This window comes from Billgrantia sp. C5P2, from assembly GCF_051062895.2.
Genome location: NZ_CM128542.1, coordinates 3467853 through 3577607 on the forward strand (window position 1 = coordinate 3467853; position 109755 = coordinate 3577607).

A 109755-nucleotide genomic window follows, 5' to 3' on the forward strand; every position below is an offset into this window, starting at 1 on the left:
ATCTCAAGGGGATCAGCGACGCCGACGTCCCAGATCGATGTCGTCGCGGTTGGTGGCCGCCCCGACGGCAGCGCCCAGGCCGCCTCCGATAACCGCCCCCTTGGTCATGCTGCCGCCGGTCATGGCCGCGGTGCCGGCGCCGGCGGCCGCCCCCAGGCCGGCGCCACTCAGTGCTCGCTCGCCGGTGGTGGTGCCGCAGCCGGTGAGTCCCAGGGTCAGCACGCCGGTCAACAGTCCGATAGATAGCATTCGCATATCATTTCCCTCCCAACAGGGTTAATTATGACCAATCATCCAGTTTGATTTCTTTGGCAACCAGGCAACCGCCCCGGCTTCGGTACCTACTCGCCGCCTTGGCCGGAGCGCAAGCCGTCGAAGCCGCACAGCGCAGTATCGAAATTTCGTGCCATGGAGAGGCCTCCGGCTGCCGATGCGCTGTATCCCTTATACAGCCCCGGGAGGAAGACGGTTCATTGACCGGATAATGATCCACACTCTTTGAGAATTTCAGGCCCCCGAGTATCAAGATGGCGACAGGTAAGCCCGAACCGCAGCGGAAGAGAGATTTAGAGCGGCACTCCTATTGCAAGCACAGGAGCACAACATTGGCACTTCGGACTATCTGATTCATCCAGACGACATCATATTAATTCTGGTAATGGGTGTACTTTTTCGCACTTTCTTTACTTGGTCGGAGGGATGTTTCTCCGGCCCATGGCCATTGCTCACATAGCAAAAAGCCGCCGATCATGGATCGGCGGCCTGAATCTTGCGTCGGCGCGGCCCGCAGGCCTAAGGCTTACTTGGCCTTGGAGGCGGTTTCCTTGACCGACTTGGGAGCGGACGCTGTCTCAGTCTCGCTCTCGCTGGCCGACTTGAGGCCTTGCTGGGCCTGCTTGACGCTATCTTCGGTCAGCTTCTGGCTTTGCTGCACGAAGTCCTGCTGCAGGGCCACGACCTTGCCGGCATCGCCCTTCAGGCGCTCGGTCAAGTCTTTGGCAACGGCCTGCTGGCCTTCCAGGTAGCTCTTCAGGCCCTCGGCATCCTTGACCTCGGACAGGCTACGCAGTTGCGCCAGGGTAGTGTCGCTATACGCCTTGGCAGCCTCGAGCTGGGCATTGACCAGCTTCTCGGTGTAGTCGATGGACAAAGCAGTGAAGGCGCGAGCCGGGGCGAAGAACACGGACTCAAGCTGGGCGGTGTCAAACTGCTTGGTATCGAATGCGAATGCGTTGCTCATGATAGGAACCTCCGGGGTTCTGAATGCCTTGTAGCGGGAAATTCCCGCTCTGCTGCATACCACACACAGTAGCAGGGATTTTTGTGCACCGCAACATAACTCGGGCACCCTCACCTGGCTACGCCCTCGGCGCACCAGGATCCTCAGCTCGTCTCGGCGATTATCCTGAAGCTCGCCCGCACACCTGGCAGCCGAGCACTGAAGGTCTCTGCCAGTCGCTGCAGCGCCTCGCGACAGCGTTGCAGAGCCTCGTCACGGGGTTCCAGCGGCAGGTAGGCCAGGTCGATATCGACAGAAAGACGCGGAAACGGCTGCACGAAGAGGTTGATGGCCGTGCCGCCCTTGAGGGCGAAGCACGACTCGTCATTGAGAAATGGCAGCAGCGAGACCAGCAGCCGGACCTGTTCGTGGTAGCGAGCTTCAATCGGCATGCAGGAACGCCTCCGGCACCGTAACGTGATATTCCCTGTCCAACTTGCCGCCCTGGCAGAGCTGCCGCTTGCCTTTGCCGAGGTCGAGTCGGCCTGGTTCCAGTCGATCGTACCAGGCATGCCCGGCGTGGCGAGCCAACACCAGGAAGGCCCGCTTGGTTCTCACCGAGCGGCACCCCTCCAGCAATGCCTGAAGCCGACGCGGACGCAGCGTATTGAGGCCGCCGAAGGTGTCCACCAGCTCACTGCTGAACAGCAGCTCATTCGGCGTCACGGCAATCCACTCCAGGATCGCTCGCTCAGGGGTCGATACCTGCAAGCTGAAGGCCCTGCCGGCCGGCGCGTAGTCCGTGAAGCTGCCGGGAAGCTGCACTGACAGTCCCTTTTCAGAGTGGAGCACCATCCGCCCTGCCCACTCGGCGTCACTCAACCACCGGGGCAGCCGAGCGGCCTCCTTGCCATACAGGTGCGTCGTGCGCTCCCCCATGGACAGATAGTGGACGAAGCCATGCAGTGCCAGGGCCGTCTGGCCACCCGGCCAAAGCGGTGGCAACCCCGAGTCGTCGCTCGCCTGCAGGGCGAAAACAACGCTCTCCCAGGTAAGAGGCTCTCCCGCTTGGCAGTATGCGCCGTGCCCCACGCGTTGCAGCCAGCCACTGCCGGCCAGCTTACGCGCCTGATCCGAGGTGACGCCGTGTGATGCAAGCCAGGAGGTCGTAACGACGGCGCCATACGGGATTTTGTGCAGCAGCTGGTTTATTTTCACGTTAGAAAGCGGCCTTAAATTCCGTCTTTAGAGTGAATAATAAACCATGTTAGTTTATCTTCAAGCCCAAAATCGCCATTCAAGGCCGCTTTTATGACAGAAACTAAACCGAAAGCTGAGTCTCCGCCCCTGCTTGATCCCAAATTTAGCGGGAGGAAGCTTGAGGGACGAAGCCAGGCTGAGAAGGCCGCTGCAGGGGACAAAGCGGCCACATATCACGTCAATCCTGATAGTGCGTGTACTTTTTCGCACTTCCCTTCACTTGGTCGGCGGGATATTTCTCCGCATTCTTTTTCATCTTCGCCCAGCATGCCGCTTCAACATCCACGTCCAGCTTGCCAGCCAACCGAATCAGGTAAAGCTGTACATCGGCGATTTCGTCGCGCACTGCGGCTAGTTGTTGTTCATCCAGCTCTTTGGACTGCGCTTCGGTCAGCCACTGAAAGCACTCCTGCAGCTCGGCTGCCTCCACCGTCAGCGCCATGGCCAGGTTCTTGGGCGAGTGGAACTGGTCCCAGTCGCGCTCGGTGGCGAACTGGTGCATTGCGTCTTGGAGCTGCTTGAACGAGTCGGACATGAGGGATACCTGATTCTGTCACAGCAAGCTTACACAAGAAAATCTATATGTAAGACTAAATAGCCCAACCTTACACATGGATTGGAGTCCACACGGCGATTGGTAAGATCCTCGGCGGTCGATTATCGAACAACGACAGCAGCATGACCGCTGAGGCAACGTTCGAAGAGGCACTGGTGCATAGATTCTATGCCTAGTCGCGACGCAGCGTCACTCCGACGCCCGGTCGTCAGTGGGCAGTAGAGGAGCATCATCGACAACCAGTCCCGGTTTGCCGACCAAGACGACGCTTGCGTTCTAGGGTCTCGGCTACAGTGGCACGCAGGCTGTCCAACATTTCCTGGGTATCGGGCGAGAGTTGAGTCATAGGCGAGACTTTAACGAAGTAATCATGGTGGGCCCAGCTGGACTCGAACCAGCGACCAAGGGATTATGAGTCCCCTGCTCTAACCAACTGAGCTATAGGCCCTGCATTGCGCCGCCGTATGATAGCGAAAGCTGGTGGGCGAGGCCAGAGGCTCGCGGGTGGCAATTTCGTTTCGCCGCGCCGGGCACTTCCCGGCGTTTGGCGTGTCTTCTGGGGTGAGCCTTCTGCTCCAGGAGACGTATCGTTCATGAAGCGCCTTTTCTCTTCTTTCCCGCTGGTCGCCCTGGGTGCCTCCGCCCTGCTGTTCGCCCTGCCGCTGGCAGCCTGGGAGCTCGACCCAGAGCGTTCGCGGGTTTCTGCCACGGTGATGCAGATTACGCCCGACGGCCCCATTCCGCGCCAGCACGAGGTGCGCCGGCTGCGGGGCAGTGCCGATGCCGGCGGCAATCTGGAACTGCCGCTGCGGCTCAACCAGAGCGACGTGGTCGAGCGGCTCGGGCAACTGCCGCCGTGGCTTTCCGGCATCACCGAACGGCCCATGGCCACCCTGACCACCCGCTTTCCTCCCGAGCGGCTGGAGCGCCTGGCGGTGGGTGATTCGCTGGTGGAGGACCTGACGATGACGGTGCGCTCCGGCAACGCCGAGCGCCAGGAGTCGCTGCCGGTTCGCTTCACCAAGACGGCCGAGGGGCAGGTCCAGGTCACCAACGCCGAGCGAGTGGCGCTGGACGGGCAGGCGCTGATGGCCGACCCCACCCTGCGCTCGGTACTGTTGTTGCTTGGCTACGAGCAGATCGGCGACGAGGTACCGGTCACGCTCGATGCCCTGCTGGTCAAACCAGAGTCTTAAAATCTCTCGGTCGATATGCCATCTCAGCTCAGCGCCTCGCTCTCCTCCAATGCGCCGGTCTGTACTCGCCACTGGGCGGCGTAGCGGCCGTCTCGCGCCAGCAGTTCGGCATGGGTGCCCTGCTCCACGACCCGGCCGCCATCGACCACCACGATCTCGTCGGCGTGCACGATGGTCGAGAGGCGATGGGCGATCATGATCACCGTGCGGCCGTGACCGATCTTGGCCAGCGAGCGCTGGATGGCGGCCTCGGTCTCGTTGTCCACCGCGCTGGTGGCTTCGTCGAGCACCAGGATCGGCGGGTCCTTGAGCAGTGCGCGGGCCAGCGAGAGGCGCTGACGCTGGCCACCGGAGAGGCGCACACCACGCTCGCCCACGGCAGTGTCGAGCCCCTGGGGCAGAGCCTGGATGAACTCCCACGCCTCGGCGGTGCGCGCCGCCTCGATCACATCGGCTTCGCTGGCCTCGGGGCGGCCGTAGGCGATGTTGTCGCGTATCGAACCCTCGAACAGGTAGACGTCCTGGCTCACCAGGCCAATGGCCTGGCGCAGCGAAGCAAGACTCACCTCGCCGATCGGCTGGCCGTCGATGCGCACCTGGCCGGCCTCGGGGTCGTAGAAGCGCAGCAGCAGCTTCATCAGGGTCGACTTGCCCGAGCCGGTGGCACCCACCAGCGCCAAGGTATTGCCGGCGGGCACGTGCAGGCTCACCCCGTCCACCCCCACGCCGCTGGCGGCATAGTGGAAGCCGATGTTCTCGAAACTCACTTCGCCGCGTACCGGTTCCGCCAGCGGCTGGCCCTGGTTGTCCTTCACCGTGATGGGCACCGACAGCAGGTCGAGGATGCGCCGGGTACTGGCCATGGCGCGCTCGAACAGGTCGATAACCTCAGCGAGGCCGGTGAGCGGCCACAGCAGGCGCTGGGTAAGGAATACCAGCACGCCGTAGGCACCGACGTTGAGGTCGCCGTTCAGCGCCTGCATGCCGCCCACGGTGAAGGTGGCCAGGAAGCCGGCCAGGATCGCCATGCGGATCACCGGGATGAAGGCGGAGCTGACCTGGATGGCGCGACGGTTGGCCTCCACGTAGGCTTCGCTGACCTGCCGCAGCCGCTCGGCCTCGCGCGCCTCGCTGGTGAAGCTCTTGATGGTGGCGATGCCGGAGAGGTTGTTGGAGAGCCGGCTGGCGAGATCGCCCACCTTCTCGCGCACGTCGGCGTAGAGCGGGCCGGCCTTGCGCTGGAAGTAGAAGGCGCCCCAGATGATCAGAGGGATCGGCGTGAAGGCGAGCAGCGCGATCAGCGGCGAGATGACGAAGAACACCGCCCCCACTGCGACCACCGTGACGCCGACCTGGATCAGCGAATTGGCGCCGCCGTCGAGGAAGCGCTCGAGCTGGTTGACGTCGTCGTTCATGGTCGCCACGAGCTGGCCCGAGCTCTTCGATTCGAAGTAGGCCATGTCGAGGCGCTGGGCATGCTCGTAGGTATCCAGGCGCATGTCGGCCTGCAGCCGCTGGGCAAGGTTGCGCCATAGTATCTTGTAGAGATATTCGAAGATCGATTCGCCAGCCCAGATGAAGAAGGTAAGCACGGCGAGCACCATGATCTGCTGCTCGGCGGTCTCGAAGCCCGCCCGGGCGACGAAGCTGCGCTCCTGGTTGACCACGACGTCGATGGCCACACCGATGAGGATCTCCGGCGCGATGTCGAAGATCTTGTTGATGATCGAGCAGGTCGTGGCGGCGACGATGCGGCGCCGGTAACCGCGCGCATAGCGCAGCAGGCGCACCAGCGCCTGGAAACTGTTGGCAGAAGCACGGGTTGTCATTTGAGAATTCCTTGCGAACAAGAGTCGCAGCTTACCCGGTCGAGACCGCCAATACCAAGCCGCTGCCGTTCATCGGCGACTTGCACCGCCAGGGGCGTATTCATCACAATGCTTAGCTTGCTCACCGCCAAGGATGCTCGATGGTCGCCGACCTTTTTGCCGTGATGGCTCCCGTTCTGGCCGGCGCCGGCCTGGGCTTCACCTGGATTCGCCTGGGCCAACCCTACCCCGTGGACTTCGTCACCCGGCTGGTCTTCAACATCGGCACGCCGGCGCTGGTCATTGCCTCGCTGAGCGGCGCCGAGATCGATGCCGGCAGCTTCGGGCGTACCATGCTGGCCACCGCGCTGGTGATGATCAGCATGGGTATCGCCACCTTCGCCATGGCACGTCTGCTGCGCCGTGACTGGCGGGTATTGCTGGCGCCGATGATGTACCCCAACACGGGCAACATGGGGCTGCCGGTGGTGCTCTACGCCTTCGGCAGTGCCGGCTTCGCCTTCGGCATCACGGTGATGGTCACGGTCTCGCTGTTCCAGTTCACCATCGGCGCCGTCATCGCCAGCAGTGGCAATCCCTTGCGAACCCTGGTCAGGACGCCCACGGTTTACGCTATCCTGATTGCACTGGCCCTGCTGCTGAGCGATACCGAACTGCCACGATGGCTGGCCAATAGCGTGGACCTGATCTCGGGCTTCACCGTACCGCTCATGCTGATCACGTTGGGAGTCTCGCTGGCCAGCATTCAGGTGAAGAACCTGCGTTCGGGCATCAGCTTCAGCCTGCTGCGCATCCCGGTTGCTGCTCTGCTGGCCTGGGGGATCGGCACGCTGCTGGTCCTGCCTCCCTTGGCGCTCAGCATCCTCGTGATGCAGATGAGCATGCCGGTGGCCGTGTTCAACTATCTGTTCGCGCAGCGCGCCAAGCGTGAGCCGGAATACGTGGCCAGTCTGGTGTTCTGCTCGACGCTGCTGGCCCTGCTCTACCTGCCGATCCTGTTGGCGATCCTGATGTAGTCGCCAATGCCCCATGGGTGTGAGGGGGAACGCCCGGGGCACTCGACAGTCTCTATCTATCGGGGCGGTAGCGAAATGCAAGGGAGGGAGTCATGCATGAAGCAAGCAAACGGCTGGCGGTTCCGCTGCTGGCGAGCATCGCAGGAAGCGTCGCTTCGGCCCAGGCCGCGGAGGTCGTGGTCGAGCGCATTGCCACCGAGCATCTGACGCTGCGCCTGGAACGCATTGCCGAAGGCTTCGAACATCCCTGGTCGGTGATCATGCTGCCCGACGGCCGCTTTCTGGTCAGCGAGCGCCCGGGGCGACTGGCGCTGGTCGAGGAGGATGGCAGCATCTCTCACCTTGACGGCCTGCCCGATGTCAGCGCCCGGACCCAGGGCGGGTTACTCGATGTGGCACTACACCCCCGCTATGGTGACGGCGAGCACGACTGGATCTACTTCACCTGGAGCAAGCCCAGCGAGGGCGGCACCGCGACGGCACTGAGCCGTGCCCGGCTGGGTGATACCGGGCTGAACGATGTCGAGCTGCTGTTCGAGCAGTCGCGCCCGGCCGACCCCGGCCGCCACTACGGCTCCAGGCTCGCCTGGCTGCCGGATGGGACCCTGTTGATGTCCATTGGCGAGCGCGGTAGCCCGTCGCGAGCGCAGGATCGCCGTGACCATGCCGGCAGCGTGCTGCGCCTGACCGAAACCGGCGGCGTTCCCGACGACAACCCCTTCGTCGATGACGACGAGACACTCGACGAAATCTTCACTTTCGGCAACCGCAACCCCCAAGGCCTGGCAGTCACGGAAGCGGGTGAGGCCTGGGCCACCGAACACGGCCCGCTGGGTGGCGATGAGCTCAACCGACTCATTGGCGGCGAAAATTACGGTTGGCCCGAGGTGAGCCTGGGAAAAAGCTATGGCGCTGGCCAACCCATCGGCGAGGATTCCCTGCCTGGCATGCGAGATCCCGTCCATGTCTTCGAAGACCGCTTCGCCCCCTCCGGCCTGACCGAGGTCACCTCGAGCATGTTCGAGGCATGGCAAGGCAATCTGCTGGCTGGGGGATTGTACAGAGAACAGTTGTATCGTCTGGCACTGGAGGGTGACCAAGTCACCGACGCGGAGCTGGTCCTCGATGGGCAGATCGGGCGCATTCGCGACGTTTACCAGGGCCACGACGGCGCCATTTACCTGATCAACGACGATCCGCAGGGCAGTCTCTACCGGCTGAGGCCGGTGGATTGATCCCGGGCGCGGCGCCGGCCCCGACATCCGGCACTGCCATATTCGTCAACCACCGTCCGCGAGCCGCCATGCGCCTACGCAACCTCATACTTCTGACCGTCATTGCACCGCTCTTTCTCGCGCTGCTGATCTTCAGCCTGGTGGCCATCAAGTCACTCGAGGACAACGTGCGCAATCGCCTGGAGCGTGAAGTCCAGGTCATCACCAACGTGATCGGCACCACCCTGAGCCAGGCTCTGACGCGCAACGCCACCGAGCCACTCGAGGAGTCGCTCTACTCTGCCTTCTCGTTCCACCGTATCTACGGCGCCTACGTATTCGACGCCAATGGCCGGGAAATATACGGCCTGGGGCTGGGTCAGGCGCTGTTCAGCCCCGAGACCATTCGCGAAGTGGCCGAAGATGGTGAGATGCGGGCCGCCTACCGCGAGCACGATGGCTGGCACTACTACTCGGCGCTGAAGCCGCTGCTTTCGGCCTCCGGTGAGGTGCAAGGCGTACTGCAGGTCAATCGGCTCAATACCGGCGTCGAGAACTACACCGGGTTCCTCAGCCAACTGGCCCTGCTGGCTTTCGTCATCGGGGCGGCCGGTATCGTGCTGGGCATCTGGTGGGGCTTTCGACGCCATATCGAGCGACCACTGGAACGCCTGCTTACCGTCATGCAGCGTGTCGAAGCCGGCGACCGGGGCCAGCGTGCCGAAGCCGAAGGTCCACAGGAGTACGAACGCCTCGCGGTGGCCCTGAACGGCATGCTGGACGCCATGGCCGAGAAGGATGCCGACATCGAGGCACGTCGGCGCAAGGAGATCGAACTCGAGAAACGCTTGCGCAAGTCGAAGAAGCTCGCCGAGCTGGGAGTGCTGGCTGCCGGCGTTGCGCACGAGATCGGCGCGCCGCTCACGGTAATCAATGGCCAGGCCCAGCGCCTGTCCCGGCGCGACACGCTCACCGACGCCGATCGGGCCAGGCTGGGGCGTATTCGCAGCGAGGTGGAGCGTATCGTCGAAATCGTGCGTCAGTTGATGGAGCTCGGCCGCCGCCACAATGTCGAGAAGGAACCGCTGAACCTGGCCGAACTCCTCGTCACGGCACGCGAGCTGGTCGAGGAGGACTTCGAGCAGAACGCCATTCGGCTCGAACTCGACCTTACTCCATCGTCTTGTCCACTGCTGGCCAACGGCCAGCAACTGATCCAGGTATTGACCAACCTTCTACGCAACGCCGCCCAGGCCAAGGAAGTCAGCCGCGTACGCATACGAGCACGGGAGAAGGAAGGCTGGCTGACGTTATGGGTGGAGGACGACGGCTCGGGTATCGTCGACAGGGACAAATCGAAGGTCTTCGATCCCTTTTTCACTACCAAGCCCGTTGGCCAAGGCAGCGGCCTCGGGCTTTCCATGGTGCACCGAATCATCAACGACCACGGTGGCACCGTCGGGGTGTTCGACAGCGAACTGGGGGGAGCCGGCTTCGAGATCGGACTGCCATTGAACGATGCCGATGAAGGAGGAACTGCCACGTGACGGGAAGCCACAGCCACACCGACCTGCCGATACTTATTGTCGAGGATGACGCCGCCATCCTCGAACTGCTGGAAGAGGAGCTGCAGGAAGCAGGTTACAAGACGCTAGGAGTCGGCAGCGCCGAGGAAGCCGTCGTGACCTTGAGCCACAGCGAGGTGGCCCTGGTCATCAGCGACGTGCGCCTCCCCGGCATGAGCGGCATGCAATTGCTCGAGCAGCTACGCCATGAGGGCAGCCGCCTGGGGTTCATCGTCATTACCGCCTTCGGCACCATCGATCAGGCCGTCGAGGCGCTGAAAATCGGGGCCGACGACTTCCTCACCAAGCCGCTGGACCTGGAAAGCGTGGGAGAAGCGGTCTTCCGTGTATTGGAAAACCGGCGCCTGGCCGAGCGCTTGCAACAGGAGGAGCCGGCGGGGCACTTCCATGGCATCGTCGGCGAAAGCGAAACGATGCAGGCGCTTTTCCACGATGCGGCCCGCCTGGCCAAGAGCGATGCGCCCATTCTCATCCTGGGCGAAAGCGGGACCGGCAAGGAGCTGCTGGCCCGCGCCATCCACGCCGAGAGCCCGCGGGCCAACGAGCCTTTCATCGCCATCAACTGTGCCAGCATTCCCACCGAGTTGATGGAGAGCGAGTTCTTCGGTCATGTGAAGGGGGCCTTCACCGGCGCCAACGAGTCACGCCAGGGCTTGTTCCAGACGGCCAATGGCGGCAGTCTCTTCCTCGACGAGATCGGTGAGATGTCAACCGGCTTGCAGGCCAAGCTGCTACGGGCACTGCAGGAGAAGATGATCAAGGCGGTGGGGGCCGAGAAGGAGGAAGCCGTGGATGTGCGCATCATCGCCGCCACCCACCGTGAGCTCGAACAGGAGATCGAGAGCGGCAACTTCCGTAGCGACCTGTTCTATCGTCTGGAGACCTTCTCGCTGCGTATTCCCCCGCTGCGTGAACGCCCCGGGGATATCGAGCGGCTGATTTCCGCCTTGGTCGAAAAGCACGCCAGCGCCCAGGGCAAGAGCATCGAACGCATCGAGCCCTTGGCGCTGCAGTGCTTGCTCGACTACCCCTACCCAGGCAACGTACGCGAGCTCGAGAATGCCGTCATGCGCGCCGTTACCCTGGCGGAAGACGGTATGCTCAGCCACACCGACCTGCCGGAGCGCATTCGCCAGCATGCCCATGAGCAGCGCTGCACAGTTCGCCAGATCGAAACCGGCGAGCTGGTCGCCAGCGGCCAGCAGAGCTGGCCAAGGCTGGAGGAGGTCGAGAAGCGCTATATCCAGAAGGTGCTGGAAGCCACGGGCGGCAACAAGCGGCGCACCGCCGACATCCTCGGCATCGCCAGGCGCACACTCTACCGCCGTCTCGAAGAAGAGTAGCGATCACACCGCTCCGCTCCGGAGCGTCGCGGTCGCCAAGCACAAAAAAGCCCCCGTGGGAGCTCGGGGGCGAAGCACGCCATGCAATCCGGCTGACGGTGCAAGGGGGGAGGGTGGCGGGCCGTCAGCGAATTGCGCGCGTCATGCTTGGGTGACGCATCCTTGCGTCGATCTTCCTCCTGTAATTCAGCCTTCTGGCCGGGACCAGAGGATGAAGGATTACGAAGCGTCGTCGTTTTCATCCTCCGGATAGTCCCACTCTTCTTCCTCGTTCTCGTATTCGAACTCAGGCTCGTCGCCCGGCATCGCCTCGGCTCCCTCGCCGAAACCAGGGTCATCCTGGACGCCTGGTGCAGCCGGATCGGTGCCCGGTGCGGCTTCAGTGCCCGGCTGTTGCATACCCGGCTCCTGCTGCATGCCCGGATCCTGCTGCATGCCCGGCTCCTGCTGCATGCCCGGATCCTGCTGCATGCCGGGATCCTGCTGCATGCCGGGATCCTGCTGCATGCCCGGATCCTGCTGCATGCCCGGATCCGCTTCGGTACCCGGCATGGCCGGATCCTGGCCTGGCGCCGTAGTGCCGTCGATGCCCGGAGCCGCGGGGTCACCCGGATCGACACCCGGCCCGGTTTCATGGCCTGGTGCTTCGTCGGTCGCCGGGTACTGTGGCTGCTCGGTACCTGGCTGCGTCTGATATTGGTCCTGCTGTGTCTGCTGCGCCAAGGCCAATGGGCTGGCGGTCAGCCCCATGGTCACGCCTAGGACGCCTAGCTTCTTCAGAAATTCCTTGGACATCATCATACTTCCACCTCCTGGGAAATCGCCTTGCGGCGAACAATCATGGGCTTCCTGCCCTGCACCGCCATCTCGCGATGGCGGCGTCGGCTGATCGGAGTGCCGAGACTAATCAGGAGCTACCCTGCTCTTCCTCGAGTTGGGGTTCATCTTCCTGATCGCCATCCATGGTGGGCTGCTGCCCATCTGGCTGCTCATCGGGTACCGGTTCTTGCTCGGCTTCGGGGAGCGGATCCTGCTCGGGGGTCACCCCGTCTGAACCTTCGGTGTTCTCTTCGGGACCACTGACGGGTTCTGCCGCACCATCGCCAGCGGCTGTATCGGTCTGGTCGATACCAGGATCAGCCGTGGAGTCCTGCATAGGGGAACCCTGTTCCTCCATGGCGGGACGCTCCTCCTCGACCGGAGGCAGTTCGTCTTCATCATTGCCGCAACCGGCAAGTGACAACGTCCCCAGCGCCACAGCCACTGCCGAGGCCAAGGCTGTCATTCGCCTGGCAGACTTGCTTGCACGCTTTTCATGGCTCATGTGGATCTCTCCCTAGTTGATTCGTCCTCACCCATTTCGCAGCACAGGCTGTGCCAGGAATGCCTGATGTGCACTTACAACCCTTTAAAAATAACCACTTACTTAATAAAAGGGAGAGTAGACTCACGTTTTCAAAGCGAGGTTTTTCGTGGTGCAAACTGACACATGGCTAGGTCTGCCACAGGTATTCTTCACGGTTGGCTGAATTCGAAGCATGACAAAGCAAGGGGGCACCCATTGGTGCCCCCTTGCCTGGTTGGGATCGAGCCGGTGCGGGTGGTATTACTCCGGCGTGATTCCCCTCAAGCGCTCGCTGCGTCGCCGCAACAGCTCCAGCGTCGTCAGCAGCAGCATGGAGAGCAGCACCAACAGCGTCGCCACGGCCAGGATCGTCGGGCTGATCTGTTCGCGGATACCCGACCACATCTGGATCGGCATGGTGGTCTGCGCGGGTCCGGAGATGAATAGCACCACCACTACTTCGTCGAAGGAAGTAATGAAGGCGAACAGGGCGCCGGAAACGACGCCGGGCGTCACCAGCGGCAACACCACCTTGAAAAAGGTACGCGTGGGGTTGGCACCTAGGCTATGCGCGGCCTTGATCAGCGTGGTATCGAAGCTCGACAGCGTCGCGGTGACGGTGATGACGACGAATGGTATGCCAAGCGCGGTGTGCGCCAGGATCACGCCAAGGTAGGTCTGCGCCAGGTTGATCTTGGAAAAGAAGAAGAACATGGCCGCTGCGGAGATGATCAGTGGCACGATCATCGGTGAGATCAGCAGCGCCATGATCGCACCGCGCGCCGGCATGTGCCGGTTGGATAGGCCCAGCGCAGCCACGGTACCCAGGACCGTCGCCAAGAACGTCGAGGCGATGCCGATGATGAAGCTGTTCTTGATGGAGTTGAGCCAGGCGCTGGAAGTGAAGAAGTCTTCGTACCAGCGCAGCGAATAGCCTGCCGGGTCGAGACTGAGCATTTTATCCGAGAAGGTGAAATAGGGCTCCGCGTTGAACGACAGCGGGATGATGATCAGCAGCGGCCCCACCAGGAACAGGAAGATCAGGGCGCAAATGCCCAGGAAGACGTAGTGCCAGATGCGCTCGCCGCGAGTCGCGTAGGAAGGAATGGCCATCGGATTACCCCAGCTTGACCTTGTCGACGCCGATCAGGCGATTGAAGACCATGTAGAAGACGATCACCACGAACAGCAGGATCGAGGCAATGGCCGCGGCCAGCCCCCAGTTGAGCGAGGTCTGCATGTGGTAGGCGATGTAGTTGGTGATGAAGCGACCCGACTGCCCACCCACCAGCGCCGGCGTGATGTAGTAGCCGATCGACAGGATGAACACCAGAATACCGCCGGCGGCGATGCCCGGGATGGTCAGCGGGAAGTAGACCCGCCGGAAGCTCAGGAAGGGCTTGCCGCCCAATGAGCGAGCCGCACGCATGTAGCTCGGCGGAATGGTCTTCATCACCGAGTAGAGTGGCAGGATCATGAACGGCAGCAGGATATGGGTCATGGCAATGATGGTGCCGGCCTTATTGTGGATCATCTGCCAGCGTGCCTCGTCGGCAATCACGCCAAGGGCGACCATCACGTCGTTGAGCACCCCCTGGGACTGGAGAATGGCGATCCAGGTGGTAGTCCGCACCAGCAGCGAGGTCCAGAACGGCAGCAGTACCAGGATCATCAACAGATTCGAATGGCGCAGCGGCAAGCTCGTCAGCAGGAAGGCGATCGGGTAGCCGAGCAGCAGCGTCAGGCCAGTGATCACCGCGCTCATCCAGAAGGTGCGCCAGAACAGTGAGACGTGCACCTTGAGGTGGTCGGGCACCTGGACGATCTCTCCCGCCGGGGTAAGCTGGCGATCCACCGCCGCCAGGTAGTAGGTAAGCGTATAAGGCGATGACTCGCGCTGGATCAACTTCCAGGTCTCGAGTTCACCCCAGGTGTCGTTGATGTCGATCAGCGCCTCACGATAGGGCGGCTCGACGGTGCGCAATTGTCTCGCCGTTCGAGTGATCGCCGAGCGCATGCCCGACTTCTCGTAGTTCAGACGACTCGACAAGAGCCCTAGATTGCGTTCGGCCTGGCCTTCACGCAGGTCCTCCACCAGGGCGGCGAAGACCGGTTCATCAGGTAGTGCATCACCGTCCCAGCCTTCCAGGGCGGTGACGGTACGCGACAGCTGGGTGGAAACTTCGGGGTTGTCGACGCTGCGCCACAGCATTTCGACGATCGGCATGACGAAGGCGATACCCAGGAACAGCAGCAAAGGCGATACCAGCAGGAAGGCCTTGACCTTCGAACGCCGCACGGCGCGACGCAGGCTGGTCTTGAGCGGCACGCCATCCGCAGTGGTCAGGGGAACAGAGGGCGATTGGGACACTCAGGCCTCTCCATCTAGCAAAGGAAGCGGTTGGAAAACGCATATGACGAGGACCGCCACCCGGGAAACCCGGGTGGCGGCGGGTCTTACTGGGCCAGCCAGGCGTCGAAGCGCTGGGTCAGCTCGTCGTTGTAGTCGGCCCAGAACTCGTCATCCTTCTGGATGGCAGTTGCGAAGTTGGGCGGGAAAGTCGGCATGTGCGGCATCATGTCGATGCCGGTTTCGGCGTGGACCGAGACCATGTCCGAAGAGGAGTAGCGTGCCGGACCGTAGGAGATGTACTGGGCCTGGTCGGCGAGCCGCTGGGTGTCGGTGGCGAAGCGGAGGTAGTCCTTCACCTTGTCGAGCTTGCCGGTCGGCACCACCCAGCCATCCAGCTCGAACACTTGGGCATCCCAGATGATCTCGAAGGGCTGGTTCTCGGAAACCATCGCATCGAAGATACGGCCATTGTAGGCGGAACCAAAGGCCACCTCCTTGTCGGCGAGCAGCTGTGGCGGCTGGGCGCCCTCCTCCCACCAGATCACGTGATCCTTGATGGTGTCGAGCTTGGCGAAGGCGCGCTGAATGCCCTCCTCGGTCTCGAGCACGTCATAGACGTCCTCGGTCGCCACGCCGTCGGCGATCAGCGCCCATTCGAGGTTGTTGATCGGCTTGCGCAACAGGGTGCGCTTGCCGGGGAAGTTCTCCACATCGAAGACATCGGCGATGGTGCTGGGCTGATTGTCCTCGGGGAACATCTCGGTGTTGAAGGCAACGATGTTGGAGTAGACGATCGAGGCAACGAAGCACTCGCCCAGGGCACCGTCGACGAAGTCTTCGCTCGGCGGCGTACCGTCCGGCGCGTCCTCCAGCAGTTCATCGTGATCCAGCGGCTCGATCAGGCCCTCGGCACAGGCGATCATGGCATCGGCCGGCAGCATGTCGACCAGGTCCCAGGTCACGTTGCCGGCCTGGGTCTGCGCGCGCAGGCCGGCCAGAGCGTTGCCGCTGCGGTCGAGGTTGATGATCTCGTCGCCGGTCTGCTCCATCCACGGTTCGTGGTAGGCCTTTTGCTGGCTCATGGTGTAGGCGCCGCCCCAGGAGACGATATTGAGTGTCTGCTGTGCCTGCGCCACGCTCGTCAGGCCCAGGGCCGACGCTCCCGCCACGGCACATGTCATCAGTTTCAGAACCGGCAGCTTCAGAACCGGTTTCCCTGCTTGCAGGCTAACGTCTTTCATTGTCTATCTCCGCTTGTTGTACTTGTTGACACAGCTACAGGTTGAAGCGCCTCAGGCGTCGAGGGCCCGACAGTCGCTACTGGACCAGCCGATATCGATCGACTGGCCTGGCCTCAGCGAAACGTATCCCTTCGCATTGGGAGTCTTGAGGATGAATTCGTCATTGCCGCAGACGCTGACTCGGGTGCGCAGGTGATCGCCAAGGTAAATCACCTCCTTGACCTCGGCCCGGAAGCGGTTGTCGAACGCCTCGCCGGCTTCGGCCGACAGGATGTCGATCCGCTCCGGGCGCAGGGACAGGGTCGTGCGCGCCCCGATGCCGCCCGCTGCAACGGCCTTGGCCAGCACCGTCTCGCCACTGTCGAGGCGAACCTGGCACTTGTCCCCAATGGTTTCTGTCACTTCACCGTAGAGCCGGTTGTTCTCACCGATGAAATTGGCAACAAAAGCATTCTCGGGCGCTTCGTAGAGCGTATCGGGCGGGGCCAACTGCTGCACCACGCCATCGTTGAAAACGGCGATGCGATCTGACATGGTCAAGGCTTCGGTCTGGTCGTGGGTCACGTAGATCATAGTGACGCCCAGATCGGCATGGATGCGCTTGATCTCGTACTGCATCTCCTCGCGCAAGTTCTTGTCGAGCGCCCCCAGCGGCTCGTCCATCAGCACCAGTTCGGGCTCGAAGACCAGCGCCCGCGCCAGGGCCACGCGCTGCTGCTGTCCTCCTGACAGTTGCGCCGGGCGCCGGTCGCCGAAGTTCTCCAGGCGAACCATGGCCAGCGCGCGATCGACCTTGCGCTTGGTTTCGGCCTTGCTCAGGTGACGAACTTCAAGGGGAAAGGCGAGGTTCTCGGCGACCGACATATGGGGAAAGAGGGCGTAGTTCTGGAAGACCATGCCGATGCCCCGCTTGTGCGGTGGCAGATCGTTGATCGGATTGCCCTTGAGCAGGATCTGGCCGTGGGTAGGGGTCTCGAAGCCCGCCATCATCATCAGGCAGGTGGTCTTGCCCGATCCGGAAGGGCCCAGCAGCGTGACGAACTCGCCCCGGCGGATATCGAGATTGAAGCCCTTGACGACCAGCTCGACCCCATCGTAGCTCTTCTGCACGTTGATGAAGCGGGCGAAGTGCGTATCCGTCTCGTGACCAGCGTCTTCCCTTGCGTTGGCGTTGCGTTCTTGTTCCAGGCTTTCGTTCATGCAGGGTTCCCACTAATGGCCAACCGCAAGCGAAGGACGGAGTACTCCTTGCAGGCTGGTCCTCGTTCTTATCGGAATACCTTGACCCTATTCCTTTCCGGGTAGCGACCGCAATCCCCACAGTGTCCAAATAACGTTGAACGGCAGTTGGGACATGAGCAGGAATATCGAGTAACTCATCGTTACCCAAAGAAAACCTTAAGTTACTATCCAGATATCGACACACGGACATAGCGCCGACTCGGCAGCGCCGCTTCATTCGCGTACAATTCCCATTCACCGAAAAAGTGCTGCTACCAAGCTCTTGGGCGTCGGTCCCAGGACTGGCATCACGCGCCAAAGCCGCCACACTGACATTGTGTAACGTCCTTAACGTGCACCCGCGTACGTCGCGTCGGACAGCCGACATCACGTAAACCAGGAGAGCACGACATGTTCAACAAAATCATGGTCCCGGTCGATCTCGCCCATCTGGAGGTGCTCGAACCTTCCCTGCAAGCCGTGGCCGACCTGGCCCGGCACTACCAGGCCGAGGTCTGCTATGTGGGGGTGACCTCTTCAGCACCGAGCAACGTGGCAAGGACGCCGCAGGAGTACCAGCAGAAGCTGGAGGCGTTTGCCCAGCAGCGCTCGGCGGTACATGGCCAACCCGTCAGCGCCCACACCATCAGCAGCGCGGATCCGGTCGCCGATCTCGACGACCTCTTGATCAAGGCGATCCATGACGTGAGCGCCGATCTCGTGGTCATGTCGACCCACCCACCGAAGCATCTCGACGTCATCATGCCGTCTCACGGTGGCAAGATCGCCACCCATACCGATGCCTCGGTCTTCCTGGTCAGGCCACAGCGCTCCTGACCCTACCCACTCATCACCATTACAATTCGACGTTTCAAAGGGAGAGCGTAACGTGGATAACGATTCTCGCGATGATCGCGACAGGGGAACAGAAGCCTCGGAAGGCGTGCCGGCGCCGGAAGGGCCGGCCAACCTGATCGATACCGACTACGTCATCGGCCAGGACAACCTGGCTACCGACAAGCTCGGTTTCAGCATCGACCTTCACGGCAAGGTCTTTACCATTTCGGCACTGGTCACGGTGTTTTTCGTGGTCCTTACCCTTGCCCTACAAACCGAGGTCGAGCCGCTATTCAATTCCTTGCGCGATTGGCTGACCGGCAACATGGCCTGGTTCTTCCTGCTCGCAGGGAATATTTTCGTGCTGCTGTGCCTGGGGCTGATCGTGTCGCCGTTGGGCAAGGTGCGCATCGGCGGCATGCATGCCAAGCCGGATTTCAGCTATAGCGGCTGGTTCGCCATGCTGTTTGCTGCCGGCATGGGCATAGGCCTGATGTTCTACGGTGTTTCGGAGCCGATGTCGCACTTCGGTGCGGCTCTCGGTGGCACCACCGTCGAGGATGGCGTTCGCACCGACTGGGCCCCGCTCGGTGCCGCCGCAGACGACCCTGCGGGCGCGGCTAGCCTGGCCATGGCCGCCACCATCTACCATTGGGGGCTTCACCCCTGGGCGATCTATGCCGTGGTGGCCCTGGCGCTGGCCATCTTCTCTTTCAACAAGGGCCTGCCGCTGACCATGCGCTCCATCTTCTATCCGCTGCTGGGCGAGCGGGTGTGGGGATGGCCCGGGCATATCATCGACATCCTGGCGGTGTTCGCCACCCTGTTCGGCCTCGCCACCTCGCTGGGGATTGGGGCCTCACAGGCCTCAGCCGGACTGAGCTTTCTCTTTGGCTTGCCTGAGGGAGACACCACCATGGTGCTGCTGATTCTCGGCATCACCGCCATCGCCATCGTGTCGATCCTGGCCGGGGTGGACAAGGGCGTACGGCGGCTCTCCGAGATCAACATGGGCTTGGCCGTGCTACTGCTACTGTTCGTCATCCTGGTGGGGCCGACCCTGCTGATCCTGACCGGATTCTTCAAGAATCTCGGCGGCTATCTGGTCCACCTGCCGGCACTGTCGAACCCCTTCGGCCGTGAGGATGCCAACTTCAGCCAAGGTTGGACTGCCTTCTACTGGGCCTGGTGGATCTCCTGGTCGCCCTTCGTCGGCATGTTCATCGCACGTGTCAGCCGGGGCCGCAGCGTACGCGAGTTCCTGATCGCCGTACTGCTGGTGCCTTCGCTGGTTTCGGTCCTGTGGATGACCGCCTTCGGCGGCACAGCCATCGATCAGTTGGTTGGCGATAGCTTCGAGGGTGTGCGCGACGCAACCCTCGAGCTGCAACTCTTCGTCATGCTCGGCGAGCTACCGTTGACGGCCATCACCTCATTCGTGGGGATCGTGCTGGTGGTGGTATTCTTCATCACCTCATCGGATTCCGGCTCGCTGGTGATCGATACCATTACCGCCGGTGGCAAGGTGGATGCCCCCAAGCCGCAGCGGGTATTCTGGGCCATCATCGAGGGTGTCATTGCCATCGCCCTGCTGCTGGGTGGCGGTCTTGCTGCCCTGCAAGCGATGGCAGTCTCGACGGGGCTGCCCTTCACCCTGGTGCTGCTGGTGGGCTGTTATGCCATCATCAAGGGCTTGATGAGCGAGCCGCGTGCCTGACCGGCGCTTGACCAGCGACAGGTGGCTCACTGGGCCGCCTGTCGCTGAAGATTCTCTCCTCCGCCCTTGCCCGTCTCGGCTATCGGACAGGACAACCTCAGCGAGGGCTTCCCTGTAGGGATGAAAAAGCCTCATTCGTCAAGCGTTTCATACGGCTATCGGCCACTAGCAACGCGCTATCGCTTCGGGCATATTTCAAGTAGATCATTACAACTATGCCGAAGGAGCCGTTCTCGCCCATGATGGCACCCGAAGACGCCTTTCGTCTGCTCGCCGATGGCTTGGGCAAGGCCGGCACTCCCCAGGCGTTCGATCATTTGGTCGAGCGTATATCCACGATACTCGACGGGGAGCATGTGCTCATCGGAAAACTGCTTTCCGATAATGCTTCCATTCGCACCGTCGCCTTCTGGTCACGGGGCTCGTTCCAGCCAACGTCGGTATATGCCCTGGCCGGCACGCCTTGCGAACACGTGCTGGATGGTGAGGTCTGTGAATTTTCCAATGACGTTCGTCAACGCTTTCCAGACGATGCGATGCTGCAGGAGCTTGGCGTCGAGAGCTATGTAGGCATTCCGCTGCGCGCGCCGCAAGGGGAACTTGTCGGCCTGCTCGCGGTGCTCTCCAGCCGTCCTCTCGAACTCGCCGCCTATGCCCCCGAAGTGCTGCGCATTGCCGCTACGCAGGCGGGTGCCGAGATGGCGCGACGGGCAGAGGAGGAGAAGCGACGCAGCAGCGACTATCGCATCCAACAGCTCATCTATTGGGATAGCGTCACGGGGCTGCCCAACCGGCGCTACTTGATGGAACGGCTGGAGGAAGCCTGCGAACAGGCCCGTTTGCGTGACAACTGCCTGGGCCTGCTCTATCTCGACCTGCAGCGCTTCCGCCAGATCAACGATACCCAAGGCCATGAGCTGGGTGATCTCATACTGGCCGAGATTGCCGGTCGCTTCGGCGCCCAGGCCGAACCCGGGGAATTCGTTGCCCGTCTGGGAGGCGACGAATTCATGGTATTGCTCACCGACACTCGGCCGGCCGCCATGGCTCACGCCATCGAGCGCTACCGCAACAGCCTCATCGCGCCGATCCAGCTGTCGGAGCGCAGCTTTTCGATTTCCGCCAGCGTCGGTGCGGCACTGTTTCCCCGTGACGCCGACAATGCGCAATCGCTGTTCCAGCATGCCAGCATCGCGCTCAACCATGCCAAGCGGGACAGTAGCCGCACCCGTTTCTTCACTGCCACCATGGCGGACGAACTTCACCAGTACGAGCTGCTGCAACTACGCTTCAGCGAGGCCTTGGCCAAGGGCAAGCTGTCGCTTGCCTTCCAGCCGCAGTTCAGCCTCAAGACAGGCAAGCTGACCGGCGCGGAAGCCCTGTGCCGTTGGCACGACGAGATTCTGGGGCACGTCAGCCCCGGCACCTTCATCCCACTGGCAGAGGAGCAGGGCCTGATCTGCGCCCTGGGCGAATGGGTGCTGGAAGCCGCCAGTCAGCAGCTCATGACCTGGGAGCGCCAAGGCAAGCCGTTCCCCGGTCGGCTGAGCGTCAACGTCTCGGCCCAGCAGATGGATGATCCGCGCCTGGCCGAGCACATCCAGCGCATTGCTACCCGCGTGCCCCCTGGCAAGCTGGGGCTGGAGCTCACCGAGAGTGGCTTGATGCGCAATCCCGAGCAGACTGTGCGTATCACCCGGGCCCTGTGCAATGCCGGCTTCAGTCTGGCGATCGACGACTTCGGCACGGGCTATTCATCGCTCTCCTATCTCAAGCGCTTTGCCGCCGACACCCTGAAGATCGACATGTCCTTCGTTCAGGACATGCTCAAGAGCAGCCATGATCACGCCATCGTCTCCACCATCATCGCCATGGCCCAGACCCTGGGCATGCTGACGGTGGCCGAGGGGGTCGAGGCCGCCGAACAGGCCGAGGCCCTGCGCGCGCTGGGCTGTACCGGCGTCCAGGGCTTTCACTTCGGCCGCCCCGTTGATGGCGACACCTTCGCCGAGCTCTGGCTATGAGCCGTCAGGGTGTCTAGGTCCATAGGGAACTGACGGGAAGCGTGGGGCCGTAGTACCTGGCCACCTGGGCCTGGAGCAGCTCAGCCGTTGCCAGCGCATCAACCAGGGCATGATGCCCTTGGTAGTCAGGCAAGCCATAGCGCCGCCGGCTATCACCCAGGCGTATCGAAACGGGCGGCCGCCGCATCCAGCGTCTCAGGCGCGACCACAGCGAAAGCCGATAGAGTCGCGCCTCCAGCGACATGGTATCGATCATCGGAAACCGGATACCCGCCCCCAGCCTGGCCTTGACCGCATCGGAGAGAAACGGCCGCTCGATGTGGCGAAAGTGCACCACCGCGATCCGGCCCGCCAGAGCCTCGAGCAGCTCGGGCAGGATCTCTTCCAGGTCGGGAGCCCTGGCCACTTCCGAGTGGGTGATGTGGTGATAGGCTATCGAACTCCCCGACAGCGGTCGGCTGGGGCGCACGACCCAATAGCGGCGGCGTGCCAGTGGGATGCGGTCCAGGCTGAAGGGCACCAGGCCGATGCTGACGATGGCATGGCGCTGGACGTCGAGGCCGGTGGTCTCCAGGTCCAGGGCCACCAGTGGCGCCTCGCCGATGGGAGTGTCGGGCGCTGGCCAGTCCGCGGCAAAGAAACGTCGCAGCAAGGGGTCCTGTGCTTCGGCTGCCCGTCTCTGCAAGTAGGCAGGCCACTCGGGGCCTTGCGCGCGCACGGTCAATCGATGAGACAACATGATTCAGCGCGCTCGACCAGTATTCGCCGGTACAGGATAGCGGTACTTGAGGAATTTCTGAGCATGGCTCAGAACCTGGAACGCATCCTTCAGATGGTGACGCTCGCTGTCGGCGACATTCTCCGGCTCGATGTTGTTGTCCGGCTCGTGCTCCTGCTGCAGATCGAAGACCTGATGGCGAATTCGCACCATGGAGAGTAGCTCCAGGGCATAGCGCAGCTTGTCATTCACGCCTGGCGCCAACAGCTGCGTCGCGGCGATGTCGTCCAGCCGCTCGAAGCTGTTCTGGGCACGCGAGCCGCAGGCCAGCGCATGTACGCGGATCAGGTCGACCAGCGGAGCGGTTCCCCGACGCTTGAGGTTGATCGAGTTGTTGTGCTTGCCATCCTTCTCCATCACGAAGGTACGAAAGAAACCCAGTGGCGGCGTACGGTTCAACGCGTTGCGCGCCATGGCGGCCAGGAAGAGGGGGCTGCTCGGCGCCTTGCGAGCGATCAAGTCCTGCAACTGCTCGACATAGGCTTCCTCGCCATAGGCGCTGTCGAGATCGAAAAAGATCGAACAGTGCAGCAGCCGCTCCGGCGTGGGCGACTCTATCCATTCATTGAAATAGCGCTGCCATACCGATAAGGGCTGACGCCACTGCGGATTGGTCGCCATCACCTCCCCTTTGCAGTAAGCGTAGCCGCAGGCTGCCAGCCCATCGCTGACGAACTGCGCCAGGCGAAGGAAATAGGCGTCATGCCGGGCCGGCTCGAAATCGTCGGAAAGTATCAGGGCATTGTCCTGATCGGTAACGAGGGTCTGCTCGTTGCGAGCCATGGATCCGTTGACCATGAAGCAGTACGCCACCGGCGGTGGCCCCAGCGTCTCTTCGGCCAATTCCAGCAGGCGGCGCACGAAGCTGCGGCCGATGGTGGACAGGGCGCTGCCGACCATTTGAGAGTTGGCGCCCTCCTCCACCATGCGTACGAAAGCGGCACGCACATCGGGGGCGAGCCGAGCCAAGCCGTCAATGCTGGACTGATGAAAGATATTGCTGACCAGGTAGAGGCTGCTGTGGGTCTCGTAGCGGATGATGTCGGAAAGGTGGACGACGCCCACCGGCCGGCGCCGATACAGCACTGGCAAGTGATGGATGTTGTTGCGCAGCATGCACAGCATGGCCTCGTGCACCGACTCGTCCGACTGGATGGTGATCAGTCGCCCGCTCGCCAGGTCCCCCACGGGCGTATCGGGCGACAGACCCTCTGCCACGATACGGGTGCGGAAGTCACTGTCGGTCAGTATGCCGCGCAGCCGCCAGGGGCGATCTTCACTGTCGGTGAAGGTATGCCTCGGGTCGCCGTCCGGCTCGTCGAGAATCAGCGCAGCCGACGCCTGGGCTTCGGTGATCTGACGAGCCACTTCCTGAATCGACGCTCCGGCCTCGACCATCACCGGGTAACGGGTGAGCAGCTTGCGCACCCGGGTGATCATCATGTCGTTGGCTTTCTTGTGCTCCTCCACCGCGGCTTCCAGGCGCGGTCGCTCCAATTCCACGAAATCGGCGAAATGGTCGTCGGCCTCGCACAGGCGCAGGAAAACCGTCTCGGGGATGTGGTAGATCAGGGTGTCTTCCAGAGCGCGGGCAGGAAACCGGACCCGATTGTTTCTCAGCAGGCTGAAGTGCCCGAAGATGTCGCCTTCGCCCAGGCGATCGTAAAGCTCGCCCGTTCGCCGCCGAACCTCCACCGCTCCGCTGCGGATATAGCACAGTTCGTGGAGCTCCTGGTCGAGCTCAAGAATATCGGAACCGGCCTGGAAATAGCCCACCTCGATCTGCCCGGCGACGCTGTCGAGCAATTCGTCGTCGAGGGCATCGAAAGGGGGGAAGCGCCCCATGTGCTGCCGAATCTCGAGTAGTTCCGCATCCATGTCCCGTCTAGCTCCCCATTATAATCATATGCTCATCATACCCTTGCGGTGAAAGGCTGTCGGCCCCCCGACACAAGAAAGGCCACCCATGGGTGGCCTTTCTCGCTTGGATGGCGCCGGTCGGTTTACGACTGCTCGGCCATCTCCTGCACGCGCTGCATCAGCTCGGGATCCTGCTGGATGGCATGACCGATGGCGTTGAAGGTATCCACGTCGAGACCATTCTCCTCGACCACTTCGACCATCCTGTCGTTGGCTTCCATGCGCACTTCCTGCTGGCTCTGCTCGTCTTCAGCCGCATGCAGGCGCTCAGTGTACTCCTGCGAAATCACAGCGATTTCCTGGGAGGCATCGGCGAACTGCTGAAGCTGGTCATCGGAGAAGTCCTGCGCTGGCGCCTGCGCCTGCGGTTGGCCGGCTGCCGGATCCTGGGCGGGGTCCTGCTGAGCGTGCGCCTGTACGGTCAACAGCCCAGCAGTGAGCAGGGCGGCCGAGAACAGTGCAGTCATCCGTTGCATGAATACCTCCAAGGTGTTGCTGTGAATGTAAGGAGTCTGACGGGGGGAGGCGAACAGAGTTCAGTTTTTTATGTTACAAGCTGTAAAGATTCATTGGTTATGCATTCCGCACTGAAACGCAGCGATAAAGTTAACCTGCTAGCTTTCACCCGCTTCGCCAAACACGTATCTTCGACAGCCTCATTGTCTTGTGCCCAAGGTCCGCCACACCCATGACAACGCCCTCTCACTCCCGTCTCGATGCCGCACTTCTGGCCAGCATGCCGGTACTGTTCGTGGCCCTGTGGAGTACCGGTTTCATCGGCGCCAAGTTCGGCCTGCCCCATGCCGAACCCTTCACCTTCCTGTTTGTTCGCTTCGTGCTGACGCTCGCCCTGCTGATTCCCTTGGTGAAACTGATGGGAAGCAGCTGGCCGGCAAGCTGGAAATTGAGGGGACATATTGCCGTATCGGGTCTGCTCGTGCACGCGGCCTACCTGGGCGGCGTCTTCTACGGCATCTACCTGGGCATGCCAGCGGGTCTCGCGGCGCTGCTGGTCGGTCTGCAACCGCTGCTGACGGCAACGCTGGCAGGTCCGCTGCTGGGCGAGCGCATCACCGTCATCCAGTGGCTGGGGCTGGCCTTGGGGCTGGCCGGTATCGTCATGGTACTGGGCAGCAAGCTCGACCCCGGCGCCGACCTGTTCCAAGGTTTTGGCCTCGGCGCCCTGGCGTCCGTTCTCGTCGCGCTGGCGGGCATTACCCTGGGCACGCTCTATCAGAAGCGCTTCTGCACCGGCATGCCGCTGCTCTCGGGCACGGTGGTGCAGTATCTGTCCGCCAGCTTTCTGCTCGGCCTCGGTGCCCTGCTGTTCGAGGAGCGGCACATCGAGTGGACCCTCACGTTCGTGCTGACCTTGGGCTGGCTGATATTGGTGCTTTCCATCGCCGCCATCCTGCTGCTGATGGCACTGATCCGGCGCGGCGAAGCCTCACGTGTAGCCAGCTTGTTCTACCTCGTGCCGCCGGTCACGGCATTGCAGGCCTGGTGGCTATTCGACGAACGCCTGCCATTGACGGCGCTGGCCGGCATGGCCATCACCATCGTGGGCGTGGTTCTCGCGGCACGCGGCCAGGGACGCCGGTAGGTTCGGGTATTCCGCCGGCAAAAACAGGTTCAATTGGCCGCCAACTCCTCGAGGTAGCGCGCCCCACCGAGGTTGCGCATCTGCTGGCGAATCCACTGGCTGCGGCGCTCCACGTGGGGTCCCGGCCTGCTGGCGCTCCAGGCCCTGGGATTGGGCAGTATCGCCGCCAGGCGGCTGGCGTGCACCTCGTTCAGGCGATCGGCCGATATGCCGAAATAGTGCTGCCCGGCTGCTTCCAGGCCGAACACCCCCTGGTCCCACTCGACGATATTGAGGTAGACCTCGAGGATGCGCTGCTTCGGCCATAGCGCCTCGATCAGCACGGTGAACCAGGCTTCGAACCCCTTGCGTACCCAATTGCGGCCCGTCCACAGGAACAGGTTCTTGGCGGTTTGCTGACTGATGGTGCTGGCCCCTCGCAGCCTCGATCCGTTGCGGCTCGCCTCCCAGGCCCGACGCATCTCGTCCACGTCGAAGCCACGGTGCACGGCGAAGCGTTGATCCTCCGCGGCGATCACGGCCAGCTTGGCGTGGTCGGAGAGTTCCTCCCAAGGGCGCCACTGATGCTGGATGGGCAGCGACTCACCGGCCACCCAGGCCTCGACCTTGCGCTCCAGCATCACCATGGAGCCGTATACGGGCACGTGCCGCAGCAGCATCACCAGGACAATGGACAGTACGACGAAGGCGGCCCCGACAAGGGCCGCCCAACGTAGCGCGCGATACAGCAAGTCTTGGATCATGCGCCACCCTGGCGGGTGCAGCGCTCAGCGCTTGTGGAGGTGCTCGGCATGGTAACGCAGGTGATCCTCGATGAAGGTGGAGATGAAGAAATAGCTATGATCATACCCTGGCTGACGGCGCAGCGTCAGGGGGTGATCGTGCTCTTCGCATACCGCCTCGAGGCGCTCCGGCTTGAGCTGCTCCTCCAGGAACTGGTCCGCCTCACCCTGATCGATGAATAGAGGCTGGCTCGAAGCCCCCTTGGCCACCAGTTCGCAGGCATCGTACTGCGTCCAGGCACCGGGATCGTCGCCCAGATACTCACGGAAGGCCTTTCGACCCCAGGGGCACTGTGTGGGATTGACGATCGGCGAGAAGGCCGACACCGAGCGATAGTGCCCAGGGCGGCGTAGCGCCAGGATCAGCGCTCCGTGGCCGCCCATCGAGTGGCCGCTGATCGCCTCCCGGCCATTGACCGGAAAATGCTGGCGCACCACCGAGGGCAGCTCCTCGGCCACATAGTCGTACATGCGATAGTGCTGCTTCCACGGCTCCTGGGTGGCATTGACATAGAAGCCCGCCCCCGAGCCGAAGTCGTAGCTATCGTGCTCGCCCGGCAGGTCGGTGCCACGCGGGCTGGTATCGGGACAGACGATGGCAAGGCCGAGTTCCGCGGCCATGCGATGCGCTCCCGCCTTCTGCATGAAGTTCTCGTCGGTGCAGGTCAGCCCCGACAGCCACCAGAGCAGCGGGACACGCTCCGTCTCGGCTTGCGGCGGCAAGTAGATGGCAAACTCCATCTCGCAATCCAGCGCCCGCGAGCGATGCCGGTAGCGCTTGTGCCAGCCGCCGAAGCTCTTGTTGCTCGATATCGGCTCGAGGTTCTCGGTCATGGTCATGGGTCGGTCTCCTTGCGGTCACCCTCAACGGGCAGCTTACCAGGCCCAACGCACTATTGCGGGCGCGTCTACCAGCCTCGCTGCTCCGGGCGCCTGCTGTCGGCGCGGCTCCGGGGGCCTGCTAAAAGCGAAGCACGGTACGAATGCTCTTGCCCTCATGCAGCAGCTCGAACGCCTCGTTGATCTTCTCGAACGGCATCTCGTGGGTGATGAACTCGTCGATCTTGAGCTCGCCGTCCATGTAGCGCTGCACGTAGCCCGGCAGCTCGCTGCGCCCCTTCACCCCGCCGAACGCCGAGCCGCGCCACACCCGGCCGGTGACCAGCTGGAACGGCCGCGTCGAGATCTCCTCGCCGGCCCCGGCCACGCCGATGATCACCGACTCGCCCCAGCCCTTGTGGCAGCACTCCAGCGCCGAGCGCATCACGTTGACGTTGCCGATGCACTCGAAGGAGTAGTCGACCCCGCCGTCGGTCAGGTCGACGATCACCTGCTGGATCGGGTCCGAGTGCTCCTTGGGGTTGACGAAGTCGGTGGCACCGAACTGGCGCGCCAGTTCGAACTTGTCCGGGTTGACGTCGATGGCGATGATGCGGCTGGCCTTGGCCATCTGCGCGCCCTGGATCACCGCCAGGCCGATGGCCCCCAGGCCGAACACGGCCACGGTGGAGCCCGGCTCGACCTTGGCGGTGTTGAGCACCGCACCGATGCCGGTGGTCACGCCGCAGCCGAGCAGGCAGATCTTGTCCAGCGGCGCCTCCTTGGAGACCTTGGCCAGCGAGACCTCGGGCAGCACGGTGTACTCGCTGAAGGTCGAGCAGCCCATGTAGTGGTGCAACATCTGGCCGTCGAGCGAGAAGCGCGAGGTGCCGTCGGGCATCAGGCCCTGGCCCTGGGTGGCACGTACCGCCTGGCACAGGTTGGTCTTGCCCGAGCGGCAGAACTTGCACTTGCCGCACTCGGCGGTATAGAGCGGGATGACGTGATCGCCGGGCTGGAGGCTGGTGACCCCTTCGCCCACCGCTTCGACGATGCCGGCGCCCTCATGGCCCAGCACCGAGGGGAACAGCCCCTCCGGGTCGGCGCCCGAGAGCGTGAAGGCGTCGGTGTGGCAGACGCTGGTAGCGGCGATATGCACCAGCACTTCCCCGGCCTTGGGGTCCTGAACATCGATCTCAGTGAGTTCGAGGGGCTTGCCCGCTTCGAGAGCAATGGCGGCACGCGACTTCATTCAGATCTCCTGTAGCTGTAACAATCCAGTTTGCAACTGGTCTCTATCAGTCTAGGTGTGCACGGCGTTATGATGATATAGAAACAACGACACAACATTATTCCAGCTGTGCAACGATGGAGTGCCTATGGCTCACTGGGATGGTATCGAAGCCTTCGTGGAAGTGGTTCGCCTGGGCACCTTTGCCGCAGCGGCACGCCAACTCCACGTCTCAAACTCGCATATTAGCCGTCAGGTGGCTCAGCTCGAGCAAGAACTGGGCCTGCCGCTGCTTTATCGGACCACGCGTCAGATCCACCTGACCGACGCCGGCGAGCGTTACTACGCTCGCTGCCGTGAATTGCTCGACGGCTTTCGGGAAGCCGAGACTGCTCTGCAAAGCTTGCAGGACCGTCCCCACGGCGTGCTCCAGCTCAGCTGTGCCACTACCTTCGGCGAGCGTTTTCTCGCTCCACTGGTCAACGATTTCCTGCGCCTTCACCCTCAGCTCGAAATGCGCCTTCACCTGACCAACCGCCAGGTGGACGTGATTGACGAAGGCTACGACGTGGTCATTCGCATGGGCACTCTGCAGGACTCAACGCTGGTGGCACGCCGCCTGTGCGAGCGGCACGAGTACGTCGTCGCTTCCCCCGATTACTTCCAGGGCATATCGCAGCCGCACTCAGTGGCGGAACTGGCACACCACCGCTGCCTGATCGGCACCCGCGACCAGTGGCGCTTCGATATCGACGGACTGCACCGGGAAGTACGCGTGCAAGGCCCTTGGCAGGCCAATTCGGGGCTTGCCCTGCTCGATGCCGCGCTCAAGGGTTTGGGGCTTGCGCAACTGCCCGACTATTACGTCATGCCTTATCTTGCCAACGGCGAGTTGATCGAGGTGCTGTCCCGTTTTCAGTGCCGCGACGCAGGTGTGTGGGCGGTCATGCCGCGGCATCGCCAGCATGCCGCCAAGGTGCGCCAGTTCGTCGACTATCTGGTCGAGCATCTGCCTGCCAGCCTGGAGCGAGCCTGCTCGCTGACGAGAGAATAAAAAAGCGCCCCGCAGGGCGCCAGGAAAAGGCTTGCCGACCATCTCACTTGAAGTTCTTGCGATACATCTTCATCGCCTCGCCCACGATACCGCTGCGGAAGCTGAGCACGCAGAGCACGAAAATGGCGCCCAGGATCGGACCGACCCAGTTGCCCAGCGGCGATTGCGCCAGCAAGTGCTGCAGGCTGACTACCAGCCCCGCCCCCACCAGCGGACCGAACAGTGTGCCCACGCCGCCGAGCAGCGTCATCAGGATCACCTCGCCGGACATGTGCCAATGGGCATCGGTCAGCGAAGCGAGCTGGAACACTACCGTCTTGGTGGAGCCGGCCAGGCCGGCCAGGCCGGCGGAGAGAATGAACGCCACCAGCTTGTACGCATCGACGTTGTAGCCTAGCGATACGGCACGCGGCTCGTTCTCGCGGATCGCCTTGAGCACCTGACCGAACGGCGAATGCACTGTGCGTTGGATCAGGGCAAAGCCGAACAGGAAGACTGCAAAGACGAAGTAGTACATTGCCAGGTTGTTGCGCAGGCTGATGAAGCCGAACAGCTCGCCCCGCGGCACGCCGTGCAGGCCATCCTCACCGCCGGTGAAAGGTGCCTGGATGTAGAAGAAGAACATCAGCTGTGCCAGGGCCAGGGTGACCATGGCGAAGTAGATGCCCTGCCGTCGGATCGACAACGCACCGAAGACAGCACCCAGTACCACGGCAGCGGCCGTACCGGTCAGGATGCCCATTTCGGGGGTCAGTGCCGGATAGCTCGATAGCAGGTAGCCGGTCACGTAGCCCCCCGTGGCCAGGAAGGCCGCATGACCGAAGGAGAGCAAGCCGGCATAGCCCAGCAACAAGTTGAAGGCGCAGGCGAACAAGGCAAAGCACAGCACCTTCATCAGGAAGACCGGGTAGGCAAAGAAGGGAGCTACCAGGCCGATCATGAGCAGCACCAGATAGAAGGCGTTGCGGCGCAGGTTGGCACGACGCTCGCGCTTCATTGAGGGGGTCATGGTTTGAGTCGTGGCCATGGTGTCATGCCTCCTTGCCGAAGAGCCCGGCGGGCCTGAGCAGCAGCACAAGGATCATCACCAGGAAGATTACGGTATTGGCCGCCTCGGGGTAGTACACCTTGGTCAAGCCCTCGATCAGCCCCATGGCAAGCCCCGTTACGACGGCGCCCAGGATGGAGCCCATGCCCCCGATGACCACCACCGCGAAGACCACGATCAGCAGGTTGGAACCCATGGTCGGAGAGACCGGATAGAGCGGCGCAGCCAGCACACCGGCAAAGGCGGCGAGCGCCACGCCGAAGCCGTAGGTCAGTGTCACCAGCAGAGGCACGTTGACGCCGAAGGCCTGCATCAGCGCAGGATTCTCCGTGCCGGCACGCAGATAGGCGCCAAGCCGAGTGCGCTCGATCATGTACCAGGTGCCGAAACAGACCACGATGGCCGCCAGCAGCACCCAGGCACGATACTTGGGCAGGAACATGAAGCCGGTCTGGTAGCCGCCCTGCAACGCTTCGGGCGTTGGGTAGCGTGCACCCGAGACGCCGAAGAAATTGACCAGCGTACCCTCGAAGATCAGCGCCAGGCCGAAGGTCAGCAGCAGCCCGTAGAGGTGATCGAGATGACCGATACGGCGCAGCAGCACCCTCTCGATCAGCATACCGAACAGCCCCACCACCAGCGGCGTCAGCAGCAGCGCCGCCCAGTAATTGATGCCCAGGTAGCGCATGCCCAGCAGCGTGGCGAAAGCCCCCAGCATGTACATGGCGCCATGGGCGAAGTTGACGATCTTCAGCAGGCCGAAGATCACCGCCAGGCCCAGGCTCAGCAGGGCGTAGAAGGCGCCGTTGATCAGACCCAACAGGAGCTGGCCCATGAACACCGCCAACGGCACGCCGAATATCATCGTCATGTCAGACTCTCCTCGCCGTCAGAGGGGCGGCGGCCGCAGCCGCCGCCGACTTGCCATGCTTCAGTTCTGCACCAGCTTGCACTGGCTCTCTGAGAGCGGGCGGTAGGCCTCTTCGGCGGGAATGGAGGTGAGAATCTCGTAGAGATCCCAATCGTGGGTAGAGGCCTCCGGCGATTTCACCCGGGCCAGGTACATGTCGTGCACCATGCGGCCATCCTCACGAATGCGGCCGTTACGAGCGAAGAAGTCGTGGATCGGCTGCTTCATCATGTACTCGCGCACCGTCTGGGTATCGTCGCTGCCGGTGGCCTGGACGGCTTCCAGATAGTGCATGGTGCTGGAGTAGATGCCGGCCTGGACCATGGTCGGCATGCTGCCCACACGCTCGTAATAGCGCTCGGCCCACTCACGCGCCTCATCATCCATGTTCCAGTACCAGCCGGTGGTCAACAGCAGTCCCTGGGTGGTGTCGAGCCCCATGGCATAGACGTCGTTGAGAAACACCAGCAGGCCGGCGAGCTGTTGGCCGGCCTCGACCACGCCGAACTGGCTGGCGGTATTGATGGCGTTGACCGTATCGGCACCCGCGTTGGCAAGGCCGATGATCTTGGCCCCTGAGCCCTGGGCCTGAAGAATGTATGACGAGAAGTCGTCGGTGGGGAACGGGTGGCGTACACCGCCGATGACCTCGCCGCCGTTCTCCTCCACCACCTTGGTCACGTCGCCCTCGAGAGCATGGCCGAAGGCGTAGTCGGCGGTGAGCATGAACCAGCTGTCGCCGCCCTGCTCGACCACCGCGCGGGCGGTGCCGTTGGCCAGCGGGTAAGTATCGTAGACCCAGTGGATGTGGTTGGGTGTGCAATGCTCGTTGGTGATGCTCGAGGCCGCCGAGCCGGAGACGATGCCGAAGCCGTCGTTCTCCTCGAGTACCTTGGTCACGGCGATGGTCACCGACGAGGCCACCATGCCGGCTACCAGGTCGACGTTGCGCTGGTCGACCCACTCGCGCACGGTGTTGGCGCCGACATCGGCGCTGTTGCGATCGTCGGCGCTGAACACCTCGATCGGCGCACCGTCGACGCTACCGCCGAAATCCTCGATCGCCATCTGCAAGGCCTCGAGGCCACCCGGACCGGCCAGGTCACGGTAGGTGCCGGACATGTCGGCGAGATAGCCGATGCGCACCTCGCCATCGCTGATTTCCGCCTGGGCGGCGGTGGCCATGGCGGCGGTGGCGGCAATGGCGATGCTGCTGGCGAGGGTCTTCTTCATGAAGGTCATTTTTCGTCTCCATAGCCCAACTGGGCGGATTGTTGTTGTCACGCGCACTGCGGATTAATTGCGATTCGCTGCGGTTACGAAAGTCGTGGTTACCTGATTTTCTGTTGTGGTTCTTGTTGCGCCTTGAAGGCTCGGCTTGAATGTTGGCTCGTCTACCGAGGTGCAGCGAGCCGGGTGCTTGCTCCTATGCTGGCTAGACGCCTAGCAGCTTATTGAGGTGGTCGCGCTTCGAAGGCAGCTCGGCCGCGCTGATCTCCTCGATGATACGGCCATGCTCCATGACGTAGTGCCGGTCGGCGAGCGGCGCGGCGAAGCGGAAATTCTGCTCCACCAGTACGATGGTCATGCCACGGTCGCGCAGCTTGACGAGCACTTCGGCGAGCTTCTGCACGATGACAGGGGCCAGCCCCTCGGTGATCTCGTCGAGCAGCAGCATGCGAGCGCCGGTGCGCAGGATACGCGCCATGGCCAGCATCTGCTGCTCGCCGCCCGAAAGGCGCGTGCCCTGGCTACGACGACGCTCGTAAAGGTTGGGGAACATCTCGTAGATTTCGTCGATCGATATGCCTCCCGAGCGCACCGTAGGCGGTAGCAGGAGATTTTCCTCCACGTCGAGGCTGGCAAAGATGCCGCGCTCCTCGGGGCAGTAGCCGATGCCCAGACGCGGGATGCGATGCGCCTTCATGCCGACGGTTTCGGTGCCGTTGATCATGATCGAGCCGGTTCGTCGTCCGACCATGTTCATGATCGACTTGAGCGTGGTACTGCGACCCGCGCCGTTGCGGCCCAACAGAGTCACCAGCTCACCGCGACGCACCTCCATGTCGACGCCGTGCAGGATGTGCGATTCACCATAAAAGGCGTGCAGGTCACGGATGCGCAGCATCTCGGCGCCATCGTGATCGCGGTATTCGGTACGACTCGGCTGTTCGACTTGGTTCATGCGCCGGCCTCCTCTGTCTCGCTACCCATATAGGCCTCGCGAACCTGGGGATCGGCGGAAACCGTCTCGTAATCGCCCTCCGCCAATACGGCACCGCGCGCCAGTACGGTAATCCGGTCGCACAAGCGACTCACCACACTGAGGTTGTGTTCGACCATCAGCACCGTACGCCCCTTGGCCACGCGGCGTATCAGCTCGACGATGCGGTCGACGTCTTCCGCCCCCATGCCCTGGGTCGGCTCATCGAGCAGCATCAACGTCGGATTCATCGCCAAGGTGGTGGCAACCTCCAGGGCTCGCTTGCGCCCATAGGGCATTTCCACGGTCAACACATCCGCATAGTCGCGCAGACCGACCTCATCGAGCAGCTCGATGGCACGCTCGTTGAGGTGCTCCAGGGTTCGCTGCGACTTCCAGAAATGAAACGAGGTGCCGATCGGCCGCTGCAGCGCCACGCGCACGTTCTCCAAAGCGGTCATGTGTGCGAATACCGCAGATATCTGGAACGAGCGCACCATACCCATGCGCGCGATCTCGTTGGCCTTCATGCCGGTAATCGCCTTGCCGCGGTAGAGAATCTCGCCCCGTGTCGGCGGCAGGAATTTGGTAAGGAGATTGAAGACGGTCGTCTTGCCGGCGCCATTGGGACCGATCAAGGCGTGGATATGCCCCTCCCTGACTTGGAGGTTGACATCGTCCACGGCCGTGAAGCCGCGGAACTGCTTGGTCAACCCGCGAGTTTCGAGGATGAACTCCTGGGTCATGTGACGTCCTCTCTGGACCGCCAGCAGCGATCCAATGCTGATTGTTGTCGTTGTCGTGAAGGCTGCCACTCGTACTTGGCTCAGCCCGGGCTTCTAACCTTTACGTTAACGTAAGCTAGAGGAGAGACACTCGCGGAGCAACTGTTGAAGGGTCGAACTCGACCAATGGCGTAGACCCAGGCCAATTTCAATAGCTTGCAAACAAAAACGCGATGCCGGAGGGCATCGCGTCTTACTGGATGAGGCTCGGTCAAGCGTTCATCATACCGCGGCTCATCAGCACTCGATGGCGTTCACGGCGAGCCCGCCGCGGGATGTCTCCTTGTACTTGTCCTGCATGTCGCGCCCGGTATCGCGCATGGTGCGAATCGCCTTGTCGAGCGAGATGAAGTGCTCGCCGTCGCCACGCAGCGCCATCTGGGCGGCGTTGATCGCCTTGACCGAGGCGATGGCATTGCGCTCGATGCAGGGCACCTGCACCAGCCCGCCCACCGGATCGCAGGTCAACCCGAGGTTGTGCTCCAGGCCAATTTCGGCAGCATTCTCCACCTGACCGACGCTTCCCCCCATGACCTCGGCCAGGCCCGCAGCGGCCATGGCACACGCCGAGCCCACCTCCCCCTGACAGCCAACCTCGGCTCCCGAAATGGAGGCGTTCTTCTTGCACAGGATTCCCACCGCCCCGGCAGCCAGCAGAAAGTCGACGACGTCACGCTCGCAGGCTCCGGACTGGAACTTCATGTAGTAGTGCAGCACGGCGGGAATGATGCCGGCCGCGCCATTGGTCGGCGCGGTGACCATGCGCCCGCCGGCGGCATTTTCCTCGTTCACCGCGAGAGCGAAGACATTGACCCAATCCATCGCACCGAAGGTGGTAGCGATCAAGCTCTGGTCGTCACTCGTTGCCAGCAGGCGACGATGCAGCGACGCGGCGCGGCGCTTGACGTTGAGTCCGCCGGGCAGCACCCCCTCCTGCTGCAGACCTGTATCGACACAGGCCCGCATGGCCTGCCAGATCTGCCACAATCCGTCACGAATGTCGGCTTCGCTGCGCCAGGCCTTCTCATTCTCCAGCATCAATTCGCTGATGCGCATGTCATGCATGCGGCACAGCGCCATTAATTCGGCAGCCGAGTTGAAGTCGTAGGGAAGCGTGGTGCTGTCCTGGTCAAGCTCGCCGCGCTCGGCCTGGCCCTCATCGATGACGAAGCCACCACCCACCGAGTAGTAGGTGTTGCGCCACAACTCCTCGCCGTGGCCATGAGCCACCAGCGTCATGGCATTGGGGTGGTAGGGCAGGCACTCTTCGTGCCACTGCATGTCGCGTGCCCACAGGAAGGGGATCGCCAGGCGTCCGTCGAGCATCAGCGTATTCGACTCGAGCAATTCCTCGATGCAAGGCGTGACGATGGCAGGGTCGATTCGGTCGGGGCGCTCGCCCATCAACCCCATCATCACGGCGCGGTCGGTACCATGGCCCTTGCCCGTCGCACACAGGGAGCCGAACAGACCCACCTCGACACGCGCCACCCTTTCGAGCAGGTCCTGCTCACGCAGCGCCTGTACGAAATCGTAGGCGGCTCGCATCGGTCCTACGGTGTGCGAGCTGGATGGACCGATGCCGATCTTGAACAGGTCGAAGACACTGATTGCCATACGATAACCTCATCTACAGCCAGCCGACGCCTCACACGTGTACCATACACGGCTTATGAATCAGCCTGGCTAAAACATGTTTGCCTTTACGGCAAGGATGACCTTATGTTGGTGGGGAAACGGCCGTTCGGCAAACGAGAATAACTGCTAGAGGCTATAGTTAAACTAAACCATGAGCCGCCTACTCCATGCCCAGACTCACGCCTGGCTGAAAGTCTTCGCCGTCAGTGCCCGCCACCTCTCCTTTACTCGCGCGGCGGAGGAGCTGCATGTCACTACCGGCGCGGTGAGCCAGCAGATCAAGCAGCTCGAGGAACGGCTGGGCTTCAAGCTCTTTCGCCGCCTGCCCCGACGCCTGGAGCTCACCGAGGAGGGCAAGCGGCTAGCCGCCGTAGTCGATGAGGCCTACCAATCGGTCGGTCTCGAGGTAAAGCGCCTGCGCAGCGGCGTGATGAGCGGTGTGATTCGCTTGCGCAGCGTGCCGGCGTTCCTCAGCAAGTGGCTGATGCCGAGGCTGCCGAGACTTCAGGCGCGTTTTCCCGACATCGAACTGCAGGTCATCGCCGAGGACAGTAGCCTGTCGTTGCGTGAAGGTGAGTTCGACCTGGCCATCGACCTCAACGACGGCTACTACCCGGGACTCGCCATTACCCCGCTGATGGAAGAAGTGATCTTCCCCGTGTGCTCCCCGGCCCTGATGCGCCGCCGTCCCGCCCTTTCACGCCCTGAGGAGCTGGCCTGGTATCCGTTGCTGCATGACATCACCGCCTGGCGCGGCGGGCACCCCTATGCCGAGTGGGAGCACTATCTGAATGCCATCGAGGCGCCGCCACTCAACGTGCGCCGCGGCTATACCTTCAACCGCCACCGGCTGGCGATGGAAGCCGCCATCGCCGGCATGGGCGTGGCCATCGCCCGCCAGGCCTTGCTCGCCGATGAACTCAAGACAGGCGCGCTGATTGCCCCTTTCGCTGCCCGCATCCCAACCGGCAAACGCTACGGTATCGTGCACACCAGCGGCGCCCTGGACGACCGCCGGGTGGCGGCGGTGCATGATTGGATCGTGGAGGAGGCCCGGCGCAGTCGCGACCTGGCCATGGCAGGCCTCAACCGATGACGCTACAATCCTGACGTTAGCGTATGCCTGTCCTGCCCAACGGAATCCCAATGCCACGAACTCCTATGTCGCCGCAACCAACGGCGCCCATCGGCCTTGGTGCGGCCTTCCTTCGCGCCATCCTTTATATCCTTCTGATCGCCGCGCTTTTGCAAGGTATCTATTTCGAGGCGTTGTACCTGCCAGCCAGACGCTCCTTCGCCGAACTGGGTTTCACCGAGCTGTGCCAGAGCGCGATACTGGCAATCAGCGCCGTATTGCTGTGCACGCCTCCCGCCAGGCGTGAGTTGCCCACCGTCTCGCTTTTGATGTTTGCGCTGCTCGTCGCCTCGCTGATTCGCGAGCAGGACTACTACTTGGACAAGTATGTCTTCGATGGCGCCTGGCAACTTCTGGTGACATTAGTGCTGCTCCCCTGCCTTTCCTTCGTGCTATGGCAGCGTCAGCGCTTCACGACCGAATTCAAGACCTACAGCAACAGCTTCTCGTTCGGCCTCTTCGCTGCCGGCTTCCTCGTCACCTACGTATTTTCTCGCCTGTACGGGCGCAGCGAAATGTGGATGGCCATTCTGGAAGACCACTATCAGCGCACCTTCAAGGAGGCCGCTGAGGAGATCACCGAACTACTCGGTTACAGTTTGATCCTGATAGCCGTCATCGAGCTCGTCCTGCTCACGCGACACTGGCAGCAGGCCCGGCCCAAGGCCTGAACGGCAACGCTGGCCCTCTCGGTGTCGGTTAGTGCGCTTCCAAAGCAAGAAGCCCATGGCCTTACGGCCATGGGCTTCTTGCATCGTGGGGCTCCAGGCTCAGGAGCGTTCCAGCCTCACTCGTCGAGGAACGAGCGCAGCGGCTCCGAGCGGCTCGGATGGCGAAGCTTGCGCAGCGCCTTGGCTTCGATCTGACGGATCCGCTCGCGGGTGACATCGAACTGCTTGCCAACTTCCTCGAGGGTGTGGTCGGTGTTCATGTCAATGCCGAAGCGCATGCGCAGCACCTTGGCCTCGCGGGCAGTCAGCCCGCCAAGCACGTTGCGGGTCGCCTCGATCAGGCCCTCGCCGGTCGCCAGGTCGATCGGCAGTTGCATGGTGCCATCTTCGATGAAGTCGCCCAGGTGCGAATCGTCGTCGTCACCGATGGGCGTCTCCATGGAGATCGGCTCCTTGGCGATCTTGAGCACCTTGCGCACCTTGTCCTCGGGCATCTCGAGACGCTCGCCCAGCTCTTCCGGCGTGGGCTCGCGACCCATCTCCTGCAGCATCTGGCGAGAAACCCGGTTGAGCTTGTTGATCGTCTCGATCATGTGTACCGGAATACGGATGGTACGCGCCTGGTCGGCGATCGAGCGGGTGATCGCCTGGCGAATCCACCAGGTGGCATAAGTCGAGAACTTGTAGCCGCGACGGTACTCGAACTTGTCCACCGCCTTCATCAGGCCGATGTTGCCCTCCTGGATCAGGTCCAGGAACTGCAGTCCGCGGTTGGTGTATTTCTTGGCGATAGAGATCACCAGGCGCAGGTTGGCCTCGACCATCTCCTTCTTGGCCCGGCGCGCCTTGGCCTCGCCAATGGAGAGCCTGCGGTTGATCTCCTTGAGCTCGGGCACCGCCAGTTGAACCATGTCCTCTTCGAAGGCGATACGGCGCTGGGCGCGCTGAATGTCGGCACGCAGGGGTGCCAGACGGTCGGCGAACTTGGCGTTCTGAGCTATGAACTCGTCGACCCACTCCTGGCGCGACTCGTTGCCCGGGAACGCCTTGATGAAGTTCTTGCGCGGCACCTTGGCTTTCTTGACGAACAGCTGCATCAACGTCTTTTCCTGAGCGCGAACCTGCTCGACGCTGATGCGCACCTGGCCAACCAGGCGCTCGAAGTGCTTGGGTACCAGCTTGATCGGCGAGAACAGCTCGGCCAGACGCTCCATCTCAGCCTGGGCTTGCGCACTGCCCCGGCCGTGCTTGGCCAGCACCTCGCGCACCAGCTCGTTCTGCTCGCGGATCTGCTCGAAGCGAGCCTTGGCTTCCTCGGGGTCGGGACCGCCGGCACTCTCCTCCTCCGCCTCGCCGGTATCATCGTCGTCGTCATCGGCACCATCGTCGTCGCCAGCGGCGGCGCTGAGCTCCTCCTCGGGAACTTCGGCCTCGGCCACGCCTGGAATGCCTTCGTCGGGATCGATGAAACCCGAGAAGAGATCGGAGAGGCGACCCGGGGCTTCCTCGTCCTGGGTGGCATCGTACGCCTCGAGTATCGATTCCACCGCACCGGGTAGCCAAGCCAGGGCCGACATTACCTCACGCGTACCTTCCTCGATACGCTTGGCGATCTCGATCTCGCCCTCACGGGTCAGAAGCTCGACGGTCCCCATCTCGCGCATGTACATGCGCACGGGATCGGTGGTCCGGCCTACATCGCTCTCCACCGCCGCCAGGGCAGCCACGGCTTCTTCGGCAGCCGACTCGTCGGCGGAATGATCGGACATCATCAGGGTATCTTCGTCGGGAGCTTCCTCGACGACGCTGATACCCATGTCATTGATCATGCCGATGATGTCTTCCACCTGATCGGGATCGGCAATATCCTCGGGGAGGTGGTCGTTGACCTCGGCGTAGGTCAGGTAGCCCTGTTCCTTGCCACGCGCGATCAACTCCTTCAGACGTGACTGCTGCTGCGCATTTCCAGCCATAGAAACCCTATCTCGACGAAGAAGAATGAAGCACCTGAAGCGCTGGGGTGGAGAAAACTCATGAAGCCCAATAGTATAGCGGGAAACACCGCGAGCCCGCCAGTGCGGCCCATTTGCTCGGTCACTCAGGTGTGTTAGTTTAAACGGTTATGCTGTCGCGGGGCTCGGTCCATGCCCCTTATGTGGTGGTGGTCGAAAAAAATTCAACCCCGCCACCGATATCCTTCGTCATCCATGACGCCTGTAGCTCAACTTCCCAGCTCGGCCAGCAGCATCATGAGCTGCTGTCGCTCCTCAGGCGAGAGCCGCTCTCCCGAACGTTGCTTTGCCAGCAGTGCGTCGATCTGCTCCTGACACGACGGCCGCCTCAGGTGCCGACGAAAATGCTCGACCAGACCATCCAGCTCCTGGGCCCTGGCACCGCGCGGAATGAGCATTTCGCGTCGAGCCAGCAGCGCCAGCCGCTCACCCTGGGCACTGCCCTGAAAGTGGGCCAGCACCACCTGCGGACTGCGATAGCGGCCGGCACGCAACAGCCGAACCAGCTCGCGGCACAGCGCGGCATCACCATCGCCCTCGGGACACCAGTCGTCCTCGGCAGGCAGGCGCTCGACCAGCGCCGGTTCGTGCACCAGGAGCTGCAGCACCCGCGCCACCAGCCCCAGCGCAGCTCCCTTGGCCGACGACACATGACTGACCGCACCCTGCCCGACTGGAGCTGCGGCAGGCGCCGCATTCGGCTCCACCGGTGATGGTGCCGCGTCCTCTTCCCGCGCCAAGAGCGCTTCGAAGCGCGACTGGTCGACCCCGGTGCGCCGCGCAAGTTCCCCCAGCAGCACCGTCTGCAGCATGCCCTGCGGCAGACGGCTCGCCGCCTTGAGCACCTGGCTGGCGAAACGCTCACGCTCCTCGATGCGTGCCAAGTCGCGCCCCCGCGACGCCTGGTCGAACAGGAACTCAGACAGCGGGCTGGCGCAGGTGATGCGATTCTCGAAGGCCTCACGCCCTTCGCGACGCACCAGCGTGTCCGGATCCTCGCCCTCGGGCAGGAACAGGAAGCGCGCCTCACGCCCGTCGATCATCTGCGGCAGCACGGTCTCCAGCGCGCGACTGGCCGCCTGGCGCCCCGCCTTGTCTCCGTCGAAGCAGAACACCACTTCGCTGACCAGGCGAAACAACCGGGCCAGGTGCTCCTCACTGGTGGAGGTGCCGAGGGTGGCGACGGCATTGCGGATACCGAACTGAGCCAGCGCCACCACGTCCATGTAGCCTTCGACGATGACCAGCCGCTCCAGTCGCGGATTGGCCTGCCTGGCCTCGAACAGCCCGTAGAGCTCGCGCCCCTTGTGGAAGACGGGTGTCTCGGACGAATTCAGGTACTTGGGCTTGGCATCGCCGAGTACCCGGCCGCCAAAGGCGATGGTGCGCCCGCGTACGTCGCGGATCGGAAACATCACCCGGTCGCGAAAACGGTCGTAGGTTCGCCCGCTCTCTTCGCGCTGCACCAGCAGGCCGTACTCGACCTGCACCGTTTCCGCTATGTCCCGGGCGCTCAGGTGGCGCTTGAGGGCCTCCCAGTCGTCCGGCGCATAGCCGATACCGAAGTCGCGCTGCACCTCTTCGGAGAGGCCACGTCGGGCCAGGTACTCCCGCGCCGCCAGCCCCTCGGGCATCTTCAGCCGCTCGCGATAGAAGCTGGCGGCAAGCTCGAGAAGATTGACGCCCTCCTGGCGCTTGCGCTCACGTGCCTGTGCACGTGGGTCGTCGGCACCTTCCCGCGGCACCTCGAGCCCCTGCCTTGCCGCCAGTTGCTCCACCGCCTCGGGAAAGCGCAGCTTGTCGTACTCCATCAGGAAGCGCAGAGCATTACCGTGGGCGCCACAGCCAAAGCAGTGGTAGAACTGCTTGTCGGCGCTGACGGTGAACGATGGCGTCTTTTCCTGATGAAAAGGGCACAGGCCGGAATAGTTGCGCCCGGTCTTCTTCAGTTGCACCCGCTCGCCTACCACTTCGACCACGTCGACGCGCGCCAGCAGGTCATCGATGAAACGCTGAGGGATCTGGCCGGCCATGTAGGTCTCGCCACCTCCCGGCGGGGGTAAATGAAACGACAGAGGAGCGGGTCGTGAAAAACAAGCGGCCACCTGACGGCAGCCGCTTGGTCATCCTTCCAGAAGCGTCGATGCCCAAGGCGTCGGCACTTCCTTAGTACGGATCAATAGAGCCGTTCGAAACGCTTACGCTCACGCTGAAGCTTCTTGGCGTGACGCTTCACCGCAGCTGCCGCCTTACGCTTGCGCTCTGCAGTCGGCTTCTCGTAGTGCTCGCGACGACGCACCTCGGAGAGAATGCCGGCTTTTTCACAGGAACGCTTGAAGCGACGCAGCGCGACGTCAAACGGCTCGTTATCACGTACTTTGACAGAAGGCATTAAGCACTCACCTACCTTAGAATCTTGAGTTCGGTTTGAACGCGTACCCTGGCTGGGCACACGACCCAATTGTACAGCGCACGGTAGTTTAGTCGGCGATACCAAGCAATGCAAATCCGCGTGGCTGAAAGCGGGATGGCAACGCCCCGATTTGGTAGAATGCGGCTCTCACTCTTCACGAGCCTGCATCATGCGAGTCCTTGGCATCGAGACCTCCTGCGACGAGACCGGCGTCGCGATCTACGACACCGACCGCGGCCTGCTGGCCGACGCCCTCTACAGCCAGGTTGCCATGCATGCCGAGTACGGCGGCGTAGTACCGGAGCTAGCCTCCCGCGACCATACCCGGCGCCTGCTGCCGCTGATCGAGCAGGTGCTCGACGAAGCCGGCATGACTCGCCGCGAACTGGATGCCATCGCCTACACCGCCGGTCCGGGGCTGGTCGGCGCCCTGATGGTCGGCGCCAGCACCGCCCATGGCATGGCACGCGCCTTGAATATCCCGGTGCTTGGCGTACATCACATGGAAGGGCATCTCATGGCCCCCATGCTCGAGGAGTCGCCGCCCGCCTTTCCCTTCGTTGCGCTGCTGGTATCCGGCGGCCATACCCAACTGGTCGAAGTCCAGGAGCTGGGCCGGTATCGCCTGCTCGGCGAATCGGTCGACGACGCCGCTGGCGAAGCCTTCGACAAGACCGCCAAGATGCTCGGTCTCGACTATCCCGGCGGCCCTCAGGTGGCCCGGCTGGCCGAGAACGGCGACGCGGGGCGCTTTCGCTTCCCCCGCCCCATGACTGACCGCCCCGGCCTCGACTTCAGTTTCTCCGGGCTCAAGACCCACACCCTGACCACCCTTCGCCAGCTGGAGCGGGACGGCAAGCTCGACGGGCAGGCGCGCGCCGACGTAGCCCGTGCCTTCGAGGAAGCCGTGGTCGACACCCTGGTGATCAAGTGCCGGAGAGCGCTCGACGACACCGGGCTGAAACGCCTGGTCATGGCCGGCGGCGTGAGTGCCAACACGCGCCTGCGCGAGCGCCTTGCGCACGAAGCCGAGAAGCGCAGCGCCAGGGTCTACTATCCCCGCGGCCGCTTCTGTACCGACAATGGCGCCATGATCGCCCTCGCTGGCGCACTGCGGCTGCTGGCCGGCGAGCGCGACGAGGTCGGCTGCATGAAAGCAGTACCGCGCTGGCCGATGGCAACCCTGACGGCTCCCACCGGCGACTGAGCGCACCGGCTCAGAGCACGTGCTCGTCGCCGCTGCCCAGGCGGCGGATGTTGAGCAGGTGTCGCACCAGCACCAGCACGGTAAAAGTCATCACCACCCACACGTAGTCCGGCGCCAGCCACAGGCTGGCCAGCGGGGCGACCCCGGCACTGGCCAGCGACGCCACGGCCGCGGTGCGCACGCGCCAGGCCAGCACCGTCCACAGCCCGGCACAGCACAGGGCCACCCAGGGCGTCAGCACCAGCAGCACGCCGAAGGCGCTTGCCACCGCCTTGCCGCCGCGAAAGCGATGCCAGGGGGGATAACTATGCCCGAGCAGCACCGCCAGCCCCACCACGCCCTGGGCCCATGGCGCCAGGCCCAGCCCCATGGCCAGCCATAGTGCGGGCATCCCCTTCAGAGCGTCGAGCAACAGGGTTGCCGCCGCCAGCCGACGACCATGCAGGCGCAGCACGTTGGAGAAGCCCGGGTTGCCCGAACCTTCCATACGGGGATCACCTACGCCTGCCAGACGACAGACCCATAGCGCCCCCAAGCAAGAGCCGCTGACGTAGCCCAGCAGCGCCAGCGTCAACAGCAGCAATCCCCCTTCGACCGTCACCCGGCCCCACCTCCTTCACGCGTTCATCGCCGAATGATGCCAGCCCCGACGCCCTGGGGACAGCACGGCAAGCCTGTCATTCCCCTCCGGCGCTCAGTACAATCGGGCCTCCTTTAATTCTATGGAGGCCGGGCATGGACTGCGTACTGATCGAGTCGCTCGAACTCGAGACGGTCATCGGCGTATACGATTGGGAGCGCAGCATTCGCCAGCGGCTGACGCTCGATCTGGAACTGGCCACCGACATTCGTCCGGCGGCAGCCGACGACGATCTGGCAAGGACGCTCGACTACGCCGCCATCAGCCAGCGTATCGCCCGCTTCGCCGCCGAACACGACTTCTCCCTGGTCGAGACCTTTGCCGAGCGACTTGCCCAGTTGCTGATGGCGGAGTTCGCCGTGCCCTGGCTGCGGCTCACCCTACGCAAGCCCGGCGCAGTGCCTGCGGCAGCCTCGGTGGGCGTGCGCATCGAGCGCGGCATTCGCCCGGAGAATCCCTGATGGCTCGGGTTAGCGTCAGCATTGGCAGCAATATCGATCGCGAGCGCCACGTTCGGGCCTGCCTCGATGCCCTTGCCAAAACCTTCGGCGACATTCGCGTCTCGCGAATCTACGAAAGCGAACCGGTGGGTTTCGAGGATGGCCGCAACTTCTTCAATCTGGTGGCAGTGTTTCACTGTGACTGGCCGGTCGGGGAGCTGCAGGCCTGGTGCAAGCGCATCGAGCGCGACCACGGCCGGCGCGAGGGTACGCCCAAGTTCAGCCCACGGACGCTGGATGTCGACCTGTTGACGGTAGGCGACCTCGTCGGCGAGCACGACGGCGTCATGCTGCCGCGCGACGAGATCCTCTATCACGCCTTCGTGCTGCTGCCGCTCGCCGAGCTGCTGCCGGATACGCCACATCCCGAAGACGGACGAACCTACGCCGAACTGTGGTCGGAATTCGAGGCTGGTGACCAGCGGTTGTGGCCGGTCGAGTTCGACTGGAAGCGCAATATGAAGCGCTAGGCCTTGCCGCTCGGCGGCTGCAGCCCCGCAGGACTACGGTTGCCCCAGCTCCCTAGCGAGTATGGCCCGACGACGGCGGGCCAGCTCCGCGCCCAATTCCCCGCCGCGGAAGCCCTCTGCCACCAGTGTCTTCGCCTCGAGCCGCGACACAGCCTGCCAGGCTCGTTCAAGCGTCACGGCCAGTGCCGGAGCGTCCAGCGCCAGCAGTGCGAGCAAGGGGGGCACGCGCTCGCTACGCCGCCAGGCGTCGATACCGTCCAGCCACCCTTTCACCTCATCCGCATCGGGCGTGGCCTGGCGGCGCAGTTGGCGGGTCAGCGCGGCCTGGTGACCCAGGTCGCGATAGGTTCGCGGCAGCCGCAGGCGCTCGGCCAACGCCTCCTGCCGGATTTCATCGAGATGCTCCACTAGCCGTGCCCAGCGCCAGCGCGGGCGTTCCCCTTCAGGCAGGCTGCCGGGCAGGCTATCGAGCCTTGCCAGAGCGGAGCCGAACGCCGGACCATCCTCGCCGAGCTCCGGCATCAGTACCGCCAGCGCTCCGCAATCATGCAATGCGCGGAAGTAGACTGTCGGCTCCGGCTCGCCCAGCGCTTTCTCGGTCTCGGTCCAGACCCGCTCGGCCACCAGGTGGGAAAGCTCGCCACTTGCCGCCAGCTCTCGCATCAGTGCCCGGGTCTCCTCGGCGATGACGAAGCCGAGCCCGGCGTAGCGTGCCAGGAAGCGCGCGGTGCGCAGCACCCGCAGCGGGTCCTCGACGAAGGCCGGCGAGACATGGCGCAGCACTTTGGCCTGAAGGTCCTGCTGGCCGCCGTAGGGGTCGACCAGTTCGCCCTCGGGCGTCTCGGCCATGGCGTTGATGGTCAGGTCGCGGCGGGCCAGGTCCTCCTCCAGCGTCACATCGGGGCTGGCGTGAACCTCGAAGCCGGTGTAGCCATGGCCGGACTTGCGTTCGGTGCGGGCCAGGGCATATTCCTCATGGGTCTCGGGGTGCAGGAAGACCGGGAAGTCGCGCCCCACAGGACGGAAGCCGCGGCGCTGCATCTCCTCCGGCGTCGACCCAACCACGACCCAGTCGGTATCGACGGTGGGCCAGCCCAGCCGAGCGTCGCGCACTGCACCGCCCACGCGGTAGACCGCGAGGCCGTCGAGGAAGCGATCCCGCCATCCGCTCATGGGTGGCCAAGCTCCACCCGCTCGGGAAGGCGATGTGCCCACTCGGTAAAGCCGCCATCGAGGCTGTAGACCTCGGCGAAGCCCTGGCCCGCCAGCCAGGCCGCGGCCTGCTGGCTCGAGTGGCCGTGGTAGCACACCACCACCAGCGGCTGTTCGCGTGGAGCCGACTCGAGCAGCGCCGAGGCACTGTCGTTGTCGAGATGGCGACTACCGGGGATGCGACCGGCGTCGAAACTCATGGGATCGCGGATATCGACCAGGGTGAGCGGGTCGTCGGCATCGATCCAGGCCGTCAGGGTATCGATCGTCAGGTGTTGGAACGCGGGGGTCGGCATAAGGCCTCCCATATGGCAGAAATTTCAGCGTCGCTGGCGACTGGGCACGCCGATGCGCTCGCCGGTGGTAAGGTTCAATGCGATGAGGCTGCCGCCCCATACGCAGCCGGTATCCAGGGCCTCGGCGCGCACCCGGGCACCCTCGGCATGCCCCTCGAGTGCCGCCCAGTGACCGAACAGCAGGCGCACGTCGTCATGGCGAGGATAGCGGAACCAAGGGGCGAAGCCGGCCGGGGCGCTGTCGAGCCCCTCCTTGGCGCTGAAGTCGAGACAGCCATCGGCATCGATGAAGCGCATCCGTGTCAGCACGTTGACGATGACGCGCAGGCGATCGATGCCGTCGAGCGACGCCTGCCAGCAGGCCGGCTCGTTGCCGTACATCCGCTCGAGAAACGCCCCGCTGCACTCACTGCCGAGCCGCTCCTCGACCTCGCCGGCAAGGCTGGCCGCCTGTTCCGGGGACCAGTCGGGAAGAAGCCCGGCATGGGTCATCACGGTCTCGCCCTGCCCGTCGAAGTTCTCGCGAGCCAGCAGCGGCCGCGACTGCAGCCAGTCGAGCAGCGCTTCACGATCGGGGGCGGCCAGGATCTCGTCAAGGGTATCCTTGCGATTGAGCCGCGCACCGCCGCGAGCCACGGCCAGCAGGTGCAGGTCGTGGTTGCCGAGGACGGTAAGCGCGGCATCGCCCAGAGCACGCACCTCACGTAGGCACGCGAGCGACTCGGGGCCGCGGTTGACCAGATCGCCGGCCAGCCACAGGCGGTCGCCTGCAGGATCGAAGTCGATGCGTTCCAGCAGCTCGACGAATTCGGCGTGGCAGCCCTGCAGGTCCCCGATGGCATAGACGCTCATGGCATTTCCCTTGCGGCTTGGTGTGGATACCAGACGACCCGAGGGCCACCCCGGGCGATGCGATCAGTGTACCTGGTTGGGGCCGGCCAGGCGGAAGGGGGCAATGGCCACCTCGAAGGGTCGCTGGCTGGCCGTATCGACACAGGTGTAGGTGCCTTCCATCACACCCACCGGGCCGTCGAGAATCGCCCGACTGGTATAGCGGAACGTCTGCCCGGGGCCGATCATCGGCTGCTGCCCCACCACGCCCTTGCCGCGCACCTCCTGCACCTTGCCGCTGCCCTGGGTGATACGCCAGTGTCGCGCCAGCAACTGGACGCTGCGCTTCGAGTGGTTGTGAATCGTCACGGTATAGCTGAACACGTAGCGCGACTCGTCGCGCGAGGACTCGTCGTCGCGGAAGGCGGGCTCCACGTCGACCAGTACTTCCCTTTCCAGCGGCATGTCCGGCGCATGGGTCATGACGTCGCCTCCGTAGCGGCCAGATGATTGGCGATCCTTACGAACTCCTCGACACTGAGAGTCTGGGGCCGCCGCGCGGGGTCGATATCGAGCTCCGCCATGGCTTCGCCTTCGATCAGCCCCTTGAGATTGTTGCGCAGGGTCTTGCGCCGCTGGCCAAAGGCCTGGCGTACGACTCGGAACAGCAGCGCCTCGTCATTGGCTGGCCACGGCGGCTCGGCAAAGGGAGTCAGCCGCACGATGGCCGAGTCGACCTTGGGCCGCGGCACGAACGCTTCCGGCGGCACCGTGAACAGGTCGTCAACGCGGCAGCGGTACTGCGCCATCACCGAGAGCCGGCCCCAGTCGGGACCGCCCGGCTCGGCCGCCAGGCGCTCTACCACCTCCTTCTGCAACATGAAGTGCATGTCGGCAATGGCATCGCCCGCCTCGAGCAGGTGACCGATCAGCGGCGTCGAGATATTGTAGGGCAGGTTCCCCACCACCCGCAGCGGCTCGCCATCGCCACGCAGGGCGCGGAAGTCGAACTTCAGTGCATCGCCCTCGTGCACGACGAATTCCGGGTAGTTGAAGAACTGCACGCGCAGGCCCGGGATCAGGTCACGGTCCAGTTCGATCACCTCGAGGTGGCCACCTGCCGCCTCGATCAACGGCTCGGTCAGGGCGCCCTGACCGGGGCCGATTTCCACCAGCCGGTCGCCGGGGCGCGGCGCAATGGCGCGTACGATTCGCGAGATGATGCCGGGGTCACGCAGGAAATTCTGGCCGAAGCGCTTGCGAGCGCGATGAACCGGCGGGCGCGATGCCATTCGATGAATCCTTGTCTGTGCGTTCGTCAGAAAGTTGTCGCGGTCGAGCAGCGTCTTGCCATCTCGACGGCCAGCGCCGCGGCGACTCGCAGGCTGCCCACATCGGCAAGGCCACGGCCGGCCAGGTCCAGTGCCGTGCCGTGATCCACCGAGGTGCGCACGATCGGCAGGCCCAGGGTGACGTTGGCGGCCCGGCCGAAGCCGGCATACTTGAGCACCGGCAGGCCCTGGTCATGGTACATCGCCAGCACGGCATCGACGCCGGCCAAATGACGCGGCGTGAACAGGGTATCGGCCGGCAGCGGTCCGTCAAGGACGAAGCCTTCACCGCGCAGGCGCTCGAGGCAAGGTTCGATCACCTCGATCTCCTCGCGACCCAGGTGCCCCCCCTCGCCGGCATGAGGATTGAGGCCGCACACGGCGATGCGCGGCGCATCGACACCGAACCAACGCACCAGGTCCGCGCGCAGGATGCGCAGGATGCGCTCCAGACCGGGCCCGGTGATGGCATCGGCCACCTCACGCAGCGGCAGGTGGGTGGTGGCCAGGGCCACCCGCAGCGCCGGGCTGCCCTGCCAGCCCGGCTCGCGAGCATGCAGGGCGCTGTCCGTCGCCAGCATCATGACCACTTCGTCGACGCCGCAGGCGTCGCGCAGGTACTCGGTGTGGCCGCGGAAACCGGCATGGCCGGCGTCCAGGATCACCCCCTTGTGCAGCGGCGCGGTGACGATTCCGTCGGCTTGACCATCAAGGCAGGCAGCGATGGCCACGTCGAGGGTCTCGAGCACGTAGCCGGCATTGGCCACGGCCAGCTCCCCGGGCCGGCTCGCCACACGCAGCGCCACCGGCCACACCGGCAGGACGCCGGGGCGCGCTTCCGGCACCGGTTCGCCCGGCATGAGCTCGAGCAGGCTGACCTCGAGACCAAGCAGCGCGGCCCGCTCGGCCAGCAGCGCCGGGTCGCCCACCGCCACGACTCGCCCGGGCAGGGGTTCACCCAGCGCCAGCTGCAGGGTGAGCTCGGGGCCGATACCGGCAGGCTCACCCGTTGTCACGGCCAGCACGGGAGCGGAAAGGTGCATGGCGCTCAGCTACCGTCGGCGAGCCGGTTGTCGACGAAGGCCTCGGCGCGGATCTCCTGGAGCCAGGCGTCGAGCGCTTCGTTGGCCTTGCGCTGGAAGACCATCTGGCGCGCCCGGTCCTCGCTCACGTTGCCGCCCTGCTGCTCGATGAAGCGCTCGACCTCGCGGTTGCTGACGTTGACCCGACCACCCACTTGGCGCTGGTGCAGCTCGCGCAGCAGCATCTCACGGCGAATCTCCTCGCGAACGGCCGACATGCTCAGGCCGTCGGCTTCCAGCGCATCGGCAAACTGGTCGAGCGTCATGCCGTTGCTTTCGGCGATCTCGCGGATCTGGCGGTTGAGCGCAGTATCGTCGATGCTGAGGCCGGCATCCGCCGCCATTTGCATCTGGATCTCCTCGAGGATGATCTGTTCGAGTACGTGCTCACGTAGCATGCCTTCGGGCGGCACCCCTTGCCCCTGCGCGGCAAGCTGGCTACGGGCCTGCGCCATGCGCTCCTCGAGTTGGCTCTGCATGATGGCCTGCTGGTTCACCACGGCCACGATACGATCCAGGGACTGGCGCTGTACCGGCTGGTAGTCCTGGCTCTGGGCCATGGCCGTAAGCGGCACGGCGCCAAGGCACAGAACCAGCCCCAGGGCGCCCAGGGTGGCGATTGGCGGTATCCGCATGTCTCTCTTTCCTCTCATGATGTCTCACTTGTGTGGCGTCCCGGCCCCTTCAGAAAGCCGTGGAGCGATAGCCCGGAACGGCGCGCTCGAAATAGTCGCCGGCATCGCCGCCGACTCCGCCAAGCCCCTTGAAGACGAAGCGCAGGAAAATGCCGCGCTCGGTGGTATCGTCCTCAATGGTATTCGCAGTGTCGTTGTCCTCAACCCACTCACGCCACACCAGTTGCACGCCATAGCAGCAGTCGTTCCACTGCACGCCGGCCACCTGATCCAGGCTACGGCTGTTGGTGTGGTCGTACAGGAAGCGACCGATCAAGTCGATTCTCGGATTGGCCTTGTAGGCGAAGGAAAGCTCGTACTCCTCGCGATCGTACCCCAGGCGGTCTTCGTCTTCTCCCGAAGGGTCGAATCCTTCGAGTTGCCAACGATAGGCAAGGTTCAACACGTGACCCCGAGGATCGCGGTAGGAAACACCTACGCTATTTCTCTCGGTCCGGCTGCGTTGGTCGTCATAGAGCCACTCATAGCGTGTACGCCAGCGCTCGTTGATGCGCCAGTCAAGCCGCGTGACCACCGGCGATCGCTCCCGTGTCGCCTGGTAAAGACGCTCTCCGTCATCGGCAGCTGGCGAAGGCAGTGTGTCAGGGTCGCCCGCCATGTCGATGCTGCGGTCGTCGAAGTAGACCGCCTGCCCCACGCCGAGCATGAAACGCTCGCGACCAGCGGCGTCCTCGAGGAAGCGACTGCTGACCCCGTAGGAGAGACGGTTGAGATCGCCAATGCGATCGGAGCCGGAGAAGCGATACGGCGACCACAGCTGGTTCCAGGAGAAGGCCCGCTCGTCACTATCGAAATCGGGGAATTCGCTCTGGTCGCGAGCGGGAACGTAGGCGTAGTTGAGCCGCGGCTCCAAGGTCTGGCGATAGGCGCGTCCCCCGAGGTCCAATTCCCGCTCGAAAATCAGCCCACCATCCACCGAAGTGACCGGGACCGCACGCTGCAAGGCAGTATCGCGCTCCGTTACTCGCTCACCGTAATCGAGGTCGTACGCGGTATAGAGCCACTCCACGCGTGGCTCGAGGTGCCCCCAGGTTTCATCGAAGCGCCAGCCGGTGGCAGGCGAGAGGTGAAGCCGAGTGCCGACGGCCGCTTCGCGCAGAGGAACACGGTTACGATCCACATCACGCCAGAAATAGGTGACGTTGGAGCGCCACTGCTGATACAGCCCCCCGGGCTGGGTCCAACGCGCACTGGCGGTCAGGCTGGGCAGGCGGTAGAAGGGTTTCTTCCGGTCGAGCAGCGGATCGTCCAGCCGCTGGAAGCCTTGGGCGCGCGCATCGAGGTTCCAGACGTCACCGCGATAGTTGAGTCGGGCCAGGCGCTGCATGTTGTTGGGGTCATCGCCAAAGACGCTGCCGAAGTCGTCGAAGTAGCGCCCGTCGCTGGCCGCCCCGTAGCGCAGGTCGTAACGGGTGCGCGAATCGAAGCGCCCGCTGTGCATGTAGTCGACGTACCAGCGATCCTCGCCCTCGTAGCGTTGAGAGCGTCCCGCCTCGTCACCGGAGCCCCCCCCGTCACTGGAGAGGTAAGCGCCTTCGATCTGCCCGGCATCGGTGGGAAACAGGTAGCGATATTCGCCGGCGAGCAGCAGGCCACGGTCACTGATCCAGCGCGGCGTGATGGTGGCATCGTGGTTGGGCGCGATGTTCCAGTAGAACGGCTGGGCGTAATCGAGGCTGTCGCTGGAGAGCCCCAGCTCTGGCCACAGGAAGCCGGTATGGCGACGATCGTCGATGGGGAAGCGCACCCAGGGCCAGTAGAACACCGGCACCGGTCCTACCTCCAGGCGTGCGTGACGCGCCGTGCCGAAGCCGCTCTCGCGGTCGAGTACCAGGTCGCTCGTCGCCAGCCGCCACAGGGAACTGCCGGGATCGCAGGTGGTGAAATTCGACGAGGTCAGCCGGTAGCGACCGTCCTCCAGCCGCGCCAACTGCAGCGCGTCGCCGCGCAGGTGCTGGTCGTGCACCACGAAGTGGGCCGAATCGATACGGGCCGCATCGCTGTTGAGCGCCACCTCGGCTGCCTCGCCACGCACAAGCAGGTTGAGATCGCGCAGCGCGAGTGGCCCCTCGGCGTAGGCCCAATCCCGCTCGGGCGGCACGCTCACCCGCGGCGATTCGAGCTGGCTGTCGCCACGCCGCAGGATCACCTCGCCGCCGAGAATGGTCTCGCCATCCTCGCCATAGTAGGCGCTGTCCGATTCGGAACGAACCTGATCGGGCTCGTCGGTGGCCGGCAGTCGATAGGCCGGCATCACGTAGACGCCTCGGCACAGCGCCTCGGCAGGGCGGTCATCGCCCCAGGGGCGCCAGTCGAGCTGCCATGCCGGCAACGGCTCGAGCGCCATCGTCTGTGGCGCACCAAACATCAGGCCGGATGTGATCAGGCCGGCCAACGCCGCTCCCGCATGTCGCTTGCCCATGGTCCCTCGATGTCCTTGGCGAAGAGAATCGGTATTATACAGACCGCACCCAGCCTGTCGTATGCGACTGACCGCTCAGCATGCGGCGGCGCCCCACGAGCGTCAACCGGCAGCGTCCGGGACAATAAGGAGCCAGCATGACCTCGGCCGACACCTCGACGCGATTCGACGCCCTGCGCCACTGGGCGGCGACGCAGCATGGCCTGCCTGAAGCAGCGCTCGATCTGCGCCTGGCCGCGGGCGATGCCAGTTTTCGCCGCTACTTTCGCCTGCGCCTGCCCGACGGCCGTTCGCGCATGTTGATGGATGCCCCGCCCGCCCAGGAGGACAGCCGTCCGTTCGTCGATATTGCCCGGCGCTGGCGGGCAGGCGGCCTGCCGGTGCCGGCACTGCACGCGGTGGACCTCGAGGCGGGCTTCCTCGAACTCGACGACCTGGGCGACACGCCGCTGCAGAATCGCTTCGCCGGCAACGATCACGCCGACACCCTGGCCTGGCACGAGCGGGCCATCGAGCTGATCCACGCGCTGCAGAACCGCGCCGCGCCGGATGCCCTGCCCGCCTACGATGCGGCCCTGCTCGGCCGCGAGCTGGACCTGTTCCCCGAATGGTGCCTCGAGCGCTGGCTCGGCCTTTCCTTGCCGCCCGGCTGGGTCGAACTGCGCCAGGCGCTTATCGATTCCGCCCTGGCCCAGCCAGTGGTCGCGGTGCATCGCGACTTTGATGCCATGAACCTGATGGTGCACGACGAGCGGCTCCACCTGATCGATTTCCAGGACGCCGTGGCCGGCCCCATCAGCTACGACCTGATCTCGCTGCTGCGTGGACGCTACTGCCGCTTCCCGGCACAGCGCTTCGCCGCCTGGGTCGAGGCCTTTCGTCAGCAGGCCATCGCCGATGGCCGGTTGTCCGGGGCCACCGGCAGCGAGGCCTTTCACTCACAGGTCCAGGCCATGGCCGCCCAGCGCGCACTCAAGGTGCTCGGCATCTTCTGCCGCCTGACCCTCCGCGACGGCCGCACCGGCTATCTCGAGCGCCTGCCGCACTTTCTCGACCATGTCGAGGCGAGCCTCGTCGCACTGCCCGAGCATGCCGGCTTCCAGAATTGGCTCAACGACACCTTCCGTCCTGCGCTCGAGAGACGCCTGGCCGAAGAGGGCCTGCGGGAGGCGACATGAAGGCCATGATACTGGCCGCCGGCCTGGGCAAGCGCATGCGGCCATTGACCGACCACTGCCCCAAGCCGCTGCTGCCGGTGGCGGGCAAGCCCTTGATCGTGCACCACCTGGAGCGGCTGGCAGAGGCCGGCATTCACGACGTGGTGATCAACGTCAGCTACCGCGCCGAGCAGATCGTCGCGGCACTGGGCGATGGCAGTGAGCTTGGTGTCAGTATCGCCTGGAGCCGGGAAACCCACCCGCTGGAGACCGGCGGCGGCATCCGCCAGGCGCTGCCGCTGCTGGGCGAGGCGCCCTTCCTGCTGGTGAACGGCGACGTCTGGAGCGATTTCGATCCGGCGACTCTGTCAGCGCTCGGGGACGGCGACCTGGCTCACTTGGTGCTGGTCGACAACCCCGCGCATCATCCCACGGGAGACTTCCGTCTCGATGCCGCCGGTCGGGTACACGCCCAGGGCCAGCCGCGCCTGACTTTCGCCGGCCTCAGCCTGATCGACCCGGCCCTGGTCGCGGCCCAGTCACCGGGCGAGTTTCCCCTGGCCCCGCTGCTGCGCGAGGCAATGAACGCCGGACGCGTCGGGGGTACCCATCACCGCGGCCGCTGGGTCGACGTGGGCACGCCCGAGCGCCTGGCTGAACTGGACCGGGCATTGCGCCAAGGCTGAGTCACGCGCCGCACAGTGGTAAGCTGCCCGCATGAACGCTTCGATAAGGAACCCCTGCTCATGAAAGCCAGCGTCAAGTGGACCGATGGTCGCCAATTCGTCGCCGAATCGGGTAGCGGCCATAGCGTGGTGATCGACGGCCCGCCCGATCATGGCGGTCGCAATACCGGACCGCGCCCGATGGAAATGCTGCTGATGGGCATGGGCGCCTGCACATCCTTCGACGTGCTGGAGATCCTCGAGAAATCCCGCGCCGGCGTGACCGACTGCGTGGCGAGCATCGAGGCCGAGCGCGCCGACGCGGTGCCGTCCGTGTTCACCCGGATTCACGTTCACTTCACCGTCAGCGGGCACAACCTCAAGGAGAACCAGGTCAAGCGCGCCGTCGAGCTCTCCGCCGAGAAGTACTGCAGCGCCTCGATCATGCTGGCCAAGGGCGGCGTCGAGGTCACCCACTCCTACAGCATCGTCGATGATTGATACGGTAGATCCATCGCCTGGAACGAGGCCCGCTCAGCGGGCCTTTTTGCGTCTGGGTAGCCGGCGTCCCGACAGGGCGTCTAGACAGGAGGCGCGTCCACGTGGCGCCAGAGATAGAGCGCCAGGTGCGAGCGGTAAGGAGCGAAGCGTGCCGCGGTGCGCAGCGTCTTGCGCCGTGGGCTGGTGAGGCGCTCGAGCGTCTTGCGTGCGGCCACGTCGCCCTCCGGCCAGACGTCGGGCTCGCCGAAATAGAAGATCGAGATCATGTCCGCCGTCCACTGCCCCACGCCCCATAGCGCGGTCAGGTGCCGCGAACGCTCGGCATGGTCGAGCATTCGCAGCTCGTCGGCCTCTAGCCGGCCGGCGCGGGCCTCTGCGGCGATCAGGCACAGTGCCCTCGCCTTGGCCCCCGAGAGGCCACAGCCGCGCAGCGCATCCTGGTTCGGCTCGGTGAAGAATTCCATCAGCGGGGCATCGCCAGCGGCGTCGACGACCCGCGCCCAGATCGAACGCGCCGCCTTCACCGAGAGTTGTTGCCCCGCTATCGAACGGCACAGGCGCTCGGCCAGCGGCTGGCTGTCGTCGACCTCGAGCATGACCGGCCCGCCCCGCTCGATGGCATCGACGAGCAGCGGGCTCAGCTCACGGGCGGTTTCGACACAGCGCCGATGGATCTCGTCAGACATGCCGTCGCGCTCAGAGCCGATAGACGCTCTTGGTCATGATCTTGGACATCAGCGACATGCCGAACTTGACCGGCGCCGGGAAGCGCGCCCCACCGGCCTCCAGCGCGAGATGCGCATGATGTGCTTCGTCGATGGCCATCTGGCGCAGCACGGCGCGGGAGCGGTGGTCGCCCGCCGGCAGCTTGACCATGTGCTCTTCCAGATGCTTGCCCACCTGCTCTTCGGTGGCGGCGACGAAGCCCAGGCTGATCCGATCACCGATGGCGCCGGCCACCGCCCCCAGACCAAAGGAGGCTGCGTAGAACAACGGGTTGAGCACACTGGTGTGGCTGTCGAGCTCCTGCAGGCGGTCGTCACACCAGGCCAGGTGGTCGATCTCTTCCTGGGCGGAGTGCTCCATCTGACTACGCACTTCCGGCAGCTTGGCGGTGCAGCCCTGCCCCTGATAGAGCGCCTGGGCACATACCTCGCCGGTATGGTTGACCCGCATCAGCCCCGCGGCATGGCGCCGCTCGTCGGCGGTCATGTCCTCGTCCTGGATGTCCGCCGTGGCTGGTGTCGGGCGCGAAGCGACGGCCGCTCGAGGCACCAGGGTACGCAGCACGGTATCGAACTGATGGATCAGGTTATCGGCATGGGAGTAGTTGCGGTTCATCTCGCTCTTCCTTTACGAAGCCTTCCTGTATGCAGCCTCAGCCAAGAGCGGCACGACAAGCTCGTCTTTGACATGCATCAACGAAAGGCTGCCGGCAAGCACGGCAGCGCCACCCGTAGGGGTGGCGCCATGAATCAGGTGCACCTGATGCGTCGCACGCCTCGACGCGCGCGGCTTGCTCCGCATAGCGCCGGCTAGCCAGCCGGCCAAGTAAAGCGGCGACCGCCCATCAGGTGCATATGAATATGATAGACCGTCTGCCCGCCCTGGTCATTGCAGTTCATCACCACGCGATAGCCGGCGTCGGCGAAGCCGCGCTCCTCGGCTAGCCGAGCCGCAACGTGGGGCAAGCGACCGACCAGCGCCAGGTCACCCTCGGCGATGTCGTTGAGCGTGGCGATGTGCCGCTTGGGAATGATCAGGATGTGGGTCGGGGCCTGGGGATTGATGTCGTTGAAGGCCAGCACCTCATCGTCCTCATAGACGATATCGGCCGGAATTTCTCGCTTGACGATCTTGCAGAACAGGCAGTCTTGCATCGGCTCGAGCTCCTCTCGGCTACCGGAAGCGACGCTGGGCCAGCAGATGGCGTACCAGCGGCGCCAGGATCAATTCGATCGCCAGCGACATGCGTGCGCCCGGCACCACCAGGGTGTGCGGCCGGCTCATGAAGGAGTCCTGGATCATGGCCAGCAGCCAGGGGAAGTCCACCGTCGAGGGGTCGCGGAAGCGAATCACCACGAACGACTCGGCGTCGTTGGGAATGTCCTGCACCTCGAAGGGGTTGGAGGTGTCGACCGTCGGTACGCGCTGGAAATTGATGTGGGTACGCGAGAACTGCGGCTGGATGTAGCGCACGTAGTCGTCCATGCGTCCCAGGATGGTGTCGATCACCGCTTCCTGGGAGTAGCCGCGCATCTTGATGTCGCGGTCGATCTTCTGGATCCACTCGAGGTTCATGGTCGGCGCCACGCCTACCAGCAGGTCCACGTGGCGGGCGATGTCGTGTTCCGTCGTCACCAGCCCCCCATGCAGCCCCTCGTAGAACAGCAGGTCGGTGCCACAGGGCAGCGGCTGCCATTCGGTGAAGGTACCCACCTGATGGCCGGCCTCGATCATCTGCTTGTCTTCCGCGTGAATGTAGTGCCGGAAGGTACCGGTGCCGTGCTCGCCGTACTCGTGGAACAGCGCCTCGAGGCGATCGAGCAGATTGGCCTCCACGGCGAAGTGGGAAAGCTGATCCTTGCGCTCGGGTTCCTCGCGGAAGATGCGGGCCAGCTCCTCACGTGTGTAACGATGGAAGGCATCGCCATCGACGAAGGCGGCATGCACGTCCTCGCGGGAGAACATGCGCTCGAAGGTACGCTTCACCGTGGTGGTACCGGCACCTGACGAGCCGGTCACGGCGATGATCGGATATTCACGCGACATCAGGCGCTCTCCGCTCCGCAGATAGCCTGGCTAACGGCATCGGGAATGGCGACGCTGCGCCCTTGGGTCGGGTCCACCAGCACCACGTTGAGGCGAGCGGTGGCCACCGGCCGCCCGCCTTCGGCATGGCGTACCCGATGATAGACGACGATCGCCTTGCCCGCAGGCGACGGGATCGCGGTTTCCACCACCAGCGCATCCGGCCAGCGCGCCTCGGATTGGTACTGGACGGCGAGGTCGGCCACCACACTGGGGTACCCGCCCATGTCCCACTCGGTCAGCCCAAGCGCACCGAACGCCTGGATACGCGCCTCGTGGAGCAGCGACACCAGGGTGTCATGTCCCAGGTGTCGGCCGTAGTTCATGTCGGTGATGCGCACCGACAGCGGCTGGCGATGCACGATGGCGGACTCGGGAAATTCCAGCTTGATGCGCTCCATGCCCACTCCCTGAATCTTGTTATTTGGTCGATGCGGAGGTTGCCGTAACTCAGACGGCTTTCCCCTCGCGGGCAATGGCGCGATAGGCGATGTCGCTGCGGAACTGCACATCGTCCCAGTGGATCGCCGCCACGCCCCGGTAAGCCAGGTCCCGTGCCAGGGACACCCCCTGTCCCAGCGCGGTGACGCACAGCACCCGGCCTCCGCTGGTTACCGTCCGGCCCTGGTCGTCTTCGGCGGTGCCGGCATGAAACACCTTGCAGCCGGTGGCAGCGGCAGCCTCGAGACCCTCGATCGCGTCGCCCTTGCGGTAGCTGCCAGGATAGCCCCCCGCCGCCAGTACCACACCCACGGCGGCACGCGGATCCCACTCACAAGTATGACCAGCCAGTTCGCCGCGTGCTCCCGCCAGGCACAGCTCGGCCAGGTCCGATTGGAGACGCAGCATGATTGGCTGGGTTTCGGGATCGCCGAAGCGGCAGTTGTACTCGATGACCTTGGGATTGCCCTCGGCGTCGATCATCAGGCCGGCGTAGAGGAAGCCGGTATAGGCATGTCCCTCGGCCGCCATGCCGTGCACCGTGGGCATGATGACGCGCTCCATGATGCGTTCGTGCACGCTCTCGGTCACCACCGGGGCCGGCGAGTAGGCCCCCATGCCGCCGGTATTGGGACCGGCATCGCCGTCGAGGGCACGCTTGTGGTCCTGACTGGTGGCCATCGGCAGCACCGTGGTGCCGTCGACCATGACGATGAAGCTCGCCTCCTCACCCTCGAGAAACTCCTCGATCACCACGCGAGCCCCGGCGTCGCCGAAGGCGTTGGCCTCGAGCATGTCACGCACCGCCGCCTCGGCCTCGGCCAGGGTCATGGCCACGATCACGCCCTTGCCCGCTGCCAGGCCATCGGCCTTGATCACGATCGGCGCACCCTGCTCGGTGAGATAGGCCAGCGCCGGCTCGACCTCGGTGAAGGTGCGGTAGGCGGCCGTGGGAATGGCGTGGCGGGCGAGGAAATCCTTGGTGAAGGACTTCGAGCCCTCTAGCTGAGCAGCACCCTGGGTGGGGCCGAAGATGGCCAGCCCGGCTTCGCGGAAGCGATCGACCACTCCCTCGACCAGCGGCGCCTCGGGGCCGACGATGGTCAGCGCCACGCCTTCCTCATGGGCGAAATCCACCAGACGTTCCAACTCGGTCGCCTCGATGGCAATGTTGGTCAGGCCCGGCTCATGGGCCGTGCCGGCGTTGCCGGGCGCCACGAAAACTCGCTCGACACGAGGCGACTGGCCAACTTTCCAGGCCAGGGCGTGTTCGCGGCCACCGCCGCCGATGATCAGAACCTTCATCCGCTTGATTTTCCTATCTCTTGCTGCGCAGGCCCGATTGACGGTGGGCCTGATGTTCGGCTGGGAAGACGTCGCGGCATTATGGCAGAAAGCTGCCCGTCACGCCCCGCCCGGAATGGGAATGCCTGCCTGGTTCAGCGCCAGTGGCATATGCCGGCCTGCTCACTTGTCGTCGTTTTCGTCCTTGCCTTCCTTCGGCTCCGGTTTTCCGGGTTGCCCCTGGCCGATCGCCTGCTGCCAGAAACGCATGTTCTCCTCGGCCATCTCACGCATCAGCTCCATAGGCGAGTGGCGCATGGCCTGCTGCCACTGGTCCTGCATGCGCTTCTGCTGCTCGAGCATCAACTGGGTGCCCTGTTCGAGGTAGCGGGCCAGCGGTAGCGGCTGGGCCATGTCGTAGACGCGGATGAACTGTGCCAGCAAGTCGTTGGAGAACACCTCGGCCTCGCCATCGGCCTGCTCCTGCTCGATGATGATCGACAGCAGGATGGTGCGGGTCAGGTCTTCCCCGCTCTTGGCATCCTCGACCCGGAACGGCTCCTCGTCGAGAATCAGGCGACGCAGATCCTCGAGCGTCACATAGCGGCTCTGTTGGGTATCATAGAGCCTACGGTTGGCATACTTGCGAATCACGCGCACGGTGGCACTCCTTGTTGTAAAGGCAGACTGCCCTTGGGTGCTATTGTGCACCGCGCCACCGCCCTTGCAAATCGAAGCGACCAACGAGGCCCGATGAACCTTATCCTGCTCACCCCCGAGGAGATCCGGCACGACCGCCTGGCGTGCCTGCGCGACCCACGTCGTCTGCGTCATTTGAAGGAGGTTCACCGCGCCCAAGTGGGCGACAGCCTGACCCTGGGCGTGGCGGGTGGTGGCATCGGGCGTGGCGAACTCACGCTGCTCAGCGACGACGAGGCGCGCTTCACCCTCGACGGGCTCGATACGCCACCGCCGCCGGCGCTGCCGGTACATCTGGTGCTCGCCCTGCCGCGCCCGCGCATGCTGGCCAGGAGCCTCGAGCATGTCAGCGCGCTGGGCGTGAAGCACATCACCCTACTGCACACTCGCCGGGTGGAGAAAAGCTACTGGCAATCCCCCGAGCTCGACCCGGCGAAGATCCACGATCACCTGGTGCTGGGGCTCGAGCAGGCGCGAGACACACAACTGCCCGAGGTGAGCCTGGCCAAGGGTTTTCGCCCCTTCGTCGAGGAGCGCCTGCCGGCCCTGCTCGAAGGCCGGCGCGGGCTCGTCGCCCACCCCGGCATGGCCCAGGCCTGCCCAACGGGGCTCACCGAGCCCACCGCGCTGTTCATCGGGCCGGAGGGTGGCTTCATTCCCCATGAAGTGGAGCGCCTGCTCGAGGCCGGCTGCGAAGGCATCCATCTGGGCCCGCGTATCCTGCGGGTGGAAACGGCGGTAGTCGCCCTGCTGGCCCGCCTGTTCTAGGAGAGCCGAGCGCTAATCGGACGACGCGACCTGGTCGGAGGCATCGTCCTCGTCGGGGTCATACTCCACCAGGCGTGAATCCTCGTCGCAGTCAGGGTTGGTGAGGAAGGTGCTGCGCACGTCCAGCAGCCCCAGGTGGCCGATGGTGCGACGCCCGAGCAGCAGCGGATAGTTCATGTCACCACGATCGCGCAGGCTGAACTGCTCCTCGTAGACGGTGTCGTCCATGCAGATCTTCATCAGCACCACGGGTCGACGATCGACGCCGCCCGCACCGCGCAGCTTGAGGCTGCGGTAGAGCGGCAACTCCAGCCATTCGCTAAAGGTCTCGCCATTCGCTTCGTCCTCCAGCTTGAGGCGAAAGCGCACCCACTCCTCGCCCTCCTTGTCGAAGCGTTCGATGTCACGCGCATCGAGCGAGGAGGTCAGCGCTCCGCTGTCCAGCTTCGCCTTCACCTCGACGCCCCAAGGCTCGAGGGTGCTCTTCTCGACCCAGCCGAACACCGCGTCCCGCTCGCCACCAACTGCCATGGTCGGCATCGCGACGGCCAAGAGCACCGCTCCAGCCAAGGCCATCCAACGCGAGGGGAAACGACAAGCCTGACGGTAAACAGCCAGCCACTCCGTGGACATGGGCTAACCTCCACTTTTCGTTGACGCTTCATGGACCCTGTGTAGGCAAGTCGGTCCCGATTGCCTGACACAAGCATTACGTTTACTACACTGTTCGTGTCACCAAGGATAAGGAGGGCAATACGATGACACAGTCACGCCTCGCAAGGACGACCCTGACCACCTCGGCCGGCCTGTTCATCGCCGGTCTCGCCATCGGCGTACAGGCCCAGTTCGACCCGCAGGGCCTCTACTCCGGCCGCGCCATCTTCGATGCCGACGTGCATTTCGAAGCCGCGCCACACGCGGAGCCCAGCGAAGTCATCGACATGCTGCTCGGCGACGACAAAAAAGTCCACGCCATCGTGGTTCGCTCCAACGACACCGTGGGCCTGAACGGCGATCACCTGGTGATCACCAACGCCCATTATCGCCTGGTCAACCACGAAGAAGATGGCGAGACCCGCCATGACATCATCGTCGAAGCCGACCAGGAAACCCTCGAGACCATGCCCCGTTACGATCGGGAGTGGTGGGATACGGCCCGACAACGCACTCGCGAGGCCTGGGACAGCGCCGGTGAGGGCGCCGACAGCGCCTGGGAGCGAACCCGACAGGGACTGGATCGCCTCGGCGAAAGCGCCGAGAGCGCCTGGGAGCGCACCCAGGAGGGCGCCGAGCGGACCAGCCGGCGAATCAGCGAGACGCTCGAGGTGTGGTCCGGCGATCGCGATAACTGATTACCCACCGCGGCTCTTCGCCGGACCCCACGCGGGCCCGGTCGTGGTGTCAGCGGCGCTGAAGCCGTTGCAGCAGGCTCACGGTGGCGAAACCGTCCGGGGTCTCGCCAATGCTGCGCTGGAATTCACGCAGCCCAGCGCGGGTGTTCGGCCCCATGACGCCATCCGGGGTGCCGACATCGAAGCCGCGAGCGTTCAGTGCCTGCTGCATCTCTTGCACCTGACTGCGCGACAGCGGCTGCACGTCGCGCGGCCACTCGGTCCGAACCCCCTCGCGCCCGGCGATCCTGTCGGACAGGCTCCCCACCGCTAGCGCATAGCTGGTGGCATTGTTGTAGCGCAGGATGGCGCGATAGTTGGGTCCCACCAGGAAGGCCGGCCCTTGGGCGCCGGCCGGAGCGATCACCGAGGCCTGCTCGAAGCCGGGCAGGTTACCCCCGTCGATGCGGCTGACACCCTGCTGTGCCCACTCGCGGCTCGAGCGGCGCGTGGTCAGTTCAGTCTGGGCATAGTCGAAACCCTGCGGCAGTCGCACCTCCACCGCCCAGGGCTGACCGGGCTGCCAGCCGGCCCGCGCCAGGTAGTTGGCGGTGGAGGCCATCACGTCGGGAATGCTGCCCCAGATGTCGCGACGCCCGTCGTCGTCGCCATCCACGGCATAGGACTCGAAGCTGGAGGGAATGAACTGGGTATGGCCCATGGCGCCGGCCCAGGAGCCGATCATGCGTTCCGGCGTGATGTCGCCCGACTCGAGGATACGCAGGGCAGCCAGCAACTCGCCGCGGGCGAAGTCGCGCCGCCGCCCGTCGAAGGCCAGGGTCGCCAGCGCCTCGATAGTGGAGAAGTCGCCGAAATTACCGCCGTAATTGCTCTCGATGCCCCAGATCGCCACGACGACCTCGGCCGGCACCCCGTAGCGCTGTTCCATGCGGCGGGCCGTCTCACGGTGCTCGTCGAGCCTGGCTCGCCCTTCGCTGACCCGAGCCTGGGAGACGGCACTGTCCAGATATTGCCAGATGGGACGCACGAATTCCGGCTGGGAGCGGTCGAGCTCGATCACGCGTGGCCGATAGCGGATGTTATCCAGCGCACGCGCCAGGGTCGCCTCACTGACTCCCTCGCCTCGGGCCTGACGACGAAAATCGCGCAGCCAGGCCTGGAAGTCCTGAGGAGCTCGCTCGGCCTCGCTGGGAGCCAGCTCGGGAGCTGCAGGTTCGCTCGAGGCCGCGGCTTCGGGCTGGCGATCATCGGCCACGACGTTCTGGACGGGGCCGGACTGGCAGCCGGCCAGTAGCAGAAAGAGGAAAGCGGCGAGAAAGAGTGAACGGGTCATGACGGCAGTATTCCTTTACCTCGATGGCCATCGATCATCGCCCAGAAGCGCCCGTCAGGCCAGCCCCGCAGAACAAGGAATCGTCGCATCGTGTAAACAGACGCGGGTAACCCTTGCCACCGTCACTCGGGGTCGCCGTCGCGGGGCTGATGCACGGCGTTGGCGTCCGTCTCCATGCCACTCTTGAGCTCATGGGTGAGCGGATCGTAGTTGGGGCGCAACTCGTCCTTGACCGTTCCGTGCCACAGCTTTGAGCCGACGAAGTAGCCGGCACGGCCGATCACGTGGGCCGCTACCGGCGCCGTCATCATGATGAAGAGGATCACCCCCAGCGCCCGCGCGACCACCGCCACTTCGCCGAAGTGCAGTGCCACTGCCAGCATGATCAGCGAGGCCCCGAGGGTAGCCGCCTTGGTAGTGGCATGCATGCGCGTCAGCAGGTCGGGCAGGCGCACCAGACCGAGCGCGGCAATAAACATGAAGAGCGCGCCGACCAGGATCAGGCCGACCTTGAGCATCTCAATCATCGCGCGGCCCTCCCCGCTCCAGGAACCGGGCGAAACCGATGGCCGCCATGAACGCCATCAGCGCCATGACGATGGCCACGTCCAGCAGACTGGGAACGTCGGTGGCGATGGCCACCACCCCGATGATGCCGACGATGATGGAGGAGAAGAGTTCCAGCGCCACCACTCGATCCGGCAGGCTGGGGCCGAGATACAGGCGCACGAAGGCCAGGCACAGTGCCAGGGTCATCAGCACCAGGCTCAACAGGATCATGGTCGACATGGATCGCCTCCTCAGCTAGTGGAACAGTTCCAGCGCTCGACGTTCCAGCTCCGCCAGGTTGCGGCGCAGTTCGGCCTCGTCATCGAGGAACATGGCATGGATGTAGAGCACCCGGCGGTCATCGGAAACGTCCAGGCTCAGGGTGCCAGGCGTCAGCGAAATCAGATTGGCTACCAGAGCGATCTCGAACTCGCTGCGTGCCTTGAGCGGCATGGCGATCACACCGGGTTTCATGTACCAGGGCGGCGTGACGACGTCGAAGGCGACCTTGAGGTTGGCCAGCAGCAGCTCCTTGAAGAAGAAACCCACGAAGCGAATCAGCCGCGGCAAGCGCTGGGCATAGCCGGCAAGCGCCGGCACCTGAGGCTGGATCAGCGCCAGTACCAGGTAGCCGAAGGTCAGGCCGGCGAACAGGTTGCGGCCGCTGAAGTCACCGGTCAGCACGACCCAGGCGCCGCCCAGCATGAGGTTCCAGGCCGCCCCGATCATGGCAGACCCTCCCCGAGCGGACCGAGTACCGCCTCGATATAGCGCTCGGGGGCAAGCAGTTCACCCGCCGAGGCCTCGGCCAAGGCATACAGGGGCCCGGCATTCAGCCCGATGAACAGCGTGCACAGCGCCAGGCCCACCGCCGGCAGCGACATCAGCCACAATTCACGCTGGCCCACCGCCGGACAGGCATCGGCCTCGTCTCCGCCGGGCGCCGTCTTCCAGAACACTTCCGACCAGATCTTGACCATCGAGTAGAGCGTGAGCAGCCCCACCAGCAGGGCGATCGCCGTCACTCCGTAGGCTTCCGCCTCGATGCCGGCCCGGATCACGATGAACTTGGCGAAGAATCCCGACAACGGCGGCATGCCTGCCAGCGACAGCGCCGGCACCAGGAACAGCACGGCCAGCCACGGGTGGCTGCGGTAGAGCCCGCCCAGACGCTTGAGATGATAGCTGCCCTGGAGGCGATGGACGATACCGCTGACAAGGAAGAGATTCGTCTTCACCAGGATGTGATGCACGATGTAGAAGACGCCGCCGACGATGGCCAGCGGCGTGAACAGCGCCAGGCCCAGGATCATGTAGCCGATCTGGCTGACGATATGAAACGACAGGATACGACGGAACTCGAACTGGGCCGCCGCTCCCAGCACCCCCGAAAGCATGGTGAGCCCCGCGCCCCACAGCAGGATCTCATGGGTGTAGCCGGGGCTGTGATGAAAAATCAGCGTGAATACCCGATACAGAGCGTAGACGCCGACCTTGGTCAGCAACCCGGCGAACAGCGCCGACACCGCCACCGGTGGAGTGTGATAGGAAGCCGGCAGCCAGAAGAACAGCGGAAAGGCCGCTGCCTTGATGCCGAAGGCGACCATGAACATCATCGCCAGCACATCGGCCATGCCATTGTCTTCCAGGCTCGCCAGCCGGCGCGCGATATCGGCCATGTTGAGCGTGCCGACCATGCCGTAGAGCAGCCCCACCGCTACCAGGAAAATCACCGACGACAGCAGGTTGAGAGTGACGTACTTGATTGCCCCCTCCATCTGGGCCTTCTCGCTACCGAGGATCAGCAGTGCGAAAGAGGCCACCAGCATCACCTCGAACCAGACATAGAGATTGAAGATGTCTCCGGTGAGGAAGGCGCCAGCCACTCCGGCCAGCAGCAGGTGCATCAGCGGGAAATAGCCGTAGGCCTCGTGGCCGCGCCCGGTGGTGGCCAAGGAGTAGAGCGCCACCGCGAAGCCAATGATACCGGTGAGCACCACCATGATGGCCCCGAGCAGATCGGCCACCAGGCTGATGCCGAAGGGAGCCGGCCAGTTGCCCACTTGCAACACCAGGATCCCGTCCCGGCTGACCGATATCAGCAGCCAGATACTGGACGCCAGCAGCAACGCGGTGCCGGCCACCGCGATCATCCGCTGCATGAGGCGGGAGCGCCAGAACAGCAGCGATACGGCCCCCGCGAGCAGCGGGATCAGGATGGGCAGGGCGATCTGTGGATTCACGTATCGGTATCCCTCATCCGGTCGAGGTCGTCGGCGCGCACGATCTCCCAGGCACGGCGCACCAGCACCACGGCGAACGACAGCACGCCGAAGGCGATCACGATGGCGGTGAGCACCAGCGCCTGCGGCAGCGGGTCGGCCACGACGCCCTCAGGGGCGGCCAAGCCTTGCGGCACCAGCGGTGGCGCACCGCGGGTCAACCCCGCGGAGACGAAGATCAGCAGGTTGGCGGCATTGGAGAGCAGCATCAGGCCGATCACCAGCTTGACGATGGAGCGGCGCAGCATCATGTAGATGGCCGCGGCAAACAGAATGCCGATGGCAACGGCTAGCAGGGGTTCCATGGCGTCTCCTCGTTATCAGGCATCGTCTTCCCTGTCGGTGTCCACCAGGGCGGTGATGGCGGTCAGTACGGAACCCAGCACCACGAGATAGACGCCGATATCGAACAGCAGCGGCGTCGATGCCTTGAAGTCGATCACCGGGACCGTCCACCACTGGGCGGTGAAGAACGGCTCGCCCTGCCACCACGCCGGCAGGGTCGAGAGCACGCCGAGCGCCAGCCCGACGCCGATCAGGTCACGGGGCGAGACCTTGAGCATGGCGTGCATGGCCCGCCCGCCGTAGGCGAAGAGATAGAGCGCGAAGGCGCCCGACGCCACCAGTCCGGCAATGAAGCCGCCGCCCGGCTCGTCATGGCCACGCAGCAGCAGGAACAACGAAAACAACAGTTGCAGCGGCAGCAACAGACGCGCCGCCACGCTGAGTATCAAGGTGCCCGATCTAACCATCGTCACGCTCCCGAGTCGGGGTGCGCCCGGCACTGCTCTCCTCGGCGTGGAAGCGCAGCATGGCCAGGACGCCTATGGCCGCCAGCGCCAGCACGAACATCTCGCCCAGGGTGTCCAGAGCGCGGAAGTCCACCAGGATGACGTTGACGATATTGTGGCCGTGCCCCAGCGGCTGGCTGTTGGCGACCAGGTAGTCGGAGATGCGCGACAACCGCTCGCCGGCCAGCACCGCGAGCATCAACAGTGTGACCAGGATCCCGGCCAAGCCTGCCACCACCAGGTCGCGAATGCGCTCGGTGGGCGTGGAGAGGGTGGCGAAGCGCGGCAGCCGGAACAGCACCAGCACCAGCAGGATAACCGTCAGGGTTTCCACCAGCAGTTGGGTGATGGCCAGGTCCGGTGCGCTGAACAGGACGAAGACCAGGGCGATTGAGAAGCCCATGATGCCCACCGCAGCGACGGCCGCCAGGCGCGAGCGCATGACGCAGGCGGCCACCGCCCCGGCCACCATCAGGCCGGCGACCATGGCCTCGTGCAGGTAGAGATCAAGGTCCACATCGAGGCTAGGCGCGTGGCGAAAGAACAGGGCATGCCCCACCAACCCAAGCAGCGTCAGCAGAGTCACGATCAGGTAATTGCGAATATGCCCGTTCTGCAGCATGCGTGTTTGCCACTCGGCGCCAGCCACCATCCCCGCCATCAGCGCCTCGTAGCCGGCTTCGGGCCCGCGCGCCATGAGCGGCCTGAACCGGGCCAGGTGCGCCCGCAGGCGATCCCAGCGGTGCCACACCGCCAGCCCCAGTGCCAGGCTCGCCAGTGACAGCACGAGCGGCAGGTTGATGCCGTGCCACAGCGCCAGGTGTACATCGTGATCGGCGGCACCGATCCCGCCCACCGTTACCGCCACCAGGTCGTCGAGCCACCCCGGCACCAGGCCGAACAGCAGCGATAGCCCGGCCAGCAGGGCCGGCCCCAAGAGCATGCCCGCCGGAGGCTCATGGGGCGAGCGTGGCGTTTTCCGAGCGGGGCCGAAGAAGGGCCGCAGGGCGACGATGGCCGCAACCGCCAGGGTCAGGAAGGCGGCTACGAAGGCCAGCGACACGATCACCACGCGATAATGCTCGGCGGCCAACGCCGACTCGAGCATCAGCTCCTTGCCGACGAAACCCATCAGGGGCGGCATGCCGGCCAGCGACAGAGCGGCAACGGCAGCCACCGCGGCGGTGCGTGGCATCACATGGCGCAGCCCACCCATATGGGTGACGTCCTTGGTGCCGGTTTCGTGGTCGAGGATGCCGGCCACCAGGAACAGTGCCCCCTTGTACAGGGAGTGCGCCAGCAGGAAGGCCACGAACGCGACCAGCGCCCCTGGCGTGCCGAGCCCAAGCAGCAACGTCAGGGTGCCCAGCGCCATGACCGTCGAATAGGCCAATAGCATCTTGATGTTGGTGTAATGGATCGCCAGGAAGGCGCCAGTGACCATGGTAATGGCTCCCACCAGCGACAGGCTGAGCGTCCAGGCCTCGGTCCCGCCCAGGGCCGGATGCAGCCGGGCCAGCAGATAGATCCCCGCCTTGACCATGGTCGCCGAATGCAGGTAGGCCGAGACCGGCGTCGGTGCCGCCATGGCATTGGGCAACCAGAAATGGAACGGAAACTGGGCCGACTTGGTAAAGGCGCCGATCAGCAGGCAAACCAGCAACGGCAGGTAAAGAGCGTGGTCGCGCAGCGCCTCGCCCCGTGTCGTCAGTTCGGCCAGCGACCAGCTGTCCCCGGCCATGGCCAGCATGACGAAGCCGGCGAGCAGCGCCAGCCCACCGCCAACGGTAACGTAGAGACCCTGCTGCGCAGCCTTGCGCGCTGACAGGTCGGCGTGATTGAAGCCGATGAGCAGGAAGGAAGTGATGCTGGTGAGTTCCCAGAACACGAACAGGGTCACCAGGTTGTCGGCCAGCACCAGGCCGAGCATCGACATCATGAAGGCGGTGAGCACGACCAGGAAACGTGGCAGGTCACGATGGCCACGCAGGTAGTCGCCGGTATACACCAGCACCAGGCTACCGATCACCGTGATCAACATGGCGAACAGCCAGGATAGACCATCGATGAAGAAGCTCAGCGTGATGTCGAGCCCCGGCACCCAGGCCCACTCGATCAGCAGCGCTTCGCCCGCCGTCACCGTCGGCCACTGACCGAGTAGCCAGGCGGCCAGGGAAGCTGGCAGCAGGGCTATCACCAGCGGCGTTCGATCACCGAACCATCGGTGCAGCAGCGGCGCCAACCCCGCCACCACGAAGCCACCCAGTACGGCCAGCTGCATACGGCGCCCCTCCCCAGTTATTGGATGGAGCCACGCCAAGGCATCGCTCCCACCGGTTCGTCGCCGTCCACTTTATAGAGACAAGGTATTGAATGGCAAGGAACCACAAAGGTTACCCGCTTTGCGTTGACATGGCGGGAGGCGGCATTATAAGAACCTTCGGGCCCAAGGACGGGAAACAAACGCTTGATGCTTGCGTCCTTCCGTCCCGTAGGCAAACTATGCCCCTCTCCTCACGGACCCGAGCAGGATGAGCGAACGATGACACTGTTGTGGATACCCCTGCTAACGCTGCTGGGCATGCTGGTGCCCATGCTCAGCGCGCACCGAGGCCGACGCTTCTGCACGCTGGCCACTGCCGTGCTACCGGCCCTCGCCCTGCTACTGGTCCTGGTCCAGTGGCCGGCGCTGGCGGCGGACGCAGCGCTGCGCTTCTCACTGGAGTGGTTGCCCGCCCTGGACCTGGAGCTGGCCTTTCGGCTGGACGGCCTGTCGCTGCTGTTCAACCTGCTGATCCTCGGCATCGGCCTGCTGATCCTGCTCTATGCGCATTTCTACCTCTCGCCCGAGGAGCCTTTCGGCCGCTTCTATGCCTACCTGATCCTGTTCATGGCCTCCATGGTCGGCATCGTCATGGCGGACAACTTGATCCTGCTGTGGCTCTACTGGGAACTGACCAGCATCTCCTCCTTCCTGCTGATCGGCTTCTGGTCCCACCAGAGCGAGGCGCGCAAGGGCGCGCGCATGGCCCTGACCGTGACCGGCGCAGGCGGCCTCGCCCTGCTCGCCGGCCTGCTGCTGTTGGGCGACATGGTGGGCAGTCACTCCATGGACCAGGTGCTGGCGAGCGGCGACCTCATCGTCGCCGACCCACGCTATCCGCTGATGCTCGTGCTGGTACTGCTGGGTGCCTTCACCAAGTCGGCCCAGTTCCCGTTCCAGTTCTGGCTACCGCACGCCATGGCAGCACCGACGCCGGTCTCGGCCTATCTGCATTCGGCGACCATGGTCAAGGCGGGCATCTTCCTGATGGCGCGGCTGCACCCGGCCATTGCCGACAGCGCACTGTGGTCGGTGACGGTCTCGCTGGTGGGTGCCGCCACGCTGCTGTACGGTGCCTGGTTCGCGCTGCTCAAGACCGACCTCAAGGGGATCCTGGCCTTCTCCACCGTCAGCCACCTGGGTCTGATCACCCTGCTGCTGGGGATCGGCAGTCCCATGGCCGTGCTCGCCGCGCTTTTTCATATCCTCAATCACGCCACCTTCAAGGCGGCGCTATTCCTGAGCGCGGGTATCATCGACCACGAGACCGGTACCCGCGAACTCGGTCGCCTGGGCGGGCTGCGCCGCGCCATGCCGGTGACCGCCCTATTGACCACCCTGGCCGCAGCCGCCATGGCCGGCGTACCGCTGCTCAACGGCTTCCTCTCCAAGGAGATGTTCTTCACCGAGACCCTGGCCACGCCGGTACTGGGCGGGCTGAGCTGGCTGCTGCCGGCGCTGGCCACGCTGGGCGGCATTCTCTCGGTCGCCTACTCCCTGCGCCTGGTTCACGCGGTCTTCTTCAAGCCCGCTCAGGAGCCGCCGCCGAAGGCACCCCATGAGCCACCACGCCTGATGCGCGCTCCCGTGGAGCTGCTGGTGGCGATCTGCGTGGCGGTAGGGCTCGTGCCGGTGATGGCCGAAGGACTGCTCGCCCCGGCCACCCGGGCAGCGCTGGGCGAGCCGCTCGATTTTCACCTGGCGATCTGGCACGGCATCAACCTGCCGCTGATCATGAGTCTGATCGCACTGGTCGCGGGTGCGGCCGTCTACTGGCGCCATGCGGATCTGCGGCGCTTCGTGCGCAGCTTTCGTCCGGTCGACGCCCGGTTCGTCTTCGAGTCGGCCGTTCAGCGCCTGGGCAATGCCGCTGAAGCCGGACTGGCCTGGTTCGACGGTGCTTCGCTGCAGCGCTACATGACCTGGCTGTTGCTCGCCACCCTGCTCGCCGGCGCGCTGGGGCTCGCGCAGATGACCGGCCTCACCGGGGAGAAGGGCAACCAACCCCTGGATGGCATCCTGCTGCTGGGTGCCGGCCTGCTGCTGTTCGGTGGCCTCGGCACCGCGATCACGCATCGCTATCGCCTGGTTTCGCTGCTGCTGCTGTCGGTGGTGGGCCTGGTGGTATCGCTGACCTTTGCTCGTTTCTCCGCCCCAGACCTGGCCCTGACCCAGCTCTCGGTGGAAGTGGTCACCATGATCCTGCTGATGCTGGCGCTGTTCTTCCTGCCGCAGAAGACGCCGCCGGAATCCTCGAATCGCCGCAGCCTGCGCGACATCGTCCTGGCCGGCTCGCTCGGCCTGGTGGTGGCCAGCCTCAACTATGCCGTGCTGACCCGCGACAATGCGCCGATCTCGGGGTTCTTCCTGGAAAACAGCGTGCCCGGCGGCGGCGGCCACAACGTGGTCAATGTCATCCTGGTGGACTTCCGCGGCTTCGATACCCTGGGCGAGATCACCGTGCTGGCACTGGCGGGCCTGGCCATCTTCAAGCTGCTCAATCGGCTGCGTCTGTACATGCCGCACAGTGATGGCGAGGGGCGGCTATGGTCGCCGGACCGCTACCCGGCGATCCTCACCTCCATCTCCATGGCACTGCTGCCACTGGCCCTGCTGGTATCCGCCTTCATCTTCCTGCGCGGCCACAATCTTCCCGGCGGCGGCTTCATCGCCGGCCTGATCACCGCCGTGGCGCTGATCCTGCTCTACATGGCACGCGGCGTGGAATGGGCGCAGCAGCGGCTCGACTTCCCGTATCAGCCGGTGGCCGTCGCCGGAGTCGGCATCGCCACGCTGACCGGCCTCGGCAGCTGGCTGTTCGGCCGCCCTTTCCTGACGTCGGCCTTCGGCCATTTCCACCTGCCGCTGGCAGGCGACTTCGAGCTGGCCACGGCCATGCTGTTCGACCTCGGCGTCTATCTCGCCGTGGTGGGCGCCACCCTGATGATCCTGGCCAACCTGGGCAAGGTCACCACGCCCCATCGTCCAGCCAAGGAACCCGTCGAGAGCTCCGTCGACACCACGACGCGCCCCAGCAAGGAGAACACCTGATGGAAAGCCTCTACGCCATCACTACCGGCGTGTTGACCGCCTGCGGGCTCTACCTGACCCTGCGTGGCCGCACCTTCCCGGTCGTCGTCGGCCTGACCCTGCTCTCCTATGCCGTCAATCTCTTCCTGTTCTCCATGGGCGGGCTCACTACCGACGGGGCGACCATCGTCAATGGCGGCGGTGAATACGCCGATCCATTGCCGCAGGCGCTGGTGCTTACCGCCATCGTCATCGGCTTCGCCATGACTGCCTTCGTGGTGATCCTGGCGATGCGTGCACGCAGCGAGGCCGGCAACGACCACGTCGATGGCCGCTCGCATGACGACGAGGGACGCAGCTGATGACGCACCTCATCGTTCTGCCCATCGTGCTGCCCCTGGTGGCGGGGATCCTGCTGCTGTACCGTCGCCTGGGCGGCACTGAGCTGAAGCGCTTGATCGGCGTCGGCAGTACCGCCCTGTTGGTACTGGTTGGCATCGCCCTGGTCAGCCAGGCGGCAGGCGGCGAAGTCACCTACTACGCCCTCGGCGACTGGCAGCCTCCCTTCGGCATCGTGCTGGTGCTCGATCGCCTATCGGCCCTGATGGTACTGCTCACTGCCGTGCTGGCACTGGGTGCGGTGGTCTTCGCCTGCGACGGCGACGACGAGCGCGGCAGCAATTTCCACGGCCTGTTCCAGTGGCAGTTGATGGGGATCAACGGGGCTTTCCTGACCGGCGACCTGTTCAACCTCTTCGTCTTCTTCGAGGTGCTGTTGCTGGCCTCCTATGCCCTGCTGCTGCACGGCGGCGGCAAGGCACGCATCCAGGCCGGGGTGCACTACGTGGTGCTCAACCTGGCCGGCTCCGCGCTGTTCCTGATCGCCGTGGGCGTGCTCTATGGCGCTACCGGCACCCTGAACATGGCGGACATGGCGGCGCGTCTCGCCGAGCTGCCCGCCGAGCGGGCCGGGCTGGTTACCGCCGGTGGCCTGATGCTGCTGGTGGTGTTCGGGCTAAAGGCTGCCATGCTGCCGCTCTACTTCTGGCTGCCGCGCACCTATGCCGCGGCACCGGCGCCGGTGGCGGCGCTGTTTGCCATCATGACCAAGGTCGGCATCTACGCCATCCTGCGCGTCTATTCGCTGATTTTCGGCGACGCCGCGGGACCGCTGGCCAACCTGGAGCAGGCCTGGGTCTGGTGGCTGTCGCTGGCGACCCTGGTTGCCGCCGGCATCGGGGTGCTGGCCGCACGCGACCTGCGCCTGCTGGTGGCCTATCTGGTACTGGTCTCGGTGGGCACGCTGCTCGCCGGCATCGGCATGGGCTCGCCGCGAGCGGTTTCCGCCCTGCTCTACTACCTGATCCATACCACCCTGATCACCGGCGGACTGTTCCTGCTGGCCGAACTGATCGGACAACAGCGCGGCAAGGCCGGTACCCGCCTGGTGCGGGGACGCCCGCTGCAGCAGGGCGGTTGGCTGGCGGTGCTATTCTTCCTCGGTGCCGTGTCGGTGGCCGGCCTGCCACCACTCTCCGGCGCCATCGGCAAGGCCCTGCTGCTGGCCGCAGCCGAGAGTGGCCAACGACCCTGGCTGTGGCCGATCCTGTTGCTCACGGGGCTGTGTTCGCTGATAGCGCTGTCGCGTGCTGGCTCCACGCTGTTCTGGCGCAGCCAGGGCGAGCCTGCCGGAGAGCCACTGACCTGGCGCAAGTGGTTCGGTGTCGCCTGGCTGCTGGCCGCCTCACCACTACTGGTGCTACTGGCCGGCCCGGTCAGCGACTACACCAACGCCACCGCCGACCAGTTGGCCAACCCTCAGCTCATGATCGATGCACTGCTGCCCAACGCGGGAGATGTCCGATGATCAAGCCTCGCTCCTGGCTGCCGACGCCACTGTTTTCGATTCTGCTGCTCGTGGTCTGGCTGCTGCTGGTGCGCAGCCTGGCCTTCGGCCAGATACTGCTGGGCAGCTTCCTGGCCGTGGTTATTCCGCTGGCGACCCATCGTTTCTGGGATGCCCAGCCGCGTATCGCCAAGCCCTGGCTGCTGCTGCGTTTCGTATTGCGTGTGCTGGGTGACATCCTGATCGCCAATATCGAGGTGGCTTGGCTGATCATCAATCCGCGCCGTCGCCTGCATCCGCACTTCGTGGAATACCCGCTGATGCTGAAAGAGCGCTTCACCATCACGCTGCTGGCCAACACCATCAGCCTGACGCCGGGGACGGTGTCGGCCAACCTGCGCCTGGATGGCAAGACCTTGCTGATCCATGCCCTGAACGCAAAGGACGAGGCGGCACTGATTGCGCATATCCGTGAGCGTTACGAGCGGCCGCTGAAGGAGATCTACGAATGCTAGACATTGCGCTGACGACCAGCCTGACCCTGGTGGTCCTTGCCCTGCTGCTCAACGTCTATCGTCTCGCGGTGGGACCGGACATGCCCGACCGCATCCTGGCGCTGGACACCATGTACATCAACTCCATCGCCCTGATCGTGTTGATGGGGCTATGGCTCAATACCAAGACCTACTTCGAGTCGGCGCTGTTGATCGCCATGCTCGGTTTCATCAGCACCGTGGCGGTATGCAAGTACCTGCTGCGCGGCGACATCATCGAATAGGAGGCCGCATGACCCTGTACGTGATCCTCGAGGGCGTGATCGCCTTCTTCCTCGTCGCCGGCGGTATCTTCGCCTTCATCGGCTCGCTGGGCATGGCCCACCTGCGCGATTTCTACATGCGCCTGCATGGCCCCACCAAGGCCACCACCCTGGGCATCGGCTGTATGCTGATCGCCTCGATGCTCTATTTCTGGGTCACCCAGGGCAAACCCGACATTCAGGAGATGCTGATCACGCTGTTCCTGTTCATCACCGCCCCGGTGAGTGCCCACCTGCTGGCCAAGACCGGGCTGCACATGCAGCTCAAGCACATCGACGAAACCGGCGGACGCCCACCCGAGCTACGCCCCGAGGAGATCGGCGAGAAACCCGTGCCCCACCCCGACCGAGGTCATGGTTGAGTAACGGACTGGCGGGCTACAGCCAGCCGGCCAACTCGTTCTCGGCGATCGCCAGCAGCGCAGCGACATGGTCGTCGCGGTCATTGAGGCAGGGAACATATGTGAAGCGCTCGCCACCAGCGGCCAGGAAGCTGTCGCGGATCTCCTCGTTGATCTCCTCCAGGGTCTCCACGCAGTCGGAGGAGAACGCCGGCGAGACCACCGCGATGTGCTTCCTGCCTTGGCGCGCCAGTTCCGCCACGTGATCCACGGTCGGCGGCCCGACCCACTCCTCGGGACCGAACTGCGACTGGAAAGCGGTCTGGACGGCACTCTCCTCCCAGCCCAACCGTTCGCGCAGCAACCGCGTGGTCTTCTGGCACTGGCAGTGGTAGGGATCGCCCTCCATGAGAAAGCGCTTGGGTACACCGTGGTAGGAGGCCACCAGCACCTCCGGCGGTGTATCGGCGGCGGCATAGGCATCGCGCACCGAGTTGGCCAATGCCTCGAGATAGGCAGGGTGTTCGAAATAGGCCGGCACGGTGCGAATGGCCGGCTGCCACTTCAGCTTCATCAGCGTACGAAACGCCTGGTCGTTGGCCGTGGCCGTAGTCGGTGAGGCGTACTGCGGGTAGAGCGGAAAGAACAGGATGCGCTCACAGCCCTCGGCCTGCATCCGGCGCAGCACGCTGTCGGTGGAAGGGTTGCCGTAGCGCATGCAGAAATCCACGACCACCCGGTCGCCGTGACGTGCCGCCAGGGCTTCGGCCATCTTGTGGGTCTGCGCACGGGTGATGGTCAGCAGCGGGCTCTCGTCGTTTGCCGTGTTCCAGATACTGCGATAGGCCGCGCCGGACTTGAACGGCCGACGGGTCAGGATGATGAGCTGCAGCAGCGGCTGCCACTTCCAGCTCGGGTAGTCGACGACTCGCTTGTCGGAGAGGAACTCGCTGAGATAGCGCCGCATCGGCCAGTAGTCGGTGCTGTCCGGCGTGCCCAGGTTGGCCAGCACGACGCCTACCTTGGACTGCAAAATCGCGGGATGGTCCGCCGGCGCGTGAGCAGGGCGCTGCCGCCCCACCACTCCCGGCTCCACTTGCGATGTGGACATGCGCTGCGCTCCTCATGGGTGAGATAAAGGAGCGGTCATTGTATCAGGCGAGGAGCGCGCGGGGCATGAACTTATACTATGAATATGATTTGTATAACTTGGATCAAGAAATCGCCCGGGCAGGCTGTCCGTACTGCCGCATGGCGAGGAAGCACTACTTATCGTTTCTCTAGAAAACCAGCGGCATGCGTGAGGTAAGCGGGTCGCGGTAGTGTGCCTCTCGGCCAATCACCTCGTCCTGCGGCACGTGCTGTACCAGGAAAGCGCGGTGGATGCCGGCGCGCTGCAACTCGAGATAGACATCCTCCAGTGAGCGAAAGACCGTTGGCTTGCCGCGATGGGTCAGGAGATGGCGCCCTCCCTCCATGTCTTCCAGTTCGACCTGGTAGCAGCGGCTGCCGGAATGGGTGATGACACGCACTTCAAAATTATCGTGTCGCGTGACGAAGCTCTTCAGTTGCTCGAATTCCATGGTTCCCTCCATGTCCAGGAATGATCCGTTGATGCCAGCTGGATATGCATCGGGCACAGCATGACTGTGCCCGATGTGATCTACATGACGCTGGCATATTCATTTTATGACAGCGCTGGCGTCAGGAGGGTTCCCCAAGGTCGCACTTCGACTACTGATAGTCGGAGGGATCGATCGCCTTGGCCAGGGAGTTGCGGTCGACCCATTTGCCTGCCTTGGTTTCCTTGTAGCGGAATACCACCCGGTCGCCGACTGCCACGGCGAGTTCGGCGTCCTCGGTCTGGTAGCTGTAGGCTTCGCCGTCGACGACGATGTGGAAGCGATAGAGATCCGGCATGCCCAGCCACTCCTTGAACGGCCCTTCACGCTCCAGCGACTGGAGTTCGCCGCGCGCTTCCAGTTTGGGGGTGCGCTGGCGCTTGCCGCGCCGAAATCCGCCTACCATGTTCACTCCTCGAAAAACGACTGCCGGGGGGTCGGCATTATACGGGCCCGGACGAGAGGCTCAAGCGCCGCCCATGGTCATTCGCCAAACGCCTCGCCGTAGCTGTCCGGCGCCAGGTCTTCGAAGCGGGTGTACTTGCCGATGAAGGCCATGTGCACCGTACCGATGGGGCCGTTACGCTGCTTGCCGATGATCAGCTCGGCCAGCCCCTGGTTGTCCGGGTTATCCGGATTGTAGACCTCGTCACGATAGACGAAGGCGATCACGTCGGCATCCTGTTCGATGGCGCCCGATTCGCGCAGATCCGACATCACCGGGCGCTTGTTGGGACGCTGCTCCAGCGAGCGGTTGAGCTGGGAAAGCGCGATCACCGGGCAGCCGAACTCCTTGGCCAACCCCTTGAGCGAGCGCGATATCTCCGAGATCTCACCGGTACGGTTCTCGGAGAAACCGGGGATCTGCATCAACTGCAGGTAGTCGATCATCACCATCGCCAGGTTACCGTGCTCGCGCACCAGGCGGCGCATTCGCGAGCGCATCTCGTTGGGTGACAGCGCCGCGGTATCGTCGATGAACAACTGCTTGTCCTTGAGCAGGTTGACCGCCGAGGTCAAGCGCGGCCAATCCTCGTCTTCGAGCTGGCCGGTACGCACCCGGGTCTGGTCGATGCGCCCCAGCGACGACAGCATACGCAGCATCAACGCATCCGCCGGCATCTCCATGGAGAACACCATCACCGGCTTGTCGCTGGAGATCACCGCATGCTCCACCACGTTCATGGCGAAGGTGGTCTTACCCATGGAAGGGCGTCCCGCGATGATCACCAGGTCCGAGGGCTGCAGGCCCGAGGTCATCTCGTCGAGGTCGCGAAAGCCAGTGGAGAGCCCCGTCATCTCGCCCTTCATGTTGAACAGCTCGTCGATGCGATCCACCGCCTTGGCCAGCAGTTCGCTCATGCCGATGGGGCCGCCCGACTTGGGTCGCTCCTCGCTGATCTGGAACACCAGCCGCTCGGCCTCGTCGAGCAGTTCGTCGGCGGGCCGCCCCTGGGGGCTGAAGGCACCGTCGGCGATCTGGCTGGCCGCACGAATCAGCTTGCGCAGGGTGGCCCGCTCACGAACGATATCGGCGTAGGCGCGGATGTTGCTCGCCGAGGGCGTATTGCGCGCCAGTTCGGCCAGGTAGGCAAGCCCGCCGACGGTGTCGAGCTGGTCGCGTCGCTCCAGCGCCTCGGAAAGCGTGACCACGTCGAGCGGCCTGGCCGCCTCGGCGAGGCCGATCATGGCGTTGAAGATCAGGCGATGCTCGTAGCGATAGAAGTCGTCCGCCACCAACCGGTCGGCCACGTTGTCCCAGGCCTGGTTGTCGAGCATCAGGCCGCCCAGCACCGACTGCTCGGCCTCGAGCGAGTGCGGCGGCACCTTGAGCGCAGCGGTTTCCTTGTCGAGCTCGAGCGTGTCGTTCATGGCGCAACAACCTTCATGGGAACGGGCCGTGCCATTCTACCCGATGGCCGGGGCCCGCCCTACCTTTCGAAACGACAAAAACCGCGACCGAAACCGGTCGCGGCAAGGGATCGAAACAGCATGCGAGCTTGGCCCGCCCCGGCGGGCCCTCTTGAACCTAGAACCAGACTTCTGTCTGCACGCCGAAGCTCCACTGGCCACCGGTGAAGCCTTCGCTGCCGAAAGCGTCATCGCCGCTGTAGCCGTTGAGCTCCTCGTCCCAATCGCTCCAGGAAGCGAACAGGCGGATCTCGGGGCGCTGCCAGAAGCCGCCCACCTGGGGCTTGAAGGTCGGCGCAATGGTGAACTTGGTGTAGTCGCCTTCCGCCGCGCTGTTGCCGTTGCGGCCCTGAGGGTCGAGATCCATCCACTGGTAGCTGGCCTCGTACTGCATCTCGAAGTTCTCGGTCAGCTCGTTGGCCAGACGCACGTTGAGAGTGGCCCAGTCGTACTGATCGCCCTCGACGTAGCGGTCCTCGCTGGTCTCGGCGAGAATCGCCGGCGCCACGCGCCACTTCGGTGCCACGTAGGTGGTGCCGTAGATGCCGAGACGAGTCGCGGTGGCGTCGTCGGTGAGATCGCCGTCGCTGCCGAGCCCCTTGACCTGAGCGCCCAGGCCCTGGCCGTGCAGCAACGCCAGCTTGAAGTTACCCTCGCCAAGACCGAAGAAGCTGTCGCCGTGATAGGCCACCATGGTGTGGAAACCGCTGTCGGCGGCGGTCTGATTCTCTCCGATGTCGCGCTCGTCATTGTCGGCAGCCGACAGGCCGTTGAGCATCCACTGCCAGTTGCCGAAGTAGTTGTTGGACGTGACGATCAGGCTATCGGTAGAGCCGGTATCGCCGGGATTTTCGCTATCGACGGGAAAGTCGCTGAAGCTGCGCCCATAGAGCGAGAAGTTGGAACGCCAGTTGTCGGCCAGCTGCATGTCGTAGATACCGGCACCGGTACCGGCGAGGAAGATGAAGTCACTGTCGAGCCAGTGGATGTCGAAGTTATCGCGGTCGAAGCGCTTGCCGGCCCAGATCGAGGCGTTCTCGAAGACACCGGTGAAGCTCGGCAGGTCGCTGAATTCGGCGTAGACCTGGCGCACGTTGAGGTTGGAATCGTCGTCCCAGTCGTTGCTGGTCTCGGTGCCGCTGGCCAGCATGGTGCGGTAGAGCGCCTTGGCACCGTTGTCGAACTGCATGCGGTAATTGAGAATGGCCTCGGCGTAGGTGTCCGGCTCGTTGCCCAGCCGGCCTACGGCGCCGCCCAGCCCACCGACCGGCGTCACGTAGGGCCCACCCTCGATGCTCTTGCGATCCTCGCCCAGCAGCAGCCCCGAGCGCGCGTAGACGTTGAACGAGAAGCCCTCTTCGCCGCTGGCCTGACGCTCCACCTTGGCCAGGCGCTCCTCCACCTCCTCCGCGGACAGGCGACCCTCGGCCTGGGCTTCGGCGAGTTCTGCCCGCTGCTCCGCGGCACTGGCACGCTGCTCGGCGGCGGCGATACGATTCTCGAGCTCCAGCAGGCGCTGCTCCAGGTCGGCGCTATCGGCGACGGCATGCCCCATCATGCCGAAGCTGGCCACGGCCACGGCAGCGACAAGCGGGGTTCGTAGCAAGGCGGTTTTCATCGCAGTTTCCTTTTATGTTTGTATGTTCGTTTGTTTTCATATGAAGGAAGGGGCGAGACATGGCGCTGTATCGTTTAAGACAAGCATCGCAATGATGCCTTGACCGCCCTGCTGCCCTGTCCTGAAGCGAAACGGCGTCAGGACAGGCAAAACTTAATCGTTTAAGAGATATGACGCAAAGATAAACCGTAATATTACTACCAATGTCTAAGGGCAACGCGCATCCGAGAAAAGCAAGGGGGCGCGGAGAGAATCCCCGCGCCCCCTTGGCGTCGCTGCTGAGCTAGCCGTGAAGCTTACTCGGCAACAACAACCACACGGACGGTGGCGTCGACTTCGGCGTGCAGGTGCAGGTCGATGTCGTACTCGCCGGTCTGGCGAATCGGTCCTTCAGGCATGCGGACTTCGCTCTTGGCGACTTCGATGCCTGCCTGACCCAGCGCCTCGGCCAGATCACGCGGACCGATGGAACCGAACAGCTTGCCCTCTTCCCCGGCCTTGGCGACCAGCGACAGCTCGATCTCGGCCAATTGTGCGGCGCGGGATTCGGCGATCGCCTTGCGCTCGGCGGCCTGGGACTCGAGCTCGGCGCGCTGCGCCTCGAAGGCTTCCACGTTGTCCTTGGTGGCCGGCACGGCCAGGCCGTAGGGCACCAGGTAGTTGCGGCCATAGCCGGGTTTCACGTTGACCTTGTCGCCCAGGCCACCCAGCTTGCCAATGTTGTCGAGCAGAATGACTTCCATCTCGTTAACCTCATGTCAGTCGCTGCGAGGGGCCAGACGGCCGCGGAAATCCACGAACACATCGATGAAGGCCGCCAGCAGCACGATCAGAATCATGGGCCAGGTGGTGATCAGCAGTATATAGAAGGCGATCAGCCACAGCCCGTTCATACCCTTTAACCCAATGAAGCCGTGCACCAAGGCGATACCGGCTACCAGCAGGGGCACCCAGACCAGCATGGATAGAGACGGCAGGCCCAGCACCATTGCCACCACGCCGAGCACTACCAGCACGATGAGTTCGCGCGGCGCCAGGCGCAGCGCATGGAACTCCTCGCGAAAGCCGCCGGGATTGTAGAGCCCCGCCTGCCAGGCGCGAGCCAGCGCCAGGCAGCCAATGGCGGCGATCAGCACGACCAAGCCGGTGATGCCACCAATCAGCAACGTGGCCAGCTCTTCGGTATCGAAGCCCTGCCGTGTCAACTCGCTCAGCATGCGGTCGATCTCGGCCGAGCCCTGGCGCAGCTGCTCCAGCAACGGCCCGGTACCACCCGGCGGCACGAAGACGCCAAGCTGGATCAGCACCGCTGTCACCAAAGTACCGACGATCAGCGCCTCGCTCCAGCGCATACGGGAGCGCAGCACGACCGCCATCAGCGATACCAACAGTACGCTGGCCAGCGGTATGGCGTCGCCCTGGGTCCACCACCAACCGGTGGGAACCGCAGCCGCCACCAGTACCGGCAGCGCCGGCGACAGGCCACGACGCAGCGTGACCAGAGCCACGATGGCGCCACTCAGCCAAAACAGCCAGGGCACGATCGCGGCCAGTGCCGCCCCGCCTGCCGCATAGGGCGTGCCACGCATCAACCATCGGGCAATCGGCAACATCGAGTCAGCGGCTTACTGGTGGCTGTCGGTGTAGGGCAGCAGAGCCAGGTAGCGCGCGCGCTTGATGGCGGTAGCCAGCTGACGCTGATAGCGGGCCTTGGTACCGGTAATGCGGCTGGGTACGATCTTGCCGGTTTCGGTGATATAGGCCTTCAGCGTGTCCAGATCCTTGTAATCGATCTGCTTCACGCCTTCAGCGGTGAAACGGCAGAACTTGCGACGGCGGAAAAAGCGTGCCATGTAAAGACTCCTCGGTACGTGCTATCAGTTGGCTTCTTCGGCAGTTTCTTCGGTACGCGGCCTTTCTTCGCGACGCGGACGCTTGTCGTCTGCCGGCTTCATCATCGGCGAAGCTTCGGTGATGGCTTCCTTGCAGCGCACCACCAGGCTGCGAATGATGGCGTCATTGAAGCGGAAGATGTTCTCGATCTCATCGAGGGTCTCACCGCTGCACTCGACGTTCATCAGCACGTAGTGAGCCTTGTGAATCTTGTTGATCGGGTAGGCCAGGTGACGGCGGCCCCAATCCTCCAGACGATGCACGGTGCCACCGCTCTCGGTGACGATGCTGGAGTAACGCTCGACCATGGACGGCACTTGCTCGCTCTGGTCCGGGTGGACCATGAACACGATCTCGTAATGACGCATGGGTTCTCCTTTCGGGTTGGCAGCTTCCGCGTGAAACCTGTTCCACACAGGACTGGCGCTCAAGGGAAGCAAGGAGTGATAGTGAAATAACTACGCCCGCTCACACAGGAACGGGCGCCTGCATTCTAGTGATCCGCGCCGCCACTTGCAAGCTGGCACTTGCAGCCACGACTCAGGCCTCGGTGCCACGCCGCTGGCGCACCGCCTCGAACAGGCAGATGCCGGTGGCTACCGAAACGTTGAGGCTGGAGACGCTGCCGGCCATGGGCAGCTTGACCAGGCCATCGCAGGCCTCTCGGGTCAGGCGTCGCATACCCTTGCCCTCAGCGCCCATCACCAATGCCGAGGGCCCGCTGAAATCGGCCTCGAACAGCATCGCCTCGGCTTCGCCGGCGGTGCCGGTGATCCACACGCCGAACTCCTTGAGCCGGGCCAGGGCACGGGCCAGGTTGGTCACCTGGTAGACCGGCACGCTCTCGGCGGCACCACAGGCCACCTTGCGCACCGTGGCGTTGAGCGGCGCCGCCTTGTCCTTGGGCACGATCACGCCATGCACGCCGGCGGCATCGGCGCTGCGCAGGCAGGCACCGAAGTTGTGCACGTCGGTGACGCCATCGAGCACCAGCAGCAGTGGCGGAGACTCGTAGGGCCAGGCTTCGAGCTTGAACCACAGCGACGTTTCGCTCTCGAAGGCCAGCGGCGCGGTGAAGGCGACGATGCCTTGATGCGAGGCTTCCCGTGCCAGGCGATCCAGTTCGTCACGCGGGTGCGGTTCGATTCGCGCCCCGCCTTGCCGGGCCCTGTCGATCACATCGGCCAGACGCTGCTGCGCCTCCCCTTCTTGCACCCACAGTATTCGTGGGCAATCTCCGCGCTGCAGCAGGGCACGCACGGCATGCACACCGAACACCGCATCGAGCCCGCCTGGCACGCCCGGCAGTTCCGGCTTGCGGCGCGCCGCCGCCCTTCCCGCGTCACGCGGCTTGCCCTTGCGACCTTGCGCCATCAACTACGCGCCTTCGGCTTGCGCGGGCCACGACGTCGCTTACCGCCCTTGCCCTTGCCGCCCTTGTCGTCGGCCTGCCCCTTGCCAGCGTCGGGCTTGGGGGTGAAAGCCGCCTCACCCTCGCCACGGCGCTTGCGCGGCTGACGCTTGGGACGCGGCTTGTCGTCATCCAGCACGAAATCGATCTTGCGATCGTTCAGGTCCACGCGCGCCACCTGCACGGTGACACCGTCGCCCAGGCGGTAGCTCATGCCGGTACGCTCGCCCTTGAGGCGATGCTTCTCGGGCTCGTAGTGGTAGTAATCCGAAGGCAGCGAGGTGACGTGCACCAGACCCTCGACGTAGACCTCGTCGAGACGCACGAAAATACCGAACTGGGTCACCGAGGCGATGGTGCCCTCATAGACTTCTCCCAGCTTGTCGGACATGAACTCGCACTTGAGCCAGTCCTCCACGTCGCGGGTGGCGTCGTCGGCACGGCGCTCGGTCATCGAGCAGTGCTCGCCGAGCTCGAGCATTTGCTCGAAGGTGTAGGGACACCACTTGCTGGGCGGGTCCACCTTGGCCCCTTCGGCGCGCAGCACGGTATTGGTCTGGCGCGGCCCGCGGACCACCGAGCGGATGGCACGATGAACCAACAGGTCGGGATAGCGACGAATCGGTGAGGTGAAGTGGGCGTAGGCCGGATAGGCCAGGCCGAAATGCCCCTCGTTCTGGGGCGAATAGACCGCCTGACTCATCGAGCGCAGCATCACGGTCTGGATCACGTCGGCGTCCGGACGGCCGCGTATCGCCTCGGCCAATGCCTGATAGTCCTGGGGGGTGGGCTCGTCGCCACCGCCGACCGAGAGCCCCAGTTCGTTGAGGAACAGGCGCAGCTTGTCGAGGCGCTCCGGCGAGGGTCGCTCGTGGATGCGATAGAGCGCCGGCAGATCGTGCTTGTCGAGGAAGCGGGCGGTGGCCACGTTGGCCGCCAGCATGCACTCCTCGATGATCTTGTGCGCGTCGTTGCGCTTGCGCGGCACGATCTTCTCGATCTTGCGCTCCTCGTTGAAAAGGATGGCCGTCTCGGTGGTCTCGAAGTCGATGGCGCCGCGCTCTTCGCGGGCCTGCCGCAGCACCCGGTAGAGCTCGTGCAGGCCCTGGAGCGGCTTGATCAGGTCGCGGTACTCCTCGCGCAGGGCATCCGCCTCGGCATCATCGCCGTCGAGGATCGCCGCCACCTTGTTGTAGGTCAGGCGAGCGTGCGACTGGAACACCGCCTCATAGAAATGGTAGCGGCTGATCACCCCGCTCTTGGAGATGTTCATCTCGCAGACCATCGCCAGGCGGTCGACGTGCGGGTTGAGCGAGCACAGCCCGTTGGAGAGCAGCTCGGGCAGCATCGGCACCACCTGCCCCGGGAAGTAGACCGAGTTACCCCGGCGGATCGCTTCCTCGTCGAGCGGCGTGCCCGGGCGCACATAGTGCGACACGTCGGCGATGGCGACGATCAGCTTCCAACTCCCTGACTTGGTCTTCCAGGCGCACACCGCGTCGTCGAAATCCTTGGCCGTCTCGTCATCGATGGTGACCAACGGAATATGGCGAAGGTCGATGCGATGCAGCTTGTCCTGCTCGGCCACCTCGGCAGACATTTCGGCGATCTGGTCGTGCACCTCGGGGGGGAACTCTGCGGGAATCTCGTAGCTGCGGATGGCGATATCAATTTCCATCCCGGGGTCCATGCGCTCGCCGAGCACCTCGACCACCTCGCCCACCGGCTGCACCCGAGTGTCGGGCTGCTGCACGATCCTGGCCGAGACCACCTGGCCCTCACGTGCGCCACCACAGGCGCTATGAGGAATGATCACCTCCTGCGTGATGCGCGGGTTCTCGGGGATCAGCACGCCGAACTCGGAAGTGTTCTCGCGGAATACGCCGACGATGGTCTGGGTGTTGCGTGCCAGCACCTCGGCGATGGTGGCCTCGTCGCGGCCGCGGCGATCGCGCCCACTGACGCGCACCAGCACGTAGTCGCCGTGAAAGACCCGGCGCATCTGGCGCGGCGGCAATACCAGGTCGGGTTTCTTGCCATCCTCTCGCAGCACGAAGCCGAAACCGTCGCGGTGCCCCAGCACCTTGCCCTTGATCAGGTCGAGCTTGTCGATCAACGCGTAGGCGCCGGCACGGTTGCGCAGCACCTGGCCGTCGCGCTCCATGGCCGCCAGGCGCCGGCGCACGGCCTCCTGAAGCTCTTCGTCGTCGAGGCCCAGCATGCGGCTCATGGATTCGTGCGTGATCGGCTTGCCGTACTCCTCCAGGCGCGCCAACAGGTACTCGCGGCTGGGCGCCGGCTTGTCGTACTTGTGGGCCTCGCGGCTGGCATGGGGGTCGTCGCTGAGCGTCCAATGAGTCATGCGTGGGGCATCCTTGACAACGGGAGCAGCGTTCCGGGAAGGGCGCGGGCGAGAGGCCGCGGGCTTAGGGTCTTGCTAATGGAGTCGTTTGTCATGCCCCGCAGTATAACGCCGGTGTCGGTTCGGCCCAACCATGGCGGTACGATCCGCGACCAAGCCACACAACGAGAACACCCGACCAACTCACCGCTGGCGGCCTTCATGCCGCTTGACGCCGGGCGAAATTTCACCCGGCGCTCTTGCATTGAGCCACAATTTGGGTAAGATACGCGTCGCCTGCCCAGATGGCGGAATTGGTAGACGCGCTAGCTTCAGGTGCTAGTGTCCTTATGGACGTGGAGGTTCAAGTCCTCTTCTGGGCACCACTCGCTCCCTTCGGGACCGGTGGTCGGGTCAGGCACCTCGCTCTTTGTCAACTCGAAAGTCTCGTGTTCGCCCAGGTGGCGGAATTGGTAGACGCGCTAGCTTCAGGTGCTAGTATCCTTACGGATGTGGAGGTTCAAGTCCTCTCCTGGGCACCATCCCAGGCTCGCGAACACGATCGACGACAGCATGATGCGCCCAGGTGGCGGAATTGGTAGACGCGCTAGCTTCAGGTGCTAGTATCCTTACGGATGTGGAGGTTCAAGTCCTCTCCTGGGCACCACTGCTTTCTACAAGCACATCGCGTCATGCAGGCTGATAACTTCCAGAGCGACCCAAGAAACCGCGACCGATCGCGGTTTTTTTGTGCCTGTGATTCGCTCGTGCAGCCATTTATTTCAGTAACGGGCGGGCAGGCGGGCTACCTCTTCTAATGCCCACCCTTCGGCCACTACCTCCCCCTCCAGCACCTCGGCCACCTCTTCGGGCAGGCGCGGGAAGAAATCGAGCCCAGTGCGCGCCTCCACCTCATCGATACTTACCAGGTAGTCGTCCAGCGGTTCGCCGCCGCGCACCTCCTGGGGCATGATGAAGGCCAGCGCCATTGGCTCCCCGGCCGGAACCACGATGATTTTGTAGAAAGCTTCGGGAATTTCGACGAGCCCCACCCGGTGGGTCACATTGTCGAGGAAACGCTCGGGGAAGACCGGGCCGGTAATCACCTGCACCACGCCGAAGCGCGGCACGAAGTGATCGATCACGACCTCTTCCAGGCGCTGCCAGAGCCGGCGGTTGAGATCGGGTCGCTGGGGCGAGATGTTGCTCATCAGGAACGACTGCTGCTGGGCCTGGCCCCCATGCACCGTGGCGATGGCATAGTTGGGGGCCAGATGGCCGCGATCGTAACCGCTACCGAAATAGCTGTCGGCGCTTATCGGCCACAGGGTCCGCCAGTCCTGGCGAAAGTCGGGTCGCGGGCCGGCGCGTGGATCCTCCACTTCGTGCAGCAGGTAGCTGACCCACAGCGGATTGACCCGCACGTCCGACCAGCCCACCAGGAAGCCTTCGTTGCGCAGCACCCGATGAGCGCTCAGCGGGGTCAGGCTCTCCCAGGTCGGCACGCCCATCCAGCTCAGTTGATCGCGGAATTCCCGCTCTTGGGTATACCACAGGCCGCTTGCGACCAGCACGAAGACGAAGGTGACGACGAAGCGGCGCATGCGTGGGCGCCAACGAGACAGCGGAGTGGCGCGACGCCTCGTCCTCGAGCGGGCTGTAGCCATTCAGTCAGGTCCAGACGAAAGGCCGCCGGCCAACCTGGCCGACGGCAGGATGAATCGATCAGCGAAACGGGACTTACCAGCCGAGGGAGAACATGGTTTCGAGGTCGTGGCGCGAGTGCACCTGCATGGCATTGAGGGTTTCGGTGTCGCGAATGCCCTCGACCGCATTGAGGCGCTCGGTGACCAGCTCGGCCAGGCTCTCGAAATCCCGGGTGCGGGCGATCGCCACCAGGTCGTAACGTCCACAGGTGGAATAGACCTCGCTGATCCCCTCGACGTCGGCGAGCCGCTCGGCCACCGCCTTGACCTGGCCCTTGTCGGTATTGATCAGGATCACGGCATTCTGCATCGGGCACCCTCCCCCGGTTAGGTATTCCTGCGGCATGGAACCGCCGCGCTGGCGCGAGTATAGCAGGCCAGCCACGACGGCTGAACAAAGCGCCGGATTGCTCCTGCTACAAGCAGGGAGGCAGGAAGATGATCGGATAGCCGACGAACAGCGTGCCACCCGCCGAGAACAGAAAGACACCCGCCGACACGAAGGCAAAATAGCACTCTCGTCGCGGCCCCACCTTGCGCCCTGCCGCGAGGCTGGCCCAGGCCAGCCACAGCAGTAGCGCGGTGGTGACCAGCGTGGCCAATCCGATACCGACATTGATAGCGGTCAGCATGTCGCGCTCGGGGTCGGGTGGTGCCACCGAACAGGCCACCGAGAGCCCGGCATAGATGGCCACGAACCAGATGCCCCAGATGGTCAGGCCGCTGACCACATGAATCGGATGGGTCAGCCTCAACAGTTGCTTCATGACCCCCCTCCAAGGACTGTCGGCATGACCCAGATAGCCACGAACAGGGTCCAGTAGACAACCAGGTTGTAATACCACAGACGCAGCACCACCACTGGCTCGAGGGGCGCCTCGGCACCGACGAAGCCATAACCGACTCGCAACCCCTGCAGCAAGCACAGCAGGCCACCCAGCAGCGCATGGATCAGTACATAAACCAGGGCCACCAGCAGCGTGGCGTCGTGGGCGCTTTCGGTAGGTGCCAGCCGTGCCTGCCAGATCGCCAGCGCCAGCAGGACCGACTGCAGCGCGCCGAGTCCGGCAGCCAGGTGCATCCCCCCACCGAGAGCCGAATCATTGCCCCGGCGCAGCCGGCGCACCAGCTTGGCCAGCCACGCGGTGCCCAGCGTCAACGCGAGACCCGCCCCGGCCAGCAGCGGCAACGAGAGAGGAGACGTCTCCGGCATCTGCCACTCGGGCGCCACGGTCCACAGGTAGAACCAGCCGAACAGCAGCGAGAGATAGAGCGACCCATTGGCCAGATGCGAGACCGACATGGTCCACACCCCGGGGCCATTCATGGTGCGCGAGTGCAGCGGCGGCTGGCCGGGCGCCACCGTGGCGTCGGGCGCGGCGCGGGGGTGCGCCCCGTTCTCCCACGACCAGCGCAGCAGGAACACGATGGCCACCAGCGACGCCACACCCGCCAGCGGGTAGAGCCTGACCAGCAACAAGATGCACACTGCCGCCAGGGCCAGGGCGGCGAAGAACGGCCACCAGGAGTTGGTGGGCAGATGCACCACTTCGCGCAGCTTGCCGGTCAGCGCATCGCTGCCCCAGGTCTCGCGCCGACCGTGGTCGATGGTATTGAGGCCATGCCGTCCCTCGGTGATGGTGCGCGGCAGTTCCGGGTGGTCCCACAGTGGATGGCGTGTCTCTAGCCGCGGCAGGCTGACGAAGTTGTAGGGCGTCGGCGGCTTGGGCATGGCCCACTCCAGGGTATCGGCGTTCCACGGGTTCTGCGGCGCCTTTCTGCCGAAGCGAAAGTGGAGCGCAACGTCGAGGATCAGCAGCGCCACGCCTGCGGACATCATGAACCCGCCGACCGAGGAGATCAGGTTGTAGATGTCCCAGCCCATGGCACTGTCGTAGGTGAACACGCGCCGGCGCATGCCCAGCAGCCCCGTCCAGTGCATGACCAGGAAGGTGACGTTGAAGCCGAGGAAGATCAGCCAGAAACTCCACTTGCCCAGCCGCTCCGACGGCATGCGCCCCGACACCAGCGGCAGCCAGTAGTAGAGCCCGGCGATCAGCGGGAACAGCATGCCACCCACCAGCACGTAGTGCATGTGGGCGACCACGAAGTGTGTATCGTGGACTTGCCAGTTGAACGGCACCAGGGCCAGCATCACTCCGGTCAACCCGCCCAACACGAAGATCACCAGGAAGCCGATGATCCACAGCATCGGCAGCGACATGACCGGCCGTCCCAGCCACAGTGTGGCGAGCCAGACGAAAATCTGGATGCCGGTGGGAATCGCCACCAGCATGCTCGCCGCCGAGAAGAAGGCCAGCGCCAGTTGCGGGATGCCCAGCGTGAACATGTGGTGCACCCACAGGCCGAAGCTGACGAAGCCCATGATGGCGATGGCCGCCACCACCCAGCCGTAGCCGACGATGGGGCGCCGGGCGAAGACAGGGATCAGGGTCGAGACGATACCCGCCCCCGGCAGGAAGATGATGTAGACCTCGGGGTGGCCGAACAGCCAAAACAGATGGGCCCACAGAACCGGGTCACCGCCGCCGGTCACGTCAAAGAACGGCATGCCGGTGGCCCGCTCCAGTTCGAGCAGGATGCTGCCAAGGATCAAGGGCGGGAAACCGACCACGATCATCAGCGCCATGGCCAGGATGTACCAGGCGAACAGCGGCATCTTGTGCAGCGCCATACCTTCGGTGCGGGTGCGCAGGATCGACACGACCAGCTCCACCCCGGCGGAAAGGGCCGATATCTCGACGAAGGTGATACCCAGCAGCCAGAAATCCGAGCCTCGCCCGGGGGAGTAATCGCCGCTGCTGAGCGGCGTGTACATGAACCAGCCGCTGGATGGCGCCATCTCCAGCACCAGGCTGGAGGTCAGGATGATGCCACCGAACAAGTAGCAGAAATAACCAAAGGCCGACAGACGCGGGCAGACCAGGTCGCGGGCGCCGATCATCTTGGGAATCATGTAGATCGCCACACCCTCGAGAATGGGGATGGCGAACAGGAACATCATCACCGTGCCGTGCATCGAGAAGACCTGGTTATAGGTCTCGTGCGACATGAAGTCGTTGTCGGGGAAAGCGAGCTGGGTGCGGATCAGCATGGCCAACAGCCCGCCGATCAGAAAGAAGATCGCCCCGGTGACCATGAAGCGAAGCCCGACGCTGGTGTGGTTGACCACGGTCAAGGCGCCCAGGCCGGGCGGATTGGCCCAGACCCTGGCCATCCCCTCGTGCAGACGACGGACTTCGGGAGTGAGGGTAGCGTCCTTGTTATCGCTCATGGCGCCAACATCTCCAGCCAGGTACCGATATCCTGCAGCGTCTCGGTATCTATGTGGTTGTGGGGCGGCATCCTGTTGCCGGGCTTGAGCGTCTGGTGGTGCTGCAGCCAGTAGGCGATGGCGCCCTCCTCCATGGGCAACACACCGGCGCCCAGCGTGGGGCGGGAGCCGATGTCGCTGAGGTCGGGTCCTTGAATGTCGTGGTCCACGTCGTCGACGACGAATTCCTGCGGAAACCCCTCGACCCGGTGGCAGGCCGCACAGTGCTCGCCGAAGGCTGCCAGGGTCTCGTCGTCGCCCTCCCGTGGCGACACCGACGCGCGGCGCGCGTACAGCCAGGCCTCGTAGTCGTCGCGCTCGAGCGCCTCGACCTGGAGCAGCATGTGGGTGTGCTGCGCACCGCAGTACTCGCCGCACTGCGCCCCGAAGACGCCGGGCGCATCGGCCTCTAGGCGAATGGTGGTATGCCGCCCCGGAACCATGTCTCGCTTGCCACCCAGGCGCGGTATCCAGAAGGCGTGAATGACGTCGGCACTGGTGAGGCGAAAGTCGACGGGCTCGCCGGCCGGCAGCACCAGCCGGTTGGCAGTGATCACGTCTGCCTCGCCATCCTCGCCGGGATAGCGCACCTCCCACCACCACTGGTGGCCAATCACGTCGATGCGCTCGGCGTCGTCGTCAGGAAGCGGCAGCATGCCACGCCCGGTAGGCGCGGCGAATACCATCAGGGCGACGATGCAAACCACCGGCAACGCGACCCCGCCGCCCAGCACCCAGCGCAGCATGATGCGACGCTCCTCCCGCGGCGTGCGCTGCGGCTGCTCCCGGCGCCGAAAGGTGAATAGCCACAGCGCAAATACCACAGCGGCAACGACCAAGCTGACGGCAAGCATGGCCCACCAGACCCAGAACTGGTCCCGGGCCGCCGGCCCCACAGCGTCCATGGTCGACATCTCGCCACTGCAACCGGCCAGCAGGCCAGGCAGCGACAGGACGAACCAGCGGAGCAGGCGTGCGCGGTTGACCCGGTACCGACCAAGGCGTTGAATGCCAGAGAGAGCATTGAACAGATCGCAAAGGACGCGAACATGGCCGACAAACCGATCCGCACCATCAGTAGCCGTATTGCCATATTTGGCCACCCGATACACCCCACCCTCGTCCACTTTCCTGTCGCCTGCCTGCTGCTGCTGGTCGGTAGCGATGCTGCCTACCTTTATTCCGGGAACGCATTCTGGGCCAAGGCGAGCCTGTGGTTGGCCGGGATCGGCGCATTGAGTGGTTGGATCGCCAGCACCGTGGGCCTGATCGACTTGGTCACGATCCGCCTGATCCGACGCAAGCTCCTCGGCTGGTGTCACGCCATCGTGGCAGTGATGATGCTGTCGCTGGCCTCGCTCAACTGGCTGTGGCGTTTCCTGGACTCCACCAACCTGCTGCCCTGGGCTATCGCCCTGACCCTCCTCACCGCAGTCCTGGTCGGCTTGACCGGCGCCCTTGGCGGCACGCTGGTCTACGAAGATGCGGTGGGGGTCGAAATCGACGACAAGTGAGGCGAACCATGCATGGCGGGTCGAATGGCGCATCGTGACTCTCCTTGTCATGCCTCAAACATATGGCTTGCTCAGCACCAGCACCAGGACAGTGAGCATCAACACGGCCGACGTGACGGCTATCAGCCCGCTTGCGGGTAACAGGAAGCGGTGTCGGTCCCGCTCCAGCCGCACGATCAGCCCCCCGCACAGGACATGGCAAAGCACCATGCCGCTGACGGCGGCGAGCTTGAGCACCAACCAGCCCATGGCAATCTGGCCGACAATGAACAACAAGGTACCGCTCATGATCGCGAGCAGGGCGAAAGGCGTGGCGATATGGGTGAATACGAAACGCAGGATGATCGGCACGGGCAGGTCGAACGAGGAGCCCCCCCGCGACCTGGCGCCAGCCAGCAACATGGCAGGCAGATAAAGCAGGGAAGCACACCAGCACAGCAGCGTGGCGATGTGCAGAATCTTGATCCACGGCATAACAGCATCCTTGCAGCAGCAGTGTGAACCCACCCTAACCAATGTAGGGCAACGGAACCAGCTTTACCGGCCGACATGTAACCCAACACGGCGGGACTTCTCGCTTACTCAGGCCGTCTCGCTGAAACCCCATGACACCAAGCGGAAACGCAGCGCAACATTCGGCAATTGCGACTCTGCGGAAAAAGGTGTTTCCTCTGCTTTACACAAAGAACTTCATCCCCCTTGTCGAGTCAGATGTTTCGGTTGGTGTGCCCGCACCAACCGTGGCACCAGTCTGGTTGGAAACGGGTATTCTTCATTGACCGTGTCGAAGCAGGAGAACCATCCATGGCCGAAAAAAGCCGATCCTTGGCCGAACAGAGCCGACGTGCCTTCCTACGCAACAGCCTGCTGGGCGTGGCTGCCCTGCCCCTGGGGATCGGCATCCTGTCGCGCCAGGCCTTCGCCCAGAGTCTGCCGAGGCTCGATCCCAACGACGAGCAGGCCCAGGCATTGAACTACGTCGAAGCAGCCGAGCAAGCCAGCGATCATCCGGCTTATGAAGAGGGAGAAACCTGCAGCAACTGCATGTTCTTCGAGCGCCGCAGTGAAGGTTGCCAGCTCTTTCCCCAGAACAGCGTCGAGCCCGGCGGCTGGTGCCAATCCTGGGTCAGCGTGGACTGAGCGGGCCCCAAGGCCCGCCACTGCTTCCTGTCCTTGCGTTACTCCTTTCCTTCCTCATCGGGTAGCGGCCACTGATAGCGCCGGACGACCGCCCCCTCTTCCGAGAGCGACTCCAGCCGCACAGGGAAGCCCCACAGCTGATGAAGATGTCGGATCACCGGGTAGACGCTACGCCCCATGGGGCGTCGGCTGTCCTGCACGTGATGCAGAGTCAGCGAGCGATTACCGCGGATGTTGGCTTCGTAGACCTGGATGTTGGGCTCGCGCAGCGACAGCGCGTACTGCTGCGCCAAGGCCTCGCGAATCCGGCGGTAACCACGCTCGTCGTGAATGGCCGCCACTTCGAGCATCTCCTCCTGATCGTCGTCGACGATGCTGAACAGCTTGAGGTCGCGCATCACCTTGGGCGAGAGAAACTGTTGAATGAAGGACTCGTCCTTGAAGTTGCGCATGGCGAAGTGCACCGCCTCGAGCCAATCGCTGCCCGCCGTGTCGGGAAACCACTCGCGATCCTCATCAGTGGGGTTCTCGCACATGCGCTTGATGTCGCTGAACATGGCGAAGCCCAGCGCATAGGGGTTGATGCCGCTATAGAAAGGACTGTCGAAGCCGGGCTGGCTGACCACTGCGGTATGCGACTGCAGGAACTCCAGCATCAGTCCCTCGTCGACCAGGCCTTCGTCGTAGAGCCGGTTCATCAGCGTGTAGTGCCAGAAGGAAGCCCACCCTTCGTTCATCACCTGAGTCTGGCGCTGGGGATAGAAATACTGCGCCAGCTTGCGCACGATGCGCACGATTTCGCGCTGCCAGGGCGCCAGCAGCGGCGCGTTCTTCTCGAGAAAGTAGAGCAGGTTCTCCTGGGGCTCGGGGGGATAGCGCCCCGCCGTGTGCAGGCCCAGGGGATCCTCCTCGCTGTCCAGGCTGCCGGGCAGGGCATCGGCCTGCTGACGCCCCGGGATGGTACGCCACAGCGTGTTGACCTGGGCCTGGAGGTACTCCTCGCGCTCCGCCTGGCGCCGCACTTCCTCCTCGGCGGAGATCGGCGACGGCCGCTTGTAGCGGTCGACGCCATAGTTCTGCAGGGCATGGCAGGCGTCGAGCAATTGCTCGACGGCGGTCACGCCGTGGCGCTCCTCGCATTCGGCCACGTAGCGGCGGGCGAATACGAGATAATCGACGATCGAGCTCGCGTCCGTCCAGGCGCGGAACAGGTAATTGCCCTTGAAGAAGGAGTTGTGGCCATAGCAGGCGTGGGCCATGACCAGCACCTGCATCATCAGCGTGTTCTCCTCCATGAGATAGGCGATGCAGGGGTCGGAGTTGATCACCAGCTCGTAGGCCAGCCCCATCTGGCCGCGCCGATAGGCCTGCTCCACCGCCAGGAACTGCTTGCCGAACGACCAGTGGTGGTAGCCCACCGGCATCCCCACGCTGGCATAGGCGTCCATCATCTGCTCGGTGGTGATGATCTCGATCTGGTTGGGATAGGTGTCCAGCCGGTACTCATCGGCCAGCCTGGCCAGCTCCCGCTCATACGCTTCGAGGATCTCGAAGTTCCAGTCGGAACCGGTGGCAATCGGCTTGCGTCGGATCATGTTGCCTCCTCGTCACGTCAATGGGCGGCACGGCGCTTGAACAGTTCACGGAACACCGGGTAGATGTCGCCCGCCTCGACGATCTGGCGCATGGCGAAACGATCGGGGAACTCGGCGGCCACCGTCTCGTACTCCTCCCACAGCGCCTGATGCGCATGCGGTGTAATCTCCACGTAGGTGTAGTACTGCAGGCGGGGCATCAGCGTCTTCATCAGCCGCTCGCGACAGTTCACCGAGTCGTCGTCCCAGTTGTCGCCGTCCGAGGCCTGTGCCACATAGAGATTCCACTGCGCTGGCGGGTAGCGCCGGGTGATGATCTCGTCGACCAGTGTCAGGGCGCTGGAGACGATGGTGCCGCCGGTCTCCCGTGAGTAGAAGAACTCTTCCTCGTCGACCTCCTTGGCCGCGGTGTGATGGCGCACGAAGACCAGCTCGACCTTCTCGTAGTTGCGCTCGAGGAACAGATAGAGCAGCAGGAAGAAGCGCTTGGCGATGTCCTTGTGGGCCTGGGTCATGGAGCCGGAAACGTCCATCACGCAGAACATCACCGCCTTGCTCGAAGGCTGCGGCTGATTGATCAGGTTGTTGTAGCGCAGATCGTAGGTATCGATGAAGGGTACCGCCTCGAGACGCTTCTCGAGCCGCTCGATCTCCTCCTTGAGCTCACCGATTCGCGACGGGTTGCGCAGCACCGGGTCCTTGCGCTCCTCCTCCTCCAGCGCCTCCTGGGCTTCGCGCAACGCACGACGGATGGGCGCGCGCATGGCAATGCGCCGGGCATACGCCTCGCGCATGGAACGCACGATGTTGATCCGCGCCGGCACCCCGTCTCGGGTAACCCCGGCACGCACCGGTTTCACCTCGTCCAGGTCCTTGAGCGCCTTGCGCTCGAGATGCGGCAGTTCCAGGCCGTCGAAGACGAAATCGAGGAATTCCTCGCGGGTCAGGCTGAAGGCGAACTCGTCCATGCCCTCGCCCTGGTTGGAAGCGTTGCCTTCGCCGGCGCCATCGCCACCGCCACCCCCGCTGGGGCGACGCAGACGATCTCCCTCGACGAACTCCTTGTTGCCGGGGCTGACGATGGTGCGCTTGCCGCCGGGGCCGTGCTGGAACACCGGCTCCGAGATATCGCGTGCGGGAATCGAGACCTTCTCGCCGCGCTCCATGTCGGTGATCGAGCGACGGTTGACGGCCTCCTCGACCGAACGCTTGATATGCGTGCGGTAGCGATCGAGGAAGCGCTGACGGTTCACGGCGCTCTTGTTCTTGGCGTTGGCGCGTCGATCGATGAAATAGGTCATGCAGACCTCCTGGCTCGCGCCGGTTATTGCGATTTACGCACCCGCAGATACCACTCCGAGAGCAGCCGCACCTGTTTCTCGGTATAGCCACGGTCCTTCATTCGGGCCACGAAGTCCTCATGCTTCTTCTGGTCCGCGGTCGAGGCCTTGGCGTTGAAGGAGATCACCGGCAGCAACTCCTCGGTGTTGGCGAACATCTTGTGCTCGATCACCCCACGCAGCTTCTCGTAGGACTGCCAGCTCGGGTTCATGCCGTTGTTCTGAGCCCGCGCGCGCAGCACGAAATTGACCACCTCGTGACGGAAGTCCTTGGGGTTGGAGATGCCGGCAGGCTTCTCGATCTTCTCCAGCTCCTCGTTGAGCGCCTGGCGGTTGAACAGTTCGCCTGTCTCCGGGTCGCGGTACTCCTGATCCTGTATCCAGAAGTCGGCATAGGTGACGTAGCGGTCGAAAATGTTCTGGCCGTACTCGGAGTAGGACTCGAGATAGGCGGTCTGGATCTCCTTGCCGATGAAGTCGACATAGCGCGGCGCCATGAACTCCTTGATGTAGCGCAGGTAGCGCTCGAAGGTCTCCTTCGGCAGGTGCTCCTGTTCGAGGCGCTGTTCCAGCACGTAGAGCAGATGTACCGGGTTGGCGGCGATCTCGTGGTTGTCGAAGTTGAACACCTTCGACAGGATCTTGAAGGCGAAGCGCGTGGAGAGCCCGTCCATGCCTTCGTCGACGCCCGCCGAATCGCGATACTCCTGGATCGACTTGGCCTTGGGATCGGTATCCTTGAGGTTCTCGCCGTCGTAGACGCGCATCTTCGAGTAGATGCTGGAGTTCTCCGGTTCCTTGAGCCGCGAGAGCACCGTGAACTGCGCCAGCATGCGCAGGGTGTCCGGAGCACAGGGCGCCTGATCGAGCGAAGAATGCTCGAGCAGCTTCTTGTAAATGTTGATCTCCTCGGTGACGCGCAGGCAGTAAGGCACCTTGACGATGTAGACGCGGTCGAGGAAGGCCTCATTGTTGCGGTTGTTGCGAAACGCCTGCCACTCGCTCTCGTTGGAGTGAGCCAATACGATACCGTCGAAGGGAATCGCTCCCATGCCCTCGGTGGGGTTGTAGTTGCCCTCCTGGGTGGCGGTGAGCAGCGGGTGCAGCACCTTGATCGGTGCCTTGAACATCTCGATGAATTCCATCAAGCCCTGATTGGCCTTGCACAGGCCGCCGGAGAAGCTGTAGGCATCCGGGTCGTCCTGCGAATAGAGCTCGAGCTGGCGGATATCGACCTTACCCACCAGCGAGGAGATGTCCTGGTTGTTCTCGTCGCCGGGCTCGGTCTTGGAGATGGCGATCTGGTTGAGCCGCGAGGGATACAGCCGCACCACCTTGAACTGCGAGATGTCGCCGCCGTACTCCTTGAGCCGTTTGGCCGCCCAGGGCGACATGATGCTCTTCACGTAGCGGCGCGGGATGCCGTACTCCTTCTCGAGCAGCTCGCCGTCCTCCTCGGGCGAGAACAGCCCCAGTGGCGACTCGAAGACCGGCGACCCCTTGATGGCGTAGAACGGGATATGTTCCATCAACAGCTTGAGCCGTTCGGCCAGCGACGACTTGCCACCGCCCACCGGCCCCAAGAGGTAGAGGATCTGCTTGCGCTCCTCGAGCCCCTGAGCGGCATGGCGGAAGTAAGCCACGATCTGCTCGATCGCCTCCTCCATGCCATAGAACTCGGAGAAGGCCGGATAGCGGCGAATCACCTTGTTGGAGAAGATTCGGGAGAGCCGCGCATCCTTGGCAGTGTCGATCACCTCGGGTTCGCCGATGGCCTTCAGCATCCGCTCGGCGGCGCTGGCGTAGGCCATGGGGTCCTCACGACACAGCTCCAGGTACTCCTGCAGGCTCATTTCCTCCTGCTGGACACGAGAGAAGCGGTTCTGCACATGATCGAAGATGCTCATCGAAGCCTCCTGTTTGCCTACCCTGTTGGCCACCCGACCGGATGACCCACTTGGGTTACTCATCAGCCTAGACACTTCGGGACGGTGTGGGTGGCAAAGAATCAACGCAAGGTAAGGATAATCATGAGAACGCCGGGGACGCCAAGGGTTCGATGAGTGAATGAAGATGAATTAAACGCTGTTAGGACGCAGCCGCGCCAGCCCCGCCGGCGTCGAATCAATCAGGATGAGGCGCTCCGAAGGCACATGCCACGCGGCATGGCGTCAGGTCCAACGTCGAAAAATGCCTCGAACCTGCTGGCCGTCAACACGACGGCCGGTCACTTGACCGGCCGTCGTGTTGTCATAAGGTCGTCAAGGACAGCAAATGATTTCTTCAGCTTAGCCGCCCTGACGAATTCTGCTGTCAACGCTGCCCATTACAATCCTGCCGCTACCCGGGTGCCCTGATCGATGGCGCGCTTGGCGTCGAGTTCGGCGGCCTCGTCGGCGCCACCGATCATGTGCACCGCCACGCCGGCCTCCTGAAGCGGCTCGAGCAGCTCGCGGACCGGGTCCTGGCCGGCGCAGATCACCACGCTGTCGACCTCGAGCAGGCGTGGCTCCTCGTTGTGGCGGATATGCAAGCCATCGTCGTCGATACCGACGTACTCGCAGCCGGCCAGCGCCTCGACGCCGCGATGGCGCAGCGACGCCCGATGCACCCAGCCGGTGGACTTGCCGAGCCCCTTGCCGGGCTTGGAGCGCTTGCGCTGCAGCAAATAGACCTGGCGCGGCGTTTCGGGGCGCTCCGGGGGGCGAATGCCGCCGCGCTCGGATACGCCGAGGTCAACGCCCCACTCGGCGCACCAGGCCTCGCGGTCAAGCGAGGGATGGCCCACGTGGGTGAGCAGCTCGGCCACGTCGAAACCGATGCCGCCGGCACCGATGATCGCCACCCGCCGTCCGACCCGCTCGGGATGCAGGATCGCCGTGGGATAACTCATCACCCTGGGGTGTTCGATGCCCGGCAGCTCGAGGCGTCGCGGCCGTACTCCGCTCGCCAGGATCACGGCATCGAAACCACGCAGCGTGTGGACATCGGGCTCGCTGCCGAGTCTCACCGCGACGCCATGCTTGGCGAGCATTACCTTGAAGTAGCGCAGGGTCTCGTCGAATTCTTCCTTGCCGGGAATCTTGCGCGCCAGGTTGAACTGACCGCCCAGCTCGCCGGTGCGCTCGAACAGCACCACACGATGACCACGCTGGGCGGCGGCAAGCGCCGCCGCCATGCCCGCCGGGCCGCCACCGACCACGGCGACGTCACGCGGCGTCTCGGCCGGCTCGATCACGAGTTCGGTTTCATGGCACGCCCGGGGATTGACCAGGCAGGAGGTAAGCTTGCCCTGGAAGGTGTGGTCAAGGCACGCCTGGTTGCAGGCGATGCAGGTGTTGATCTCGTCGTCTCGACCCTCGGCCGCCTTGCTGACCCAGGCCGGGTCGGCAAGGAAGGGGCGCGCCATGGAGACCATGTCGGCATGCCCTTCGGCGAGCACACGCTCGGCCACCTCGGGCATATTGATACGGTTGGTGGTGATCAGCGGTATGGAGAGCTCGGCCTTCATACGCCGTGTCACCTCGGTGAAGGCCGCCCGCGGCACGCTGGTGACGATGGTGGGCACACGCGCCTCGTGCCAGCCGATACCGGTGTTGATCAGGCTGGCCCCGGCAGACTCGATGGCACGCCCCAGGGTCACGACCTCCTCCCAGGTGCTGCCTCCCTCCACCAGGTCGATCATCGACAGGCGGAAGATGATCAGGAAATCGTCGCCCACCGCTTCACGGATGCGCGACACGATCTCGACCGCAAAGCGCATGCGGTTCTCGAGCGGCCCGCCCCAGCGATCATCGCGCTGATTGGTGCGCAGGCAGAGGAACTGGTTGATCAGGTAGCCCTCGGACCCCATCACCTCGACGCCGTCGTAGCCCGCTTCACGGGCCAGGGAAGCACAGCGCACGTAGGCGTCGATCTGGCGCTCCACCTCCTCGTCGGTGAGCTCGCGCGGAACGAACGGGTTGATCGGCGCCTGGAGCGGTGACGGCGCCACCAGTTCGGGCGAGTAGGCGTAGCGACCGGCATGCAGTATCTGCATGCAGATATGGCTGCCCTCGGCATGCACCGCCTCGACCACTCCACGATGATCGGCCACCTGCTCTGCTCGCTCCAGCGTGGCGGCACCCTGGAACACAGCGCCTTCCGCGTTGGGAGCGATGCCTCCGGTAACGATCAAACCCACGCCCTCGCGGGCACGCTCGGCGTAGAAGGCCGCCAGACGTGCAAAGCCATTCGGCGCCTCTTCGAGATTGGTATGCATGGAGCCCATCAGCACACGATTGGGCAGCGTCAGGTGGCCCACCTCGAGCGGACGGAAAAGATGAGGATAGCGCACGCCGAACTCCTTCTTGGGTCGAGTCACGGTTATTTCAAACAACTGTATGATAGCCGGGCGACAGGCGCAAAGGAAAAGCGAGGCATCCGCCAAAAGACGAAGGACACCTTGCGCTTCTGACGGCAGCCTTGCGGCTCATGCACGCCGGGCGAGGCAAGAAGACGGAGGGAGTATAGACGATACGAAAAGACCCGAGCCGTGGCTCGGGTCTTGAAATCGAATGGCGGACCGGACGGGACTCGAACCCGCGACCTCCGGCGTGACAGGCCGGCATTCTAACCGACTGAACTACCGGTCCGCGTGGTGGGTGATACCGGACTCGAACCAGTGACCCCCAGCATGTGAGGCTGGTGCTCTAACCAACTGAGCTAATCACCCACGGGTATCGCACTGCTGCGATGAGGACTTGCCAAACCAGGTCATCGTGGCGGACCGGACGGGACTCGAACCCGCGACCTCCGGCGTGACAGGCCGGCATTCTAACCGACTGAACTACCGGTCCACAACAGATGACACAGCGGCGGAAACGATGGCGGACCGGACGGGACTCGAACCCGCGACCTCCGGCGTGACAGGCCGGCATTCTAACCGACTGAACTACCGGTCCGCTGCATGCTTCCTACGTGATCACCGCTCGCTATCGCTTGGTGCCGAGAGCGATGGTGGGTGGTACAGGGTTCGAACCTGTGACCCCCAGCTTGTAAGGCTGGTGCTCTCCCAGCTGAGCTAACCACCCCTGGTCACGTGGCGCTGAATTCTACAGGGATCGGCTTGGTTGTCAATGCCCTGGCCATGCAAAACGCCATCGACAACGCAGGCTCTCGAGGCGAAAGTTGCTGCAGCCCGCACCATCCGTAACATTGGTTATCCTGGCGCCCCATGCGCTTGCATGAAGGTGGCGATAGCGGTCGCTCCTTCCTCGATCAGTTCCGCCTGTGTACGGCCCGATCGTCGTCGCGGTTTCCAGTCATGGTCGCCATCCTCCACCCAGTGCAGTCGCCTCTGTCCGGCCAGATCATAATGAGCAACCTCCTCGCGGGTGCCGAAGGGGTCTCGGCTGCCCTGCACCACCAGAGTGGGGCAGGTGATCTGCGGCCAATGTGCCAGGCGCAACCTCTCGGGCTTTCGCGGCGGGTGGAAAGGATAGCCACACAGCACCAGGCCGGCAGCTCGCCGGCGTGCCGCCAAGAGGCTGGCCACGCGTCCTCCCATGGACTTCCCGCCGAGCCACGGGGTACCTCCTTGCGGATGTGTCAGAATGTCGCACCAGCGGGACAATTCTTCTACCAGATGGTCGATGCGTGGCGGCGGTATCCGCCTTCCCTCTTGCTGCATGCGCTGCATGTAGGCGAACTCCACTGCCAGTGTCTGCACCCCCTGTTCGGCGAGCGCATCACGCAACCGGCGCATATAAAGCGAATGCTGCCCAGCCCCCGCACCATGGGCGATCAGCAGGCGTCCGGCGCGTCCACTACCCTTGACTTCCAGCGGGCCGAGCCCCTCGACGAACCAGCGCCCAGGTTGCCGAACGGTCCCCTGTTCGCACTCCTGGATTAAACCAATGGCTACCGGATCTAATCGAGCAAAGTTAGACACGCGTCAATTTCCTATACGAGTTTCGCCTGTATCCTTGGTTCAGTCTGCCAGGCGGCTGCGCTAGAATCCGCCCTGCTTTCTGACCTGCATCACCCTCAACCGGGAATCTCGACGTGGCCAGCGCCACCGCGAGCTCTCGATACGCGTTCGACGGGAACCTGACATGAGCACAGCACTAGAGCATCCGACCTACAACTACAAGGTAGTTCGGCAGTTCGCGATCATGACAGTGGTGTGGGGCATCGTGGGCATGCTCCTCGGTGTCATCCTTGCCGCACAACTGGTATGGCCGCAACTCAACCTCGACCTGCCTTGGACGAGCTTCGGCCGCCTGCGCCCGCTGCACACCAACGCAGTCATCTTCGCCTTCGGCGGCTCCGCGCTGATGGCCACTTCGTATTACGTGGTACAACGCACTTGCCAGACACGGCTGTTCTCGGACCGACTCGCCGCCTTCACCTTCTGGGGTTGGCAGGCGGTCATCCTGTCCGCGGTCGTCACGCTGCCGCTGGGCTACACCACCACCAAGGAGTACGCCGAGCTGGAGTGGCCGATCAATATCCTGATCGCCGTGGTGTGGGTCAGCTATGCCATCGTCTTCATGATGACGATCAAGCAGCGCAGGACCTCCCATATCTACGTGGCCAACTGGTTCTTCGCCGCCTTCATTCTGACGGTGGCGGTACTGCACATCGTCAATAACGCCGCGATCCCGGTCAGCCCGATGTATTCGACCTCGATCTACGCCGGCGCCATCGACGCCATGGTGCAGTGGTGGTACGGGCACAACGCGGTGGGCTTCTTCCTGACCGCGGGCTTCCTCGGCATGATGTACTACTTCGTGCCCAAGCAGGCGGAGCGCCCGATCTACTCCTACCGCCTGTCCATCGTCCACTTCTGGGCGCTGATCATGATCTACATGTGGGCCGGCCCGCACCACCTGCACTACACCGCACTGCCCAACTGGGCGCAGTCGCTGGGCATGGTGATGTCGATCATCCTGCTGGCGCCCTCCTGGGGCGGCATGATCAACGGCATGATGACCCTTTCCGGCGCCTGGCATAAGCTGCGCACCGATCCGACCCTGCGCTTCCTGGTCGTGGCCCTGTCGTTCTACGGCATGTCCACCTTCGAGGGTCCGATGATGGCGGTGAAGACGGTCAATGCCCTGTCCCACTACACCGACTGGACCATCGGCCACGTGCATGCCGGCGCCCTGGGCTGGGTGGCAATGATCACCATCGGTTCCATGTACCACCTGATTCCGCGCTTGTTCGGCCGCACCGAGATGCATTCGGTCGGGCTGATCGCCGTGCACTTCTGGCTGGCCACCATCGGCACCGTGCTCTACATCGCCGCCATGTGGGTCAACGGCATCCTGCAGGGCCTGATGTGGCGCGCCATCAACCCCGACGGCACGCTGATGTATACCTTCATCGAGGCCGTCGAGGCCAGCGGCCCGGGTTACATCGTGCGCCTGATCGGCGGTCTGTGCTGGGTACTCGGCATGCTGATCATGGCCTACAACGTCTTCATGACCGTCAAGCGCAGCCAGGCCCTGGGCCAGCAACCGCTGCCGCAGACTGCCTGAGCAACCGGGGAAACCGACACCAATGAAACACGAGATTGTCGAAAAGAACGTGGGTCTGCTCGCCGTGCTGATCCTGGTGGCGATCAGTTTCGGCGGCCTGGCCGAGGTCGTGCCGCTGTTCTTCCAGAAACAGACCACGGAGCCGGTCGACGGGCTGCGTCCTCTCTCCGCGCTGGAGCTCGAAGGCCGCGACATCTATCGCCGCGAAGGCTGCGTGGGCTGCCACTCGCAGATGGTGCGTCCGTTCCGCGCCGAGACCGAGCGCTATGGCCACTACAGCGTGGCCGGCGAATCGGTCTACGAGCACAACTTCCTGTGGGGATCCAAGCGCACCGGGCCGGATCTGGCTCGTGTCGGCGGGCGCTACAGCGACGACTGGCACCGCGCTCACATGTACAACCCGCGCGATGTGGTGCCGGAGTCGATCATGCCGGCTTATCCCTGGCTGTTCGAGAACACCCTCGACGGCAAGGACACCCCGCGCAAGATGGAAGTCCTGCGCAGCCTCGGCGTGCCCTACACCGACGAGGACATCGCGGGCGCCACGCGTGAGGTCCGTGGCCAGCAGGAGATCACGGCGCTGGTCGCCTACCTGCAGCAGTTGGGGACCGTGCTCGAGGGCACGCGCTGATCATGGATACCGGTACCTTTCGCGGCATCATCACCGGTCTGCTGATCATCGCCTTCCTCGGCATCGTCTGGTGGGCTTATTCCCGGCGGCGCAAGCCGGACTTCGACGAAGCGGCACAACTGCCCTTCGCCGATGAAGACGAACAATCGAACCGAGACCGCAGCGCCTCGCAGCAGGGCTCGCACCGCGAGCAGGCAAGCGAAGCCGATTCCCGTAAAGACAGGGGAGACGAAAACGCATGAGCAATCTTTGGGATGACTCCCTTTCCGGGTTCTGGAGCGCCTGGATCATCGTAATAACACTGGGCTCCATCGCCTTCGCTTTCTGGATCCTGTACGCCAACCGCAAGACCGACAAGGTGCCGGACGCCGACGGCAACGTGGAAACCACCGGTCATGCCGCCGACGATATCGAGGAGTACGACAATCCGCTGCCACGCTGGTGGTTCCAGCTGTATGTCGCCACCGTGGTGTTCTCGCTCGGCTACCTGCTGCTCTATCCGGGACTGGGCAACTTCACCGGCCTGCTCGGCTGGACCCAGGAGGGCCAATGGGAGGAGGAGGTCGCCCAGGCTGAAGAACGCTTCGCGCCGATCTTCGCCCAGTACGAGGAGATCCCGATCCCCGAGCTGGCCCAGGACGCCGAAGCCATGCGGGTTGCCGGGCGGATCTTCCAGAACAACTGCGCGGTGTGCCACGGCGCCAACGCTCAGGGCGGTTATGGCTTTCCCGACCTGACCGACGACGACTGGCTGTACGGCGGCGAACCGGAGCAGATCCTGACCACCCTGGTGCGCGGGCGCAACGGCCTGATGCCCTCCTGGCAACAACTCGGCGAGGAGAACATCGAGAACGTCGCCAACCATGTGATGTCGCTCTCCGGCCTGGAGCACGACACCGAGCGCGCCGAACTGGGTGCCGCGGTCTACACCTCGGTGTGTGCGGCCTGCCATGGGCCCGACGGCACCGGCACCCAGGCACTGGGCGCGCCCAACCTGACCAACGATACCTGGCTCTATCAGGCACCCGGTCAGAGCGTCGCCGACTCGATACGTCAGACCCTGCGTAACGGCCGCAACGGTCATATGCCGGCCCAGGAGGCCTACATCGGTGCAGAGCGCGTCCATCTGGTCGCCGCCTACGTCTACAGTCTGCGACTGCGCGATTGACGACTCCCGCCCGGGCGGGCAGTGCGACCCACCGTCGCACTGCCCCGTCACGCGACGGGCTCTCGGTACAATGAAACCCTCTTCATTGCCTTCCCCTTGCGGGTCAGCGTTGCCCGCCGCGAGTCCGACATGAGCGAAAAGATTCCCACCCGAGACGTGACCCCCGAAGCCGTGGGCCACCATACGCCCCAGGCGACGGTCCGGCAGGAGATGTACGCCAAGCGACGTCATATCTACGTACGCGAGATCAAGGGGCTTTTCCAGCGGGTGCGCCGCGTCGCGAACTGGCTCCTGATGCTGGCCTTCTTCGGCCTGCCCTGGCTGACCTGGGGCGACCGTCCGCTGATCTGGTTCGATCTGCCCGGGCGCGAATTCCATATCTTCGCCACGACCTTCTATCCCCAGGAGTTCATCCTGCTCTCCTGGCTATTGATCATCTGCGCCTTCGGCCTGTTCTTCATCACCGTCTTCGCCGGACGCGTATGGTGCGGCTATACCTGTCCGCAAAGCGTGTGGACCTTTCTCTACATCTGGGTGGAGCACCGCCTGGAAGGCTCGCGCAATCGCCGCATCCGGCTCGATCGCGAACCGTTGAGCCTCGACAAGGCCTGGCGCAAGACGGCCAAGCACACCGTCTGGCTGGCCATTGCGCTGGCCACCGGCATCACCTTCGTCGGCTACTTCACGCCGATCCGCGACCTCGCCGTCGAGCTGCCGACTCTGCAGGCCCATGGCTGGTCCTATTTCTGGGTCGGCTTCTTCCTGGTCTTCACCTACCTCAACGCCGGCTGGTTGCGCGAGCAGGTGTGCATCTACATGTGCCCCTATGCGCGCTTCCAGTCGGTGATGTTCGACCCCGACACCCTGATCGTCTCCTACGACGCCAGCCGCGGCGAGCCCAGGGGCTCGCGCAAGAAGAACCTGAGCCATGCCGAGGCCCGCGAGGCCGGCCATGGCGACTGCATCGACTGCGAGCTGTGCGTACAGGTCTGCCCCACCGGCATCGACATCCGCGACGGACTGCAGTACGAATGCATCACCTGCGCGGCGTGTATCGACGCCTGCGACAGTGTGATGGACCGCATGAACTATCCGCGTGGACTGATTCGCTACACCACCGAGAACGCGCTGGAAGGTAAACGGTCTCATATCCTGCGTCCCCGCCTGCTCGGCTACTTCGCCGCCCTGATTGTCATGATCGGCCTGTTCGCCTGGACACTGGCCGATCGCATGCCGCTCAATTTCGAAGTGGAGCGCGAGCGCGGCCAGCTCTACCAGATGACGCGTGACGGACGCATCAGCAACGTCTATACCCTGACCGTTCGCAACCTCGACGTTCGGGACCATGACTATCGGCTCGACGCTCGCGGCCTCCCCGGCCTCGAACTCGATACCGAAACGCTACACGTGCCGGCGGGCAGCTCGCGGCTGTTTGCCGTGAAGGCCACTGCCGACCCCGCCGTGCTGGACCTGCCAAGCCACCCCATCGAGTTGCTGTTGCAGTCGCAGCACGACGAGCGCATCGCGCTCGAGCGCGATGCCCGCTTCATCGGCAATATTCGGAGATGACCGACATGACCACCCCCACACCCTGGTACAAACAGTTCTGGCCGTGGTTCCTGCTCGGCCTGCTGTCCTTGGCGATCGGCGTCAGCTCAACCTTTGCCGTGCTCTCGGTGCGCTCCTTCGACGGCATGGTCCAGGAGGACTACTATGAGCACGGTCGCGCCATCAACATGGTGCTGGCCAAGCAGCAGCGCGCCAATGAGCTCGACCTCAGCGCCAATCTGCGCATCGACCCGCTGACCAGCGACATCATCATCCAGCTCGATGGCGAGGACCGCCCAGAGCAGCTCCACCTGCGGCTGATCTTCCCCACGCAGGACGACCGCGATCAGGATCTGACGCTGACGCATGTGCGCGACGGTCGCTACCTGGGTCAGGCACCCGACAATTTGCGCCATCGCTGGTACCTGCAGTTGCAGCCCAGTGCCGAAGCACCCGCATGGCGCCTGGTGGGCGAGGCACGCTTTCCCAGCGAAGAGAGCTTCAGCCTCACGCCTGGCGTCAAGCAGCGCAGCTAACACGAGCGTAGTGACGATCCTTGACGCATAACGACATGAGCCCGGCCACCAGCCAGGCGGAACCGAGCCAGAGCTGCTACCACTGCGGTAGTCCGGTGCCTGCCCAGGCTCCCTGGTCGATCTCCCTGGACGAGTCGACCCACCCCCTGTGCTGTCCCGGCTGCGAAGCGGTGGCCCACGCCATCGTCGACGGCGGCCTGGCCAGCTACTACCGCTTTCGCACAGAGCTACCGGAACGCCCCGACGAGCGACAAGCGGTCAAGGCCGAGACCTGGGCGGTCTTCGACGA

The 109755-nt window shown here is 64.0% G+C and carries 109 protein-coding genes and 9 tRNA genes (1 of these 118 cut by a window edge); 38 read left to right on the top strand and 80 right to left on the bottom strand.

Going from position 1 to position 109755, the window contains the following annotated elements; translation table 11 throughout:
* Positions 1-12: 12 nt before the first annotated feature.
* The 6 genes from ACRWQA_RS15920 to ACRWQA_RS15945 form a co-directional block, all read right to left on the bottom strand.
* Positions 13-249 (bottom strand): YMGG-like glycine zipper-containing protein, encoded by a 237-nt coding sequence (locus ACRWQA_RS15920; RefSeq protein WP_412031217.1) that lies wholly within the window; start codon positions 247-249, stop codon positions 13-15.
* Between the two features lie 550 nt (positions 250-799).
* Positions 800-1240 carry a phasin family protein gene (locus ACRWQA_RS15925; protein ID WP_434231112.1) on the bottom strand — a complete coding sequence of 147 codons (441 nt, stop codon included), beginning with the start codon at positions 1238-1240 and terminating at the stop codon, positions 800-802.
* Between the two features lie 143 nt (positions 1241-1383).
* The gene (locus tag ACRWQA_RS15930; RefSeq protein WP_434231110.1) at positions 1384-1671 is read right to left on the bottom strand and encodes a nucleotidyl transferase AbiEii/AbiGii toxin family protein; all 288 of its coding nucleotides are present in this window, start codon (positions 1669-1671) and stop codon (positions 1384-1386) included.
* Positions 1661-2437, bottom strand: coding sequence for a type IV toxin-antitoxin system AbiEi family antitoxin domain-containing protein (locus ACRWQA_RS15935; RefSeq protein WP_434231109.1), 777 nt, complete (start codon positions 2435-2437; stop codon positions 1661-1663). Before ACRWQA_RS15935 ends, ACRWQA_RS15930 begins: the two co-directional genes overlap by 11 nt.
* A 220-nt stretch (positions 2438-2657) precedes the next feature.
* Positions 2658-3014 (bottom strand): nucleotide pyrophosphohydrolase, encoded by a 357-nt coding sequence (locus ACRWQA_RS15940; protein WP_434231107.1) that lies wholly within the window; start codon positions 3012-3014, stop codon positions 2658-2660.
* A 392-nt stretch (positions 3015-3406) separates the two neighbouring features.
* Positions 3407-3483: transfer RNA gene (locus ACRWQA_RS15945), tRNA-Ile, on the bottom strand.
* Between the two features lie 145 nt (positions 3484-3628).
* Here ACRWQA_RS15945 and ACRWQA_RS15950 point away from each other — a divergent pair.
* A complete protein-coding gene (locus ACRWQA_RS15950; RefSeq protein ID WP_434231105.1) occupies positions 3629-4231 on the top strand; it encodes a hypothetical protein in 603 nt (200 codons plus the stop codon).
* A gap of 23 nt (positions 4232-4254) precedes the next feature.
* Here the strand turns inward: ACRWQA_RS15950 and ACRWQA_RS15955 are convergent, their stop codons facing one another.
* The gene (locus ACRWQA_RS15955; protein ID WP_434231103.1) at positions 4255-6060 is read right to left on the bottom strand and encodes an ABC transporter ATP-binding protein; all 1806 of its coding nucleotides are present in this window, start codon (positions 6058-6060) and stop codon (positions 4255-4257) included.
* Positions 6061-6200: 140 nt separating this feature from the next.
* Between ACRWQA_RS15955 and ACRWQA_RS15960 the strand changes: the two genes are divergently transcribed.
* The 4 genes from ACRWQA_RS15960 to ACRWQA_RS15975 all read left to right on the top strand — a co-directional run bounded on the left by ACRWQA_RS15960 (position 6201) and on the right by ACRWQA_RS15975 (position 11219).
* The gene (locus tag ACRWQA_RS15960; RefSeq protein ID WP_434231102.1) at positions 6201-7076 is read left to right on the top strand and encodes an AEC family transporter; all 876 of its coding nucleotides are present in this window, start codon (positions 6201-6203) and stop codon (positions 7074-7076) included.
* 92 nt (positions 7077-7168) lie between these two features.
* Complete coding sequence (locus ACRWQA_RS15965; RefSeq protein WP_434231100.1) at positions 7169-8311, top strand: PQQ-dependent sugar dehydrogenase; 1143 nt, start codon at positions 7169-7171, stop codon at positions 8309-8311.
* A 68-nt stretch (positions 8312-8379) separates the two neighbouring features.
* Positions 8380-9837, top strand: coding sequence for a sensor histidine kinase (locus ACRWQA_RS15970; protein ID WP_263582935.1), 1458 nt, complete (start codon positions 8380-8382; stop codon positions 9835-9837).
* Positions 9834-11219 carry a sigma-54-dependent transcriptional regulator gene (locus ACRWQA_RS15975; RefSeq protein WP_434231098.1) on the top strand — a complete coding sequence of 462 codons (1386 nt, stop codon included), beginning with the start codon at positions 9834-9836 and terminating at the stop codon, positions 11217-11219. The genes ACRWQA_RS15970 and ACRWQA_RS15975 overlap by 4 nt, the downstream gene beginning before the upstream one ends.
* 219 nt (positions 11220-11438) lie before the next feature.
* Here the strand turns inward: ACRWQA_RS15975 and ACRWQA_RS15980 are convergent, their stop codons facing one another.
* From ACRWQA_RS15980 to ACRWQA_RS16005, 6 genes are all read right to left on the bottom strand, one after another.
* Positions 11439-12020 carry a hypothetical protein gene (locus ACRWQA_RS15980; protein ID WP_434231095.1) on the bottom strand — a complete coding sequence of 194 codons (582 nt, stop codon included), beginning with the start codon at positions 12018-12020 and terminating at the stop codon, positions 11439-11441.
* A gap of 106 nt (positions 12021-12126) precedes the next feature.
* On the bottom strand, positions 12127-12543 hold the full coding sequence (locus ACRWQA_RS15985; protein WP_434231092.1) for a hypothetical protein: 417 nt from the start codon (positions 12541-12543) through the stop codon (positions 12127-12129).
* 282 nt (positions 12544-12825) lie between these two features.
* A complete protein-coding gene (locus tag ACRWQA_RS15990) occupies positions 12826-13677 on the bottom strand; it encodes an ABC transporter permease (protein WP_434231090.1) in 852 nt (283 codons plus the stop codon).
* A gap of 4 nt (positions 13678-13681) precedes the next feature.
* Positions 13682-14935, bottom strand: coding sequence for an ABC transporter permease (locus tag ACRWQA_RS15995; RefSeq protein ID WP_434231088.1), 1254 nt, complete (start codon positions 14933-14935; stop codon positions 13682-13684).
* 86 nt (positions 14936-15021) lie between these two features.
* Positions 15022-16158 (bottom strand): extracellular solute-binding protein, encoded by a 1137-nt coding sequence (locus ACRWQA_RS16000; RefSeq protein ID WP_434231086.1) that lies wholly within the window; start codon positions 16156-16158, stop codon positions 15022-15024.
* Between the two features lie 51 nt (positions 16159-16209).
* A complete protein-coding gene (locus ACRWQA_RS16005) occupies positions 16210-17358 on the bottom strand; it encodes an ABC transporter ATP-binding protein (protein ID WP_434231083.1) in 1149 nt (382 codons plus the stop codon).
* Positions 17359-17790: 432 nt separating this feature from the next.
* Between ACRWQA_RS16005 and ACRWQA_RS16010 the strand changes: the two genes are divergently transcribed.
* From ACRWQA_RS16010 to ACRWQA_RS16020, 3 genes are all read left to right on the top strand, one after another.
* A complete protein-coding gene (locus tag ACRWQA_RS16010; protein ID WP_263582927.1) occupies positions 17791-18216 on the top strand; it encodes a universal stress protein in 426 nt (141 codons plus the stop codon).
* Positions 18217-18268: 52 nt separating this feature from the next.
* Entirely contained in the window at positions 18269-19933 is a 1665-nt protein-coding gene (locus tag ACRWQA_RS16015; protein ID WP_434231080.1) for a BCCT family transporter, read from the top strand.
* A gap of 239 nt (positions 19934-20172) precedes the next feature.
* Complete coding sequence (locus ACRWQA_RS16020) at positions 20173-21957, top strand: putative bifunctional diguanylate cyclase/phosphodiesterase (protein ID WP_434231077.1); 1785 nt, start codon at positions 20173-20175, stop codon at positions 21955-21957.
* A gap of 13 nt (positions 21958-21970) precedes the next feature.
* Here the strand turns inward: ACRWQA_RS16020 and ACRWQA_RS16025 are convergent, their stop codons facing one another.
* The 3 genes from ACRWQA_RS16025 to ACRWQA_RS16035 all read right to left on the bottom strand — a co-directional run bounded on the left by ACRWQA_RS16025 (position 21971) and on the right by ACRWQA_RS16035 (position 25131).
* Positions 21971-22696: a 3'-5' exonuclease gene (locus tag ACRWQA_RS16025; protein WP_446326197.1), complete on the bottom strand. Its 726-nt coding sequence runs from the start codon at positions 22694-22696 to the stop codon at positions 21971-21973.
* A 3-nt stretch (positions 22697-22699) separates the two neighbouring features.
* The gene (locus ACRWQA_RS16030; protein WP_446326198.1) at positions 22700-24613 is read right to left on the bottom strand and encodes a DUF294 nucleotidyltransferase-like domain-containing protein; all 1914 of its coding nucleotides are present in this window, start codon (positions 24611-24613) and stop codon (positions 22700-22702) included.
* 125 nt (positions 24614-24738) lie between these two features.
* Complete coding sequence (locus ACRWQA_RS16035; RefSeq protein ID WP_434232687.1) at positions 24739-25131, bottom strand: DUF4168 domain-containing protein; 393 nt, start codon at positions 25129-25131, stop codon at positions 24739-24741.
* Between the two features lie 212 nt (positions 25132-25343).
* Here ACRWQA_RS16035 and ACRWQA_RS16040 point away from each other — a divergent pair, with 212 nt between their 5' ends.
* Entirely contained in the window at positions 25344-26258 is a 915-nt protein-coding gene (locus ACRWQA_RS16040) for a DMT family transporter (RefSeq protein WP_434232685.1), read from the top strand.
* Positions 26259-26287: 29 nt separating this feature from the next.
* On the opposite strand, the gene mtgA is transcribed toward ACRWQA_RS16040, so the two are convergent.
* The 3 genes from mtgA to ACRWQA_RS16055 all read right to left on the bottom strand — a co-directional run bounded on the left by mtgA (position 26288) and on the right by ACRWQA_RS16055 (position 29111).
* Positions 26288-27001, bottom strand: a complete 714-nt coding sequence (mtgA, locus tag ACRWQA_RS16045; RefSeq protein ID WP_434232683.1) for a monofunctional biosynthetic peptidoglycan transglycosylase — start codon at positions 26999-27001, stop codon at positions 26288-26290.
* Between the two features lie 24 nt (positions 27002-27025).
* Positions 27026-27880: an S-formylglutathione hydrolase gene (fghA, locus tag ACRWQA_RS16050; protein ID WP_434232680.1), complete on the bottom strand. Its 855-nt coding sequence runs from the start codon at positions 27878-27880 to the stop codon at positions 27026-27028.
* A 121-nt stretch (positions 27881-28001) separates the two neighbouring features.
* Positions 28002-29111 carry an S-(hydroxymethyl)glutathione dehydrogenase/class III alcohol dehydrogenase gene (locus ACRWQA_RS16055; protein ID WP_263582918.1) on the bottom strand — a complete coding sequence of 370 codons (1110 nt, stop codon included), beginning with the start codon at positions 29109-29111 and terminating at the stop codon, positions 28002-28004.
* Positions 29112-29238: 127 nt separating this feature from the next.
* Between ACRWQA_RS16055 and ACRWQA_RS16060 the strand changes: the two genes are divergently transcribed.
* On the top strand, positions 29239-30144 hold the full coding sequence (locus ACRWQA_RS16060) for a LysR family transcriptional regulator (RefSeq protein WP_263582917.1): 906 nt from the start codon (positions 29239-29241) through the stop codon (positions 30142-30144).
* Positions 30145-30187: 43 nt separating this feature from the next.
* Here the strand turns inward: ACRWQA_RS16060 and ACRWQA_RS16065 are convergent, their stop codons facing one another.
* The 6 genes from ACRWQA_RS16065 to ACRWQA_RS16090 all read right to left on the bottom strand — a co-directional run bounded on the left by ACRWQA_RS16065 (position 30188) and on the right by ACRWQA_RS16090 (position 36707).
* Positions 30188-31171: a branched-chain amino acid ABC transporter permease gene (locus ACRWQA_RS16065; protein WP_263582916.1), complete on the bottom strand. Its 984-nt coding sequence runs from the start codon at positions 31169-31171 to the stop codon at positions 30188-30190.
* A 4-nt stretch (positions 31172-31175) separates the two neighbouring features.
* Positions 31176-32063 (bottom strand): branched-chain amino acid ABC transporter permease, encoded by an 888-nt coding sequence (locus ACRWQA_RS16070; protein WP_263582915.1) that lies wholly within the window; start codon positions 32061-32063, stop codon positions 31176-31178.
* 60 nt (positions 32064-32123) lie between these two features.
* Entirely contained in the window at positions 32124-33344 is a 1221-nt protein-coding gene (locus ACRWQA_RS16075) for an ABC transporter substrate-binding protein (RefSeq protein ID WP_263582914.1), read from the bottom strand.
* A gap of 193 nt (positions 33345-33537) precedes the next feature.
* Entirely contained in the window at positions 33538-34287 is a 750-nt protein-coding gene (locus tag ACRWQA_RS16080) for an ABC transporter ATP-binding protein (protein ID WP_434229366.1), read from the bottom strand.
* Positions 34284-35051: an ABC transporter ATP-binding protein gene (locus ACRWQA_RS16085; RefSeq protein ID WP_263582912.1), complete on the bottom strand. Its 768-nt coding sequence runs from the start codon at positions 35049-35051 to the stop codon at positions 34284-34286. Before ACRWQA_RS16085 ends, ACRWQA_RS16080 begins: the two co-directional genes overlap by 4 nt.
* A gap of 276 nt (positions 35052-35327) precedes the next feature.
* Positions 35328-36707, bottom strand: a complete 1380-nt coding sequence (locus ACRWQA_RS16090) for an L-serine ammonia-lyase (protein ID WP_263582911.1) — start codon at positions 36705-36707, stop codon at positions 35328-35330.
* Positions 36708-36879: 172 nt separating this feature from the next.
* Here ACRWQA_RS16090 and ACRWQA_RS16095 point away from each other — a divergent pair, with 172 nt between their 5' ends.
* Entirely contained in the window at positions 36880-37824 is a 945-nt protein-coding gene (locus ACRWQA_RS16095) for a LysR substrate-binding domain-containing protein (protein WP_434229367.1), read from the top strand.
* A gap of 23 nt (positions 37825-37847) precedes the next feature.
* Positions 37848-38534, top strand: coding sequence for a hypothetical protein (locus tag ACRWQA_RS16100; RefSeq protein WP_434229368.1), 687 nt, complete (start codon positions 37848-37850; stop codon positions 38532-38534).
* A gap of 116 nt (positions 38535-38650) precedes the next feature.
* On the opposite strand, the gene rpoD is transcribed toward ACRWQA_RS16100, so the two are convergent.
* The 3 genes from rpoD to rpsU all read right to left on the bottom strand — a co-directional run bounded on the left by rpoD (position 38651) and on the right by rpsU (position 42938).
* Positions 38651-40507 carry an RNA polymerase sigma factor RpoD gene (rpoD, locus tag ACRWQA_RS16105; RefSeq protein ID WP_434229369.1) on the bottom strand — a complete coding sequence of 619 codons (1857 nt, stop codon included), beginning with the start codon at positions 40505-40507 and terminating at the stop codon, positions 38651-38653.
* 248 nt (positions 40508-40755) lie between these two features.
* On the bottom strand, positions 40756-42579 hold the full coding sequence (gene dnaG, locus ACRWQA_RS16110; protein WP_434229370.1) for a DNA primase: 1824 nt from the start codon (positions 42577-42579) through the stop codon (positions 40756-40758).
* A 143-nt stretch (positions 42580-42722) separates the two neighbouring features.
* Positions 42723-42938, bottom strand: coding sequence for a 30S ribosomal protein S21 (gene rpsU / locus ACRWQA_RS16115; RefSeq protein WP_010629611.1), 216 nt, complete (start codon positions 42936-42938; stop codon positions 42723-42725).
* Between the two features lie 190 nt (positions 42939-43128).
* Between rpsU and tsaD the strand changes: the two genes are divergently transcribed.
* Positions 43129-44166 (top strand): tRNA (adenosine(37)-N6)-threonylcarbamoyltransferase complex transferase subunit TsaD, encoded by a 1038-nt coding sequence (gene tsaD / locus ACRWQA_RS16120; protein ID WP_263582907.1) that lies wholly within the window; start codon positions 43129-43131, stop codon positions 44164-44166.
* Positions 44167-44176: 10 nt separating this feature from the next.
* Here the strand turns inward: tsaD and plsY are convergent, their stop codons facing one another.
* A complete protein-coding gene (gene plsY / locus ACRWQA_RS16125; RefSeq protein ID WP_412031195.1) occupies positions 44177-44767 on the bottom strand; it encodes a glycerol-3-phosphate 1-O-acyltransferase PlsY in 591 nt (196 codons plus the stop codon).
* Between the two features lie 134 nt (positions 44768-44901).
* On the opposite strand from plsY, the gene folB reads away from it, so the two are divergent.
* Both folB and folK read left to right on the top strand, forming a co-directional pair.
* Positions 44902-45267: a dihydroneopterin aldolase gene (gene folB / locus ACRWQA_RS16130; protein ID WP_434229371.1), complete on the top strand. Its 366-nt coding sequence runs from the start codon at positions 44902-44904 to the stop codon at positions 45265-45267.
* Positions 45267-45776 carry a 2-amino-4-hydroxy-6-hydroxymethyldihydropteridine diphosphokinase gene (gene folK, locus ACRWQA_RS16135; protein ID WP_263582905.1) on the top strand — a complete coding sequence of 170 codons (510 nt, stop codon included), beginning with the start codon at positions 45267-45269 and terminating at the stop codon, positions 45774-45776. The genes folB and folK overlap by 1 nt, the downstream gene beginning before the upstream one ends.
* 33 nt (positions 45777-45809) lie before the next feature.
* On the opposite strand, the gene ACRWQA_RS16140 is transcribed toward folK, so the two are convergent.
* The 8 genes from ACRWQA_RS16140 to ACRWQA_RS16175 form a co-directional block, all read right to left on the bottom strand.
* On the bottom strand, positions 45810-46949 hold the full coding sequence (locus ACRWQA_RS16140; protein ID WP_263582904.1) for a tRNA nucleotidyltransferase/poly(A) polymerase-related protein: 1140 nt from the start codon (positions 46947-46949) through the stop codon (positions 45810-45812).
* Positions 46946-47284: a thiosulfate sulfurtransferase GlpE gene (glpE, locus tag ACRWQA_RS16145; protein ID WP_263582903.1), complete on the bottom strand. Its 339-nt coding sequence runs from the start codon at positions 47282-47284 to the stop codon at positions 46946-46948. The genes ACRWQA_RS16140 and glpE overlap by 4 nt, the downstream gene beginning before the upstream one ends.
* 24 nt (positions 47285-47308) lie before the next feature.
* Positions 47309-48136 carry a symmetrical bis(5'-nucleosyl)-tetraphosphatase gene (locus tag ACRWQA_RS16150; protein WP_263582902.1) on the bottom strand — a complete coding sequence of 276 codons (828 nt, stop codon included), beginning with the start codon at positions 48134-48136 and terminating at the stop codon, positions 47309-47311.
* A 63-nt stretch (positions 48137-48199) separates the two neighbouring features.
* On the bottom strand, positions 48200-48598 hold the full coding sequence (apaG, locus tag ACRWQA_RS16155) for a Co2+/Mg2+ efflux protein ApaG (protein WP_263582901.1): 399 nt from the start codon (positions 48596-48598) through the stop codon (positions 48200-48202).
* A complete protein-coding gene (rsmA, locus tag ACRWQA_RS16160) occupies positions 48595-49407 on the bottom strand; it encodes a 16S rRNA (adenine(1518)-N(6)/adenine(1519)-N(6))-dimethyltransferase RsmA (protein WP_263582900.1) in 813 nt (270 codons plus the stop codon). Before rsmA ends, apaG begins: the two co-directional genes overlap by 4 nt.
* Positions 49408-49433: 26 nt before the next feature.
* Positions 49434-50489, bottom strand: a complete 1056-nt coding sequence (gene pdxA / locus ACRWQA_RS16165; RefSeq protein WP_434229372.1) for a 4-hydroxythreonine-4-phosphate dehydrogenase PdxA — start codon at positions 50487-50489, stop codon at positions 49434-49436.
* Positions 50490-50494: 5 nt separating this feature from the next.
* A complete protein-coding gene (locus ACRWQA_RS16170) occupies positions 50495-51163 on the bottom strand; it encodes a SurA N-terminal domain-containing protein (RefSeq protein WP_263582898.1) in 669 nt (222 codons plus the stop codon).
* A 49-nt stretch (positions 51164-51212) separates the two neighbouring features.
* The gene (locus tag ACRWQA_RS16175) at positions 51213-53645 is read right to left on the bottom strand and encodes an LPS-assembly protein LptD (protein WP_434229373.1); all 2433 of its coding nucleotides are present in this window, start codon (positions 53643-53645) and stop codon (positions 51213-51215) included.
* Between the two features lie 137 nt (positions 53646-53782).
* Here ACRWQA_RS16175 and ACRWQA_RS16180 point away from each other — a divergent pair, with 137 nt between their 5' ends.
* From ACRWQA_RS16180 to ACRWQA_RS16190, 3 genes are read left to right on the top strand one after another with little or no spacing between them, the layout of a single operon-like run.
* Positions 53783-54823 (top strand): aminoglycoside phosphotransferase family protein, encoded by a 1041-nt coding sequence (locus ACRWQA_RS16180; RefSeq protein ID WP_434229374.1) that lies wholly within the window; start codon positions 53783-53785, stop codon positions 54821-54823.
* Complete coding sequence (gene murU / locus ACRWQA_RS16185) at positions 54820-55488, top strand: N-acetylmuramate alpha-1-phosphate uridylyltransferase MurU (RefSeq protein ID WP_434229375.1); 669 nt, start codon at positions 54820-54822, stop codon at positions 55486-55488. The genes ACRWQA_RS16180 and murU overlap by 4 nt, the downstream gene beginning before the upstream one ends.
* A gap of 60 nt (positions 55489-55548) precedes the next feature.
* A complete protein-coding gene (locus ACRWQA_RS16190; RefSeq protein ID WP_197568043.1) occupies positions 55549-55968 on the top strand; it encodes an OsmC family protein in 420 nt (139 codons plus the stop codon).
* Positions 55969-56048: 80 nt separating this feature from the next.
* Here the strand turns inward: ACRWQA_RS16190 and ACRWQA_RS16195 are convergent, their stop codons facing one another.
* From ACRWQA_RS16195 to phaR, 7 genes are all read right to left on the bottom strand, one after another.
* Positions 56049-56654 carry a DNA-3-methyladenine glycosylase family protein gene (locus tag ACRWQA_RS16195; protein ID WP_434229376.1) on the bottom strand — a complete coding sequence of 202 codons (606 nt, stop codon included), beginning with the start codon at positions 56652-56654 and terminating at the stop codon, positions 56049-56051.
* Between the two features lie 10 nt (positions 56655-56664).
* Positions 56665-57309, bottom strand: a complete 645-nt coding sequence (gene coq7, locus ACRWQA_RS16200) for a 2-polyprenyl-3-methyl-6-methoxy-1,4-benzoquinone monooxygenase (RefSeq protein ID WP_263582893.1) — start codon at positions 57307-57309, stop codon at positions 56665-56667.
* A 194-nt stretch (positions 57310-57503) separates the two neighbouring features.
* Complete coding sequence (locus ACRWQA_RS16205) at positions 57504-57848, bottom strand: histidine triad nucleotide-binding protein (RefSeq protein ID WP_263582892.1); 345 nt, start codon at positions 57846-57848, stop codon at positions 57504-57506.
* Between the two features lie 19 nt (positions 57849-57867).
* On the bottom strand, positions 57868-58740 hold the full coding sequence (locus ACRWQA_RS16210; RefSeq protein WP_263582891.1) for a phosphoribulokinase: 873 nt from the start codon (positions 58738-58740) through the stop codon (positions 57868-57870).
* Positions 58740-59180 carry an acyl-CoA thioesterase gene (locus ACRWQA_RS16215; protein WP_263582890.1) on the bottom strand — a complete coding sequence of 147 codons (441 nt, stop codon included), beginning with the start codon at positions 59178-59180 and terminating at the stop codon, positions 58740-58742. The genes ACRWQA_RS16210 and ACRWQA_RS16215 overlap by 1 nt, the downstream gene beginning before the upstream one ends.
* A 49-nt stretch (positions 59181-59229) precedes the next feature.
* Positions 59230-60525, bottom strand: coding sequence for a phosphoribosylamine--glycine ligase (gene purD / locus ACRWQA_RS16220; protein ID WP_434229377.1), 1296 nt, complete (start codon positions 60523-60525; stop codon positions 59230-59232).
* 162 nt (positions 60526-60687) lie between these two features.
* The gene (gene phaR / locus ACRWQA_RS16225; RefSeq protein WP_263582888.1) at positions 60688-61164 is read right to left on the bottom strand and encodes a polyhydroxyalkanoate synthesis repressor PhaR; all 477 of its coding nucleotides are present in this window, start codon (positions 61162-61164) and stop codon (positions 60688-60690) included.
* Positions 61165-61257: 93 nt separating this feature from the next.
* On the opposite strand from phaR, the gene ACRWQA_RS16230 reads away from it, so the two are divergent.
* Entirely contained in the window at positions 61258-61971 is a 714-nt protein-coding gene (locus tag ACRWQA_RS16230; RefSeq protein ID WP_263582887.1) for a 16S rRNA (uracil(1498)-N(3))-methyltransferase, read from the top strand.
* 12 nt (positions 61972-61983) lie between these two features.
* On the opposite strand, the gene rloA3 is transcribed toward ACRWQA_RS16230, so the two are convergent.
* Complete coding sequence (rloA3, locus tag ACRWQA_RS16235) at positions 61984-62547, bottom strand: retropepsin-like aspartic peptidase RloA3 (protein WP_434229402.1); 564 nt, start codon at positions 62545-62547, stop codon at positions 61984-61986.
* A 182-nt stretch (positions 62548-62729) separates the two neighbouring features.
* On the opposite strand from rloA3, the gene ACRWQA_RS16240 reads away from it, so the two are divergent.
* Positions 62730-63323 carry a PRC-barrel domain containing protein gene (locus ACRWQA_RS16240; RefSeq protein ID WP_434229378.1) on the top strand — a complete coding sequence of 198 codons (594 nt, stop codon included), beginning with the start codon at positions 62730-62732 and terminating at the stop codon, positions 63321-63323.
* A gap of 49 nt (positions 63324-63372) precedes the next feature.
* Here ACRWQA_RS16240 and ACRWQA_RS16245 read toward each other — a convergent pair whose 3' ends face one another.
* From ACRWQA_RS16245 to ACRWQA_RS16280, 8 genes are all read right to left on the bottom strand, one after another.
* On the bottom strand, positions 63373-64656 hold the full coding sequence (locus ACRWQA_RS16245; protein ID WP_434229379.1) for a lytic murein transglycosylase: 1284 nt from the start codon (positions 64654-64656) through the stop codon (positions 63373-63375).
* A gap of 122 nt (positions 64657-64778) precedes the next feature.
* Positions 64779-65183 (bottom strand): monovalent cation/H(+) antiporter subunit G, encoded by a 405-nt coding sequence (mnhG, locus tag ACRWQA_RS16250; RefSeq protein WP_434229380.1) that lies wholly within the window; start codon positions 65181-65183, stop codon positions 64779-64781.
* Entirely contained in the window at positions 65176-65445 is a 270-nt protein-coding gene (locus tag ACRWQA_RS16255; protein WP_263582882.1) for a monovalent cation/H+ antiporter complex subunit F, read from the bottom strand. Before ACRWQA_RS16255 ends, mnhG begins: the two co-directional genes overlap by 8 nt.
* A 15-nt stretch (positions 65446-65460) precedes the next feature.
* Positions 65461-65934 carry a Na+/H+ antiporter subunit E gene (locus ACRWQA_RS16260; protein WP_434229381.1) on the bottom strand — a complete coding sequence of 158 codons (474 nt, stop codon included), beginning with the start codon at positions 65932-65934 and terminating at the stop codon, positions 65461-65463.
* Positions 65931-67448, bottom strand: a complete 1518-nt coding sequence (locus tag ACRWQA_RS16265) for a Na+/H+ antiporter subunit D (protein ID WP_263582880.1) — start codon at positions 67446-67448, stop codon at positions 65931-65933. The genes ACRWQA_RS16260 and ACRWQA_RS16265 overlap by 4 nt, the downstream gene beginning before the upstream one ends.
* Positions 67445-67792, bottom strand: coding sequence for a Na+/H+ antiporter subunit C (locus ACRWQA_RS16270; RefSeq protein WP_263582879.1), 348 nt, complete (start codon positions 67790-67792; stop codon positions 67445-67447). Before ACRWQA_RS16270 ends, ACRWQA_RS16265 begins: the two co-directional genes overlap by 4 nt.
* 15 nt (positions 67793-67807) lie before the next feature.
* A complete protein-coding gene (locus tag ACRWQA_RS16275) occupies positions 67808-68239 on the bottom strand; it encodes a Na+/H+ antiporter subunit B (RefSeq protein WP_434229382.1) in 432 nt (143 codons plus the stop codon).
* Positions 68232-70559 (bottom strand): putative monovalent cation/H+ antiporter subunit A, encoded by a 2328-nt coding sequence (locus tag ACRWQA_RS16280; RefSeq protein WP_434229383.1) that lies wholly within the window; start codon positions 70557-70559, stop codon positions 68232-68234. Before ACRWQA_RS16280 ends, ACRWQA_RS16275 begins: the two co-directional genes overlap by 8 nt.
* Positions 70560-70820: 261 nt before the next feature.
* Between ACRWQA_RS16280 and ACRWQA_RS16285 the strand changes: the two genes are divergently transcribed.
* Genes ACRWQA_RS16285 through ACRWQA_RS16310 form a run of 6 tightly spaced genes read left to right on the top strand, consistent with a single transcriptional unit; the run spans position 70821 to position 76656 of the window.
* Positions 70821-73652, top strand: coding sequence for a monovalent cation/H+ antiporter subunit A (locus ACRWQA_RS16285; RefSeq protein ID WP_434229384.1), 2832 nt, complete (start codon positions 70821-70823; stop codon positions 73650-73652).
* Positions 73652-73993 carry a Na+/H+ antiporter subunit C gene (locus ACRWQA_RS16290; RefSeq protein WP_263582875.1) on the top strand — a complete coding sequence of 114 codons (342 nt, stop codon included), beginning with the start codon at positions 73652-73654 and terminating at the stop codon, positions 73991-73993. The genes ACRWQA_RS16285 and ACRWQA_RS16290 overlap by 1 nt, the downstream gene beginning before the upstream one ends.
* On the top strand, positions 73990-75498 hold the full coding sequence (locus ACRWQA_RS16295) for a monovalent cation/H+ antiporter subunit D (RefSeq protein ID WP_263583925.1): 1509 nt from the start codon (positions 73990-73992) through the stop codon (positions 75496-75498). Before ACRWQA_RS16290 ends, ACRWQA_RS16295 begins: the two co-directional genes overlap by 4 nt.
* Positions 75495-75992 carry a Na+/H+ antiporter subunit E gene (locus ACRWQA_RS16300; protein ID WP_263582874.1) on the top strand — a complete coding sequence of 166 codons (498 nt, stop codon included), beginning with the start codon at positions 75495-75497 and terminating at the stop codon, positions 75990-75992. The genes ACRWQA_RS16295 and ACRWQA_RS16300 overlap by 4 nt, the downstream gene beginning before the upstream one ends.
* Positions 75986-76255 (top strand): K+/H+ antiporter subunit F, encoded by a 270-nt coding sequence (locus ACRWQA_RS16305; protein ID WP_263582873.1) that lies wholly within the window; start codon positions 75986-75988, stop codon positions 76253-76255. The genes ACRWQA_RS16300 and ACRWQA_RS16305 overlap by 7 nt, the downstream gene beginning before the upstream one ends.
* A gap of 8 nt (positions 76256-76263) precedes the next feature.
* Positions 76264-76656, top strand: coding sequence for a Na+/H+ antiporter subunit G (locus ACRWQA_RS16310; RefSeq protein ID WP_263582872.1), 393 nt, complete (start codon positions 76264-76266; stop codon positions 76654-76656).
* A 16-nt stretch (positions 76657-76672) separates the two neighbouring features.
* Here ACRWQA_RS16310 and hemH read toward each other — a convergent pair whose 3' ends face one another.
* The 11 genes from hemH to rnr form a co-directional block, all read right to left on the bottom strand.
* Positions 76673-77746: a ferrochelatase gene (gene hemH / locus ACRWQA_RS16315; protein WP_434229385.1), complete on the bottom strand. Its 1074-nt coding sequence runs from the start codon at positions 77744-77746 to the stop codon at positions 76673-76675.
* Positions 77747-77915: 169 nt separating this feature from the next.
* Entirely contained in the window at positions 77916-78218 is a 303-nt protein-coding gene (locus tag ACRWQA_RS16320) for a DUF6482 family protein (RefSeq protein WP_263582870.1), read from the bottom strand.
* Positions 78219-78369: 151 nt separating this feature from the next.
* Complete coding sequence (locus ACRWQA_RS16325; protein WP_263582869.1) at positions 78370-78663, bottom strand: hypothetical protein; 294 nt, start codon at positions 78661-78663, stop codon at positions 78370-78372.
* Positions 78664-78740: 77 nt separating this feature from the next.
* Positions 78741-80129: a replicative DNA helicase gene (gene dnaB, locus ACRWQA_RS16330; RefSeq protein ID WP_263582868.1), complete on the bottom strand. Its 1389-nt coding sequence runs from the start codon at positions 80127-80129 to the stop codon at positions 78741-78743.
* Positions 80130-80286: 157 nt separating this feature from the next.
* The gene (locus ACRWQA_RS16335) at positions 80287-81786 is read right to left on the bottom strand and encodes a carbohydrate porin (RefSeq protein ID WP_434229387.1); all 1500 of its coding nucleotides are present in this window, start codon (positions 81784-81786) and stop codon (positions 80287-80289) included.
* Positions 81787-82082: 296 nt separating this feature from the next.
* Positions 82083-82529 (bottom strand): 50S ribosomal protein L9, encoded by a 447-nt coding sequence (gene rplI, locus ACRWQA_RS16340; RefSeq protein WP_263582866.1) that lies wholly within the window; start codon positions 82527-82529, stop codon positions 82083-82085.
* Between the two features lie 15 nt (positions 82530-82544).
* Positions 82545-83399, bottom strand: a complete 855-nt coding sequence (locus ACRWQA_RS16345) for a YybS family protein (RefSeq protein ID WP_434229389.1) — start codon at positions 83397-83399, stop codon at positions 82545-82547.
* Positions 83400-83411: 12 nt separating this feature from the next.
* The gene (gene rpsR / locus ACRWQA_RS16350; protein ID WP_010629658.1) at positions 83412-83639 is read right to left on the bottom strand and encodes a 30S ribosomal protein S18; all 228 of its coding nucleotides are present in this window, start codon (positions 83637-83639) and stop codon (positions 83412-83414) included.
* A gap of 24 nt (positions 83640-83663) precedes the next feature.
* Positions 83664-84047, bottom strand: coding sequence for a 30S ribosomal protein S6 (rpsF, locus tag ACRWQA_RS16355; RefSeq protein ID WP_263582864.1), 384 nt, complete (start codon positions 84045-84047; stop codon positions 83664-83666).
* A gap of 172 nt (positions 84048-84219) precedes the next feature.
* Entirely contained in the window at positions 84220-85053 is an 834-nt protein-coding gene (gene rlmB, locus ACRWQA_RS16360; RefSeq protein ID WP_434229391.1) for a 23S rRNA (guanosine(2251)-2'-O)-methyltransferase RlmB, read from the bottom strand.
* Positions 85053-87452: a ribonuclease R gene (rnr, locus tag ACRWQA_RS16365; protein WP_434229392.1), complete on the bottom strand. Its 2400-nt coding sequence runs from the start codon at positions 87450-87452 to the stop codon at positions 85053-85055. The genes rlmB and rnr overlap by 1 nt, the downstream gene beginning before the upstream one ends.
* 278 nt (positions 87453-87730) lie before the next feature.
* Here rnr and ACRWQA_RS16370 point away from each other — a divergent pair.
* The 3 genes from ACRWQA_RS16370 (at position 87731) to ACRWQA_RS16380 (ending at position 88098) form a co-directional block, all read left to right on the top strand.
* Positions 87731-87817 (top strand) — tRNA-Leu (locus ACRWQA_RS16370).
* Between the two features lie 69 nt (positions 87818-87886).
* A tRNA-Leu gene (locus tag ACRWQA_RS16375) sits at positions 87887-87973 on the top strand.
* Positions 87974-88011: 38 nt separating this feature from the next.
* A tRNA-Leu gene (locus ACRWQA_RS16380) sits at positions 88012-88098 on the top strand.
* Between the two features lie 115 nt (positions 88099-88213).
* On the opposite strand, the gene ACRWQA_RS16385 is transcribed toward ACRWQA_RS16380, so the two are convergent.
* The 5 genes from ACRWQA_RS16385 to coxB form a co-directional block, all read right to left on the bottom strand.
* Positions 88214-89035, bottom strand: coding sequence for a DNA/RNA non-specific endonuclease (locus tag ACRWQA_RS16385; protein ID WP_434229394.1), 822 nt, complete (start codon positions 89033-89035; stop codon positions 88214-88216).
* 136 nt (positions 89036-89171) lie between these two features.
* Positions 89172-89447, bottom strand: coding sequence for an Lrp/AsnC family transcriptional regulator (locus ACRWQA_RS16390; RefSeq protein WP_043510462.1), 276 nt, complete (start codon positions 89445-89447; stop codon positions 89172-89174).
* A gap of 106 nt (positions 89448-89553) precedes the next feature.
* Entirely contained in the window at positions 89554-89904 is a 351-nt protein-coding gene (locus ACRWQA_RS16395; protein WP_263582860.1) for a hypothetical protein, read from the bottom strand.
* Complete coding sequence (gene ctaD, locus ACRWQA_RS16400) at positions 89901-92432, bottom strand: cytochrome c oxidase subunit I (protein ID WP_434229396.1); 2532 nt, start codon at positions 92430-92432, stop codon at positions 89901-89903. The genes ACRWQA_RS16395 and ctaD overlap by 4 nt, the downstream gene beginning before the upstream one ends.
* Positions 92429-93376, bottom strand: coding sequence for a cytochrome c oxidase subunit II (gene coxB / locus ACRWQA_RS16405; protein WP_434229397.1), 948 nt, complete (start codon positions 93374-93376; stop codon positions 92429-92431). The genes ctaD and coxB overlap by 4 nt, the downstream gene beginning before the upstream one ends.
* Positions 93377-93520: 144 nt before the next feature.
* Between coxB and ACRWQA_RS16410 the strand changes: the two genes are divergently transcribed.
* Positions 93521-93985, top strand: a complete 465-nt coding sequence (locus tag ACRWQA_RS16410; RefSeq protein WP_263582857.1) for a DUF2231 domain-containing protein — start codon at positions 93521-93523, stop codon at positions 93983-93985.
* 54 nt (positions 93986-94039) lie between these two features.
* Here the strand turns inward: ACRWQA_RS16410 and ACRWQA_RS16415 are convergent, their stop codons facing one another.
* On the bottom strand, positions 94040-94459 hold the full coding sequence (locus ACRWQA_RS16415; protein WP_434229398.1) for a CopD family protein: 420 nt from the start codon (positions 94457-94459) through the stop codon (positions 94040-94042).
* A 351-nt stretch (positions 94460-94810) separates the two neighbouring features.
* Here ACRWQA_RS16415 and ACRWQA_RS16420 point away from each other — a divergent pair, with 351 nt between their 5' ends.
* Positions 94811-95125 carry a high-potential iron-sulfur protein gene (locus ACRWQA_RS16420; RefSeq protein WP_263583924.1) on the top strand — a complete coding sequence of 105 codons (315 nt, stop codon included), beginning with the start codon at positions 94811-94813 and terminating at the stop codon, positions 95123-95125.
* A 38-nt stretch (positions 95126-95163) separates the two neighbouring features.
* Here the strand turns inward: ACRWQA_RS16420 and ACRWQA_RS16425 are convergent, their stop codons facing one another.
* The 10 genes from ACRWQA_RS16425 to ACRWQA_RS16470 form a co-directional block, all read right to left on the bottom strand.
* On the bottom strand, positions 95164-96720 hold the full coding sequence (locus ACRWQA_RS16425; protein WP_434229400.1) for a SpoVR family protein: 1557 nt from the start codon (positions 96718-96720) through the stop codon (positions 95164-95166).
* A gap of 17 nt (positions 96721-96737) precedes the next feature.
* Positions 96738-98021, bottom strand: a complete 1284-nt coding sequence (locus ACRWQA_RS16430; protein WP_263582854.1) for a YeaH/YhbH family protein — start codon at positions 98019-98021, stop codon at positions 96738-96740.
* 23 nt (positions 98022-98044) lie between these two features.
* Entirely contained in the window at positions 98045-99967 is a 1923-nt protein-coding gene (locus ACRWQA_RS16435) for a PrkA family serine protein kinase (RefSeq protein WP_263582853.1), read from the bottom strand.
* A 419-nt stretch (positions 99968-100386) separates the two neighbouring features.
* Entirely contained in the window at positions 100387-102423 is a 2037-nt protein-coding gene (locus ACRWQA_RS16440) for an FAD-dependent oxidoreductase (protein ID WP_434229401.1), read from the bottom strand.
* Positions 102424-102617: 194 nt separating this feature from the next.
* A tRNA-Asp gene (locus ACRWQA_RS16445) sits at positions 102618-102694 on the bottom strand.
* Between the two features lie 3 nt (positions 102695-102697).
* Positions 102698-102774, bottom strand: a tRNA-Val gene (locus ACRWQA_RS16450).
* A 47-nt stretch (positions 102775-102821) separates the two neighbouring features.
* Positions 102822-102898, bottom strand: a tRNA-Asp gene (locus ACRWQA_RS16455).
* Between the two features lie 28 nt (positions 102899-102926).
* Positions 102927-103003 (bottom strand) — tRNA-Asp (locus ACRWQA_RS16460).
* A 53-nt stretch (positions 103004-103056) separates the two neighbouring features.
* Positions 103057-103132: transfer RNA gene (locus tag ACRWQA_RS16465), tRNA-Val, on the bottom strand.
* Positions 103133-103260: 128 nt separating this feature from the next.
* Positions 103261-103992 carry an alpha/beta family hydrolase gene (locus tag ACRWQA_RS16470; protein WP_434229280.1) on the bottom strand — a complete coding sequence of 244 codons (732 nt, stop codon included), beginning with the start codon at positions 103990-103992 and terminating at the stop codon, positions 103261-103263.
* A gap of 163 nt (positions 103993-104155) precedes the next feature.
* Between ACRWQA_RS16470 and ccoN the strand changes: the two genes are divergently transcribed.
* The 7 genes from ccoN to ACRWQA_RS16505 all read left to right on the top strand — a co-directional run.
* Positions 104156-105583, top strand: coding sequence for a cytochrome-c oxidase, cbb3-type subunit I (gene ccoN, locus ACRWQA_RS16475; protein WP_263582852.1), 1428 nt, complete (start codon positions 104156-104158; stop codon positions 105581-105583).
* Between the two features lie 22 nt (positions 105584-105605).
* Positions 105606-106214 carry a cytochrome-c oxidase, cbb3-type subunit II gene (gene ccoO, locus ACRWQA_RS16480; protein WP_263582851.1) on the top strand — a complete coding sequence of 203 codons (609 nt, stop codon included), beginning with the start codon at positions 105606-105608 and terminating at the stop codon, positions 106212-106214.
* 2 nt (positions 106215-106216) lie between these two features.
* Positions 106217-106456, top strand: coding sequence for a cbb3-type cytochrome oxidase subunit 3 (locus ACRWQA_RS16485; protein WP_263582850.1), 240 nt, complete (start codon positions 106217-106219; stop codon positions 106454-106456).
* Positions 106453-107382: a cytochrome-c oxidase, cbb3-type subunit III gene (gene ccoP, locus ACRWQA_RS16490; protein WP_434229281.1), complete on the top strand. Its 930-nt coding sequence runs from the start codon at positions 106453-106455 to the stop codon at positions 107380-107382. The genes ACRWQA_RS16485 and ccoP overlap by 4 nt, the downstream gene beginning before the upstream one ends.
* Positions 107383-107511: 129 nt before the next feature.
* Positions 107512-108951, top strand: a complete 1440-nt coding sequence (gene ccoG, locus ACRWQA_RS16495; RefSeq protein ID WP_434229282.1) for a cytochrome c oxidase accessory protein CcoG — start codon at positions 107512-107514, stop codon at positions 108949-108951.
* A gap of 5 nt (positions 108952-108956) precedes the next feature.
* Positions 108957-109466, top strand: coding sequence for a FixH family protein (locus tag ACRWQA_RS16500; RefSeq protein WP_434229283.1), 510 nt, complete (start codon positions 108957-108959; stop codon positions 109464-109466).
* Positions 109467-109501: 35 nt separating this feature from the next.
* On the top strand, positions 109502-109755 hold the 5' portion of the coding sequence (locus ACRWQA_RS16505) for a heavy metal translocating P-type ATPase (RefSeq protein ID WP_434229324.1). The gene runs 2221 nt beyond the window's last position; the window shows 254 of its 2475 coding nt (coding positions 1-254); the start codon lies at positions 109502-109504; its stop codon lies off the right edge, out of view.

Excerpts from the sequence above, each read along its gene's own strand:
- ACRWQA_RS15920 (WP_412031217.1), bottom strand. The coding sequence starts at position 249 with ATGCTATCTATCGGACTGTTGACCGGCGTGCTGACCCTGGGACTCACC.
- ACRWQA_RS15925 (WP_434231112.1), bottom strand. The coding sequence starts at position 1,240 with ATGAGCAACGCATTCGCATTCGATACCAAGCAGTTTGACACCGCCCAG.
- ACRWQA_RS15930 (WP_434231110.1), bottom strand. The coding sequence starts at position 1,671 with ATGCCGATTGAAGCTCGCTACCACGAACAGGTCCGGCTGCTGGTCTCG.
- ACRWQA_RS15940 (WP_434231107.1), bottom strand. The coding sequence starts at position 3,014 with ATGTCCGACTCGTTCAAGCAGCTCCAAGACGCAATGCACCAGTTCGCC.
- ACRWQA_RS15950 (WP_434231105.1), top strand. The coding sequence starts at position 3,629 with ATGAAGCGCCTTTTCTCTTCTTTCCCGCTGGTCGCCCTGGGTGCCTCC.
- ACRWQA_RS15955 (WP_434231103.1), bottom strand. The coding sequence starts at position 6,060 with ATGACAACCCGTGCTTCTGCCAACAGTTTCCAGGCGCTGGTGCGCCTG.
- ACRWQA_RS15960 (WP_434231102.1), top strand. The coding sequence starts at position 6,201 with ATGGTCGCCGACCTTTTTGCCGTGATGGCTCCCGTTCTGGCCGGCGCC.
- ACRWQA_RS15965 (WP_434231100.1), top strand. The coding sequence starts at position 7,169 with ATGCATGAAGCAAGCAAACGGCTGGCGGTTCCGCTGCTGGCGAGCATC.
- ACRWQA_RS15970 (WP_263582935.1), top strand. The coding sequence starts at position 8,380 with ATGCGCCTACGCAACCTCATACTTCTGACCGTCATTGCACCGCTCTTT.
- ACRWQA_RS15980 (WP_434231095.1), bottom strand. The coding sequence starts at position 12,020 with ATGATGATGTCCAAGGAATTTCTGAAGAAGCTAGGCGTCCTAGGCGTG.
- ACRWQA_RS15985 (WP_434231092.1), bottom strand. The coding sequence starts at position 12,543 with ATGAGCCATGAAAAGCGTGCAAGCAAGTCTGCCAGGCGAATGACAGCC.
- ACRWQA_RS15990 (WP_434231090.1), bottom strand. The coding sequence starts at position 13,677 with ATGGCCATTCCTTCCTACGCGACTCGCGGCGAGCGCATCTGGCACTAC.
- ACRWQA_RS16000 (WP_434231086.1), bottom strand. The coding sequence starts at position 16,158 with ATGAAAGACGTTAGCCTGCAAGCAGGGAAACCGGTTCTGAAGCTGCCG.
- ACRWQA_RS16005 (WP_434231083.1), bottom strand. The coding sequence starts at position 17,358 with ATGAACGAAAGCCTGGAACAAGAACGCAACGCCAACGCAAGGGAAGAC.
- ACRWQA_RS16010 (WP_263582927.1), top strand. The coding sequence starts at position 17,791 with ATGTTCAACAAAATCATGGTCCCGGTCGATCTCGCCCATCTGGAGGTG.
- ACRWQA_RS16020 (WP_434231077.1), top strand. The coding sequence starts at position 20,173 with ATGATGGCACCCGAAGACGCCTTTCGTCTGCTCGCCGATGGCTTGGGC.
- ACRWQA_RS16025 (WP_446326197.1), bottom strand. The coding sequence starts at position 22,696 with ATGTTGTCTCATCGATTGACCGTGCGCGCGCAAGGCCCCGAGTGGCCT.
- ACRWQA_RS16030 (WP_446326198.1), bottom strand. The coding sequence starts at position 24,613 with ATGGATGCGGAACTACTCGAGATTCGGCAGCACATGGGGCGCTTCCCC.
- ACRWQA_RS16035 (WP_434232687.1), bottom strand. The coding sequence starts at position 25,131 with ATGCAACGGATGACTGCACTGTTCTCGGCCGCCCTGCTCACTGCTGGG.
- ACRWQA_RS16040 (WP_434232685.1), top strand. The coding sequence starts at position 25,344 with ATGACAACGCCCTCTCACTCCCGTCTCGATGCCGCACTTCTGGCCAGC.
- mtgA (WP_434232683.1), bottom strand. The coding sequence starts at position 27,001 with ATGATCCAAGACTTGCTGTATCGCGCGCTACGTTGGGCGGCCCTTGTC.
- fghA (WP_434232680.1), bottom strand. The coding sequence starts at position 27,880 with ATGACCATGACCGAGAACCTCGAGCCGATATCGAGCAACAAGAGCTTC.
- ACRWQA_RS16055 (WP_263582918.1), bottom strand. The coding sequence starts at position 29,111 with ATGAAGTCGCGTGCCGCCATTGCTCTCGAAGCGGGCAAGCCCCTCGAA.
- ACRWQA_RS16060 (WP_263582917.1), top strand. The coding sequence starts at position 29,239 with ATGGCTCACTGGGATGGTATCGAAGCCTTCGTGGAAGTGGTTCGCCTG.
- ACRWQA_RS16065 (WP_263582916.1), bottom strand. The coding sequence starts at position 31,171 with ATGGCCACGACTCAAACCATGACCCCCTCAATGAAGCGCGAGCGTCGT.
- ACRWQA_RS16070 (WP_263582915.1), bottom strand. The coding sequence starts at position 32,063 with ATGACGATGATATTCGGCGTGCCGTTGGCGGTGTTCATGGGCCAGCTC.
- ACRWQA_RS16075 (WP_263582914.1), bottom strand. The coding sequence starts at position 33,344 with ATGACCTTCATGAAGAAGACCCTCGCCAGCAGCATCGCCATTGCCGCC.
- ACRWQA_RS16080 (WP_434229366.1), bottom strand. The coding sequence starts at position 34,287 with ATGAACCAAGTCGAACAGCCGAGTCGTACCGAATACCGCGATCACGAT.
- ACRWQA_RS16085 (WP_263582912.1), bottom strand. The coding sequence starts at position 35,051 with ATGACCCAGGAGTTCATCCTCGAAACTCGCGGGTTGACCAAGCAGTTC.
- ACRWQA_RS16090 (WP_263582911.1), bottom strand. The coding sequence starts at position 36,707 with ATGGCAATCAGTGTCTTCGACCTGTTCAAGATCGGCATCGGTCCATCC.
- ACRWQA_RS16095 (WP_434229367.1), top strand. The coding sequence starts at position 36,880 with ATGAGCCGCCTACTCCATGCCCAGACTCACGCCTGGCTGAAAGTCTTC.
- ACRWQA_RS16100 (WP_434229368.1), top strand. The coding sequence starts at position 37,848 with ATGCCTGTCCTGCCCAACGGAATCCCAATGCCACGAACTCCTATGTCG.
- rpoD (WP_434229369.1), bottom strand. The coding sequence starts at position 40,507 with ATGGCTGGAAATGCGCAGCAGCAGTCACGTCTGAAGGAGTTGATCGCG.
- dnaG (WP_434229370.1), bottom strand. The coding sequence starts at position 42,579 with ATGGCCGGCCAGATCCCTCAGCGTTTCATCGATGACCTGCTGGCGCGC.
- rpsU (WP_010629611.1), bottom strand. The coding sequence starts at position 42,938 with ATGCCTTCTGTCAAAGTACGTGATAACGAGCCGTTTGACGTCGCGCTG.
- tsaD (WP_263582907.1), top strand. The coding sequence starts at position 43,129 with ATGCGAGTCCTTGGCATCGAGACCTCCTGCGACGAGACCGGCGTCGCG.
- folB (WP_434229371.1), top strand. The coding sequence starts at position 44,902 with ATGGACTGCGTACTGATCGAGTCGCTCGAACTCGAGACGGTCATCGGC.
- folK (WP_263582905.1), top strand. The coding sequence starts at position 45,267 with ATGGCTCGGGTTAGCGTCAGCATTGGCAGCAATATCGATCGCGAGCGC.
- ACRWQA_RS16140 (WP_263582904.1), bottom strand. The coding sequence starts at position 46,949 with ATGAGCGGATGGCGGGATCGCTTCCTCGACGGCCTCGCGGTCTACCGC.
- glpE (WP_263582903.1), bottom strand. The coding sequence starts at position 47,284 with ATGCCGACCCCCGCGTTCCAACACCTGACGATCGATACCCTGACGGCC.
- ACRWQA_RS16150 (WP_263582902.1), bottom strand. The coding sequence starts at position 48,136 with ATGAGCGTCTATGCCATCGGGGACCTGCAGGGCTGCCACGCCGAATTC.
- apaG (WP_263582901.1), bottom strand. The coding sequence starts at position 48,598 with ATGACCCATGCGCCGGACATGCCGCTGGAAAGGGAAGTACTGGTCGAC.
- rsmA (WP_263582900.1), bottom strand. The coding sequence starts at position 49,407 with ATGGCATCGCGCCCGCCGGTTCATCGCGCTCGCAAGCGCTTCGGCCAG.
- pdxA (WP_434229372.1), bottom strand. The coding sequence starts at position 50,489 with ATGCACCTTTCCGCTCCCGTGCTGGCCGTGACAACGGGTGAGCCTGCC.
- ACRWQA_RS16170 (WP_263582898.1), bottom strand. The coding sequence starts at position 51,163 with ATGCGGATACCGCCAATCGCCACCCTGGGCGCCCTGGGGCTGGTTCTG.
- ACRWQA_RS16175 (WP_434229373.1), bottom strand. The coding sequence starts at position 53,645 with ATGGGCAAGCGACATGCGGGAGCGGCGTTGGCCGGCCTGATCACATCC.
- ACRWQA_RS16180 (WP_434229374.1), top strand. The coding sequence starts at position 53,783 with ATGACCTCGGCCGACACCTCGACGCGATTCGACGCCCTGCGCCACTGG.
- murU (WP_434229375.1), top strand. The coding sequence starts at position 54,820 with ATGAAGGCCATGATACTGGCCGCCGGCCTGGGCAAGCGCATGCGGCCA.
- ACRWQA_RS16190 (WP_197568043.1), top strand. The coding sequence starts at position 55,549 with ATGAAAGCCAGCGTCAAGTGGACCGATGGTCGCCAATTCGTCGCCGAA.
- ACRWQA_RS16195 (WP_434229376.1), bottom strand. The coding sequence starts at position 56,654 with ATGTCTGACGAGATCCATCGGCGCTGTGTCGAAACCGCCCGTGAGCTG.
- coq7 (WP_263582893.1), bottom strand. The coding sequence starts at position 57,309 with ATGAACCGCAACTACTCCCATGCCGATAACCTGATCCATCAGTTCGAT.
- ACRWQA_RS16205 (WP_263582892.1), bottom strand. The coding sequence starts at position 57,848 with ATGCAAGACTGCCTGTTCTGCAAGATCGTCAAGCGAGAAATTCCGGCC.
- ACRWQA_RS16210 (WP_263582891.1), bottom strand. The coding sequence starts at position 58,740 with ATGTCGCGTGAATATCCGATCATCGCCGTGACCGGCTCGTCAGGTGCC.
- ACRWQA_RS16215 (WP_263582890.1), bottom strand. The coding sequence starts at position 59,180 with ATGGAGCGCATCAAGCTGGAATTTCCCGAGTCCGCCATCGTGCATCGC.
- purD (WP_434229377.1), bottom strand. The coding sequence starts at position 60,525 with ATGAAGGTTCTGATCATCGGCGGCGGTGGCCGCGAACACGCCCTGGCC.
- ACRWQA_RS16230 (WP_263582887.1), top strand. The coding sequence starts at position 61,258 with ATGAACCTTATCCTGCTCACCCCCGAGGAGATCCGGCACGACCGCCTG.
- rloA3 (WP_434229402.1), bottom strand. The coding sequence starts at position 62,547 with ATGGCCTTGGCTGGAGCGGTGCTCTTGGCCGTCGCGATGCCGACCATG.
- ACRWQA_RS16240 (WP_434229378.1), top strand. The coding sequence starts at position 62,730 with ATGACACAGTCACGCCTCGCAAGGACGACCCTGACCACCTCGGCCGGC.
- ACRWQA_RS16245 (WP_434229379.1), bottom strand. The coding sequence starts at position 64,656 with ATGACCCGTTCACTCTTTCTCGCCGCTTTCCTCTTTCTGCTACTGGCC.
- mnhG (WP_434229380.1), bottom strand. The coding sequence starts at position 65,183 with ATGATTGAGATGCTCAAGGTCGGCCTGATCCTGGTCGGCGCGCTCTTC.
- ACRWQA_RS16255 (WP_263582882.1), bottom strand. The coding sequence starts at position 65,445 with ATGTCGACCATGATCCTGTTGAGCCTGGTGCTGATGACCCTGGCACTG.
- ACRWQA_RS16260 (WP_434229381.1), bottom strand. The coding sequence starts at position 65,934 with ATGATCGGGGCGGCCTGGAACCTCATGCTGGGCGGCGCCTGGGTCGTG.
- ACRWQA_RS16270 (WP_263582879.1), bottom strand. The coding sequence starts at position 67,792 with ATGGAACCCCTGCTAGCCGTTGCCATCGGCATTCTGTTTGCCGCGGCC.
- ACRWQA_RS16275 (WP_434229382.1), bottom strand. The coding sequence starts at position 68,239 with ATGGTTAGATCGGGCACCTTGATACTCAGCGTGGCGGCGCGTCTGTTG.
- ACRWQA_RS16280 (WP_434229383.1), bottom strand. The coding sequence starts at position 70,559 with ATGCAGCTGGCCGTACTGGGTGGCTTCGTGGTGGCGGGGTTGGCGCCG.
- ACRWQA_RS16285 (WP_434229384.1), top strand. The coding sequence starts at position 70,821 with ATGACACTGTTGTGGATACCCCTGCTAACGCTGCTGGGCATGCTGGTG.
- ACRWQA_RS16290 (WP_263582875.1), top strand. The coding sequence starts at position 73,652 with ATGGAAAGCCTCTACGCCATCACTACCGGCGTGTTGACCGCCTGCGGG.
- ACRWQA_RS16300 (WP_263582874.1), top strand. The coding sequence starts at position 75,495 with ATGATCAAGCCTCGCTCCTGGCTGCCGACGCCACTGTTTTCGATTCTG.
- ACRWQA_RS16305 (WP_263582873.1), top strand. The coding sequence starts at position 75,986 with ATGCTAGACATTGCGCTGACGACCAGCCTGACCCTGGTGGTCCTTGCC.
- ACRWQA_RS16310 (WP_263582872.1), top strand. The coding sequence starts at position 76,264 with ATGACCCTGTACGTGATCCTCGAGGGCGTGATCGCCTTCTTCCTCGTC.
- hemH (WP_434229385.1), bottom strand. The coding sequence starts at position 77,746 with ATGTCCACATCGCAAGTGGAGCCGGGAGTGGTGGGGCGGCAGCGCCCT.
- ACRWQA_RS16320 (WP_263582870.1), bottom strand. The coding sequence starts at position 78,218 with ATGGAATTCGAGCAACTGAAGAGCTTCGTCACGCGACACGATAATTTT.
- ACRWQA_RS16325 (WP_263582869.1), bottom strand. The coding sequence starts at position 78,663 with ATGGTAGGCGGATTTCGGCGCGGCAAGCGCCAGCGCACCCCCAAACTG.
- dnaB (WP_263582868.1), bottom strand. The coding sequence starts at position 80,129 with ATGAACGACACGCTCGAGCTCGACAAGGAAACCGCTGCGCTCAAGGTG.
- ACRWQA_RS16335 (WP_434229387.1), bottom strand. The coding sequence starts at position 81,786 with ATGAAAACCGCCTTGCTACGAACCCCGCTTGTCGCTGCCGTGGCCGTG.
- rplI (WP_263582866.1), bottom strand. The coding sequence starts at position 82,529 with ATGGAAGTCATTCTGCTCGACAACATTGGCAAGCTGGGTGGCCTGGGC.
- ACRWQA_RS16345 (WP_434229389.1), bottom strand. The coding sequence starts at position 83,399 with ATGTTGCCGATTGCCCGATGGTTGATGCGTGGCACGCCCTATGCGGCA.
- rpsR (WP_010629658.1), bottom strand. The coding sequence starts at position 83,639 with ATGGCACGCTTTTTCCGCCGTCGCAAGTTCTGCCGTTTCACCGCTGAA.
- rpsF (WP_263582864.1), bottom strand. The coding sequence starts at position 84,047 with ATGCGTCATTACGAGATCGTGTTCATGGTCCACCCGGACCAGAGCGAG.
- rlmB (WP_434229391.1), bottom strand. The coding sequence starts at position 85,053 with ATGGCGCAAGGTCGCAAGGGCAAGCCGCGTGACGCGGGAAGGGCGGCG.
- rnr (WP_434229392.1), bottom strand. The coding sequence starts at position 87,452 with ATGACTCATTGGACGCTCAGCGACGACCCCCATGCCAGCCGCGAGGCC.
- ACRWQA_RS16385 (WP_434229394.1), bottom strand. The coding sequence starts at position 89,035 with ATGCGCCGCTTCGTCGTCACCTTCGTCTTCGTGCTGGTCGCAAGCGGC.
- ACRWQA_RS16390 (WP_043510462.1), bottom strand. The coding sequence starts at position 89,447 with ATGCAGAATGCCGTGATCCTGATCAATACCGACAAGGGCCAGGTCAAG.
- ACRWQA_RS16395 (WP_263582860.1), bottom strand. The coding sequence starts at position 89,904 with ATGAAGCAACTGTTGAGGCTGACCCATCCGATTCATGTGGTCAGCGGC.
- ctaD (WP_434229396.1), bottom strand. The coding sequence starts at position 92,432 with ATGAGCGATAACAAGGACGCTACCCTCACTCCCGAAGTCCGTCGTCTG.
- coxB (WP_434229397.1), bottom strand. The coding sequence starts at position 93,376 with ATGGACGCTGTGGGGCCGGCGGCCCGGGACCAGTTCTGGGTCTGGTGG.
- ACRWQA_RS16410 (WP_263582857.1), top strand. The coding sequence starts at position 93,521 with ATGGCCGACAAACCGATCCGCACCATCAGTAGCCGTATTGCCATATTT.
- ACRWQA_RS16415 (WP_434229398.1), bottom strand. The coding sequence starts at position 94,459 with ATGCCGTGGATCAAGATTCTGCACATCGCCACGCTGCTGTGCTGGTGT.
- ACRWQA_RS16425 (WP_434229400.1), bottom strand. The coding sequence starts at position 96,720 with ATGATCCGACGCAAGCCGATTGCCACCGGTTCCGACTGGAACTTCGAG.
- ACRWQA_RS16430 (WP_263582854.1), bottom strand. The coding sequence starts at position 98,021 with ATGACCTATTTCATCGATCGACGCGCCAACGCCAAGAACAAGAGCGCC.
- ACRWQA_RS16435 (WP_263582853.1), bottom strand. The coding sequence starts at position 99,967 with ATGAGCATCTTCGATCATGTGCAGAACCGCTTCTCTCGTGTCCAGCAG.
- ccoN (WP_263582852.1), top strand. The coding sequence starts at position 104,156 with ATGAGCACAGCACTAGAGCATCCGACCTACAACTACAAGGTAGTTCGG.
- ccoO (WP_263582851.1), top strand. The coding sequence starts at position 105,606 with ATGAAACACGAGATTGTCGAAAAGAACGTGGGTCTGCTCGCCGTGCTG.
- ACRWQA_RS16485 (WP_263582850.1), top strand. The coding sequence starts at position 106,217 with ATGGATACCGGTACCTTTCGCGGCATCATCACCGGTCTGCTGATCATC.
- ccoP (WP_434229281.1), top strand. The coding sequence starts at position 106,453 with ATGAGCAATCTTTGGGATGACTCCCTTTCCGGGTTCTGGAGCGCCTGG.
- ccoG (WP_434229282.1), top strand. The coding sequence starts at position 107,512 with ATGAGCGAAAAGATTCCCACCCGAGACGTGACCCCCGAAGCCGTGGGC.
- ACRWQA_RS16500 (WP_434229283.1), top strand. The coding sequence starts at position 108,957 with ATGACCACCCCCACACCCTGGTACAAACAGTTCTGGCCGTGGTTCCTG.